This window comes from Glycomyces sp. NRRL B-16210 (assembly GCF_000719515.1).
Taxonomy (GTDB): Bacteria; Actinomycetota; Actinomycetes; order Mycobacteriales; family Micromonosporaceae; genus Glycomyces.
Genome location: NZ_JOGR01000007.1, coordinates 113,290 through 227,816, shown reverse-complemented (window position 1 = coordinate 227,816; position 114,527 = coordinate 113,290). Strand labels below are relative to the sequence as shown.

At 70.5% G+C, this 114,527-nt stretch carries 104 protein-coding genes and 1 pseudogene (1 of these 105 running past the window's edge); 46 read left to right on the top strand and 59 right to left on the bottom strand.

Translation table 11 applies throughout. From position 1 onward, the window contains the following. Positions 1-115 precede the first annotated feature (115 nt). The gene (locus tag IF12_RS24090; RefSeq protein ID WP_051704271.1) at positions 116-886 is read left to right on the top strand and encodes a TetR/AcrR family transcriptional regulator; all 771 of its coding nucleotides are present in this window, start codon (positions 116-118) and stop codon (positions 884-886) included. 33 nt (positions 887-919) lie between these two features. Here the strand turns inward: IF12_RS24090 and IF12_RS0111585 are convergent, their stop codons facing one another. Beyond that, complete coding sequence (locus IF12_RS0111585) at positions 920-2,473, bottom strand: Rieske 2Fe-2S domain-containing protein (RefSeq protein ID WP_030158220.1); 1,554 nt, start codon at positions 2,471-2,473, stop codon at positions 920-922. 132 nt (positions 2,474-2,605) lie between these two features. On the opposite strand from IF12_RS0111585, the gene IF12_RS0111580 reads away from it, so the two are divergent. After that, positions 2,606-2,824 carry a DUF2631 domain-containing protein gene (locus IF12_RS0111580; RefSeq protein WP_030158218.1) on the top strand — a complete coding sequence of 73 codons (219 nt, stop codon included), beginning with the start codon at positions 2,606-2,608 and terminating at the stop codon, positions 2,822-2,824. Positions 2,825-2,932: 108 nt separating this feature from the next. Here the strand turns inward: IF12_RS0111580 and IF12_RS26170 are convergent, their stop codons facing one another. The 7 genes from IF12_RS26170 to rpsB form a co-directional block, all read right to left on the bottom strand. After that, positions 2,933-4,903: a DivIVA domain-containing protein gene (locus IF12_RS26170; protein ID WP_255343547.1), complete on the bottom strand. Its 1,971-nt coding sequence runs from the start codon at positions 4,901-4,903 to the stop codon at positions 2,933-2,935. Positions 4,904-4,927: 24 nt separating this feature from the next. Next, positions 4,928-6,079: a 23S rRNA (adenine(2503)-C(2))-methyltransferase RlmN gene (gene rlmN / locus IF12_RS0111570; protein ID WP_051704269.1), complete on the bottom strand. Its 1,152-nt coding sequence runs from the start codon at positions 6,077-6,079 to the stop codon at positions 4,928-4,930. 99 nt (positions 6,080-6,178) lie between these two features. Next, positions 6,179-7,105 carry a phosphatidate cytidylyltransferase gene (locus IF12_RS0111565; protein WP_051704268.1) on the bottom strand — a complete coding sequence of 309 codons (927 nt, stop codon included), beginning with the start codon at positions 7,103-7,105 and terminating at the stop codon, positions 6,179-6,181. Continuing rightward, positions 7,105-7,662 carry a ribosome recycling factor gene (gene frr, locus IF12_RS0111560; RefSeq protein ID WP_030158212.1) on the bottom strand — a complete coding sequence of 186 codons (558 nt, stop codon included), beginning with the start codon at positions 7,660-7,662 and terminating at the stop codon, positions 7,105-7,107. Before frr ends, IF12_RS0111565 begins: the two co-directional genes overlap by 1 nt. A 117-nt stretch (positions 7,663-7,779) precedes the next feature. Further along, positions 7,780-8,505: a UMP kinase gene (gene pyrH, locus IF12_RS0111555; RefSeq protein WP_030158210.1), complete on the bottom strand. Its 726-nt coding sequence runs from the start codon at positions 8,503-8,505 to the stop codon at positions 7,780-7,782. A 238-nt stretch (positions 8,506-8,743) separates the two neighbouring features. Beyond that, complete coding sequence (gene tsf / locus IF12_RS0111550; RefSeq protein ID WP_030158203.1) at positions 8,744-9,556, bottom strand: translation elongation factor Ts; 813 nt, start codon at positions 9,554-9,556, stop codon at positions 8,744-8,746. Between the two features lie 11 nt (positions 9,557-9,567). After that, a complete protein-coding gene (rpsB, locus tag IF12_RS0111545; protein WP_030158202.1) occupies positions 9,568-10,413 on the bottom strand; it encodes a 30S ribosomal protein S2 in 846 nt (281 codons plus the stop codon). Between the two features lie 443 nt (positions 10,414-10,856). On the opposite strand from rpsB, the gene IF12_RS24080 reads away from it, so the two are divergent. The 4 genes and pseudogenes from IF12_RS24080 to dprA all read left to right on the top strand — a co-directional run bounded on the left by IF12_RS24080 (position 10,857) and on the right by dprA (position 14,826). Beyond that, positions 10,857-11,648, top strand: a complete 792-nt coding sequence (locus tag IF12_RS24080) for a murein hydrolase activator EnvC (RefSeq protein WP_081913502.1) — start codon at positions 10,857-10,859, stop codon at positions 11,646-11,648. Then, a pseudogene (locus IF12_RS27205) lies at positions 11,645-12,034 on the top strand (YraN family protein); the annotation flags it as partial. The gene IF12_RS24080 and the pseudogene IF12_RS27205, both read left to right, overlap by 4 nt. Positions 12,035-12,056: 22 nt before the next feature. Next, positions 12,057-13,598 (top strand): YifB family Mg chelatase-like AAA ATPase, encoded by a 1,542-nt coding sequence (locus tag IF12_RS0111535; protein ID WP_030158198.1) that lies wholly within the window; start codon positions 12,057-12,059, stop codon positions 13,596-13,598. 64 nt (positions 13,599-13,662) lie between these two features. Then, positions 13,663-14,826, top strand: a complete 1,164-nt coding sequence (dprA, locus tag IF12_RS0111530) for a DNA-processing protein DprA (RefSeq protein ID WP_035748838.1) — start codon at positions 13,663-13,665, stop codon at positions 14,824-14,826. A gap of 202 nt (positions 14,827-15,028) precedes the next feature. Here the strand turns inward: dprA and IF12_RS0111525 are convergent, their stop codons facing one another. Both IF12_RS0111525 and IF12_RS0111520 read right to left on the bottom strand, forming a co-directional pair. After that, positions 15,029-16,243, bottom strand: coding sequence for a hypothetical protein (locus IF12_RS0111525; RefSeq protein ID WP_133884372.1), 1,215 nt, complete (start codon positions 16,241-16,243; stop codon positions 15,029-15,031). Positions 16,244-16,324: 81 nt separating this feature from the next. Continuing rightward, positions 16,325-17,356 (bottom strand): SIS domain-containing protein, encoded by a 1,032-nt coding sequence (locus IF12_RS0111520; RefSeq protein ID WP_030158191.1) that lies wholly within the window; start codon positions 17,354-17,356, stop codon positions 16,325-16,327. 108 nt (positions 17,357-17,464) lie between these two features. Between IF12_RS0111520 and IF12_RS27200 the strand changes: the two genes are divergently transcribed. Together IF12_RS27200 and IF12_RS26895 are read left to right on the top strand one after the other, a co-directional pair. Next, a complete protein-coding gene (locus IF12_RS27200) occupies positions 17,465-17,770 on the top strand; it encodes a 50S ribosomal protein bL37 (RefSeq protein WP_369807679.1) in 306 nt (101 codons plus the stop codon). Between the two features lie 82 nt (positions 17,771-17,852). Further along, on the top strand, positions 17,853-18,446 hold the full coding sequence (locus IF12_RS26895; protein ID WP_030158189.1) for a TetR/AcrR family transcriptional regulator: 594 nt from the start codon (positions 17,853-17,855) through the stop codon (positions 18,444-18,446). 4 nt (positions 18,447-18,450) lie between these two features. Here IF12_RS26895 and rsrA read toward each other — a convergent pair whose 3' ends face one another. The 4 genes from rsrA to IF12_RS0111495 all read right to left on the bottom strand — a co-directional run bounded on the left by rsrA (position 18,451) and on the right by IF12_RS0111495 (position 21,255). Next, positions 18,451-18,747 (bottom strand): mycothiol system anti-sigma-R factor, encoded by a 297-nt coding sequence (gene rsrA, locus IF12_RS0111510; RefSeq protein ID WP_030158187.1) that lies wholly within the window; start codon positions 18,745-18,747, stop codon positions 18,451-18,453. Continuing rightward, positions 18,747-19,547, bottom strand: a complete 801-nt coding sequence (locus IF12_RS22960; protein WP_030158185.1) for a sigma-70 family RNA polymerase sigma factor — start codon at positions 19,545-19,547, stop codon at positions 18,747-18,749. The genes rsrA and IF12_RS22960 overlap by 1 nt, the downstream gene beginning before the upstream one ends. Before the next feature lie 501 nt (positions 19,548-20,048). After that, entirely contained in the window at positions 20,049-20,402 is a 354-nt protein-coding gene (locus IF12_RS0111500) for a WhiB family transcriptional regulator (RefSeq protein ID WP_035748836.1), read from the bottom strand. Between the two features lie 145 nt (positions 20,403-20,547). Beyond that, on the bottom strand, positions 20,548-21,255 hold the full coding sequence (locus IF12_RS0111495) for an SOS response-associated peptidase (RefSeq protein WP_035748905.1): 708 nt from the start codon (positions 21,253-21,255) through the stop codon (positions 20,548-20,550). A gap of 164 nt (positions 21,256-21,419) precedes the next feature. On the opposite strand from IF12_RS0111495, the gene aroA reads away from it, so the two are divergent. The 3 genes from aroA to hisN all read left to right on the top strand — a co-directional run bounded on the left by aroA (position 21,420) and on the right by hisN (position 24,656). Further along, complete coding sequence (gene aroA, locus IF12_RS0111490) at positions 21,420-22,769, top strand: 3-phosphoshikimate 1-carboxyvinyltransferase (RefSeq protein ID WP_051704265.1); 1,350 nt, start codon at positions 21,420-21,422, stop codon at positions 22,767-22,769. Beyond that, entirely contained in the window at positions 22,769-23,782 is a 1,014-nt protein-coding gene (gene rsgA, locus IF12_RS0111485; protein WP_030158178.1) for a ribosome small subunit-dependent GTPase A, read from the top strand. Before aroA ends, rsgA begins: the two co-directional genes overlap by 1 nt. A gap of 73 nt (positions 23,783-23,855) precedes the next feature. Further along, the gene (hisN, locus tag IF12_RS0111480) at positions 23,856-24,656 is read left to right on the top strand and encodes a histidinol-phosphatase (protein WP_030158176.1); all 801 of its coding nucleotides are present in this window, start codon (positions 23,856-23,858) and stop codon (positions 24,654-24,656) included. 126 nt (positions 24,657-24,782) lie between these two features. On the opposite strand, the gene IF12_RS0111475 is transcribed toward hisN, so the two are convergent. Beyond that, positions 24,783-25,751: an acetylxylan esterase gene (locus IF12_RS0111475; protein ID WP_030158174.1), complete on the bottom strand. Its 969-nt coding sequence runs from the start codon at positions 25,749-25,751 to the stop codon at positions 24,783-24,785. A gap of 299 nt (positions 25,752-26,050) precedes the next feature. On the opposite strand from IF12_RS0111475, the gene IF12_RS0111470 reads away from it, so the two are divergent. Both IF12_RS0111470 and IF12_RS0111465 read left to right on the top strand, forming a co-directional pair. After that, complete coding sequence (locus IF12_RS0111470) at positions 26,051-27,052, top strand: polysaccharide lyase family 1 protein (RefSeq protein WP_197034687.1); 1,002 nt, start codon at positions 26,051-26,053, stop codon at positions 27,050-27,052. Positions 27,053-27,225: 173 nt separating this feature from the next. Further along, a complete protein-coding gene (locus IF12_RS0111465) occupies positions 27,226-28,650 on the top strand; it encodes an RICIN domain-containing protein (protein ID WP_030158170.1) in 1,425 nt (474 codons plus the stop codon). Between the two features lie 64 nt (positions 28,651-28,714). On the opposite strand, the gene IF12_RS0111460 is transcribed toward IF12_RS0111465, so the two are convergent. The 7 genes from IF12_RS0111460 to gcvT all read right to left on the bottom strand — a co-directional run bounded on the left by IF12_RS0111460 (position 28,715) and on the right by gcvT (position 36,857). After that, the gene (locus tag IF12_RS0111460) at positions 28,715-29,065 is read right to left on the bottom strand and encodes a hypothetical protein (protein WP_030158168.1); all 351 of its coding nucleotides are present in this window, start codon (positions 29,063-29,065) and stop codon (positions 28,715-28,717) included. Positions 29,066-29,071: 6 nt separating this feature from the next. Beyond that, on the bottom strand, positions 29,072-30,181 hold the full coding sequence (locus tag IF12_RS0111455; protein ID WP_030158166.1) for a Gfo/Idh/MocA family protein: 1,110 nt from the start codon (positions 30,179-30,181) through the stop codon (positions 29,072-29,074). Continuing rightward, complete coding sequence (locus IF12_RS0111450; RefSeq protein WP_030158164.1) at positions 30,182-31,555, bottom strand: mannitol dehydrogenase family protein; 1,374 nt, start codon at positions 31,553-31,555, stop codon at positions 30,182-30,184. Beyond that, positions 31,543-32,850 (bottom strand): enolase C-terminal domain-like protein, encoded by a 1,308-nt coding sequence (locus IF12_RS0111445; protein WP_030158162.1) that lies wholly within the window; start codon positions 32,848-32,850, stop codon positions 31,543-31,545. Before IF12_RS0111445 ends, IF12_RS0111450 begins: the two co-directional genes overlap by 13 nt. Positions 32,851-32,855: 5 nt before the next feature. Further along, positions 32,856-34,343 (bottom strand): glucuronate isomerase, encoded by a 1,488-nt coding sequence (uxaC, locus tag IF12_RS0111440; RefSeq protein WP_051704264.1) that lies wholly within the window; start codon positions 34,341-34,343, stop codon positions 32,856-32,858. Between the two features lie 5 nt (positions 34,344-34,348). Continuing rightward, positions 34,349-35,659: a Gfo/Idh/MocA family protein gene (locus tag IF12_RS0111435; protein ID WP_030158157.1), complete on the bottom strand. Its 1,311-nt coding sequence runs from the start codon at positions 35,657-35,659 to the stop codon at positions 34,349-34,351. Positions 35,660-35,771: 112 nt separating this feature from the next. Beyond that, positions 35,772-36,857 (bottom strand): glycine cleavage system aminomethyltransferase GcvT, encoded by a 1,086-nt coding sequence (gene gcvT / locus IF12_RS0111430; RefSeq protein WP_030158155.1) that lies wholly within the window; start codon positions 36,855-36,857, stop codon positions 35,772-35,774. An 82-nt stretch (positions 36,858-36,939) separates the two neighbouring features. Between gcvT and IF12_RS0111425 the strand changes: the two genes are divergently transcribed. Continuing rightward, a complete protein-coding gene (locus IF12_RS0111425) occupies positions 36,940-38,397 on the top strand; it encodes a leucyl aminopeptidase (protein WP_035748834.1) in 1,458 nt (485 codons plus the stop codon). Between the two features lie 108 nt (positions 38,398-38,505). On the opposite strand, the gene IF12_RS0111420 is transcribed toward IF12_RS0111425, so the two are convergent. Then, positions 38,506-38,838 carry a hypothetical protein gene (locus IF12_RS0111420; RefSeq protein WP_030158152.1) on the bottom strand — a complete coding sequence of 111 codons (333 nt, stop codon included), beginning with the start codon at positions 38,836-38,838 and terminating at the stop codon, positions 38,506-38,508. Between the two features lie 250 nt (positions 38,839-39,088). On the opposite strand from IF12_RS0111420, the gene lpdA reads away from it, so the two are divergent. From lpdA to IF12_RS0111395, 5 genes are all read left to right on the top strand, one after another. Then, a complete protein-coding gene (gene lpdA, locus IF12_RS0111415) occupies positions 39,089-40,474 on the top strand; it encodes a dihydrolipoyl dehydrogenase (RefSeq protein ID WP_030158144.1) in 1,386 nt (461 codons plus the stop codon). 24 nt (positions 40,475-40,498) lie between these two features. Further along, on the top strand, positions 40,499-42,238 hold the full coding sequence (gene sucB / locus IF12_RS0111410) for a 2-oxoglutarate dehydrogenase, E2 component, dihydrolipoamide succinyltransferase (protein WP_030158142.1): 1,740 nt from the start codon (positions 40,499-40,501) through the stop codon (positions 42,236-42,238). A 272-nt stretch (positions 42,239-42,510) separates the two neighbouring features. After that, a complete protein-coding gene (locus tag IF12_RS0111405) occupies positions 42,511-42,942 on the top strand; it encodes a hypothetical protein (RefSeq protein ID WP_030158141.1) in 432 nt (143 codons plus the stop codon). 220 nt (positions 42,943-43,162) lie between these two features. Next, positions 43,163-44,131: a phosphotransferase gene (locus IF12_RS0111400; RefSeq protein WP_030158139.1), complete on the top strand. Its 969-nt coding sequence runs from the start codon at positions 43,163-43,165 to the stop codon at positions 44,129-44,131. A gap of 59 nt (positions 44,132-44,190) precedes the next feature. Then, on the top strand, positions 44,191-45,006 hold the full coding sequence (locus IF12_RS0111395) for a class I SAM-dependent methyltransferase (RefSeq protein WP_030158137.1): 816 nt from the start codon (positions 44,191-44,193) through the stop codon (positions 45,004-45,006). A 13-nt stretch (positions 45,007-45,019) separates the two neighbouring features. On the opposite strand, the gene IF12_RS0111390 is transcribed toward IF12_RS0111395, so the two are convergent. Further along, entirely contained in the window at positions 45,020-45,640 is a 621-nt protein-coding gene (locus tag IF12_RS0111390) for a pyridoxamine 5'-phosphate oxidase family protein (RefSeq protein ID WP_030158135.1), read from the bottom strand. Positions 45,641-45,838: 198 nt separating this feature from the next. Between IF12_RS0111390 and IF12_RS0111385 the strand changes: the two genes are divergently transcribed. The 6 genes from IF12_RS0111385 (at position 45,839) to IF12_RS0111360 (ending at position 53,222) form a co-directional block, all read left to right on the top strand. Continuing rightward, positions 45,839-46,078, top strand: coding sequence for a hypothetical protein (locus IF12_RS0111385; RefSeq protein ID WP_030158133.1), 240 nt, complete (start codon positions 45,839-45,841; stop codon positions 46,076-46,078). Between the two features lie 64 nt (positions 46,079-46,142). Further along, positions 46,143-46,883, top strand: a complete 741-nt coding sequence (locus IF12_RS0111380) for a class I SAM-dependent methyltransferase (RefSeq protein WP_030158131.1) — start codon at positions 46,143-46,145, stop codon at positions 46,881-46,883. Between the two features lie 187 nt (positions 46,884-47,070). Beyond that, complete coding sequence (locus tag IF12_RS0111375) at positions 47,071-47,556, top strand: pyridoxamine 5'-phosphate oxidase family protein (RefSeq protein WP_030158129.1); 486 nt, start codon at positions 47,071-47,073, stop codon at positions 47,554-47,556. A gap of 160 nt (positions 47,557-47,716) precedes the next feature. Continuing rightward, positions 47,717-48,349, top strand: a complete 633-nt coding sequence (locus IF12_RS0111370) for a flavin reductase family protein (RefSeq protein ID WP_030158127.1) — start codon at positions 47,717-47,719, stop codon at positions 48,347-48,349. Positions 48,350-48,425: 76 nt separating this feature from the next. Continuing rightward, complete coding sequence (locus IF12_RS0111365) at positions 48,426-50,078, top strand: FAD-binding dehydrogenase (protein ID WP_030158125.1); 1,653 nt, start codon at positions 48,426-48,428, stop codon at positions 50,076-50,078. A 594-nt stretch (positions 50,079-50,672) separates the two neighbouring features. Further along, the gene (locus IF12_RS0111360; protein WP_030158123.1) at positions 50,673-53,222 is read left to right on the top strand and encodes a transglycosylase domain-containing protein; all 2,550 of its coding nucleotides are present in this window, start codon (positions 50,673-50,675) and stop codon (positions 53,220-53,222) included. 100 nt (positions 53,223-53,322) lie between these two features. Here IF12_RS0111360 and IF12_RS0111355 read toward each other — a convergent pair whose 3' ends face one another. Beyond that, a complete protein-coding gene (locus IF12_RS0111355; RefSeq protein ID WP_030158121.1) occupies positions 53,323-54,546 on the bottom strand; it encodes an amino acid deaminase/aldolase in 1,224 nt (407 codons plus the stop codon). A gap of 211 nt (positions 54,547-54,757) precedes the next feature. Between IF12_RS0111355 and IF12_RS0111350 the strand changes: the two genes are divergently transcribed. The 7 genes from IF12_RS0111350 (at position 54,758) to IF12_RS0111320 (ending at position 63,848) form a co-directional block, all read left to right on the top strand. After that, entirely contained in the window at positions 54,758-56,068 is a 1,311-nt protein-coding gene (locus IF12_RS0111350; RefSeq protein ID WP_030158119.1) for a D-arabinono-1,4-lactone oxidase, read from the top strand. A 120-nt stretch (positions 56,069-56,188) separates the two neighbouring features. Further along, positions 56,189-56,956 (top strand): pyrimidine reductase family protein, encoded by a 768-nt coding sequence (locus IF12_RS0111345; protein WP_030158117.1) that lies wholly within the window; start codon positions 56,189-56,191, stop codon positions 56,954-56,956. Continuing rightward, entirely contained in the window at positions 56,949-58,673 is a 1,725-nt protein-coding gene (locus IF12_RS0111340) for an ATP-binding protein (RefSeq protein WP_030158115.1), read from the top strand. Before IF12_RS0111345 ends, IF12_RS0111340 begins: the two co-directional genes overlap by 8 nt. A gap of 46 nt (positions 58,674-58,719) precedes the next feature. Next, positions 58,720-59,874: an exonuclease SbcCD subunit D gene (locus IF12_RS0111335; protein ID WP_030158113.1), complete on the top strand. Its 1,155-nt coding sequence runs from the start codon at positions 58,720-58,722 to the stop codon at positions 59,872-59,874. Then, a complete protein-coding gene (locus IF12_RS0111330; RefSeq protein WP_030158111.1) occupies positions 59,874-62,306 on the top strand; it encodes an AAA family ATPase in 2,433 nt (810 codons plus the stop codon). The genes IF12_RS0111335 and IF12_RS0111330 overlap by 1 nt, the downstream gene beginning before the upstream one ends. Before the next feature lie 97 nt (positions 62,307-62,403). Continuing rightward, positions 62,404-63,336: a hypothetical protein gene (locus tag IF12_RS0111325; RefSeq protein ID WP_030158109.1), complete on the top strand. Its 933-nt coding sequence runs from the start codon at positions 62,404-62,406 to the stop codon at positions 63,334-63,336. Beyond that, a complete protein-coding gene (locus tag IF12_RS0111320; RefSeq protein ID WP_030158107.1) occupies positions 63,333-63,848 on the top strand; it encodes an SRPBCC domain-containing protein in 516 nt (171 codons plus the stop codon). Before IF12_RS0111325 ends, IF12_RS0111320 begins: the two co-directional genes overlap by 4 nt. Before the next feature lie 49 nt (positions 63,849-63,897). Here IF12_RS0111320 and IF12_RS26160 read toward each other — a convergent pair whose 3' ends face one another. The 8 genes from IF12_RS26160 to IF12_RS0111280 all read right to left on the bottom strand — a co-directional run bounded on the left by IF12_RS26160 (position 63,898) and on the right by IF12_RS0111280 (position 71,642). Beyond that, positions 63,898-64,617 carry a hypothetical protein gene (locus IF12_RS26160; protein WP_197034686.1) on the bottom strand — a complete coding sequence of 240 codons (720 nt, stop codon included), beginning with the start codon at positions 64,615-64,617 and terminating at the stop codon, positions 63,898-63,900. A 340-nt stretch (positions 64,618-64,957) separates the two neighbouring features. Then, positions 64,958-66,040: a hypothetical protein gene (locus IF12_RS0111310; protein ID WP_030158103.1), complete on the bottom strand. Its 1,083-nt coding sequence runs from the start codon at positions 66,038-66,040 to the stop codon at positions 64,958-64,960. Positions 66,041-66,042: 2 nt separating this feature from the next. Further along, complete coding sequence (locus tag IF12_RS0111305; protein WP_030158101.1) at positions 66,043-66,372, bottom strand: PadR family transcriptional regulator; 330 nt, start codon at positions 66,370-66,372, stop codon at positions 66,043-66,045. Positions 66,373-66,461: 89 nt separating this feature from the next. Next, complete coding sequence (locus tag IF12_RS0111300; RefSeq protein ID WP_030158099.1) at positions 66,462-67,523, bottom strand: hypothetical protein; 1,062 nt, start codon at positions 67,521-67,523, stop codon at positions 66,462-66,464. Positions 67,524-67,547: 24 nt separating this feature from the next. Beyond that, a complete protein-coding gene (locus IF12_RS0111295; RefSeq protein WP_030158098.1) occupies positions 67,548-68,672 on the bottom strand; it encodes an SPFH domain-containing protein in 1,125 nt (374 codons plus the stop codon). Between the two features lie 292 nt (positions 68,673-68,964). After that, positions 68,965-70,431: a glutamate--tRNA ligase gene (gene gltX / locus IF12_RS0111290; RefSeq protein WP_030158096.1), complete on the bottom strand. Its 1,467-nt coding sequence runs from the start codon at positions 70,429-70,431 to the stop codon at positions 68,965-68,967. After that, positions 70,424-71,200, bottom strand: coding sequence for a fumarylacetoacetate hydrolase family protein (locus IF12_RS0111285; RefSeq protein ID WP_081913497.1), 777 nt, complete (start codon positions 71,198-71,200; stop codon positions 70,424-70,426). Before IF12_RS0111285 ends, gltX begins: the two co-directional genes overlap by 8 nt. A gap of 100 nt (positions 71,201-71,300) precedes the next feature. After that, positions 71,301-71,642 (bottom strand): hypothetical protein, encoded by a 342-nt coding sequence (locus IF12_RS0111280; RefSeq protein ID WP_030158091.1) that lies wholly within the window; start codon positions 71,640-71,642, stop codon positions 71,301-71,303. A gap of 157 nt (positions 71,643-71,799) precedes the next feature. Between IF12_RS0111280 and IF12_RS0111275 the strand changes: the two genes are divergently transcribed. Then, complete coding sequence (locus IF12_RS0111275; RefSeq protein ID WP_030158089.1) at positions 71,800-72,942, top strand: PQQ-binding-like beta-propeller repeat protein; 1,143 nt, start codon at positions 71,800-71,802, stop codon at positions 72,940-72,942. Between the two features lie 157 nt (positions 72,943-73,099). On the opposite strand, the gene cimA is transcribed toward IF12_RS0111275, so the two are convergent. From cimA to rimO, 7 genes are all read right to left on the bottom strand, one after another. Beyond that, positions 73,100-74,734: a citramalate synthase gene (cimA, locus tag IF12_RS0111270; RefSeq protein WP_197034685.1), complete on the bottom strand. Its 1,635-nt coding sequence runs from the start codon at positions 74,732-74,734 to the stop codon at positions 73,100-73,102. A 264-nt stretch (positions 74,735-74,998) separates the two neighbouring features. Further along, positions 74,999-75,706, bottom strand: coding sequence for an RICIN domain-containing protein (locus IF12_RS0111265; RefSeq protein ID WP_030158085.1), 708 nt, complete (start codon positions 75,704-75,706; stop codon positions 74,999-75,001). A 58-nt stretch (positions 75,707-75,764) separates the two neighbouring features. Next, the gene (locus tag IF12_RS0111260) at positions 75,765-76,580 is read right to left on the bottom strand and encodes a hypothetical protein (protein ID WP_030158084.1); all 816 of its coding nucleotides are present in this window, start codon (positions 76,578-76,580) and stop codon (positions 75,765-75,767) included. 9 nt (positions 76,581-76,589) lie between these two features. After that, entirely contained in the window at positions 76,590-77,441 is an 852-nt protein-coding gene (locus IF12_RS0111255) for a PspA/IM30 family protein (protein WP_030158082.1), read from the bottom strand. Between the two features lie 164 nt (positions 77,442-77,605). Beyond that, positions 77,606-78,112 (bottom strand): helix-turn-helix domain-containing protein, encoded by a 507-nt coding sequence (locus tag IF12_RS27015; protein ID WP_030158079.1) that lies wholly within the window; start codon positions 78,110-78,112, stop codon positions 77,606-77,608. 121 nt (positions 78,113-78,233) lie between these two features. Continuing rightward, complete coding sequence (pgsA, locus tag IF12_RS0111245) at positions 78,234-78,815, bottom strand: CDP-diacylglycerol--glycerol-3-phosphate 3-phosphatidyltransferase (protein ID WP_030158077.1); 582 nt, start codon at positions 78,813-78,815, stop codon at positions 78,234-78,236. Continuing rightward, complete coding sequence (gene rimO, locus IF12_RS0111240) at positions 78,812-80,263, bottom strand: 30S ribosomal protein S12 methylthiotransferase RimO (RefSeq protein ID WP_030158075.1); 1,452 nt, start codon at positions 80,261-80,263, stop codon at positions 78,812-78,814. The genes pgsA and rimO overlap by 4 nt, the downstream gene beginning before the upstream one ends. A 266-nt stretch (positions 80,264-80,529) precedes the next feature. On the opposite strand from rimO, the gene IF12_RS0111235 reads away from it, so the two are divergent. Further along, positions 80,530-81,615 (top strand): hypothetical protein, encoded by a 1,086-nt coding sequence (locus IF12_RS0111235; protein ID WP_030158073.1) that lies wholly within the window; start codon positions 80,530-80,532, stop codon positions 81,613-81,615. Positions 81,616-81,670: 55 nt separating this feature from the next. Here the strand turns inward: IF12_RS0111235 and IF12_RS0111230 are convergent, their stop codons facing one another. After that, positions 81,671-84,223 carry a DNA translocase FtsK 4TM domain-containing protein gene (locus IF12_RS0111230; RefSeq protein ID WP_081913496.1) on the bottom strand — a complete coding sequence of 851 codons (2,553 nt, stop codon included), beginning with the start codon at positions 84,221-84,223 and terminating at the stop codon, positions 81,671-81,673. A 74-nt stretch (positions 84,224-84,297) separates the two neighbouring features. Between IF12_RS0111230 and IF12_RS0111225 the strand changes: the two genes are divergently transcribed. The 3 genes from IF12_RS0111225 (at position 84,298) to IF12_RS0111215 (ending at position 86,730) form a co-directional block, all read left to right on the top strand. After that, the gene (locus IF12_RS0111225; protein WP_030158069.1) at positions 84,298-85,008 is read left to right on the top strand and encodes an SDR family oxidoreductase; all 711 of its coding nucleotides are present in this window, start codon (positions 84,298-84,300) and stop codon (positions 85,006-85,008) included. Positions 85,009-85,228: 220 nt separating this feature from the next. Further along, positions 85,229-85,867 (top strand): hypothetical protein, encoded by a 639-nt coding sequence (locus IF12_RS0111220; RefSeq protein ID WP_030158067.1) that lies wholly within the window; start codon positions 85,229-85,231, stop codon positions 85,865-85,867. Positions 85,868-86,022: 155 nt separating this feature from the next. Next, positions 86,023-86,730: a hypothetical protein gene (locus IF12_RS0111215; protein ID WP_156036830.1), complete on the top strand. Its 708-nt coding sequence runs from the start codon at positions 86,023-86,025 to the stop codon at positions 86,728-86,730. Positions 86,731-86,745: 15 nt separating this feature from the next. Here the strand turns inward: IF12_RS0111215 and IF12_RS0111210 are convergent, their stop codons facing one another. From IF12_RS0111210 to thyX, 3 genes are all read right to left on the bottom strand, one after another. Next, positions 86,746-88,437: a ribonuclease J gene (locus IF12_RS0111210; RefSeq protein ID WP_030158063.1), complete on the bottom strand. Its 1,692-nt coding sequence runs from the start codon at positions 88,435-88,437 to the stop codon at positions 86,746-86,748. After that, positions 88,437-89,330, bottom strand: coding sequence for a 4-hydroxy-tetrahydrodipicolinate synthase (gene dapA, locus IF12_RS0111205; protein ID WP_030158061.1), 894 nt, complete (start codon positions 89,328-89,330; stop codon positions 88,437-88,439). Before dapA ends, IF12_RS0111210 begins: the two co-directional genes overlap by 1 nt. A 157-nt stretch (positions 89,331-89,487) precedes the next feature. Next, on the bottom strand, positions 89,488-90,240 hold the full coding sequence (gene thyX / locus IF12_RS0111200) for an FAD-dependent thymidylate synthase (RefSeq protein ID WP_030158059.1): 753 nt from the start codon (positions 90,238-90,240) through the stop codon (positions 89,488-89,490). Positions 90,241-90,454: 214 nt separating this feature from the next. Between thyX and IF12_RS0111195 the strand changes: the two genes are divergently transcribed. Both IF12_RS0111195 and IF12_RS0111190 read left to right on the top strand, forming a co-directional pair. Then, complete coding sequence (locus IF12_RS0111195; RefSeq protein WP_030158057.1) at positions 90,455-90,946, top strand: hypothetical protein; 492 nt, start codon at positions 90,455-90,457, stop codon at positions 90,944-90,946. Between the two features lie 11 nt (positions 90,947-90,957). Continuing rightward, a complete protein-coding gene (locus IF12_RS0111190) occupies positions 90,958-91,779 on the top strand; it encodes a DUF4097 family beta strand repeat-containing protein (RefSeq protein WP_030158055.1) in 822 nt (273 codons plus the stop codon). Positions 91,780-91,836: 57 nt separating this feature from the next. Here the strand turns inward: IF12_RS0111190 and IF12_RS0111185 are convergent, their stop codons facing one another. After that, positions 91,837-92,346, bottom strand: coding sequence for a DUF2752 domain-containing protein (locus tag IF12_RS0111185; protein WP_081913495.1), 510 nt, complete (start codon positions 92,344-92,346; stop codon positions 91,837-91,839). Positions 92,347-92,658: 312 nt separating this feature from the next. Here IF12_RS0111185 and IF12_RS0111180 point away from each other — a divergent pair, with 312 nt between their 5' ends. Together IF12_RS0111180 and IF12_RS0111175 are read left to right on the top strand one after the other, a co-directional pair. Continuing rightward, positions 92,659-93,429, top strand: coding sequence for a hypothetical protein (locus tag IF12_RS0111180; RefSeq protein WP_133884375.1), 771 nt, complete (start codon positions 92,659-92,661; stop codon positions 93,427-93,429). Between the two features lie 91 nt (positions 93,430-93,520). Further along, the gene (locus tag IF12_RS0111175; RefSeq protein ID WP_030158049.1) at positions 93,521-94,339 is read left to right on the top strand and encodes a hypothetical protein; all 819 of its coding nucleotides are present in this window, start codon (positions 93,521-93,523) and stop codon (positions 94,337-94,339) included. Between the two features lie 150 nt (positions 94,340-94,489). Here IF12_RS0111175 and dapB read toward each other — a convergent pair whose 3' ends face one another. From dapB to IF12_RS0111140, 7 genes are all read right to left on the bottom strand, one after another. Further along, entirely contained in the window at positions 94,490-95,224 is a 735-nt protein-coding gene (gene dapB, locus IF12_RS0111170) for a 4-hydroxy-tetrahydrodipicolinate reductase (RefSeq protein WP_030158047.1), read from the bottom strand. After that, positions 95,221-96,519 carry a pitrilysin family protein gene (locus tag IF12_RS0111165; RefSeq protein ID WP_030158045.1) on the bottom strand — a complete coding sequence of 433 codons (1,299 nt, stop codon included), beginning with the start codon at positions 96,517-96,519 and terminating at the stop codon, positions 95,221-95,223. The genes dapB and IF12_RS0111165 overlap by 4 nt, the downstream gene beginning before the upstream one ends. Next, positions 96,520-98,940 carry a polyribonucleotide nucleotidyltransferase gene (locus IF12_RS0111160; protein WP_030158043.1) on the bottom strand — a complete coding sequence of 807 codons (2,421 nt, stop codon included), beginning with the start codon at positions 98,938-98,940 and terminating at the stop codon, positions 96,520-96,522. A gap of 348 nt (positions 98,941-99,288) precedes the next feature. Continuing rightward, positions 99,289-100,443 (bottom strand): RNA-guided endonuclease TnpB family protein, encoded by a 1,155-nt coding sequence (locus IF12_RS0111155; protein ID WP_030158041.1) that lies wholly within the window; start codon positions 100,441-100,443, stop codon positions 99,289-99,291. Positions 100,444-100,599: 156 nt separating this feature from the next. After that, entirely contained in the window at positions 100,600-100,875 is a 276-nt protein-coding gene (gene rpsO, locus IF12_RS0111150; RefSeq protein ID WP_030158040.1) for a 30S ribosomal protein S15, read from the bottom strand. Positions 100,876-100,960: 85 nt separating this feature from the next. Beyond that, positions 100,961-101,890 (bottom strand): bifunctional riboflavin kinase/FAD synthetase, encoded by a 930-nt coding sequence (locus IF12_RS0111145; protein WP_030158039.1) that lies wholly within the window; start codon positions 101,888-101,890, stop codon positions 100,961-100,963. A gap of 72 nt (positions 101,891-101,962) precedes the next feature. Then, positions 101,963-102,202, bottom strand: a complete 240-nt coding sequence (locus IF12_RS0111140) for a hypothetical protein (RefSeq protein ID WP_030158038.1) — start codon at positions 102,200-102,202, stop codon at positions 101,963-101,965. Positions 102,203-102,472: 270 nt separating this feature from the next. On the opposite strand from IF12_RS0111140, the gene IF12_RS0111135 reads away from it, so the two are divergent. Further along, positions 102,473-103,573, top strand: coding sequence for a phosphatidylserine/phosphatidylglycerophosphate/cardiolipin synthase family protein (locus tag IF12_RS0111135; RefSeq protein ID WP_166659618.1), 1,101 nt, complete (start codon positions 102,473-102,475; stop codon positions 103,571-103,573). Between the two features lie 55 nt (positions 103,574-103,628). Here the strand turns inward: IF12_RS0111135 and IF12_RS0111130 are convergent, their stop codons facing one another. From IF12_RS0111130 to IF12_RS0111120, 3 genes are all read right to left on the bottom strand, one after another. Further along, a complete protein-coding gene (locus tag IF12_RS0111130; RefSeq protein WP_035748829.1) occupies positions 103,629-104,594 on the bottom strand; it encodes a carbohydrate ABC transporter permease in 966 nt (321 codons plus the stop codon). Then, positions 104,591-105,565 (bottom strand): carbohydrate ABC transporter permease, encoded by a 975-nt coding sequence (locus tag IF12_RS0111125; protein WP_030158035.1) that lies wholly within the window; start codon positions 105,563-105,565, stop codon positions 104,591-104,593. The genes IF12_RS0111130 and IF12_RS0111125 overlap by 4 nt, the downstream gene beginning before the upstream one ends. Before the next feature lie 85 nt (positions 105,566-105,650). Further along, positions 105,651-106,982, bottom strand: coding sequence for an ABC transporter substrate-binding protein (locus IF12_RS0111120; RefSeq protein WP_030158034.1), 1,332 nt, complete (start codon positions 106,980-106,982; stop codon positions 105,651-105,653). 356 nt (positions 106,983-107,338) lie between these two features. Between IF12_RS0111120 and IF12_RS0111115 the strand changes: the two genes are divergently transcribed. Then, complete coding sequence (locus IF12_RS0111115; RefSeq protein ID WP_030158033.1) at positions 107,339-108,685, top strand: GH1 family beta-glucosidase; 1,347 nt, start codon at positions 107,339-107,341, stop codon at positions 108,683-108,685. A 6-nt stretch (positions 108,686-108,691) separates the two neighbouring features. Here IF12_RS0111115 and IF12_RS0111110 read toward each other — a convergent pair whose 3' ends face one another. Next, positions 108,692-109,258, bottom strand: coding sequence for a thiamine phosphate synthase (locus IF12_RS0111110; protein WP_030158032.1), 567 nt, complete (start codon positions 109,256-109,258; stop codon positions 108,692-108,694). A gap of 158 nt (positions 109,259-109,416) precedes the next feature. Between IF12_RS0111110 and IF12_RS0111105 the strand changes: the two genes are divergently transcribed. Together IF12_RS0111105 and IF12_RS0111100 are read left to right on the top strand one after the other, a co-directional pair. Continuing rightward, positions 109,417-110,199, top strand: coding sequence for a maleylpyruvate isomerase family mycothiol-dependent enzyme (locus IF12_RS0111105; protein WP_030158029.1), 783 nt, complete (start codon positions 109,417-109,419; stop codon positions 110,197-110,199). A 126-nt stretch (positions 110,200-110,325) separates the two neighbouring features. Continuing rightward, positions 110,326-111,594, top strand: coding sequence for a YibE/F family protein (locus IF12_RS0111100; protein ID WP_081913493.1), 1,269 nt, complete (start codon positions 110,326-110,328; stop codon positions 111,592-111,594). Positions 111,595-111,598: 4 nt separating this feature from the next. Here IF12_RS0111100 and IF12_RS0111095 read toward each other — a convergent pair whose 3' ends face one another. After that, positions 111,599-112,519, bottom strand: a complete 921-nt coding sequence (locus tag IF12_RS0111095) for a LysR family transcriptional regulator (protein WP_030158025.1) — start codon at positions 112,517-112,519, stop codon at positions 111,599-111,601. Positions 112,520-112,619: 100 nt separating this feature from the next. Here IF12_RS0111095 and IF12_RS0111090 point away from each other — a divergent pair, with 100 nt between their 5' ends. Continuing rightward, positions 112,620-113,870, top strand: a complete 1,251-nt coding sequence (locus tag IF12_RS0111090; protein ID WP_197034684.1) for a pyridoxal phosphate-dependent aminotransferase — start codon at positions 112,620-112,622, stop codon at positions 113,868-113,870. A gap of 46 nt (positions 113,871-113,916) precedes the next feature. Here IF12_RS0111090 and IF12_RS0111085 read toward each other — a convergent pair whose 3' ends face one another. Both IF12_RS0111085 and IF12_RS0111080 read right to left on the bottom strand, forming a co-directional pair. After that, positions 113,917-114,264 (bottom strand): hypothetical protein, encoded by a 348-nt coding sequence (locus IF12_RS0111085; RefSeq protein ID WP_030158021.1) that lies wholly within the window; start codon positions 114,262-114,264, stop codon positions 113,917-113,919. Positions 114,265-114,447: 183 nt separating this feature from the next. Then, on the bottom strand, positions 114,448-114,527 hold the final stretch of the coding sequence (locus IF12_RS0111080; RefSeq protein WP_030158019.1) for a 4a-hydroxytetrahydrobiopterin dehydratase. Its footprint extends 211 nt past the window's final position; the window shows 80 of its 291 coding nt (coding positions 212-291); its start codon lies off the right edge, out of view — the gene reads right to left on this strand; the stop codon is at positions 114,448-114,450.

The following is a 114,527-nucleotide window of genomic DNA, read 5'->3' as shown; positions in this document are numbered from 1 at the left end:
AGGTCGGCGCGGCGGTAGGATGGTGAGCGTTGATTAGAAAGCTAACGGTGTTCACTTTAATGAACGCCCCTCGTTGAGTCAACGCCGTTAACCGATTTGTAGCAAGAGGAGAGCAGTGACTTCCAACACCGCGGGCGGCCCGACCCGCCGCGAGCGGATGCGCGCCGAGACGGTCGCCGAGATCAAGGCGAGCGCCAGGAGGCAACTCCAGCAGCAGGGGCCCAGCGGCATCTCCCTGCGCGCGATCGCCCGCGAGGTGGGCGTGACGCCCGCGGCCCTCTACCGGTACTTCGACAGCCTCGACGCGCTCCTGATCGACCTCTGCTGCGACCTCTACGACGAACTTATCGCCGAGACCCGCGCGTCGATGGACGCAGCGCCGCCCGACGCCCACCTCGAACGGATGAAGGCCTGGATCTGGGCCTTCCGCAGCTGGGCGGTGACCAACCGCCGCCAGTTCGAGCTCATGATCAGCTTCCCGAACGGGCACGGCGCCATGCTCCTGGACGGCAGCCGCCTGGAGCAGCCCCTGGAGGAGGTCGACCCGGTGACGCTCAAGTCGCTGGAGCACGCGCAGCTGTGCGGGCACGAGCTGGCCGCGTTCTGGCGCCGGACCGAGGCCGAAGGCGGCGGCGCGCCCGCCGGGCCGCCGATGCCCGAGGTCTCCGAAGGGCTCGAGCGCGAACTCAAGGAGAAGTGCACGGCCTTCATCGTCGGCGAACCGGTCCCGCTCCCGTGGATCTTCTTCTTCACCTCGGGATGGGTCCGCGTGTTCGGCCTGGTCGTGATGGAGGCCTTCGGAAGCCTGCCGGTGCAAGAGCACGTGGACGAGTTCTACAAGACCCAGATCATGGCGATGCTGCGGGACTTCGGCATCGCCGAATGAGGAAGGGCCCGGCCAAGCGGCCGGGCCCACGCGCTACGCGTCGGCGGGGGCGCTGCGGATGTCGTGCCCCACGCTGGTCATGCACTTGCCGGACTTGAGGTTCCACTTCCAGCCGTGCATCTGGCAGGTGAGGACGCCCTCCTCGATCTTGCCGAAGACCGACAGGTCGGCCTTGAGGTGCGGGCAGCGGCGCTGGACCTCCCAGCCCTGCATGACGATGTCCTCGTCGTCGGGGCGCTGCTCGGCGTACCAGCCCTCGGCGTACTGGAGCCGCTCCTCGGAGAGGCACTTGAAGAACGCGTACACGTACTCGTTGTACTGGCCGATGCGGGCGGCCGTGAAGCGGCAGGACAGGAACAGCGAGTTGACCCAGTCGACCTCGCGGATGTGGAGCAGGTGCTCGATGAGGCGCCGCTCGGTGCGGAAGCGGTAGCGGACCTTCGCCCCGTCGTCGGGGTAGATCCTGCGCTCCAGGAAGTCGAAGACGATCGACTCGACGATCTCCTCGGAATCGGGCGCGGTCAGGTCGAACCGGACTGGGCCGCCGATGCCGGTGGCGATGTGCTCGGCCGAGGCCATGAGCGGCTCGATGCGCTCGCGCAGGGTGGCGAGGACGTCGATCTCGGGGTGGGACCAGGAGGCCTTCTCGGCGGCGATGCGCGGCTGCATCCGCTCCTTGAACTCGTCGAGGTGCTGCTTCTTGTTCGCGAACCACTCGCGCAGGTCCTCGACGGGGTGCTCGACCGAGGCGGTGCCGTCGGCGCCGACCTCGGCGACCGAGCCGGGCAGCAGGATGATGTTGTTGGCGTGCCCCTGCTCCTCGAGCCATTCGACATAGGACATCTGGTCGGGGAAGATGTTGCCCTCGTCGCCGAAGACGTCGTTGAACTGGTAGAGCGAGTCGTCCAGGAAGCAGGGCGGGCCGGCGATCGGGAAGACCCAGTCGCCCTTGACGTCGTCGATGTAGCGCAGCGAGCGGTCGAAGCCGCGCTCGCGCTTCTGCTTCCCGAAGGCGCGCTTGGCGTTGTCGGGCAGCTCGTAGACCATGGGGAACCAGATCGCGCCCGAGAACTGGAGCAGGTGGGCGTGGATATTCCCGTGCTGGAGGAACACGCTCATGTCGGTGGGCCGGGCGTCGTTCTGGTTGAGCAGGCGGGTGCCGTCGGCGTCCTCGACCCACAGCGAAGAGTCGCCGATCGGGCCGTCCGTGGGGCTGGTGAGCGCCTGGATCATGACCTTCGCGCCGCCGGGCAGCTCGACGATCTCCTCCGAGACGGTCTTGACGAACTTGTGGAAGCCCAGGGCCCGCAGCTCCGCCTCCAGCTCCGAAGTGGGGTACTCCGGCAGCAGGACCGTGGTGTCCTTGCTGATGTGCTTGGAGAGGTTCTCCTCGTCGAAGTGGTCGCGGTGCAGGTGCGAGACGTAGAGGTAGTCGGCCTGGCCGAGCGTGTCCCAGTCGAGCCGCGAGTTGTCGGGGAAGGGGAACCAGGACGCGAAGTACGCGGGGTTCACCCAGGGGTCGCACAGGATCGAACCCGAGGCGGTCTCGATGAACATGCTGGCGTGGCCGGTACCGGTGATGCGCACGGTGACCCTTCCGAAAGACGCGAGAACGACGACGGCTCAACTCTACAAGTCACAGCGGAGGCGGGGCCGGGACGTGCATGCATGTGGCGTGCGAGACTGTCTGCGGTCACCGGAGAGGTTGGAGGAACCCACATGGCTGCCGAAGAGCAGATTCTCTCGCCCGATCAGCGCAAGCCCACCAGCCGCAAGGCCCTGTACACCGCGCTGGGCGTCGCGATCGTCATCAACCTGGCGTACCTGTTCGGCAATCACCATGGCTGGGTCGAGGACGTCTTCATCCTCGTCACCATCGCGGTGCTCCTCGGCGTCATCGTCTCCGACGCATGGCTCCGCCGGACCGGACTGCGCTAGCCCGAGGGCGCGTCCACTCGTCTCGCACCGGCCGCGAAAGCGGCCGGTGTTCGCTTTATACGACGGGGGCGGGGCCGCTTTCGCGGCCCCGCCCCCGTTCTCGTCTGCTCAGTGCATCATGCCGCGGCGGGCGAACATCTCGCGCACCTCGCGCAGCGCCGAGTCCACTTCGGCCTCGAAGTAGCCGCCTTGGACCAGGGAGAACTGGCTGGTGTCGAGTTCGCGGTCCGACAGCGGGACCGGGTTGCGGCCGGTCATCGCCGCGGAGACGGCGTCGAACATCTGGTCCACCTGACCGGGGTCGTAGCCCGAGCCGAAGCGCCGCGGCTGGAAGGCCCGGCGCAGCTGCTCGAGGCGCTGCACGTCGTCGGGGGTGAACGGGGAGTCCGACGCCCGCATCTCGGTCGTCATCTCCTCGCGGCCGTGGCGGCCGGGGGCCTCGAACGCGCCGCGGCCCTCATAGGGGTTGCGGCGGCCGAAGTCCGGCGGGGAGGCCGCGCCGCGCGGGGCCCCTGGAGTGAAGCCGTTGTCGGCCGGAGCCGGGGGCACCGGCGAGGCGAAACCGTTGTCGGGAGGTCCCGCGGGAGCGCCAAAGCCGCCTGCGGGCGGCGCGCCGCGCTCGAAGCCGCCTTGCAGCGGCGGGCTCGGCGTGCCGCGGCGGCCGAAACCGGTGTCCTCCTGGGCCGGGGCGCCGAAGCCGCCTTGGCCGAACTCGCGGCCGCGCGGGGCGCCGTACGGGTCGGACTGCGGCGGTTCGGGGCGGCCCATCGGGCCCATGCCGGGCGCCAGGTTCTGCGGGATCGCCTGGGTCGGCGCCGCGGGCGGGATCGGCTCGGGCTCGGGCTGGCTGTAGCGCCCGACCTTCGGGATCGCGCCGGAGGGCGGGCCCTGCGAGGGCGGCGCCATCGGGTGCTGCGGCATCGGCGGCTGCGGCGGGGCCGCGCGGCGGCTGCCGGTGTCGGTGAACTCGTCGTCGTAGGCCGCGCCGAAACCGGGGGCCGGGTCCGGGCGCCGGCCCGGCGCCTGCCCGTAGACGCCCGGGGCGTCGTTCGGCGTGAAGCCGCCGCGCCGGGGGTCGGACTGGAGCGGCAGTTGCTCGGTGGCGCCGTGCGGGCCGGGGCCCGCCTGGGGGACGTCGTGCGTCGGCGCGCGCGGGGGCACGGGCGCGGGCGGCGCGAATTCGCCGCGCGCCGGCTCGGGCCCGCGGGGGCTGCCGTACGGGGACGGTTCGGGGGCGGCGCCGCGGGCGCCGAAGCCGTTGCCGCGGGGGGCCGCGAACTCGTCGCGGCCGAAGTCCTCGCGGCCGAAGTCGCCCTGGCCGGGACCGAAGTCGCCTTGGCCGAACTCGTCGCGGCCGAATTCGCCCGGTGCGGGGGCGAACTCGTCGCGCGGGGCGCCGAACTCGCCGGCGCCGCGTCCGAAATCGCCGCGGGGGTTGCTGAACTCCGGGCCCGCTCCGCGCGGTGCGCCGAAGTCCTGGGCCGCGCCGCTTCGCTGCGCGAACGGGTCGTCGTAGTCCTCGCCGGGCGGGCCGGCGAGGAAGCCGAAGCCCTCGTCGTCGTCGCCGCGGAGGTCGCTGAAGCCGTCGGGGTCGGGGGCGGCGGCAGCAGCGCGGGAGGCGCCGCGTCCGCGGCCGGCGGGCTCGGGGGGCGGCGGGGCCGCCTCGCGGGCGGCCATGAGGTCGTGGGCGGGGATCGCCTGCGTCGCGGCGGGGATGACCTGGGTCGCCTGGGCCTCGGGGGCACGGCGCGAACCGGCGGTCGCCTGCGTCGGCGGGGCGGGGGCCGCGGCGTCGGGTTTGCCGTAGTCGGGAGCGGGGGCGGTGCCGAGCACGCCGCGCTCCTCCAGCTCGGCGAGCTGGCGCGCGACCCGGTCGAGGTAGACGTCCACCTGCCACTCGTCGTAGCCGCCGAAGCGGACCCGGAAGACGACGTCGTCGACCTCGTCGGCCGACACGGGGCTGCCCACCGGCTCACCGGCGAGCGTCGCCTCCACGCGGTCCAGGAACGCGTCGACTTCGTCGACCTTGTAGCCCCGGCTCAACGCCCGGCGCCGAAACCGGTCACCATGACTCGCCACTACTACCAAGCCACCCTTCTCCGCCTAATCCGCGGCGCCGGCGGCGCCGACAGGCTTCGCACCGGCGCGGCCGGGGGTCGTCCCTGCCTCCCGGACCGAAGCCGCTAGCTGCCCGCAGGCGCCGTCGATCTCTTGGCCGCGCGTATCGCGCACCGTCGTGGACACTCCTGCGGCTCGCAGCCGCCGAACGAACTCCGCCTCGACCGGCTTGGGACTGGCGTCCCAGCGGCTTCCCGGGGTCGGGTTCAATGGAATCAGGTTGACGTGAACGAGCTTGCCCGCGAGGAGTCTCCCCAGCAGGTCGGCCCGCCAAGGCTGGTCGTTGACGTCCCTGATCATCGCGTACTCGATCGATACGCGACGTTTCGTCACCCGAGCGTACTCCCAGGCGGCGCCGAGGACCTCGGCGACCTTCCAGCGGGTGTTGATCGGGACGAGCTCGTCGCGCAGCTCGTCGTCGGGCGCGTGGAGCGAGACCGCCAGCGTCACCGGCAGGCCCTCCTCCATGAGCTTCTTGATCTGGGGCACCAGGCCGACGGTGGAGACGGTGACGTTGCGGGCCGACAGGCCCACGCCGTCGGGCACCGGTCCGGTGATGAGGCGCAGGGCGCTCTTGAGGCGGGCCCAGTTCGCCAGCGGCTCCCCCATGCCCATGAACACGATGTTCGACAAACGCCCGAGGCCGCGCTCCTGGGCGAGGCGGGCGGCGGCGACCACCTGGTCGACGATCTCGGCGGTGGTGAGGTTGCGGGTCAGGCCGCCCTGGCCGGTGGCGCAGAACGGGCAGGCCATGCCGCACCCCGCCTGCGAGGAGACGCAGGCGGTCACCCGATCGGGGTAGGCCATGATGACGCTCTCGACGAGCGCGCCGTCGTAGAGGCGCCACACGGCCTTGACCGTGCGGCCGTCGTCGCACGAGTCGACCCGCACGGGGTCGAGCAGTCGCGGGAGCAGGGCCTCGCCGATGGCCTCGCGGGCCGCGGCGGGCAGGTCGGTCATGAGGGAGGCGTCGCCCACGTGGCGGCCGAAGTACTGCTGGCGCAGCTGCTTGGCGCGGAAGGCGGGCTGCCCGATCTCGGAGAGGACGGACTGGCACCCGGCCAGATCGAGGTCGGCGAGGTGTCGGGGCGCTGCCTTGCGGGGGCGCGGTTCGGTCAACGTGAGTGCTACAGACATGTCACGACCTAGTCTCGCATGACAGGCCCGGCGGTCGCCAACCCCGGATCGCGGAATTCACCCCGGCCCCCTTTCGACGGATACACCAATCAGGACACATCACCCGAGCAGGTAACGGAACCATACATAGGCCACCGGCGCGACCATGAGGATCGAGTCGAGCCGGTCCATGACCCCGCCGTGGCCGGGGATGAGATTGCTCATGTCCTTGATGCCGAGGTCCCGTTTCAGCAACGAGACGGACAGGTCCCCCAACGTAGCGGCCAAGGCCACGCACACGCCGAACGCCACGCCCAGAGGGAACGAGACGCCGAAGAAGGCCCAAAGCGTCACCGAGCCGCCCACGGCGGCCGCGACGACCGATCCGGCCAGGCCCTCCCAGGACTTCTTGGGGCTGATCGTGGGGGTCATCTGGTGGCGCCCGAAGAGCACCCCGGCGGTGTAGCCGCCGGTGTCGGACAGGACCACGGTGAACAGCATGATGAGAACCTGGGCGGCCGAGCCGTCGATGAGGCGCGCGGCGTCGTTGCCGGAGGTGGCCAGGAGCATGACGAAGCCGGCCAGGAACGGCACCTGGACGAGGACGAGGGCGGCGGCGGGGACGTCGGTGCGGTAGTCGGTGGCGCCTTCGGAGAGGCGCCACACGAAGAGCGCGACGACGCCGACGGCGGTGCCGAGCAGGAGCCCGGTGGCGCCGCCGAACCAGGCGAGGACCACGATGAGCACGCCGGCGGCGGCCAGGGGGTAGACCGGCACGTTCTTGCCGCCCCTGCGCATCGCGGTGCCGGTCTCCCAGCAGGCGACGGCGATGGCGATGACGGCGAGGCCGAGGAAGGCCATGGGCTGGATCAGCAGGGAGGCCAGGACCACGGCGGCCATGCCGAGCCCGGCGCCGATGGCGACGGGCAGGTTCCGGCCGGCTTTGGGCCTTCGGCCCCCGGGGCCGGTCTCGGCGGTGCCGGGCCCCTCCTCGCCCGAGGGCGAGTGGGGGCGACTGCCGGGCGAACCGTCGGGAAGCGCGCTCATCAGATCTCGAGCAGCTCGGACTCTTTGGAGCCGACGAGCTCGTCCACGTGGCCGGTGAAGCGGCCGGTCAGGTCGTCGAGTTCCTTCTCACCGCCGCGGCCCTCGTCTTCGGAGACGTCGCCTTCCTTGACGGCCTTGCCGATCTCGTCCTTGGCCTTGCGGCGGACGTTGCGGATGGCGATCTTGGCGTCCTCGCCCTTGGTGCGGGCCACCTTGATCATCTCGCGGCGGCGCTCCTCGGTCATGGGGGGGAGGTTCAGGCGCAGCTGGGTGCCCTCGTTGGAGGGGTTGACGCCGAGGTTGGAGTTGCGGATCGCGTCTTCGATGTCCTTCATCTGGGAGGCGTCGAAGGGCTTGACGATGACCATGCGCGGTTCGGGGATCGCGATGGAGGCGACCTGGGGGATCGGGGTGGGGGCACCGTAGTAGTCGACGGTGATCCGGTTGAACATGGCGGAGGAGGCGCGGCCGGTGCGAATGGCGGCGAATTCCTCCTTGGCGTGCTCGATGGCGCGCTCCATCTTTTCCTCGGCTTCGAGGAGGGTGTCGTCAATCACGGCTTTCTCACATTCTCTCGCGGCCTGACAGCACTTCTGACCGTACCGTCCCGCTGTCGGTCCTCGGTGGTGTGGATGTCCTCGGATGCGGCCGATTCGGCGGCCGCCCCCGCGGGGTCAGTCCTCGGCGGCGTGGATGAGGGTGCCGAGCTGCTCGCCGACGAGGGCGCGGCGGAGGTTGCCCTCGTCGTCGGCGCCGAAGACGAGCATCGGCAGGGAGTTGTCCTTGCAGAGGCTGAAGGCGGCCTGGTCGACGACCATGAGCTCGCGTTTGAGGGCTTCGTCGAAGGTGATGTCGTCGAGCCGCTGCGCGGCGGGGTCGGTCTTGGGGTCGGCGGTGTAGACGGCGTCGACGCCGTTCTTGCTGACGAGGACGACCTGGGCGCCGATCTCGAGGGCGCGCTGGGCGGCGACGGTGTCGGTGGAGAAGTAGGGCATCCCGGCGCCGGCGCCGAAGATGACGACGCGGCCCTTCTCGAGGTGGCGGATGGCGCGCAGGGGGAGGTAGGCCTCGGCGACCTGGGCCATGGCGATGGCGGTCTGGACGCGGGTGTCGACGCCCTCCTTCTCCAGGAAGTCCTGGAGGGCGAGGCAGTTCATGACGGTGCCGAGCATGCCCATGTAGTCGGCGCGGGCGCGCTCCATGCCGCGGCGCTGGAGTTCGGCCCCGCGGAAGAAGTTGCCGCCGCCGACGACCACGGCCACCTGGACGCCCGCGGCGACGCCGGCCGCGATCTGGCGGGCGACGCCCTGGACCACATCGGGGTCGACGCCGATGGCGCCGCCTCCGAAGGACTCGCCGGACAGTTTCAGCACGACCCGGCGGTACGTGGCTTGACTCATGGCACTCCCCTGCTCTGTCGTTTCCCCGGTCGTTCGGCGGCGCGGCCGCCGGCGGTGCTCGTCGCGACCGCGGTGCTTCAGACGTGCTGTTCGGTTGTTCACCCGCCGCGGCCGCGACGAGCGGGCCGGCGACGGCCGCCGTGCTTGCCGCAGACATGGAACGAGGCGGCGGCCTGCGCCGCCGCCCCTTCCATGCTTACGGCTGGAGCCAGTGTAGTCCGCCGTGGCGGACCGCTCGCTACTCCTGGCCGACTTCGAAGCGGATGAAGCCGGTGACCTCGGTGCCGGCCTCGGCCAGCACCTGCTGCACGGTCTTCTTGCTCTCCAGGACGGAGTTCTGGGAGAGCAGCACGAAGTCGCGGTAGTAGGCCCCGACCTTGCCTTCGACGATCTTGTCCCAGGCGCGCTCGGGCTTGCCCTCTTCCTTGGCCGTCTCCAGTGCGACGCGCTTCTCGGCCTCGATGACCTCGGCCGGGACCTCGTCGGTGGTGAGGTACTTCGGGCGCATCGCGGCGGCCTGCATGCCGACCTGGCGGGCGGCTTCGGCGTCGCCGGTGTAGGAGACGATGATGCCGACCGCCGGCGGGAGGTCGGCGGACTTGCGGTGCATGTAGACGGCGATGTCGCCGTCGAGCGAGCCGATGCGGCCGACGACGAGCTTCTCGCCGAGCTTGACGGACTCGTCCTGGACGACCTCGGCGACGGACTTGCCGTTCAGCTCGGCCTTGGCGAAGGCGTCGGCGTCGGCGGGGCGGACCTCGTCGGCCAGTTCGGCCAGGGCCTGCGCGAGCTCGATGAAGGCGCCGTTCTTGGCGACGAAGTCGGTCTCGCACAGCAGCTCGAGCAGCGTGCCGCCGGCCTGGGCGACCAGGCCCTGGGCGGTGGTGCGCTCGGCGCGCTTGCCGACGTCCTTGGCGCCCTTGATCCGGAGCGCCTCAAGGGCGGCGTCGTAGTCGCCGTCCGCCTCTTCGAGGGCCTTCTTGACGTCCATCATCCCGGAGCCGGTGGCTTCCCGGAGCTTCTTGACGTCAGCCATCGTGAAGTTGGCCATTGCTCCCCTTCTTACTTGTCGGCTTCTTCGACGGTCTTCTCGCCCGACGGCTCGACGACCTTCTCGGTGTGCTCAGCTTCGCTGGCCTGAGGCTCAGCGGTCTTCTCGGCCGCGAGGAGGTCCTTCTCCCAGTCGGCGAGGGGCTCGCCCTCGCCCTTCTCGACCTGGCCGCCGGAGCGGGCCAGGAGGCCCTCGGCGGCGCCGTCGGCGATGATCTTGGTCAGCAGGGCGACGGAGCGGATCGCGTCGTCGTTGCCGGGGATCGGGAAGTCGACCTCGTCGGGGTCGCAGTTGGTGTCGAGGATCGCGACGACGGGGATCCCGAGCTTGCGGGCCTCGTCGACGGCGATGTGCTCCTTCTTGGTGTCCACGATCCAGATCGCGGCCGGGGTCTTCTCCATGTCGCGGAGGCCGCCGAGCGTGCGCTCGAGCTTGTCCTTCTCGCGCATGAGCTGGAGCATTTCCTTCTTGGTGCGGTTGGCCGCACCGTTGGCCTCGATGATCTCGAGTTCCTTGAGGCGCATGAGGCGCTTCTGGATGGTCTGGAAGTTGGTGAGCATGCCGCCGAGCCAGCGGTGGTTCACGAACGGCATCCCGACGCGCAGGGCCTGCTCGGACACGGCCTCCTGGGCCTGCTTCTTGGTGCCCACGAACAGGACCTCGCCGCCTTCGGCCACGACGTTCTTGACGAAGTCGTGGGCCTTGACCGCGTAGTCCACGGTCTGGCGCAGGTCGATGACGTAGATGCCGTTGCGGTCGGTGAGGATGAACCGCTTCATCTTCGGGTTCCAGCGGCGGGTCTGGTGACCGAAGTGCACGCCGCTCTCGAGCAACTGCCTCATGGTGACAACCGACACGGTTGTGTTCCTTTCGTTCCCTGGTTCATTCGCGGAGACCGTCCGAGGTCCGGACGTTCCGCGCCTGGCGCCCGCCCCTGACGATCCGCAACCGGGAGGACCCGGACCTGGGAGATCGCGAGGGCCTGACCGCGCCCATCGCACCGCACTCGGATGGAGTGGGCGATGGAGGTCGGGCCGCGGCGAGCGCGCGAAGTCGGTTCGGCGCGAAGAGGCGCCTTACCGCTCCGGTCAGTGTACTGGGACCCGCGGCCCGGCCACGAACGCGGTGGTCGGCAGTGACAGAGGCAATCGGCCGGAGCGTCTCGCTCGAGCCGCCGAAATGCTCATAGCACTCGATACGTCGGTTACCGTAAGTCGAGGTCGCAGCAGTGAGTAACAGGTTATCCACAGGCACAGAACTTTTTCTTGTCGATACCGGGCACCCGCGTCAGCATTGAGTCATGCAACGACTACACAACGCGATGGTCATCAGTCTCATCACCGCCTCGCTGCTGGCGGCGACGGCGATCCTGGCGCCGACGCTCGCGCGGGCCGCCCCGCCCGGGTCCACCGCTTGGCAGTCCCCGGTCGGCGCGCTCGACCTGCTCACCGGCTTTGATCCGCCGCCGCTGCGGTGGCTGCCCGGCCATCGCGGCGTCGACCTCGCGGCGGGCGACGCGCAGCAGGTCACGGCCGCGGGAGACGGCACGGTGGTCTTCGCCGGGGACCTGGCCGGGCGGGGCGTCGTCAGCGTCGCCCACGGCAACGGCCTGCGCACCACCTACGAGCCGGTCGAGCCGCTGGTGTCCGCCGGCGAGACGGTGGCGGCGGGGCAGCCCATCGGGACCCTCCAGGCCGGGCACGCCTCGTGCGCGGGGTCGGTGTGCCTCCACTTCGGCCTCAAACGCGGGCCGCTCTACCTCGACCCGATGCTGCTGTTCGGCTCCGGGAAGGTCCGGCTCCTCCCCCGCCCGGGCAAGGCCGGCGCGGCCGGGCGCTTCAGCGGCGAAACCGGCCGGGCCGCGACGATCCGCGAGCGGGAGGTGGGGCCGGAAGCGCCCCGCCTGACCGCCGTCCGAACACCGGCTCGCCCGAGCCTCGCAGCGGTACCGCTCAGCGAGCCGGATACCGGCAAGGCGGTGAAGGCCACGAGCGCGAGGGTGCCGAAGGCCATGAGCCGGGAGGGGTTCGCCAGAGCCGCCGAGCCGCGCTGGGACCGCCTGGGACGCGGCGGCGAAGGGCTCCGGCCATGAACGCGGCACCGACGCTGGACCGGCCGCGAGGGGAGCCGGGTGCGAGCCTCAGGCGTCTGAGCCCGCACGAACTCGGGAGGCTCGGCGAGCGGCTCGCCGCCGCGCACCTCCAGCGGCACCGGATGCAGATCCTCGCCCGGAACTGGCGCCACCGGCTCGGGGAGATCGACCTCGTGGCGCGGTCGGCCGACACCGTCGTCTTCTGCGAGGTGAAGACCCGCCGCTCCCGCAGGCACGGCGGCCCGCTCGGCGCCGTCGACGCCGAGAAGCTCCGCCGGGTCGAACGGCTCGCCCGCGAGTGGCTGCGCGCCTACTGCCGGCCCGACCAGCCCTGGCGGGTCGACCGGTTGGCGCTCACGGTCACCGGGGCCCGGCGCATCGCACTCGAACACCGATCGGGGGAACGCCATGGGTTACGCGCGCACCAACACCGTCTGCATGATCGGCGCGACCGCCGTCGCGGTCACCGTCGAGGCGTCCGTCTTCAAGTCCTCCTCGAAGGGCGTCGACTCCGTCCGCATGTCGGGCCTGCCCGACAGCGTGGTCAACCAGGCGCAGACCCGGGTCCGCTCCGCGATGGCGAACTCGGCGCTGCGCTTCCCCGACAAATCGGTGTCCGTCAACTTCGGTCCGGCATCGGTGCCCACCACCGGATCGGCCGCCGACCTCGCCTTGGCGGTGACCATCATGTGCGCGGACGAGACACTGCCGGTCGAGCGCCTCGCCGACACCGTGCTGCTGGCAGAACTCGGACTCGACGGGAGCCTCAGGGCCGTGCCCGGCACACTGCCGGCGCTCATGGAGGCCCGCAGGGCGGGCCTGCGGACCGCGATCGTCTCGCCGGAGAACGCCGCCGAGGCGGCGTTGGTCGGCGACCTCACCGTCCTCGCCCCGCGCGACCTGGCGACGCTCGTCGCCTGGCTGTTCGGGCAGACACCACTGGACCCGGTGACGCGGGAGGCCTCCGAGCCGCCGCCACCGCTGGCGGACCTGGCCGACGTGCGCGGCCAACCGGGAGCCAGGCGGGCTCTGGAGATCGCGGCGGCGGGGGGACACCACATGCTGATGGTCGGTCCGCCGGGAGCGGGGAAGACGATGCTCGCCGAGCGGCTGCCTTCGATCCTGCCGCCGCTGACGGACGCCGAAGCGGTCGAGGTGACGTCGCTGCATTCGCTGCGGGGCCGGTTCACCGGCGGCGCGGCCACGCTCCTCCAGCACGCGCCGTTCGAGGCCCCGCACCACTCCACGACCATGCAGGCGCTGGTGGGCGGCGGCCACGGCCACATAGGCCCGGGATCACTCGCGCTGGCGCACCGGGGCGTGCTGTTCATCGACGAAGCGCCCGAATGGAAGCGCACCGTCCTCGACGCGCTGCGCCAGCCCTTGGAGAGCGGCGAGGTCCGCATCCGCCGCGCCAACACCTCGATCCGGTACCCGGCCAACGTGATCCTGGTGCTCGCGGCCAATCCCTGCCCGTGCGCGCCGAACAAGCCGCAGGACTGCACCTGCACGCCGCAGATGAAGCGCACCTATCTGCCGCGGATCTCGCGGCCGCTCATGGACAGGATCGACCTGCGGGTGAACCTGCCGGCGGTGCCGCCCTCGGCGATCCTCGCCGAGGTCTCGGAGGCCGAGGCGTCGGAGACGGTCGCGAAGCGCGTCGCCAGGGCGAGAGAGGCGGCCGAGTCGAGATGGGCCTCGGCGGGCGAGCGATGGCGGCTCAACAGCGAGGTCCCGGGCCCGGCGCTGCGCTCGGCGCGGTGGCGGCTGCCGCCGGAGGCGCGCAGCAGCGTGGACCAGCTGCTGCTGAAGGAACGCATCACGGCCCGCGGATACGACCGGGTCCTCAAACTCGCCTGGACGATCGCCGACCTCCGCGAACACGAACGCCCGAACGGAGAGGACGTCACCGCCGCGAGCGAACTGCGGCTCGGCTACACGCTGAGCTGACGAAGACCAGTGCCGAGCGGCCACCGAACTCCCCCGTCAGCGACCCGAACCACGAGGAGGACCCGTGACCCGACTGCCGAAAGACCCCCGTCTCGCACTCATGCTGCTGTCCTCGATCGTCGAACCCGGCGACGCCGAACTCGACGACCTCGTCGACGAGGCCGGGCCGGTCGACGCGGTCCGCCGCGTATGGGAGGGAACGGTCCCCGACCGGTTGCGGCGCATCACCGGCGCCACCGTCGCGTGCACGCACGACCCGGCCGACCGGGCCGACCAGCTCGCCTCCGCCACGGCCGACTGCGGCGCCCGGTTCCTGGTGCCGGGCGACCCCGACTGGCCCGATCAACTCCGCGACCTGATGCTCGTCTGCGACGCGAACGAGCCGCACGTGCGACCGCCACGGGGCCTGTGGGTCCGAGGCGAGCACGACCTCGCGCAGCTGTGCCGGCGCTCGGTGGCGATCGTCGGGTCGAGGGCGGCGACCGAGTACGGCCAGCATCTGGCCGACGACCTGGCGGCGGACCTGACCGAGGCGGGCTGGACGGTCGTGTCGGGAGGCGCGTTCGGCATCGACCGGGCCGCGCACCTGGGCGCGCTGGCCCGCGGCGGCGCGACCGTGTCGGTGCTGGCGTCCGGTGTGGAGCTGCCGTATCCGAAGGCGAACCGGTCCATGTTCGACCTGATCGCGCAACGAGGGCTCTTGCTGAGCGAATGGCCGCCGGGAGCCTCGGCGATGAAGCACCGCTTCCTGACGCGAAACCGCGTGATCGCGGCGCTGACGGCGGGAACGGTGGTCATCGAAGCGGCGAACCGGTCGGGCGCCCGCAACACGGCCCGCCATGCGGCGGAACTGGGCCGGGTCCTGATGTTCACACCGGGGCTGGTGACCTCGTCGCAGTCGGCGGGCGTGCACCAACTGGCAAGAGAGCCATGGGAAGCGAGGCTGGTGACGAGAGCCGAGGAGGTGATCGAAGACCTGACGGGCATAGGCGGCCCGATGGCCCCGGCGCCGCCGCAGGAGCGCCGGCCGATCGATCGGTTGACGGAGACCGAAGCGCGGCTGGTGGAGGCGCTGCCGAGGGGATACGTGGTCGAAGCCGCACGGCTCGCAGCGGCGGCCGGAGTCCCGGCCGAGACGGCCACGGTGACGCTGGCGCGATTGAAGAAGATCGGCTGGGTGGACCAGATCGACAACCGCTGGCGCCTGTCGAGAGGAGGCGCCTACTGAACAGAACCCGAGCACCTCCGCACAAGGGCAGGTCGACGGCCCGGCGATTGCGGAGCACTGCGACCGCATAAGGAACGCCGAGCGAATCGCGCGAGAACGCGATCGGCGAACCAGGACCGCGCCGAGGCGTGGGAAGGAGGGAGGAAGGACGAACCGGCGAACCGGAGACTGGACTCGGCTCTCGATGGGTCGGAGATGCGGCCTAGCGGTCGGTCGGGTAGTCGGTGATGACCGTGTGGGGGTGTTCGAGTTCGGCCCGGGGGGCCCAGCACTCGTAGACGCCTCGCTCCACACAGGTCGCGTCGGTGGCCATGATCGCCTCGATGTCCGGTTGGCTCAGGCGCAGCCGCACCCAGTCCTCGTTGCGTCCCAGCGCGAGCACCTCGGTCTCGCGCCAGCGCGCGAGCGTGGCGTACCGCTGCGGGCGGGTCACCGGACTGCGGCTCTTGGCGCCGCGGGCGTAGACGTCGAACCCGTGGCCGGGGTCGGCGGTCACCGAGACCTGTTCGCCTTCATGGACGCCCATGAGTCCGGCGTGGACCGAGGGGTCGACGCGGAAGAGCGCCCTGCCGGTCTCCAGGCCGGGGATGCGGTTCACGAGGTCACGGTGACGGGCGCCGGCCATGCGGTTCCACACGTTCGTCTGCGGTTGGTACTGGAACAGTGCTATCTCCGCGCCGTCGGGGGTGTACGCGAGGATCTCGGCGCGCGCGGTCAGCGGCAGGTCGGCGAGTCCGGCGGTGGCGAACTCGGGGATGAGGTGCGTGCCGCTGGGGAGGAATCCGGTGCCGAGGATCATCGATCCGCGCCGTTCGCGCCCGGGCACGCTGAGCAGGCCGGGGAAGTGGGCGACTTCGGTGCTGGTGTAGTCGCTCGCGCCGATCGCCTTCCAGCGCAGGGCGAAGGCGGTGTCGCGCACGTCGTCGGGGTCGCCGGAGAGGACGATCCGGTCGTCGGGGACGCGCAGGTGGGCGACGTCGAATTCGCGGAAGCACACGCCGCCGACGAGGGGTGCGGAGGTGAGTTGGCGGGCGACCTGGTGGCGGCTGAGCGGTTTGACCATGCGGGTGCCGGGGGCGATGAACGCGGTGGCGCGCACCGCCGAGACCAGGGCGCGTTCGGCGGGGCCGATGCGCGGGTTCTGGCTGTAGCGGTGGACGGTCGCGGCGTCGACCCCGCGCATGACCGGGATCGACACGGGGGCGACGCCGGCGAGGAGGAGTTCGCCTCCGGGGCTTTCGACCTCGGAGGCGTGCACGTAGCGGTGGTAGGCGATGCCGCCGGGGTGGAAGCCTTCGTCGCGGGTGTCGGAGTAGAGCTCGAAGGCGGCGCCTCCGGTGATCGCGCGCGCCTGGTACCGCCTGTCGTTCCAGACGATCTCGGTGGTGCCGGTGGACGCGGCGGGTGGGGCGTGCATGACGCTGAGTTTACGGAGATCGGTGAACATCAGGGTGAACCGAAGGTGAACTCCCGTTTCCGGGAGGCCCGGGACCTGGGATCACACGGTCTCTGTGACCTTCTTGAGACCTCTTGGGGCGTCGGGGTTCTCGCCGCGCTCGATGGCGAGGTTCAGTGAGAGTTGTTGCAGGGGAAGGATGTCCAAAAGCGCGGCGAGGCGTTCGTCGACGGCGGGGGTGGCGAGGCGGGCGCTCTGGCCGGGGACGTCGGCGGCGCCGACGACGACCACGTCCGCGCGCTGCTTGCCCAGTTGGGTGAGGACGTTCCACATGGCGTGCCCGCCGGGGCCGGAGCCGACGACGGCGAGGACGGGGACGCCGGGGTCGGCCATGGCGAGCGGTCCGTGGAGGAGGTCGGCGCCGGAGAACGCCAGGGAGGGGAGGTAGGAGGTCTCCATGAGTTTGAGGGCGGTCTCGCGGGCGGTGGGGTAGGCGTAGCCGCGGCCGGTGGTCACGAAGCGGGAGGCGAAGCGGTAGCGGCCGGCGAGGTCGGCGGCGCCCGAGCGCTCCAGGACGCTCTGGGCGAGTTCGGGGAGCTTGTCGAGGGCGGCGGCCTCGGCGGCCTCGAGGCGGCCGGTGCCGGTGCGGATGCCTTCGACGAGGAGCAGGAGGGTGAGCAGTTCGGCGGTGTAGGTCTTGGTGGCGGCGACGGCCCGTTCGTGTCCGGCGCGGACGTCGAGGTGCAGTTCGGCTTCGGCGGCGAGGCGGGAGTCGGGGTTGTTGGTGACGGCGAGGGTGAGGGCGCCGCCGGCGCGGGCGGCGGCCACGACTTGGGCGAGGTCGGGTGAGCCGCCGGATTGGGAGACGGCGATGACGAGGCTGTCGGACCAGTCGGGGCGGGCGTCGTAGACGGTGACGACCGAGGGGCTGGCGAGGCTCGCGGGCAGGCCGAGACGGATCTCGGTGAGGTAGGCCGCGTACAGGGCCGCGTGGTCGGAGGTGCCGCGGGCGGTGAACACGATGGACCGGGGGCGGCGTTCGGCGATGATCGCGGCGATCTTGGCGATCTCCGGTGCGCCGTGTTCGAGCAGGCCGCTGTACACGTCGGGCTGCTCGGCGATGTCGGCGGCCATGCCCGCGCCGGGGCTCGCGGCGGCGATCTCGTCGGCGGCGCCGACCTGGGGCTCGTTCACGGGACGCTCCTTGTGCGACGGAAACTAAATATTAAATAAACCTTCATAATGAAGCGTAGTCGACCGTGTCCACGCTCGTCCACCGACGCTCGGTTTTCCGGGATTCGAGATTGTTTCGGGCCGCCCGCGCGGAGCGGGCCGGGCGTGAGCGGACCGGCCGCTGCGGCACCGCTCACTTCCACACTCCTCCGAGTTCACGCAGTCGTCAACGCCCTCGGGGCCAGCGCTCCGGGGCCGGTAAGGTTGACCCCTGCATTCCCGACCGACCCAGGAGGAGCCATGGCTAAGGCATCGCGCAAGCGCAAGTCGCGTAAGAAGAAGGCCGCGAACCACGGGAAGCGGCCGAACAGCTAGAGCGTGGCGGGGCAGGCGGCCCAGGCCGCGACTGCCCCGCGATCGCACTGGTCGATCCCGGACGAGAACGAGACTTGCGCACATGAGCGAAGCGCCGCGCGACGCGCGCGACCCGAATCAGCCGAGCACCCGCGAGCGGATCCAGCAGACCGCGATCGCGCTCTTCAGCGAGCACGGCTACGAACGCACCTCGCTGCGGGAGATCGCCGAGCAGCTCGGCGTCACCAAGGCCGCGCTGTACTACCACTTCAAGACCAAGGAAGACATCGCGGCGAGCTTCTTCGAGTCGTACGCGACCGATGTCGACCGGATCTGCGAATGGGGCGACACGCAGCCGCGCGGGTTGGAGACGCGCACGGAGCTGCTGCGCCGGTACGAGGAGACGATCCGCTCGCACGTGCCGGTGCTGAAGTTCATGCAGAGCAATCAGGCCGCGCTCACGCGGTTGGACCGCATGTCGGTGTTCCGGATGCGCCAGCGGCGGCTGCACGCGCTCTTGATCGAGACCGATGATCCGCTCATCCACCGCCTGCGGGCGTGGGACGCGATCACGACGCTCTACAGCGCGTGGATCACCTATCCACGGATCGACGACTCCGAGCAGGAGATCCGGGAGGCCTCGCTCCAGATCTCGATCAGCCTGCTCCAGGCGAACGCGGCGGAGTCGGCCGCGTAAGCGGTCAGCGGTCGCGTTCGGCGACTTCGCCGAAGAGCTCGCTGACCTGCTCGATGGCGCTGAGCTTGCGGCGCAGGCGCTCCTTGACCTCGTCGGGGGCCTTCTCCTGGCTGCAGCAGCGGTGGACGATGGCGCGCACCTCCTGCTCGATGCCGTACTCGGACAGGCACGGCGAGCATTCGTCGAGGTGGTCGCGGATGACCGTGCGCCGGACGTCGGAGCACTCCTGGTCGAGGTAGAGGTAGACCTCTTCGAGGACTTCCCGGCAGTCGAGCTTGGGCTTGTCCGATTCTGGACCGATCACTGCTGGACCTCCCGTGCGGGCGACAGGCCGCGGTCGGCGGCGTACGAGCTCAGCAACTGGCGCAACTGCCGCCGTCCGCGGTGGAGGCGGGACATGACGGTGCCGATCGGGGTGCCCATGATGTCGGCGATCTCCTTGTAGGAGAAGCCTTCGACGTCGGCGAGGTAGACCGTGAGGCGGAAGTCCTCGCCGAGGCGCTGGAGGGCGTCCTTGACGTCGGAGTCGGGCAGGTGGTCGAGCGCCTCGGTCTCGGCCGACCGCAGGCCGGTGGCCGAGTGGGACTCGGCGTCGGCGAGCTGCCAGTCGGTGATCTCGTCGGTCGGCGAGGTCAGGGGCTGGCGCTTCTTCTTGCGGTAGGTGTTGATGTAGGTGTTGGTGAGGATCCGGTACAGCCAGGCCTTGAGGTTGGTGCCCTCGCGGAACTGGTGGAACTTGGAGTAGGCCTTGAGGTAGGTCTCCTGGACGAGGTCCTCGGCGTCGGCGGGGTTGCGCGTCATGCGCAGCGCGGCGCCGTAGAGCTGGTCGATCAGGGGCATCGCGTCGCGTTCGAACCGCTCGCGCCGCTCCTGGGTGCTCTCGTTGGCCTCGGTCACCGTCTCCCTCTCGTCGCCCGCCGTCTCTGAGCCTACGGCAGCGGCGTCGGCGAAGTCGGGGGAAAGGCGGGCGGCGGTGACGCCGCCGACGGTGTCGGCACGGCTCTCGGCGGCGTCGCCGGCGCCGATGGGCGGGGACCATTCGGGTCCGCTCAGCAGCGCGGCCAGTCGCTGGTCCTCGCGTCCGCGGAGGGTGGTCGTCATATGCGGTGCGCTCCTTGCCTGAGAGGTTGCTTGCCTTGGAGGTTGCCTAGGCTGGCGGGCCTCTCGCCGGGGGCGGCGGTGTGCCGTTCCGGCGAGCCGATCGTGGAGACTCGACCCGTGCAACATCGCCTGGTGCGGGTTCATTCCGCGGCGGGCGGATCGGCGGGCGTCACTTTCACCACACCGCGTGTGCGGGCGGGGACGGCGCCGGTCGAGGGGCGGGGCGCCGGTTTGCCGTGAAATCACCCGGAATCATTACTTTGTGGATTGAAACGGTAACTTTCAGTGGGAGTGGTCGTTATCGTGGGTGGACCCGGAAGGGTCTTGATCGCGTCGGGAGACCGGCGCGTGAACTCCCAGTACCTGCCCCGGGCCGGTGGACCTGACACCGCCGCCGGTCCGGGGAGGCTGCGGCCTCCCCGCTCCGATCCCGACTCGGGCACCGTGAAGCCGCGACCTCGCTCGGGCGAGCGGTCGCGGCCGCCGGTTCATCGGCCCTCGCTACGCGCCGACGGCGAGGGGGTTGATGTCCTTCCAGACCTCGATCATGGCGCGGCGCTCGCGGGGCGCGGTGGCCCCCCAGACGCCGTGGCGGTCGCGGGCCTCCAGTGCGCGCACCAGGCAGGGCGTGCGCACGGGGCACGAGGCGCACATGGCGAGCGCCTCGTCGATGGGCTCGCGGGGCTCGGGGTACATGACGTCGGGCTCGACTTCGGCGCAGTTGCCTCGGCGGAGCCAGTCGTCCCCGCTCATCCGGTAGGCGCCTCTGATGATCTCGTTGCGGTATTCGGCGGCATCGAGCAGCCGGGGGTCCCGCCGGGCGCGGGCCACCTCTTCGGGGCGGATTCGCCGCATTGCTACCTCCCTGTTCCCTGCCGCCGCCGACCCTTCCTGCTCCGACGCCTCGAAGCGGGAAGCGATTCCCTTCAGTCGGCCGCGGCTTGTACACGAAAGACCGGTGACTTGGGGTACAGATACCGTTGGGCAATAGTGATTGAGTTCACAATCCTGGGAGCGTCGCGGCGTCGCCCTCGTCGCCGACCTGGCGGACGAGTTCGGGCCCGTCGTTCCCGGCGCGGCCCACCGCGCGGCCGACCTTGCGGATCTCCAGCTCGTCAGCGAGTGAGGGGGCGGGGCCGGCGAGCAGCTCGGCCGCCTCGGCGTCCTCCTCCCCCAGCCAGGCCGAGAACCGTTCGGGCGCAAGGACGTACGGCATGCGGTCGTGGACCGTGGCCATCGCCTCGCCCTGGGCCGGGCAGGTGAGCACGGTGAAGGTCATCAGGTTGAGGTCGCCTTGGTGCCAGGTGTCCCACAGGCCCGCGAAGACGACGCCACCCGGACGGGTGAAGAAATAGGGCTGCTTGCCGCCGCCGGGGAGCTTGCGCCACTCGTACCAGCCGTCGGCGGGGACGAGGGCGCGGCGCGAGGCGAACGGGCGCTTGTAGGCGCGCGAGGTCGCGACGGTCTCGATCCGGGCGTTGAACATGCGGACGCCGACACCGGGGTCGGAGGCCCACGGCGGGACCAGGCCCCAGCGGGCGAGTTCGATCACGCGCTCGTCGCGGGACTTCGAGCGGCGGACGAGGGGGGCGGTGGCCGTCGGCGCGATGTTGTAGCTCGGCCTCCACGCTCCCGCGACGAGGTCGGCGGCGTCGAAGAGGGCCGCCATGCTGGGGCTCGACTTGCTGTTGGCATACCTTCCGCACATGCCCACACCGTAACCCGCGGCACCGACATCGCGGCCCGTCGATGCCGCGGCGGCGCCGGAGCGGCCCTCCGGGCCTCGGGTCTCGGGCGGGTTCGGCCGCACCCGCAGGCGCCGGGGTGCGGCGACGCTCCGGTCCCCGGCCCGCCGGCCACTAGAATGGCGGCGTGAACGCAACCGCAGCACCCAAGAAGCGCCGCTGGACGACCACGTACGCCGAAGGCGAGCTCGACGCCGTCGTGCGCGTGCCCGGCTCGAAGTCGATGACCGCCCGCGCCCTCATCCTCGCCGCGCTCGCGTCCGGCCCCTCCACGATCCGCCGCCCCCTCGTCGCCCGCGACACGCTCCTCATGGTCGAAGGGCTGCGCGCGATCGGCGTCGCCGTCGACACCGCCGACGACGACCTGTGGACGGTCACCCCCGCGGCCTTCAAGGGCGGCACGGAGGTCGACTGCGGCCTCGCCGGCACCGTCATGCGGTTCCTGCCGCCGGTCGCGGCCCTCGCCGACGGCCCGGTGGCCTTCGACGGCGACCCCCACGCCCGCAAGCGCCCCAACGACGGCGTCATCAAGGCCCTGCGCGACCTCGGCGTCGACATCGACGACGGCGGCCGCCGCGCGCTGCCGTTCACCGTGGGCGGCACCGGCCGCGTCGAAGGCGGCGAACTCACCGTCGACGCCTCCAAGACCTCCCAGCTCGTCAGCGCCCTGCTCATGGCCGCGCCCCGCTTCGAGCAGGGCCTGGACCTGCGCCACGTCGGCGACCGGGCCGTCCCCAGCCGCCCCTACCTCGACATGGTCGTCCAGATGCTCCGCGAGGCCGGAGCCGAGGTCGACGACAGCGAACCGAACCGCTGGCGCGTCGCCCCCGGAGAGCTCGAAGGCCGCGAATGGGCCATCGAACCCGACCTCCAGAACGCCGCCCCGTTCCTCATCGCCGCCGTCGCCGTCGGCGGCCGCGTCACCGTCGAGGACTGGCCGACCGAGACGACCCAGGCCGGCGACCACATCCGCGGCCTGCTCACCCAGCTCGGCTCCCGCGTAGAACGCAGCCGCGGCGGCCTCACCGTGATCGGCTCCCCCAGCCCGATCCCGGCCGAACTCGACCTCACCGACGCCTCCGAGCTGACCCCGTCGCTCGCGGCGCTGTTCGGCGTCAACCGCGGCCCCTTCACCATCCGCGGCGTCGCCCACATCCGCGGCCACGAGACCGACCGCGTCGCGGCCCTGGTCACCGAGCTGCGCGGGATCGGCGCCGACGTCGAGGAGTTCGAGGACGGCTTCCGCGTCGACAAGGGCGGCAGCCTCACCGGCACCTGGAAGACCTACGCCGACCACCGCATGGCCCACGCCGGCGCCGTCGCCGGACTCGTGATCCCCGGCCTGGCCCTCGACGACGTCGCCTGCGTCTCCAAGACCTGGCCGGACTTCGCCCAGGTCTGGGAGCAGGCCGTCCTCCACGGCGGCAACGGCGCGAAGCGCGGCGAGGACCGGCGCGAAGCGGAGACCGAAGCCTAGTGCCAGGGCCGGACTGGGACGAGGACGAAGAGGACTGGGACGAGGACGACGTGCGCGTGCGCCCGACGCGGCGCTCGCGCCCCCGGACCAAGATCCGCCCCAAGCACGAGCACGCCCGCGAGGGCATCGTCACCGCCGTCGACCGCGGCCGCTACACCTGCCTGGTCGAAGGCGAGCCGGTCACCGCCATGAAGGCCCGCGAACTCGGCAAGCAGTCCATCGTGGTCGGCGACCGGGCCGCGCTCGTCGGCGACCTCTCGGGGGCCCCCGGAACCCTCGCCAGGATCGTCAGGATCGAGGAGCGCCACGGCGAGCTGCGCCGCTCGGCCGACGACGAGAACGCCACCGAACGCGTCGTCGTCGCCAACGTCGACCAGCTCGTGGTCGTCGCCAGCCTCGTCGACCCGCCCCTGCGCTACGGCTTCGTGGACCGGTGCCTCGTCGCCGCCTACGACGCGGCCGTCGCACCCGTGCTGTGCCTGACCAAGAACGACCTCGCCCCCGCGATGATCGACGAGGTCCGCGCCTACTACTCCCAACTCGACCTCACCATCGTCACCACCCGGCCCGACGAGCCGCTCGAGGGCCTCGTGGCGCTCCTGGCCGGCAAGGAGAACGTGTTCTTCGGCCACTCCGGCGTCGGCAAGTCCACTTTGATCAACCGGCTCGTGCCCGGGGCCGGGCGCGCGGTCGCCGAGGTCCGCGCCATCGGCAAGGGCAGCCACACCTCCACCAGCACCGTCGCGTTCGAACTGCCCGCCGGCGGCTGGGTCATCGACACCCCCGGCGTGCGCTCCTTCGGGCTCGCGCACGTCACCGCCGACTCGATCCTCAAGGCCTTCCCCGAACTCAAGGAGGTCGCCCAGGACTGCCCGAGGGGCTGCACGCACACGCCCGAGATCGGCGACTGCGCCTTGGACGCGGCCATCGGACCGGACGACCCCAGGGCCGGGCGGCTCGCCTCGTTCCGCCGCGTGCTCGCCTCGCTCCACGAGTCCGACGGCAAGAACTGACCCGCGAGGGCCCGGTCACCGCCCGCGGCCTCGGCGGGCGACCACCGTCGGGCGGCCTCGTTAGGATGAGGCCATGCCCACCTCCAGCTACAACGACGATCTCGGCCTCGCGCACCTGCTCGCGGACAGCGCCGCCCAGATCGGCAACAGCCGGTTCCGGTCCTCCGACCTGCGGGTCACCTCCAAACCGGACATGACCGAGGTCTCCGACGCCGACACCACCATCGAGGAGGTGCTGCGGTCCACCCTCGCTCGCGCGCGCCCCCGCGACGGCATCTTCGGCGAGGAGTACGGCGACAACCCCGGCGCCTCGGGCCGCAAATGGGTCATCGACCCGATCGACGCCACCCGCAACTACGTTCGCGGCGTGCCGATCTGGGCGACCCTCATCGCCCTGTTCGACCGCGGCGAACCGGTCGTCGGCGTCGTCAGCGCCCCCGCCCTGAACCGCCGCTGGTGGGCCATGAAGGGCGCGGGCGCCTACGCCGGACGGGACCAGCGCGCGGGCAAACGCATCCAGGTCTCCAAGATCGCGAAGCTCGCCGACGCCTCGGTGAGCATCTCCTCGATAACCGGATGGACCAAAGTGGACCGACAAGGCGCGATGCTCGGACTGCTCCACGAGGCCTGGCGCGAGCGGGGCTTCGGCGACTTCTACTCCTACTGCCTGCTCGCCGAGGGGGCCGTGGACATCGCCGCCGAACCCGAAGTGGCCCTGTGGGACCTGGCGCCGCTGGCGCTCATCGTCGAAGAGGCCGGCGGGACCTTCACCGACCTGAAGGGGCGCCCCGGCCCCGACGGCGGCTCGGCCCTGGCGAGCAACGGGCTCCTGCACGAGCAGGCGCTGGAGCGGTTGAAGATCCGCGAGCACTGATGCGCGAACCGCGGGGTGCGACCCTCTCGGGTCGCACCCCGCGGTTCGTTGGCGGGAGGCACGGCGTGGTGGAGATCTGAGAAGGCTCGTGAGGCGCGGCTCGGATTGCCGCCCGGCGGCTGCCCGTTAGCGCAGTTCGGCGAGGAACTTCAGGTGCTCGCCTCGTTGGTGGATGCCGCCGCCCTCGTGCTTGTTCCAGGGCCACACGGTGATCCGCTTCTCGCCCTGCCAGCGGTTGTACGCCGCGAAGACCGTCGACGGCGGGCAGATGTCGTCCATCAGGCCCACCGAGTACAGCGCCGGGGCCGTGCCGCGAGCGGCGAAGTTGACGCCGTCGAAGTAGTCGAGGGTCGCGAAGACCCGCTCCGAGCGCAGGCGCTGGCCCGCGAGGAACTCGACGAGCTCCTGGTACGGGAAGGCGTCGGTGATCGTCACCGCGCGGCGGAAGTAGGTCAGGAACGGCACGTCGACCATCGCGCCCGCGAGGTCGCCGCGCAGGCCGCCGACCGCCTGCGCGATGCCGCCGCCCTGGCTGCCGCCCGCCACCACGATCCGGTCCGGGTCGATCCCCTCAAGGCCCCGGGCGACGTCGACCGCGCGGTAGGCGTCGGTGAAGACGCGCCGGTAGTAGTAGTGCTCGGGGTCCTCGAGGCCCTGGGTCATCCAGCCCTTGTTGGTCGGCCCGGTCGTGCCGTACGGGTCGCCGGTGTCGCCGGGCTGCCAGTTGCCGTAGCCCTGGCCGCGGGTGTCCATGACCAGGTGCGCCCAGCCGGCGGCCGGGAAGGTCGTGTGCGCCCACGGGTAGGAGCGGCCGCCGGAGTAGCCGATGTACTCGACCACGCAGGGCAGGGGCCCCTCGACGCCCTTGGGCTTGACGAGCCAGGCCTTGATCGGGTGGCCGCCGAAGCCGGCGAAGACCAGGTCCTGGACTTCCGCGGTGACCAGGTCGGTCTCGTGCGGGGTGATCCGGACGTCGAGGTCGTGGGCGCCCGCCTCGGTGAGCGTGGACTTCCAGAACTCGTCGAAGTCGGCCGGTTCGGGTACGTCGGGCCGGTACTCGCGGAGCTGTTCCAGGGGGAGGTCGAAAAGAGCCATGGAGCGTTTGTAGCACCACGCGACGCAGAAGTCCACAACGGGGGAAGGCGTTTTCCAAGAGCGGCGGCGGGCGCTCCGAGAGCCGTTTCGGGCACCGGACGACTACGGAAAGTAGATATATGGCTTTCGCGCGTTATGTGGTAGACAGGGAGGCGATGACCCCTCCGAGATTCCCCGGAAATCATCACCGCAATCGGTTGCCATCCCGATTGAAGCCGGATACCATATCGATACATTTCAATGCATTCCCAACAAACTACGGGAATGCCGTCAATCCGACAATCGAGAGGAACGCAATCGTGAGCACCAACCCGGCAGTTCCGCGCATCAAGCGGCGCGTGCTCCTGGCCTCCGGCGCGGGCGCCGCGGCGGCCGCCAGCGGCCTCGGCGTCTGGGCCTCCCAGCACGCCAGCGCAGAGAACGCCGCCGACGCCGGCCAGGCCGCGTCCGACGTCGGCGCGGCCCAGTCCGTCATCGGCTGGGCGAGCCTGAACGGGGGCGTCTCCGGCGGCTCCGAGCAGGTCGACGTCTCCAGCGCCAGCGAGTTCCTGGCCGCGATCGGCGAAGGCGGCCTCGTCGTGCGCCTGACCGGCTCGATCAGCATCTCGGGGATGAACAACGTCGCCGCGAACACGACGGTGACCGGCGCCTCGGGCGCGAGGATCACCGGCGGCGGCCTGAACATCTCGGGCGACTCGAACATCATCATCACCAACCTGACCTTCGACGACTGGGACGACGACGCGATCAACGTCCAGGAGTCGGCGACGAACATCTGGATCCACCACAACACCTTCGGCGTCGGCTACGACGGCTGCGTGGACGTCAAGCGCGGCTCGGACTACGTGACGATCGACTGGAACCGGTTCGACGGGCACGACAAGAACATGCTCCTGGGGCACTCCGACGACAACGCGGGCCAGGACGTCGGTCACCTGCGGGTGACGTACCACCACAACTACTTCAACGGCACGAACCAGCGCAACCCGCGGGTGCGCTTCGGCGAGCAGGTCCACGTGCTGAACAACTACTACCGGAACGTCGGCTCCTACGGGGTCGCGACCACGATGGACGCGGGCGTGATCGTGGAGGCGAACTACTTCGAGAACACCGAGGACCCGACGCACATCGGCGAGGGCTCCTCGGACCCGGGGCGCCTGGTCGAGTTCGACAACGTGCTCGACGGCTCCGGGCCGATCCTGACGAACGGCTCGGTGAACACCGATCTGCCGTACAGCTACTCGGCCGACCCCGCGGACCAGATCCCGGGGATCGTGAGCGACGGGGCCGGGGCCAGCTGACCTCACCCACCTCAATAGACACTTCCTGTCAGACGGGACCGGCGAGACATCGCCGGTCCCGTCTCTTTCTATTTTGGACTGAGGTCTTGCAAACGCTGTCCCTGGGGGTTTACCGTCAACATCGAGACCCTTCAATATGTTGGGACTCCCCCTCCATCGAAAGGAAGTCGCCGATGTCGACCCTGTCATCAGTCCGACCCGGACGCCTGTCCAGACGCGTGGTCTGGATGATCGCGGCCTTCTGCGCCGCAATGCTGGCGGCCCTGTCGATCAGCGTCCTCAAGCCCGCCGCGTCGAACGCCTTCGAGACCGGAACGTGGTACACGCTCGCCTCCCGGCACTCCGGTCTCAACCTGGACGTCCAGGGCGGCTCGACCTCCGGCGGCGCCCAGCTCGTCCAGAACTCGGCGAGCAGCGCCACCAGCCAGCAGTTCCGCTTCCTCGACGCCGGCGGCGGCTACTACAAGATCCAAGTGCGCCACTCCAACCTGGTCCTCGACATCTGGGAGTGGAACGCCGAGGACGGCGCCACCATCGCCCAGTACACCGACCTGGGCGGCACCAACCAGCAGTGGACGATCACCGAGAGCTCGGAGGGGTACCTCACGTTCGTGAACCGCTTCTCCGGCAAGGCGCTCGACGTCTGGGAGTGGTCGACCTCCTCGGGCGCGAGGATCTCGCAGTTCACCGCGACCGGCGGCTGGAACCAGCAGTGGCGCGCGACCCCGGCCGGCGGCGGGGGCACCCCGACGCCGCAGGGCCTCCAGGGCTGGGCGACCCAGAACGGCGGGACCACCGGCGGCGCCGGCGGCTCCTCCACGACCGTGTCCTCCGCCTCGGCCTTCACCTCGGCCGTCTCCGGCAACAGCGCCAAGACCGTCCGCGTCAGCGGCACCATCGCGCTCTCGGGGATGGTCAACGTCGGGTCCAACACCACGATCATCGGCAACTCCGGGGCCACGATCACCGGCGGCGGGCTCAACTTCGACTCCGTGCGCAACATCATCGTCCAGAACCTGACCTTCAACAACTGGTCCGACGACGCGATCAACGTCCAGGACGAGTCCACGAACATCTGGTTCGACCACAACACCTTCGGCACCGGGTACGACGGCGCGCTCGACATCAAGCGCGGCTCGGACTTCATCACGGTGTCGTGGAACCGGTTCAACGGCACCGACAAGACGATGCTGCTGGGCCACTCCGACTCCAACGGGAGCCAGGACATCGGGCACCTGCGGGTGACCTACCACCACAACTACTTCAACGGCACCAACCAGCGCACCCCGCGGGTCCGCTTCGCCGACCCCGTCCACGTCTACAACAACTTCTACGTCAACATCGGCTCCTACTGCGTGGCCACCACCGAGAACGCCGGGGTCCTGTTCGAGGGGAACTACCTGGAGAACGTCAACCGCGCCGTCGACATCGGACAGGCCGCCTCGGGCCCGGGCCGGGTCGTGTCCAGGAACAACCACCTGGTCGGCTCCCCCACGCCGGTCTCCAGCGGCTCGGTCGGGAACATCCCGTACAGCTACACGCTCGATACGCCCTCCCAGGTCAAATCGATCGTGACGGGAGGCGCCGGCGCCAGATGAACCGCCTGAGATGACGAAGGCCTCCGGGGCCGAGCCCCGGAGGCCTTCGCACTGCTCGGAGCGCCTACGGCTGCGGCGCGGGCCGGGAGGTGAGCCCGACCTTGAACGACAGGACGAGCGCCGTGGCGAGGTAGAGGGCGGCGATCGCGAAGTTGAGGACGCCGGGACCGGTGTCGCCCCCGGCGAGCCGCTCGAAGGCCGCCACCGTGATCACGCCGGATCCGAAGTAGAACCCGACGGTCAGCAGCGGCACGGCCGCGCGGCGCGGCAGGAACGCGGCCACGACCAGGAGCAGCGAGAAGGCGAGGTCGGGCAGCGCGAAGATGTTGTCGGAGCGGTAATCGGCGTCTGAGGCCAGCCACCAGATGAGGACGAGACTGACCGGCAGCGCCAGGATGCGCGCGAAGAGGACCAAAGTCCTTCACCCCCAAGGGAGATCGAGTTCGCTGAAGAGTCTGCCACCCTTGGCGGCCTCCTCCACGGCGCGGTCGGCCCCCTTCAGGATCGTCACGGTGTCGTCCTCGGCGCGTTCGAGGTGCTCCTCCCCCACCAGGCGCGGGACCGGGTCGTTCAGGACCCGCTCCAGGACCCCGGTGAAGGTCTTCGAGCGGCGCAGCCCCGAGATGAGGCCGATGCCGCGCTGGCGGTGCGCCAGGAGGTTGTCGAGCAGGTCGGTGCGCCCGTACTGCTTCGCCTCGGTCTCGCCGGGCAGGATCAGGCGGTCGGTGGTGTACTCCAGCCACGCCTCGCCCTCGGTGCCGCGCACGTAGATGTCGCCTTCGAGCTTGCGGTCCCCGCAGACGGTCACGGCCACGGTGATCCGCACGCCGTTCTTGTTCGTCGCGCGCCACACGGCCGTGTCGTCCACTTCGATGCTCTCGCGGCAGCGCAGCCGCTCCAGCTCGATCGGGCCCGCCAGCGGCCAGTCGCCCGCCAGCGCGATGGCCTGCTGGGAGGCGTGCGCGAAGGGGTTGGCGAGGGCGCCGTCGGCGACGAGGGTGCCGTCGACCTCGCGTTTGCCGGCCCATGGGGAGCGGCGGTAGTAGGCGTCGGGGCGGCGCCAGGATCCGGCGACGCCGACGGAGGTGATCTCGCCGAGGCGTCCGGCTTCGACGGCGTCTCTGAGGGCGTTGAAGGCGTGGGAGCCGAGGGCTTGGAATCCGACTTGGACGTTGCGTCCGGTCTCGACCATGGTGGAGTAGAGGGCGGCGTACTCCTCGAGGTTGGCGACGGGGGGTTTCTCGAGGTAGACGTCGCTGCCGTTGCGCATGGCGGCGCTGGCGATGGGCAGGTGCGTGGGCGGCGGGGTGGCGATGACGACCACGTGGGGGTCGGTCTCGTCGAGCATCGTCAGGTAATCGTCGTAGACGGGGAGGCCGGCGAGCGGGATCGTGTCGTCCTCGTAGATCTCGGCGGTGTCGCAGAGGCCGACGAAGGCGATCTCGCCGCTGCGGCGTCGCGGTTCGAGGTTGCGGCGGTGGTGGAGTCCGTATCCGTTGGCGCCGACGAGGGCGATGCGCGGGGTTTCCATTCAGAGGTGCTCCAGTGTGGTGGCGGCGCCGTGGCGGTCGAGTTCGCGCAGCCATTTGGCGGCGGCACGGCGAAGCTGGTGGTTGTCGGCGACGGGTTCGGGGACGACCTGTCGGATGCCGAGGATCGCGTCTATTCTCGCGGCCGGGTTGGTGCCGGCGGCGGCGAGGCTCTGGCGTATGACGTCTTTGAGGGGGTCGTCGAGGGGCAGTTCGGCGCCGGCGTCGCTGCGTCCGGCGCAGAAGCGGGTCCAGGCGGCGACCGGGAGTGCGATGAGGTCGAGGTCGACGGTGTTCCCGGCGGGGTCGGCTTGGGCGAGGTCGGCGATGGTGGCGAAGAGCCGCTGCGGGAGTTTCTGGCTGCCGTCCATGGCGATCTGGAGGCAGCGGTGGCGGATGGCGGGGTTGCGGAAGCGTTCGAGGACGCTTTCGCCGTAGGCGTGGGTGTCCTGGCCGTCGGGCGGGGTGAAGCTGGGTGCGATCTGTTCGCCGATGAGCCAGCGGGCGAAGTTCTCGGCGCCGGGGAGGGCGAGGGTGTCGCTGACGGTCTCGACGTCGGCGAGGGCGCCGAGGTAGGCGAGGGTGGAGTGGACGCCGTTGAGGGTGCGCAGTTTGAGCCGTTCCCAGCCGGCGACGTCGTTGGTGTAGGTGGCCTTCCAGTCGGGTCGGGGTCCGGCGAAGTCGTCTTCGATGACCCATTGGGTGAACGGTTCGGCCTCGACGGCGGCGAGGTCGGTGACGCCGAGTTCGAGGAGTGCGCGTTCGTAGGTCGCCGGGGTGGATGCCGGGACGATCCGGTCGACCATGCTGGAGGGGAAGGCGAGGTTGGTCTCGGCCCATTCGCGGGTCATGGGGTCGAAGAGCGGTTCGACGGCGTCGCGGGTGGTCTTGCCGTTGTCGGGGAGGTTGTCGCAGCACAGGACGGTGAGCGGGGGTCCGCTGCGGGCGGCGCGGCGGGCGATGCCGGCGGCGAGGAGGCCGGGGATGCCGTTGGGGTCGCGGTAGGCCTTCTCGGTGATGGTGAGGGTGATGACGTGGGTGGTGTCGGCGGCGATGAGGTCGAGGGCGCGTTCGCGTTCGGTGGCGATGTGGAGGGTGTCGACGATGGCGCCGACCACGCGCATGGAGGCGCCTTCGGGGCCGAGGGTGGCGACGGTGAACAGGCCGTCCTGGGCGGCGAGGGCGTCGATGACGCCGCGTGAGCGGGGTGCGGCGACGGTGATGCCCCAGTCGGTGTCGTCGGTGTAGACGGCCTGGTGGGCGCGGTGGAAGGCGCCGGCGCCGAGGTGGAGGACGCCGGAGGTCTGGGGGCGGTCCCCGGGGACGCGCACGTCCCCGGGGAGCCGCTTGGCGTTGGCGTTGCTCAGGCGCTCCATGCCGGTCCGTTCGGGAAGGAGTATTCGGCGATGGACTCGTCTTTGAGGGTGACGGAGTAGCCCGGCTGGGTGGGCAGCTGGTATTTGCCGTCGACGACGGTGACGGGGTCGGCGTAGTGCTCGTGCAGGTGGTCGACGTACTCGATCATGCGGCCCTCCAGGGTCTTCCCGATTCGAAGGTATTCGAACATGCCGAGGTGCTGCACGTATTCGCACAGTCCGACGCCGCCGGAGTGCGGGCAGACTTCGACGCCGTGCTTGGCGGCCATGAGGAGGGTGGCGAGGACTTCGGGGACGCCGCCGACCCGGCAGGCGTCGATCTGGCAGACGCGGATGGCCTCGGCTTGGAGGAGTTGTTTGAAGATGACGCGGTTGGCGGCGACTTCGCCGGTGGCGACGCGGATGGGGGCGACGGCCTTGGCGATCCTGGCGTGGCCGAGGATGTCGTCGGGGTGGGTGGGTTCTTCGATCCAGTAGGGGTCGAAGGCGGCGAGCTGCTTCATGTTGTCGATCGCCTCGGGGACCGACCAGATCTGGTTGGCGTCCATCATGAGGAGGCGGTCGGGGCCGAGGACGTCGCGGATGATGCCGGCGCGGCGGACGTCGTCGGCGACGTCGGGTGAGCCGACTTTCATCTTGGCGGCGCTCCAGCCGTCGGCGACGGCCTGTTCGGTGAGGGCGCGGACCTTGTCGTCGGAGTAGCCGAGCCAGCCGACGGAGGTGGTGTAGGAGGGGAAGCCGTCGGTCTGGAGGACTTTGAGGCGCTCGTCGTAGCCGTCGCGGCCGGCGTCGAGGATCGCTTCGGCCTCGGCGGGAGTGAGTTCGTCCTCGATGTGGCGGTAGTCGATCTGGGCGGCGAGTTCGGCGGAGTCCATTTCGGCGAGGAGCCGCCACATGGGTTTGCCCTCGAGTTTGGCGCGCAGGTCCCATACGGCGTTGACGATGGCGCCGACGGCCATGTGGGTGGCGCCTTTCTCGGGGCCGAGCCAGCGGATCTGCGGTTCCTGGACGATCGAGCGGGAGAACTCGACGGGGTTGGCGAAGATCTGCTCGATCGTCTTGCCGACCACGAGGTGCGCGAAGGCCTTGACGGCCTGGGCGACGATCTCGGTGCCGCGTCCGCCGGTGAAGGTGAAGCCGGTGCCGGTGGGGCCGCCGTCGGTGTGGAGTTCGACGTAGCAGGCGGAGTAGTCGGCGCGGTTGATCGAGTCCGAGCCGTCGCCGGCGGTCGCGGTCGGGAACCGGACGTCGTGGACTTCGAGGCGTTCGATTCTCGTGGTCACAGAAGAAGGCATGGTGTTTACTCCGATTCGGGGGAAGGCGAGCGCAGCGAGCCGGTTGGGCGGGGCGACGGGTGCGGGCCCAATCCGTAGATCTTGCGGGGCAGGTTGTAGGCGAGGTCGACGGCGACTTCTCCGGCTTCGTCCTCGGTCATGCGGTGTTCGGCGACGAGGCGGGCGAGGTAGGAGGCGTCGATGCGGCGGGCGAGGTCGTGGCGGGCGGGGATGGAGCAGAACGCGCGGGTGTCGTCGACGAATCCGGCGGTGTTGTAGAACCCGGCGGTCTCGTGGACGGCTTCGCGGAAGCGGCGCATCCCTTCGGGCGAGTCGAGGAACCACCAGGGTGCGCCGAGGAACACCGAGGCGTAGCCGCCGGCGAGCGGCGCGAGTTCGCGGCTGAAGACGGTCTCGTCGAGGGTGTAGAGGACGATCCGGAAGCGCGGGTTGTTCCCGAAGGCGTCCAGGAGCGGTTTGAGGGCCTGGGTGTACTCGGTCGGGGCCGGGATGTCGCCGCCGACGTCGCGGCCCCAGCCTTCGTGGAGCCACTTGTTGTGGTTGCGTTCGGACCCGGGGTGCAGTTGCATGACCAGGCCGTCGTCGACGCTCATGCGGGCGAACTCGACGAGCATGTGGGCGGGGAAGGCCGCCTGCTCCCGGGGGTCGGCCTGGCCGCTGAGGGCCTTGTGGAAGATCTCGGCGGCCCGCTTGGGGTCGTCGATGGTCGTCGCGGTCCGGTTGCCGTGGTCGGAGCAGGTGGCTCCGGCGGCGATGAAGTCCTGGCGGCGGGCCCGCAGCGCCCGCAGGAACCCGTCGAAGGTGGCGGTGTCCTCGCCGGTGGTCTTGCCGAGTTCGGCGACGCGTTCGGCCCAGCCGGGCCAGTCGGGTTCGATCAGGTTGTCGGGCCTGAAGGTGGTGACGACCTTGCCGCCCCTGCCGCCCCATCGGCGTCCGCCGCCGGCGGGGATCTGGGCGAGCGCGGCGTGGGGTTCGAGCGAGTCGACCGGGGATTCGGTGGTGGCGAGCACTTCGATGTTGAAGCGGTCGAACAGGGCGCGGGGCCGGTAGGCCGGTTCGGTGAGGCGCGCCGAGAGGTGGTCGTAGAACTCGTCGGCGGTGCCCGGTCCCAGTTCCTTGTAGATCCCGAAGACCTCCTGGAAGGTGTAGTCGAGCCACAGTTTCGAGGGGGTGCCGCGGAAGAGGTGGTAGTGCTCGGCGAAGCGGCGCCAGATGGTGCGGCCGTCGACTTCGGAGGGCTCGGCGCCGGTCGAGGGGACGCCGAGTTCGCCGGGGGTGACGCCCTGGCTGTAGAGCATCCGCGTGAGGTAGTGGTCGGGGACGACGAAGAGGCGGGCCGGGTCGGGGAACGGGCGGTTCTCGGCGATCAGGCGCGGGTCGACGTGTCCGTGGGGGCTCACCAGCGGCAGGTCGGTGGTGCGCTGGTGGATCTGGCGGGCGATGGCCCGGGTGCGTTCGTCGGCGGGGAAGAGCCGGTCGGGGTGCAGGGACATGGTTCCTACTTCTTGAAGAGGTCGGCGACGGCAATCGATTGCCCCGAGGCGATCGACGCGTTCGCGGCGAGACCGGCGGCCAGGGCGTTGACGCCGTCCTGGGCGGTGGCCGAGCGGGCGTGGGGGTCGGTGTCGCCGTCGAAGAGGACGCCGAGCATCCGCACGTCGCCGCCGCCGTGCCCGGACCGGTTGTACTCGCCGAGGTCGATGCTGGTGGGCTTGGTCCAGAACGGGTGGAGGGTCAGCTCGTAGCGGCCCTCCTCGGGTGCGGCGTGGGTGCCGTGGACGGAGGCGCCGTTGGGGCCCTTGAGGGCGGGGTTGACGTGGTCGTTCTCGACCACGAGCAGTTCGAGGCGGCCCTTGGTGCCGTTGAAGTGGACCCGGTAGCCCTCCCAGGGCGAGTACGCGGTGAGCCGGTAGGAGAGCGTGACGCCCGAGTCGTAGTCGACCAGGGCCATCATGTCGTCGTAGATGGTCACACCGGGGGCGAACACCGACTGGTCCCTGATGTACCCGTCCTCGGACTCGGCGTCGAGGTAGAGGTCCTTGAGCTGCGGGTTCTCGTCCATGTGGAGCGCGAACGGGTCGTCGGAGGCGAGCGGGGAGCCGTGGACGCGCTCGTAGCCGCGGTCGTGGCCGTGGCGCTTGCCGTTCTCGCCGTAGAAGGCGAGCCTGCCTTTGGCGAAGGCGCTGACGGGCGCGGCGTCGAGCCACCAGTTGACGAGGTCGAAGTGGTGGCCGGACTTGTGGACGAGGAGGCCGCCGGAGTGCTCGGACTCGCGGTGCCAGCGGCGGAAGTAGTCGGCGCCGTGGCGGGTGTCCAGGAGCCAGTCGAAGCCGACCGAGGTGATCTCGCCGATCGCGCCTTCGCGCAGGAGCTCGGCGACCTTCTCGTGGAGGGGGTTGTAGCGGTAGTTGAAGGTGACGGCGACCGTGCCGGCCGACTTCGCCTCGGCCTCGAGGATCGCGGCGGCGTGCTCGGCGGTGGTCGTCAGCGGCTTCTCGCAGATGACGTCCTTGTCGGCGGCGAGCGCGGCGAGCAGGTACTCGTGGTGGGTCGCGTCGACCGAGGTGACGATGACGGTGTCGGGTGCGGTCTCGGCGAGGAGCCGGTCGAAGTCCGCGGCGGCGTAGGCGGCCGGGGCGGGGAGGCCGGCGGCCTCGACGGCGGCGGCGTGGTGGGCGATCCGCTTCGGGTTCGGGTCCGCCAGCGCGACGAGCTGTGCTTTGTCACCTCGCTCGATGATCGCGTTGACGTACATCGTGGCGCGTGAGCCGGTCCCGACGATGGCATAGCGATGCGACGTGCCTGACATGTGACTCCTTCGTCTGCGAGGTTCTGGTAAACGCTATCTGAGAACCTCGCGGCAGGCAAGACCCGGTCCGGACCGCCGCGCGCCGAACCCGGTGCGGGGCGCGGCCGCGGACCTACTTGGGGGTGGCCTTCGTGAACGGCGGCTTGACGACCCGCACCGGCAGGCGCCGGCCCCGCACGTCGAGTTCGAGCTCGGCCCCCGGCTTGTACGCGGCGTCCAGGAGCGCCAGGGCGACGCCTCGCTTCAGCGACGGCGCGTGCGTGCCGGAGGTGGTCTCGCCGACCTGGACGTCGCCTTCGAGGACGCTCATGTGGGCGCGCGGGACGCCCCTGCCGGTGGCCTCCAGGCCCCACAGGCGCCGCTTCGGGCCCGAGGCCCGCTCCGCCTCCAGGGCGGCCTTGCCCCAGAACTCGGGCTTGTCCCAGCCGATCGCCCAGTTCAGGCGCGCCTGCACCGGCGTGATGTCGAGGCTCAGGTCCTGGCCGTGCAGCGGGTAGCCCATCTCCAGGCGCAGCGTGTCGCGCGCGCCGAGCCCGCAGGGGACGGCCCCGGCGGTGAGCAGCGCGTCCCACAGGTCCCCGGCGGCCTCGTTCGGCACGACCAGCTCGTACCCGGTCTCGCCGGTGTAGCCCGAGCGGCAGACGATGAGGTCGGCGTGGTCGACGAGGTGCTCGCGGAAGGTCATGTACCCGTGCTCGTGCGGCATGCCCAGATGCTCGAGGACGCGCGGCGAGTCGGGCCCCTGGACGGCGAGCACCGCGAAGGCCCGGTGCACGTCGCGCACCCCGATCCCTTCGGGGGCGGCCGCGGCGAGGCGGCGGGCCACCTCGGCGGTGTTGGCGGCGTTGGGGATCAAGAAGACCTCGTCGTCGGAGAACCGGTAGGCGATGAGGTCGTCCACGACGCCGCCGGTCTCGTCGAGGCACAGCGTGTACTGCGCGCCGCCGGGGCCGATCCGGTCGAGGTCGTTCGCCAGGCACCGGTTGACGAACGCCGCCGCGCCCGGCCCGGTGACCCAGATCTTGCCGAGGTGGGAGACGTCGAAGACGCCGACCGCGGTGCGCACCGCCTCGTGCTCGGCGAGCACGCCGCTCGCGTACTGGAGCGGCATGTCCCAGCCGGCGAACTCGGCGAACCTGGCGCCCAGGGCGAGGTGGCGGGAATGCAGCGGCGAGGTCAAAGGTGATGCGTCGGACATGGGACAGAGCTTAACGCCTGCGTCTCAGTGGTTAGGATCGGAGCATTTGGTCCCCGAGTTCCCGCACACCTAAGGATGGATCGTGACCGATCTGATCAGCGCCTCCGGCGACGCCGCCGCCGCGGAGGCGGCCGTGCTCGTCTTCGGCGTCTTCTCCGGCGAGGACGCCCCCGAGATCCCCGAGAGCCTCGCGGGCGTCGACGCCGCCTTCGGCGGACGCCTGGCCGAGCAGCTCGCCGCCCTCGGCAACACCGGCGCCGCCGCCTCCCTCACCCGCCTGCCCGCGCCCGAGGGCCTGACCGCCACGCTCGTGTACGCCGTCGGCCTCGGCGACGCCGAGGACCTCGACGACGAGACCCTGCGCCGCGCCGCCGGCACCGCCGTGCGCGCCGCGTTCGGCCAGGAGAGCGTCGCCATCGCCTTCGAGGGCGACCCCGAGGCCACCGCCGTCGGCGCGGCCCTGGGCGCCTACCGGTTCGAGGGCTACAAGACCGACGGCGGCGGCGACGCCGCACCGGAGACCGTCGGCGTCTACGGCGCCGGCGAGGCCGCGATCGACAGTGCCCGCGCGCTCGCCGAGAGCGTCGCGCTCGTCAAGGACTGGGCCGACACCCCCGCGAACCTGCTGCGCCCGCCGACGTTCGCGATCGAGATCCAGCAGGCCGCCGTAGAAGCGGGACTCGAAGTCGAGATCCTCGACGCCGAGGCGCTCTCGGCCGGCGGCTACGGCGGCGTGCTCGCCGTCGGCGGCGGCTCCTCGGCCGAGCCGCGCCTGGTGCGCCTGTCCTACCGGCCCGAAGGCGCGACCAGGCACGTCGCGCTCGTCGGCAAGGGCATCACCTTCGACTCCGGCGGCATCTCCATCAAGCCGGTCGCGGGCATGTGGGACATGAAGGGCGACATGGCCGGTGCCGCGGCCGTGGTCGGCGCGACCGTCGCCGCCGCGAAGCTGGGCCTGAACGTCAACGTCACGTGCACCGTGGCGCTGGCCGAGAACATGCTCTCGGGCTCCTCGTACCGTCCCTCCGATGTGATCACCATCCGCAACGGGAAGACCGTGGAGGTGCTCAACACCGACGCGGAGGGCCGCCTGGTGCTCGCCGACGCGATCTCGCGCGCCGTCGAGGACGAGCCGGACGCGCTCTACGACGTCGCGACGCTCACCGGCGGGCAGGTCGTGGCCCTCGGCAAGCGGACCATGGGGCTCATGGGGACCGACGATGAGACCGAGCGGATCCGGCGCATCGGCGAGGACACCGGCGAGCACGGCTGGCCGATGCCCTTCCCCGAGGACCTCGTCAAGCTCATGGAGTCCTCCATCGCGGACGTGTCACAGTGCGCGACCGGTCTCAAGCGCGACGGCCACATGATCCAGGGCGGGATCTTCCTGTCGAAGTTCGTGCCCGAGGAGCTCCCCTGGGCGCACCTGGACATCGCCGGGCCCGCCGACGCCGACTCGGCGTACGGGTACATCGCCAAGGGCGCGACGGGCTTCCCGGTGCGGACCCTCGTGGCGGCCCTGGAGGAGCACGCGTCGTAGCGGCGCACGTGGAACGGGGCCCGGCTTGAGCCGGGCCCCGTTCTCATGCCGGGTGGCGGGGCGTCGCTCGCAGCGCAGTGCGTCGAAGCAGCGCGCGACCGGCAGGGGCTACTGGTTGCGCTGGCGCTCCAGCTTCTTGCGAGCGTCGAAGTCGCGCTTGCGCTGGGGGTATCCGGTCTTGGCGACCTCGTACACCGGGATGCTCTGCTTGCGGCCCAAGGCGAAGGCCCCGGCCGGCCCGTCCACGCGGCGCCGGGTCCACTCGCCGTCGTGCGCGATGAGCATGACGGTGGTCGCGGTGACGGTGGTCTTGGGCTCTATGTAGGCCTCGACCCCGGTGCGCGTCTTGATGAACTCGATGAGATGACGCTGGTCGGCATTGTCCGATGCCCGGTCCAACGTCCCGCTATCCTGCTTCTTCTTCCTTCCGAACCAGCCCACAGCCGCTCCTTCCGCACCCGTCGAGGCGTCGATCTTCAAGCGTACACATGCACTACGGCGCCTGTGTCGAGCCGCACAGGGACAGGACTTTCCGAATGCTCGCGGCAAGCGGTTGAATGGTGTTGCACACTCCAACCATCGGGTCTGGGCGACCACGAGTCGCGTCCGGTGGAAGGATGGGCTCCGTACCTAAGGCAGTCACGGCGACGCTTGCGGAGCCGTACATGTGCAGAGACGAGTGGGGAGAGCAATGAGCGACCCGAACGCAGGATTCGACGTGGTCATCCTGGGCGGCGGCAGCGGCGGCTACGCCTGCGCGTTCCGCGCGGCCGAGCTGGGGCTGTCGGTGGCCTTGATCGAGAAGGACAAGGTCGGCGGCACCTGTCTGCACCGCGGCTGCATCCCCACCAAGGCCCTGCTCCACGCCGGCGAGGTCGCCGACACCGCCCGCGAATCCGAGCAGTTCGGCATCCTCGCCGAATTCAAGGGCGTGGACATGCCGGCGGTCAAGAAGTACAAGGACGACGTCGTCTCCAAGCTGTACAAGGGCCTCCAGGGCCTGGTGAAGGCCCACAAGGTCGAGTTCATCCAGGGCACCGGCAAGCTCGTCGGCCCGAACGCGGTCGAAGTCGACGGCCGCAAGGTCACCGGCAAGCACGTGGTGCTCGCCACCGGCTCCTACTCCAAGACCCTCCCGGGCCTGGAGATCGACGGCGAGAAGATCATCGCCTCCGAGCACGCGCTCGAACTCACCGAGCTGCCGAACAGGGCCATCGTCATCGGCGGCGGCGTCATCGGCGTCGAGTTCGCCTCCGCCTGGAAGTCCCTGGGCGTCGAGGTCGAGATCATCGAAGGCCTCCCCCGCCTCATCGCGGCCGAGGACGCCGACTCCTCCAAGCAGCTCGAACGCGCCTTCCGCAAGCGGGGCATCAAGTTCCACACCGGCAAGTTCTTCGAGAAGGTCGAGAAGACCGCCTCGGGCGTGCAGGTCACGATCCAGGGCGGCAAGGTCGTCGAAGGCGACCTCGTGCTCGTCGCGGTCGGGCGCGGCCCGGTCACCGACGGCCTCGGCTACGAGGAGCAGGGCATCACCCTCGACCGCGGCTTCGTGCCGACGAACGAGCACCTCCAGACCAGCGTCCCCAGCGTCTACGCCGTCGGCGACATCGTCCCCGGCATCCAGCTCGCGCACCGCGGCTTCCTCCAGGGCATCTTCGTCGCCGAGCACATCGCCGGGCTCGACCCGGCCCCGATCGACGAGACCGGCATCCCCCGCGTGACCTTCACCGAGCCCGAGGTGGCCTCCATGGGCCTCAACGAGGACAAGGCGAAGGAGCGGTACGGCGCCGACAAGATCAAGTCGGTCAACTACAACCTCGCGGGCAACGGCAAGTCCAACATCCTCAAGACCCAGGGCTTCGTCAAGCTCGTCGCGGTCGAGGACGGCCCGATCGTCGGCGTCCACATGGTCGGCGCCCGCATCTCCGAGCAGATCGGCGAAGCGGAGCTGATCTACAACTGGGAGGCCTACGCGACCGACGTCGCGAACCTCATCCACATGCACCCGACCCAGAACGAAGCGATCGGTGAAGCGGCGATGCTGCTGGCCGGCAAGCCGCTGCACGCCCACGACTAAGCACACGCAGGAGTTGAACGAACGATGCCGACATCGGTAACGATGCCCGCCCTCGGTGAGTCGGTCACCGAGGGGACCGTCACGCAGTGGCTCAAGCAGGAGGGCGACACCGTCGAGGTCGACGAGCCCCTTCTGGAGGTCTCGACCGACAAAGTGGACACCGAGGTGCCCTCGCCGGTCGCCGGGGTGCTGCTGAAGATCGTCGCGCCCGAGGACGCCGATGTCGAGGTCGGCGGCGAGCTGGCGATCATCGGCGACCCGTCCGAGGCCGGCGGCGACGACGCCCCCTCGAAGCCCGAGCAGGAACCGCTGCCCGAGCCCGAGGCCGAGGAGACCAAGGCCGAACCCGAACCTGAGCCCGAGCCCGCCGAGGCCTCGTCCGAGAAGGAGGCCCCGGCCTCCTCCGGTGCGGCCTCCGGCACCGACGTGGTCCTCCCCGAACTGGGCGAGTCGGTCACCGAGGGCACGGTCACGCAGTGGCTCAAGGCCGTCGGCGACACCGTCGAGGTGGACGAGCCGCTCCTGGAGATCTCGACCGACAAGGTCGACACGGAGATCCCCTCGCCGGCCGCCGGCACGCTGCTGGAGATCCGCGTGAACGAGGACGAGACCGCCGAGGTCGGTTCCGTGCTCGCGGTCATCGGCTCCGGCGACGCGGCCCCGGCCGCTTCGGAGCCCGAGTCCGAGCCGACCCCGTCGGTGAAGTCCGAACCCGAGCCGAAGGCCGAGGCGTCCCAGGCGGACTCCTCGCCGACGCACCCGACCCCGGCCGAGCCCGAAGTCGCCGAGGCACCGGTCGCCGCCGCGGCCCCGGTCGCCGCGCCGTCCGCGTCGAAGCCCTCGGGCTCCTACGTGACGCCGCTGGTGCGAAAGCTCGCCTCCGACAACGGCGTGGACCTCTCCGAGGTCACCGGCTCCGGTGTGGGCGGACGCGTCCGCAAGGAGGACGTCCAGGCCGTCATCGACGCCAAGAAGGCCCCGGCGCCCGCAGAGAAGGCCGCCCCGGCGAAGGCCGCACCGGCCCCGGCCGAGGTCAGCCCGCTGCGCGGACGCACCGAGAAGATGAGCCGCCTGCGCCAGTCCGCGGCCAAGGCCCTGCTCCAGTCGATGACCACCACCGCGCAGCTCACGACCGTGCGCGAAGTGGACGTCACGAAGGTGGCGAAGCTCCGCGCGGCCAAGAAGGACGAGTTCCTCGCCCGCCACGGCGTGAAGCTCTCCTTCCTGCCGTTCTTCTCGATCGCCGCGATCGAGGCGCTCCAGCAGTACCCGATCGTCAACGCCTCCATGAACCTGGAGGAGAAGACGATCACCTACCCCGACGCCGAGCACGTGGGCTTCGCGGTGGACACGCCGAAGGGCCTCATCGTCCCGGTCGTCAAGAACGCCGGCGACCTGAACATCCCGGGCCTGGCCAAGCGGATCGCCGAGATCGCCAAGAAGGCCCGCGAAGGCGGCCTGGCGCCCGACGACCTGTTCGGCGGGACCTTCACGATCACCAACACCGGCTCGGTGGGCGCCCTGTTCGACACGCCGATCGTGCCGCTGGGGCAGTCGGCGATCCTCGGCACGGCCGCGATCGTCAAGCGCCCCCGCGTGATCAACGACCCGGAGCTGGGCGAGGTCATCGCGGTGCGCTCGGTCATGCACCTCACGCTGAGCTACGACCACCGCCTCATCGACGGTGCCGACGCGGCCCGCTACCTCGAAGCGGTCACCAAGCGCATCGAAGAGGGCAACTTCGAGCACCAGCTGGGCCTGTAGCCCGGAAGCGAACGAGCGCAGGGGCGCGGCGGGATCGATCCCGCCGCGCCCCTGCGGCGTCTCTCGCGGCAGAACCGGCCGCGACAGAAGACATCGACGCACGCGTATGCCTGTGGCCTTCGCGCACCGGGGATCGCCCTGCGCCTCATACGAAACGCTGCATCGGCGATCTGCGTCCGCAATACGGGGCGGTAACCCGTAACCGGAAACTCGTGTCCTCGTTCTTCCTACAACCCACCGTTTGTGACCCCATGCGGAAGTTAGGAACTCGAATGCCGATCGAGTACAACGAACTCCTCGCCATGCTGATGGAGACGCGCCCCGAATTCGCCACCGAGCTGTACCACTGCACCGAAGGCCCCGCACTCCCCGACTACGACAGCATCACCGTCAGCCGCAGGACCCTCGCCGTCCCCGAACCCTCCAGCAGGCTCCGCGTCTGCGTCGCGGCGGCCTATTCCAAGGACGGCGAGCGCCTCGTGGCGATCCTGTTCGATGCCGTGCTCGAACCCGATCCGGCGCAAGCCGAGTCGTGGCTCCGCTTCCTCACCGACGCGCAGCGGGCGCTGAGCTGCATGGTGGCCTTCGTGGTGCTGTGCCGCGACGCCAGGACGGCGCGCTGGGCGCTCACCTACAGCGCGGTCGGCGATATCGGCTGCTATGTACTCCCAGTGGTGATTCCCTCTTTGCTCGCGAACGCCTAGAATGGAGCCGGCCCCTCGCCGCCGTCCCCACCACGGCGCCGAGGGGTCTCCATTGCGGCACGATGTCGGACCCTTAGGGCACCCTTGATTCGGGGGCGCCTGAGAACGCCCGATTCGCCCCGGAACCGCCGTTCACCTTCGCGGCCAAGCCGCGCCGGCCCCCTCGCCCCCTCGCCTAAAGCGATTGCACCCGAGCCACCACAACGGCGACACTCTCGTCATGTCCCGATTCGGACCCGCGATCCCGTACGACGCCACTGCCGTCCGCGACACCTGGGAGACCCTGCCTCCCCATGTGCGCGAACGCGTCACCGCCGAGCTCGGCGGCGCGCCCGCCGACATCCGCATGGCCGGAGGCGGCTTCAGCGGCGGCTTCGCCGCCCGGGTCCGCGCCGATTCGGGCGCCGAGCTGTTCGTCAAGGCCGCCGGCAGCGACAAGGCCTTCGCCCTCGCGGCCTACCGGCAGGAGGCCCGCGTCAACCCGGCGCTCCCCGAAGGGATCCCGGCCCCGCGCCTCGAATTCGCGGCGGACTTCGAGGACTGGACCGTCCTCGGCTTCGAGACCGTCGAGGGCCGCGCCCCGACCCTTCCCATGACGCCGCGCGACCTCGCCCTCATGCTCGACGCCTGGGCCGAGGCCGCCACGCATCTCACCCCGGCCCCGAAGCGGCTGCTCGACCTCGGCGTCAGCGCCGTCCCGATCGACCGGAACCTGCGCCGCTTCGCGGCCGTGGCCTCGGGCGAGGACGAGCCGTTCCCGGTGCCGCCGGCGCTCGAAGGCCGCGTCGACGAGCTGGCGGAACTCGAACGCGGCATCGACGCGGCCATGACCGCCGACGCCGTGATGCACTTCGACCTGCGCCCCGACAACATGATCCTGGGCGCCGACCGGGCCTGGATCTGCGACTGGAACTGGGTGCAGGTCCATTCGCCGTGGTTCGACACCGTGTGCCTCCTCGTCGCCGCCCACGGCGACGGGCACGACGCGGACGCGCTGTTCCGGGCCCACCCGACCGCCGAAGGCGTCAGTGGCGAGGAACTGGACACCGCGCTCACCTCGATCGCGGGCTACTACCTGGCCCAGGCGATCGATCCGCCGATCCCGGACGTGTCGCCGTACCTGCGCGCGCACCAGAGATGGAGCGGCCTGGCGGCGGCCGACTGGCTCGCCCTGCGCCGAGGCTGGTGACGTACCGGTATTCGGGAATGAGCTCCCACATTCTAGATACCGCTCGGTAGGGTCTTTCCATGGCGAAAGAGACTGCGACCTACATCCACGGCCACCACGAGTCGGTCCTGCGTTCGCACACTTGGCGAACGGCGGAGAACTCGGCGGCGTACCTGCTGCCGGAGCTGAAGGCCGAGGATCGAGTCCTCGACATCGGTTGCGGGCCCGGCACGATCTCGGCCGATCTCGCGGCGCTGGCGCCGGAGGGCCACGTGACGGCGGTCGACTACGCGCCGGGCATCGTGGAGCAGGCGGCGAAGGAGGCCCGGTCGCGGGGACTCGTGAACATGGACTTCGGGGTGGCGGACGTGCACCGGCTCGAATTCGAGGACGACACCTTCGACGTGGTGCACGCCCACCAGGTGCTCCAGCACGTCGGGGACCCGGTACAGGCGCTGCGGGAGATGCGGCGGGTCGCGAGGCCGGGCGGCGTGGTGGCGGTGCGCGACAGCGACTACCGGGCGTTCACGTGGTTCCCCGAGTCGACTGGTCTGACGAAGTGGTTGGAACTGTACGAAGAGGTCGCGCGGGCGGGAGGCGGCGAACCGGACGCGGGTCGGCGCTTGAAGGCGTGGGCGCTGCGAGCGGGATTCGCTGAAGCATCGGTCACGGCGACCACGTCGACCTGGACCTTCTCGACTGAGGCGGAACGGAACTGGTGGGGCGGCCTGTGGGCCGAAAGGAGCCTGCACTCGGACTTCGCGAAGCAGGCGGTCGCGGGCGGATTCGCGACTCAGCCCGAGTTGCAGGCGATCTCGGACGAATGGAAGCGCTGGGCCGCCGACCCTGAGGGCTGGTTGATGATCCCGCACGGAGAGATCCTCGCCAGGGCCTGAGTCGCCGGTCGCGTCACCAGAGCGTCTTCTTGTAGGCCTCGTCGAGACGTTGGTCGGTCTCGTCGGCCGTGTCGTCGACGGCGAGCTGGTCGCGGAAGATCCGGCCGAGCGTCGGCAGCGCGTCGCGGTCGGGCCAGCTTTCGGGCTTCCACAGCTTGGAGCGCATGAAGGCCTTGGCGCAGTGCATGTAGGCGGCCTTCACGGTCACCAGGACCACGCTGACCGCCGGCTTCCCCTCGACCGCCATGCGCTCGCGGAGCGAGGCGTCGATCGTGATCCTCGCATCGCCGTTCACCCGCAGCGTCTCGTTCATGCCGGGGATGAGGAAGAGCAGGCCGACCGCCGGATTGCGGACGATGTTCTCCAGCGTGTCGAGCCGGTTGTTGCCGGGCCGGTCCGGAACGGCGATGGTGCGGTCGTCGAGCACCGCCGCGAAGCCCGGCCTGTCGCCTCTGGGCGTCACGTCGGCGCTGCCGTCGCCGTCCGAGGAACCGATCAACATGAATGGGCTCCGCGCGATGAAGGACCGGCAGTGGCCGTCCAGGCGCCGCAGCTCCTTGCGAACCGCGACGTCCGCCGCATCCGGCGTCTTGTACACCGCGCGCAGCTCCTCGCGCGAACTGATGTAGTCCACCGTCTCCTCCGATTCCCCGCGCGGAACCGCCCATCGGCGCACGGCTGGACGAAAATACTCGTACAACAAGCATATTCGTTTCGGTCCATATGCACCAGACCCATTGGACGAAGAACCGACTCACGGAAATGTCGGTGGGCGGATCTACGCTTTCCATACCGAGGGTCACCACCTCGGCACAATTTCAGAGGAGGACTCATGGACGCACCCGAACTCGACCGACTCTCCGACGCGATCACCGCCCTCGCCGGGGCCCGGCACCGCACGCCGCTCCCGCAACTGCTGCGCGAGACGGCGCTGAACATCCTGATCCTCACGCGCATCGCCGCGAACCGGATCGACGACCACCTCAGCCGGGAGGAGATCGAGACCGCCGCGGACTACCTCGTCGGCCAACTGCGCCAAGCGGCCTGGAGGGCGGTGCCGCCCGAACCGTAGGCGTCGCCGCGGGCCCCTGGAAAAACCTTGGCCCGCGGCCGGTCCCGGTCGATACGATCCGCCGATGAGCGAACTCGTGGACCACTTCAGCGGCAGCGCGGCGGCCTCCTACGACCAGAGCTCCGCCGACATGTTCGTCCCGGAGAAGGTCGATCCGGTCGTCGCGGTGCTCGCCGAACTCGCGGGCGAGGGACGCGCGCTCGAATTCGCCTCGGGGACGGGCAGGATCGCGCTCCCGCTGGCGGCGCGCGGGGTCCCGGTGAGCGGCATCGACCTGTCGGCGGACATGACCGCGCAACTGCGCGCCAAACCGGGAGGGAGGGACATCGACGTCGCCATAGGCGACATCGCCTCGACCCGCGTCGAGGGCGAGTTCCGGGTGGTCTACCTGGTGTTCAACACGATCCTGAACCTCACCTCGCAGGAGGCGCAGGTCGCGTGCTTCCAGAACGCCGCCGCGCACCTCGAACCGGGCGGGCGCTTCGTCATCGAGACCGGCGTGCCGGACCTGCGGCTGCTCCCGCCCGGGCAGCGGGCCGTGCCGTTCACGACCGAGCCCGGCAGGGTCGCCTTCGACCTCTACGACTGCGCCACACAGCAGATGAGCTCGAACTACGTCACCGTCCTCGAGGACGGCACCGGCCGCTATCGGTCGGTCCCGTTCCGGTACGTGTGGCCGTCCGAGCTCGACCTGATGGCGCGCATCGCCGGGATGCGGCTGCGCCACCGCTGGGCCGACTGGTCGGGAGCGCCGTTCGCCCACGAGAGCCGAAGCCACGTCTCGGTCTGGGAGAAGCACGACTGAGCCTGCGCCACAACCGATCACGAGAACTTCAGAAAAAGATCCGCGCCGCGCGATGAATCGGCGGATCAGGCCTCGTCCGTACGTGAAAGCAGGAATCACGGTGCCTGCGGGCAGGACGAGGAGCCGGTATGGGCAAGGACATCGCAGCGATCCCGAATTCGACGGGCCTCCACGCCGGGGGCGCGCGATGAGCACCGACCCGCAGGAGCGCCTCGAAGCCCTCGCCCGGGACATCGTCGACGCCAACAAGTACATGACCCTGGCGACCGCCGACGAGGACGGTTCGCCATGGGCCTCACCGGTGTTCTTCACGCCGAAGGGCTACGGCGAGCTGTACTGGGTCTCCTCGCCCACGGCCCGGCACTCGCTCAACCTCGCCGAGCGGTCAGCGGTGGCTATCGTCGTCTTCGACTCGCAGGCCGCGATCGGGGAGGCCGGCGCGGTCTACATGCGCGGCGACGCGGCGGAGGTCCCCGAGGAGGAGATCCCGGCCGCGGCCGAGCGCTACGCCTCCCGGTACCCCGAGCTGAAGTACTTCGCGCCGGGCGAGCTGACCGGCGCCGCGCCCTACCGCCTCTACCGCGCCGAGGTCACCGAGCACTCGGTGCTCATCCGAGGAGGCGACCCCGAATTCGGCACAGGAGTGGACACCCGCCGAAAAGTCTCCCTCTGACCGCTCCGGAACCTCCAGTGCCGCATCGACCTGCGAACTCGCGGCCGCCCTGCATCGCGCCGCCGGCGCGGCCGACGCGACGTCGTTCTCCGGCCAGCGCCCGGTGCACGCAGCGGGTTGGCTTGAGCGGTTCAAGACGATCGCTTCGGAGGGCCCAATCGTGCATGTCAGTCCTGACCTCAAAGTGCTGTACTTCGGGACGCCCGTGGTGCTGATCAGCAGTCGGAACGCCGACGGGTCGGCGAATCTCGCGCCGATGTCCTCGGCGTGGTGGCTCCAGCAGTCGTGCATGCTCGGGATGGGGAACCGGTCGCAGACGACGGCGAACCTGTCGCGCGAGCGCGAATGCGTGCTCAACCTGGTGCCTTCGGACCTGGCCGGGGCCGTCGATCGGTTGGCGCCGTTGACCGGCGCCGATCCGGTCCCGGAACGCAAGGCCGCCAAGGGGTACCGGTTCGAGCCCGACAAGTTCGGGGCGGCCGGGCTCACGCCGCAGGCCTCCGAGGTCGTCGCCGCGCCGCGGGTGCGCGAGTGCCCCGTCCAGCTCGAGTGCCGGGTGGTGAGCGTGCACCCGTTCGCCGGTTCGGCCAGCGCCTTCGAGGTCGCGGTGGTCCGGTCGCATGTCGAGGAGCGGCTGCTGATCCCGGGGACCGACCATGTGGACCCGGTCGGGTGGGACCCGTTGATCATGAAGTTCTGCGAGTTCTTCGGCGGTGGCGCGAATGTGGGTCCGTCGGCGCTGGCGGCGGCGTGGGGGATGCCGCATGGTTCGGTGGGGCTCGCGACTGGTTGACGGCTGGTCCGGGTCCTGGTATATCTCCCCTACGCGCCGGTAGGCGCCGTATCTGCTGCTTGGGAAGGCGCGAGCCATGGACAGTGACGTCATCGTGGTGGGGGCCGGTCTGGCCGGGTTGACGGCCGCGGCCGAGCTGGTCCGGCTCGGGAGGTCGGTCACGCTCCTGGATCAGGAGGGCGAGCAGTCGTTCGGCGGGCAGGCGTTCTGGTCCTTCGGCGGGCTGTTCCTGGTCGACTCGCCCGAGCAGCGGCGCATGGGCGTCAAGGACTCGCGCGATCTGGCCTGGCAGGACTGGTCGGGCACGGCCGGGTTCGACCGTCCCGAGGACGAGTGGCCGCGCAAGTGGGCCGAGGCGTACGTGGACTTCGCCTCCGGTGAGAAGCGGGCCTGGCTGCACGGTCTGGGAGTGCGGTTCTTCCCGGTGGTCGGCTGGGCCGAGCGCGGGGGCTATACGGCGCAGGGGCACGGGAACTCGGTGCCGCGCTTTCACATCACGTGGGGCACGGGGCCGGGGATCGTCGAGCCGTTCGCGCGGCTGGTGCGCGCGGCGGCGGACGAGGGCAAGGTGCGGTTGCGGTTCCGCCATCGGGTCGATGCGCTCACGGTGACCGACGGGGCGGTGACGGGCGTGTCGGGCACGCTCCTGTCCCCCGACGGGTCCGCGAGGGGCGTCGCCACGAACCGGGAGCCGCTCGGCGAGTTCTCGTTGAGCGCGGGGGCCGTGGTGGTCACCTCCGGTGGGATCGGGGGCGACTTCGACCTGGTTCGCGAGCACTGGCCCGAGCGGCTCGGGAAGGCTCCGAAGCGGCTGCTGTCGGGGGTGCCGGCGCACGTGGACGGGCGGATGCTCGGGATCGCGGAGTCGGCCGGTGCGAACCTCATCAACCGCGACCGGATGTGGCATTACACCGAGGGCATCGAGAACTGGGACCCGATCTGGGCGCGGCACGGGATCCGGATCCTGCCGGGGCCGTCGTCGCTGTGGCTGGACGCGACGGGCAGGCGGCTGCCGGCGCCGCTGTTCCCGGGGTTCGACACGCTCGGGACGCTGGAGCACATCATGACGACCGGCCACGAGTACACGTGGTTCGTGCTGACGCAGAAGATCCTGGAGAAGGAGTTCGCGCTGTCGGGTTCGGAGCAGAACCCGGATCTGACCGGCAAGGACGTGAAGCTGCTGCTCAAGCGGATCACGCCGGGTGCGCCGGGGCCGGTGGAGGCGTTCAAGCGGCACGGCGCGGATTTCGCGGTGGCCGAGACGCTGCCGGAGCTGGTCGCGAAGATGAACGGGATCACCGGCGAGGGCCTGCTGGACTTCGCGACGGTGAAGGCGGCGGTGGAGGCGCGCGACGCCGAGATGGCGAACACGTTCACGAAGGATTTGCAGATCACGGCGCTGCGGGGGGCGCGGAACTACCGGGGGGACAAGCTCATCCGGGTGGCGACGCCGCATCGGCTCCTGGATCCGAAGGCCGGTCCGCTCATCGGCGTGCGGCTCAATCTTCTGACGCGCAAGACCTTGGGCGGCTTGCAGACCGACCTGGACGGGCGGGTGCTGCGGGCGGACGGGGCGCCGCTGCCGGGGCTGTTCGCGGCCGGTGAGGCGGCGGGGTTCGGCGGCGGCGGGATGCACGGCTACCGTTCGCTGGAGGGGACGTTCCTCGGGGGGTGCCTGTTCTCGGGGAGGCGGGCGGCTCGGGGTGTCGCCGAGCGCGCCTCGGGGTAACCCTCGTCACCTTCGGGGAAATCGTCGAAGTTTCATATGCCGTGTCCATGGCGCGCCTGCTCCGGTGTGGCGGTGGCGGTCTAAGGTGGGCGATAAGCGGCCTTCCTCACCCGCTGAACCGAGCACCCCTCGTTTACCGGGCGTGGTCCGCTAACATCCAAGATTCTGCGGGTGCCCGCCGGGCCCATCGGTTCCACGGCAACGCCCGTCGAAGTCGGTTCGAGGCTCCGCGCCGAGGAACGGCACCTCACAACTCGTGGATGGTTGAGCATGAGCGACTACTACCGCCCGAACTCGGAACCGCCGGCCGGTCCTCCGAACCCGGTTCCCGGCGGGCGCGCCGTTCCCGGCAGTCCCGGAGGCGGCGGTGGATTCGGGGCGCCCGGCGGACCCGCCGTCCCGGGGCGCTATGCGGTTCCCGGTTCGCCGGGAAGGCCGGCCGGTCAGGGAGTGCCGCCGGGTCCTGGTGGTCCGGCGGGTCCTGGTGGTCCGGCGGGTCCTGGAGGGCCGGCAGTGCCCGGTGCGCCGGTGAGCCCTGCGGGGCCAAGTGGTCCGGGAGGTCCGCCCGCTCGCGGCAGCGTCGGCCGCGCCTCGGTGGTGGCCGCCCGTCCCAAGCCCGGCACCGAAGGTCCCGGGCGCAAGGACAAGGGCAAGAAGAAGAAGCGCGTCTCGGCGCGCCGGCGCCGCGTCTACGCGGCCCTGATCATGGCCTGCCTGATGATCCTCGGCGCGATCACCGTCGCCGGGGCCTGGTTCTTCCAGAGCGTCCCCACGCCCCAGGACCTCGAGTACGGCGAGTCGACCACGTTCACGTACCAGGACGGCGAGACCACGGTCGCCGGGTACGGGGAGTTCACCCGCAAGCTCATCGACGACTACGAGCAGATCCCCGACTCGGTCGTGTGGTCGCTGCTCGCGCTGGAGGACAAGGACTTCTTCAAGCACGAGGGCGTCGACTACAAGGGCACCATGCGCGCCCTGGTCAACAACATCACCGGCGGCGACACCCAGGGCGCCTCGACGATCAGCCAGCAGTACGCGGGCATGGTCATGGACATCCGCGACGACGTCTCCTACGGCCGCAAGGCCCAGGAGGCGGTCATGGCGATGAAGCTGGAGCAGGAGAACTCCAAGCAGGACATCCTGCTGCACTACCTGAACCTCAACTTCTACGGCCGCGGCGCCTACGGGATCGCGGCCGCCTCCGAGACCTGGTTCGGCAAGAAGGTCGCCGACCTCACCTGGGGCGAGGCGATGGTCCTGGTCATGCAGGTCAAGGCCGGTGACGGCTCGTTCGACCCGCGCCTGGTCGCGGAGGAGGACACCGCCCCGCTGGACCGGTGGGAGCACGGCATGAAGTCGCTGCTGACGCTGGACGACCTGTCGGAGGAGGATCTGGCGGACGTCCAGGCGCAGTTGGACGCCGGAATGCCTGAGACCCTCGAAGCGCTCCAGAACCCCGGTTCGTGGGGCCACGCGACCCCGACCGGCTTCATCACCAACCCCACCGACGGCTACGTGTGGGAGGAGCTGGAGCGCCGCTGGGGCCTGACGCAGAACGACTTCTACGGCAAGGACAAGGGCACCGGCGGCTACACCGTGGTCCTCACCATCGACAAGGCGATCCAGACCGAGGCCCAGCTGACCGCCAGCCGCGGCGAGCTGCGGCGCGAGACGAACGAGGACGGCGAGTTCGTCGACGCCGACGGGAACCCCGTGGAGGAGCGCAACGCCGCGGCCGAGTACGTCAACGGGGACGGCTTCTTCGAGTTCGACAACGACAACGAGGACGCCGCGCTCTACGAGTACCACCCGTCGATGGCCGACGCGGTCGTGGCCGTCGAGCCCGGGACGGGCCGGGTCCTCGGCTACTACGGCGGCAACAACGGCCTGGGCATCGACAAGGCCGGCATCGAGAACCCGCACCCGCCCTCCTCGACGTTCAAGATGATCACCGCCGCGACGGCGATCACGAAGGGCGCCTCGATCGACTCGTGGTGGAACTCCGACTCGCCGCGCGAGTTCGAGGCCCGCGGCGAGGCCGGCGCGGTCAAGAACTCCGGGCGCACCGAGAACCTCGACCTGACCTTGACCGACGCGGTCCGCATGTCGCGCAACACCCCGATGTACGCGATCGCCGAGAAGTACGGCGCGACCTCGGTGCTGGAGACGGCGATCCGGATGGGCCTGCGGACCATGCAGGCCACCAGCTCGGGCGACATCTACCGCTTCTACGTCGAGGGCGACGGCACCATCACCTACTCGGTGCACAACATCGTGGAGAAGGACGACGGGACCTACGAGACCGACGTCAACGGCAACCTCGACCCGATGGCCTCGGTGAACGGCTACGACGAGGACCGCAATCCGATCCGGACCCCGCTCGACCTCGACAACCCGCGCAGCCCGTTCGACTACGAGATCGGCTTCGGCCAGTTCCCGACCTCGGTGCTGGACATGGCGACCGTGTACGCCACGATCGCCAACGACGGCACCTACGTCGAGACCCACTTCGTGGAGGCGGTCTACGACCGCGAGGGCGAGCCGGTCGAGCCGAACCGCGGTTTGCAGGAGACCTCCGCCCTCGATAAGGGCATCGCGCGCGACCTCCAGTGGGTCGGCTCCGAGATCGACGGCGACGGCGGCGCGCTCGAACGGGACTACACCGGCAAGACCGGGACCTGGGAGGCCGCGGAGAAGTACGGCGACGGCGCGAACGCGCACACCTGGTACGTCGGCGCGATCCCGCAGCTCAGCATCGCCGCGTGGGTCGGCAACGCCACGGCCGAGTCGGCGCCGCTGCTGAACAAGGACGGCGGCACCGACAACGTCTTCGGTGGCACCCTGAGCTATCCGGTGTGGAAGCAGTTCATGACCGGCGCGATCGAGGCGAAGGGGTACGAGGCGCACAACTGGGGGGAGCCGGTGCATTCGGGCTCGCCGATCCTCGACGACATCCTCAACTCCGACGGCACCATCGACACCGACAGCGCCTACTGCGCGGCGAACCGGCACGACTCGAAGTGCATCCCGGAGGCGCCGCCGGAGTCCGAGGACTGCGATCCGGTCTCGCAGTTCCTCGGCCTGTGCACGCCAGGTGAGGACGAGGACAACGGCCGCGATCGCGGCCGCGACGACGACTGAGGCACGACGAACAGGGGCCCGGAGGGAGGGTGACCGTCCCTCCGGGCCCTTGTTCGTGCAAATTCGCGCTCACTGTGGAAGGCGAAGGGCTGCTCGCGTTCTAGGCGAAGGCGCGGCCTTCGCCGCGGTAGGTCGGGACCTCGTCGACGACCTCGCCGCCGGCGACGAGGTGGAGCGAGTTGACGCGTTCGGCCAGTTCCCCGGCCTTGGCGTGGCGCATCCACACGCGGTCGCCGATCGCGAGGCCGTCGGCGGCCCGGCCGCGCAGCGGCGTCTGGACTTCACCGGCGCCTTCGGTCCTGGTGTAGCGCAGGCCGCCGGGGAAGGCCGGCTTCGGGAGCCGGTCGGGGCCGGGCGCGCCGGAGGCGATCCAGCCGCCGCCGAGGGCGGTGATCATGCCCGGCTTGGGGCGGCGGACCACCGGCAGCGCGAAGAACGCGGCCGGCAGCGGGCGGATCGACCGGTAGCCGTCGAACAGCGCCGGCGAGTACAGGCCCGAACCGGCGGCGATCTCGGTGACCGAGGGGTCGACGGCGGTCGAGGCGACCGAGCCGGTCCCGCCGCCGTTGACGAATTCGAGGTCGGCGACGCTGCGCACGGCCGCGACGGCCTCGGCGCGGCGCTCGGCCAGCTCGACCTTGGAGACGCGCTGGATGAACCGCACCACGGGGCTGAACGCGTCCTGGACGCCCGCGACCTGGCTCTCGTAGCCCATGACGCCGACGAGGCTCACGCCCGGGCGCTTGTCGATCTCGTGGGCCATCGCGATCGCCTGGTCGGCGGTGCGGACCGGCGAGCGGTGGGCGCCGATGTGGACGCGGCCGCCGAACAGCTCCAGGGAGAGGTCGATCTCCAGGCACAGCCGCAGCGGCCGGGAAGGGTTCGGCTCGACGTGGCGGCGCAGGAAGTCGAGGTGCTCGACCGAATCCACCATGAGGGTGACGCGGCGGGCGAGCGAGTCGTCGGAGGCGAGGCGGCGCAGGGCGTCCGAGTCGGCGGTCGGATAGGCGACGACCACGTCCTCGAACTCCTCGGCGAGCCACAGCGCCTCGGGGAGGGTGAAGCCGAGGACGCCTTTGAATCCGGGCTGGGAGAGGGCCCGGCGCATGAGCGGGCGACATCGCAGGGATTTGCTGGCCAGGCGCAGGGGTTTGCCGATCGCGTTGCGGCGCAGGATCGCCGCGTTGGTGTCGAAGGCGCCGAGGTCGACCGCGGCGAACGGCGGCTGGAGTCCGGCGGTCGCGCGGTCGAGCTCGGCGAAGCGGTGGTCGGGCGCGCCCGCCGCCGCGGCCGCGGGTGCACCTGAAACTCCCTGTGAGGCCATCCGACTTCCCTTCCGCAGGTCAAGTGAGGTTGAATGAAAGCTACCGTGAAGTACACCTCATATTCAACCGGTGCGGTCGCGGAAGCGGCGCCGCCGGACCGCAGTACCGTCGCAGCGGCGGCGACGCCGCCTCGAAGCACCTCGTACCGAAGAACCGCCGAAACCTAAGCACCGTCGCAACGGAAGCAGAGTCGTCATGGGAGCTGCCTCTATGGGAACCACCTCGCTCTGGCAGAACTGGTCGGGCACCGAGAGCGCCGATCCGGCCCGGGTCGTGAGGCCGGTGAGCGCCGGCGAGCTGGCGGCCGCGGTGGTGGCCGCGGCGAACGACGGCCTGCGGGTCAAGGCGGTCGGCACCGGCCACTCCTTCAGCGGCATCGCCGTGGCCGACGGCGTGCAGGTCGACATGGGCGGCCTCGACCAGGTGGTCGAGGTGGACTCGCGCACGGGGGTGGTGACCGTGGAGGCGGGCATGACGCTGGCGCGGTTGAACGAGGTCCTCGACGCGCACGGGCTGGCGCTGGAGAACATGGGCGACATCGACCGGCAGACGGTCTCGGGGGCGATCTCGACCGGGACGCACGGGACGGGCGACCGCTACCGGGGTTTCGCGTGGCAGGTCAAGGGTCTGCGGCTGGTCCAGGGCGACGGATCGATCGTACATTGTACGGAGTTCGTGCGGCCGGAGCTGTTCGCCGCCGCGCGGCTGGGCCTGGGGGCGATCGGGGTGATCGCCGAGGTGACGCTCCAGTGCGTCCCGGCGTTCCGGCTCAAGGCCGTGGAGCGGCCCGAGCGGCTCGGCGCGGTCCTGGAGGGCCTGGACGTGCTCGTGGCCGAGAACGACCATTTCGAGTTCTACTGGTTCCCGCACACCGACCGGACGCTGACCAAGTGCAACAACCGGTACGCGATGTCGGAGCCGAGCCGGGCCCCGGGCAGGCTCGCGAACTGGTGGACGCGGAAGTTCACCGAGAACACCCTGTTCGAGGCGAGCAACCGGGTCGGGACGCGGTTCCCGGGGATGGTGCGGGGCCTCAACCGCCTCGCCGGGCGGGTCTGGAGCGCCCGCGAGTACACCGACGTGTCGCACAAGGTCTTCACCTCGCCGCGATCGGTGGTGTTCCGGGAGATGGAGTACGCGGTGCCGCGCGAGGCGCTGCCGGAGGTCCTGGAGGATCTGAAGGCGATGGTCGAGCGCGAGGGGCACACGGTGTCGTTCCCGGTGGAGGTGCGGTTCGCGGCGGCCGACGACGTCTGGCTGTCGACCGCGCAAGGCCGCCGCACGGCGTACGTGGCGGTGCACCAGTACCACCGGCACGACCACGAGGCGTACTTCAAGGACTGCGCGGCGATCTTCGACGCGGCGGACGGGCGCCCGCACTGGGGGAAGATGCACGACCTGACCGCGAAGAAGCTCGCGGACCGCTACGACCGCTTCGAGGACTTCCTGAAGGTGCGCGACGCGGTCGACCCCGACCGCAGGTTCGCCAACGCCTACCTCGAAAGGGTCCTCGGCGACTGAAGGAAGCGCCCGTCAGGGGGCCGCATCGAACGGCAGGACCGCGAACGCGTCGAAGACCGGTCGCGCTCGCTCCGCGGTGCGCGGTGCGGTGTTGTCGGTGGGGTGGGCTACCTTGGCGCGGTGGCACAGGTGCTGTACCGAGAACTCGATGAACTGACCGATGACGAGGTCTACGCGGCGTACGCGCCGCCCGCTCCCGACTGGCTGCGGGTCAACTTCGTCTCCAGCGCCGACGGCGCGGCGACCCTCGGCGGGCTCTCCGGTCCACTTTCGGGTGAAGAGGACAAGCGGGTGTTCAAGGTCCTGCGGGCCCGCTGCGACGTGCTCCTCGCCGGGTCGGGGACCGTCCGCGCCGAGGGGTACGGGCCGCTGGTCCTCTCCCCCGAGCGGATGGCCTGGCGCCGGGCCCAGGGCCTGCCCGAGGTGCCGGTCATGGCGATCGTGTCCCACTCGGGGGAGCTCGACCCGGCCTCCGGGATCTTCGCGAAGGCGCCCAGGCGCCCGATCGTCGTCTGCCCCGCGGACCTGCCGGAGGCGAAGGTCGCGCCGCTGCGCGCGGTCGCCGACGTCATCGGCGCCGGCGCCGGCGCGGTGGACCTGGTCGCGGCCGTCGCCGCGCTGCGCGAGCGGGGCCTGCGCCAGATCCTGTGCGAAGGCGGGCCGCACGTCTTCGGCGACCTCGTCGCCGCCGACCTGGTGGACGAACTCGACCTGACGCTCTCGCCGCTGCTGGTGGGGGCCGGTCCGATCCGCATCGCCGAGGACCACGCGCTCGCCGCGGGCGGCCACCGCGAGGCGGGTCCGCCCCGCCCGCTCCAACTGCGACACGTCCTCGAAGCCGGGGGCAATCTCATCCTGAAGTATCTGCGAGGATCAAGCGATGAGTGAATCGGTGGGACGCGTGCTCGGCACGGAGGACGCGACGCCCCTGTCCTTCTGGGTCGGCGTCGGTCCCGAGGCGTACGCCCAGCTCGACGACGTGCTGACCACCGAGCGCCAGGTGCCCGGCGTCGGGGCCGTGCGCATCTCGGGCGTGGTCACCGCGGTCCGCAGCCGCCACGAGGGCGCCCAGTTCGACTCCGACGTGTTCGACATCGCCGGCGGCCTGCTCCCCGCGCAGGTCCAGGAGGCCGCCGAGGTCACCGTGACGCGGGTCGAACCGGAGGTGTTCGTGCCCCCGCGCCCCGGCGCCGAGGTCCAGCGCGCCTCCGGCGAGGACCGCGACCGGGCCCTGTACTTCGACGGCATGGCCCGCCAAGTGCCGCTCGGGTTCTCGCGCGACGGGCAGCCGGTGTTCCTCAACCCCGACTTCCTCGACGGCACCAGGGGCGCGCACGTGTCGATCTCGGGGATCTCCGGCGTCGCCACCAAGACCTCCTTCGCGACCTGGCTGCTGTACTCGCTGCTGCACTCCGGCGCGCTCGGGGCCGAGGCGTCGAACACGAAGGCGCTCATCTTCAACGTCAAGGGCGAGGACCTGCTGCTGCTCGACCACGACAACACGAAGATCGACGAGACCGTGCGCGACGCCTACCGGCGGCTCGGCATGGAACCGGGCGCGTTCAAGTCCGTCGAGGTGCTCGCTCCCCCACGCGAAGGGGACGCCAACGGCGTCCCCGACGTCGCCTGCCGGTCCACCGGCGTCGACGCGTTCTATTGGACGCTCGCGGAGTTCTGCCAGTTGAGCCTGCTGCCGTTCGTGTTCGCCGACGGCGACGACGACCGCCAGCAGTACACGATGGTCGTCCACCAGGTCGCCGCGCGGCTGCGCAAGGAGGCCCGCCCCAAGGACAACGGCGCGATCAGCGTCGACGGGCAGCTGCTCACCTCGTACCGCGACCTCGTGAACCTCATCTGCGAGCGCCTCGCCGACGACGAGACCCGCACCGAATGGGCCGGGTCGGCCATCGGCCTGGGCACCGTCAACGCGTTCATCCGCCGCCTCATCGCCTCCGGGCGCGACATCGGCCGCCTCATCCGCGGCGACCTGCCGCCGAAGGGCGCCGTCCTCACCTCCGAAGCGCAGGTCACCGTCGTGGACCTGCACAACCTGCCCGACCGGGCGCAGCGGTTCGTCGTCGGCGTGGTCCTGCGCTCGGAGTTCGAGCGCAAGGAGAAGGCCGGCACCGCCCGCCCGCTCCAGTTCGTGGTCCTCGACGAGCTCAACAAGTACGCGCCGCGCGAGGGCACCAGCCCGATCAAGGACATCCTGCTCGACATCGCCGAACGGGGCCGGTCCCTCGGGGTCATCCTCATCGGCGCCCAGCAGACCGCGTCCGAAGTGGAGCGCCGGATCGCCTCGAACTCGGCGATCCGCGTCGTCGGCCGCCTCGACGCCGCCGAGGCCACCCGGCCCGAGTACGGGTTCCTCACCCAGGCCCAGCGGATGCGGGTCCTCATGGCCAAACCCGGGACCATGTTCGTCGCCCAACCCGAACTGCCGGTCCCGCTGGTGGTGAACTTCCCGTTCCCCGCCTGGGCCACCCGGCCCGCCGAGGCCGGGTCCGCCCCGGCCGCCGCCACCCGGTCGGGCCGCGCCGTCTCCCCCACCGCGAAGGTCGACCCCTTCGACCTCGGCGACGACGAGGACGACATCCCCTTCTAGACCAGCACCACCGACAGCACCGGCACCACCCCAGAAGGAGCGAGCTTTGCGGATTCTCCACACCTCCGACTGGCACGTCGGCGTCACCATGAAGGGCCGCTCGCGCCTCGACGAGCAGCGCGCGGTCTTCAAGGAGATCGTCGACATCGCGCGCGCCGAATCGGTGGACCTGGTGATCGTCGCCGGGGACCTCTTCGACACCGCCTCGCCCTCCAGCGAGGCCCAGAAACTCCTGACCGCCGCGCTCTCGGCGCTGCACGGCACCGGCGCCGAAGTCGTCGTCATCGCCGGCAACCACGACAACGGCAAGGCGCTCGACGCCCTGCGGGACTGGGCCCACGCCGCCGGCATCCACCTGCGCGGCAGCCTCGGCAAGGCCGCCGACCACATCGTCACCGGCACCACCGAGGGCGGCGAGCGCTGGCGGATCGCCGCCCTGCCGTTCATCGCCCAGCGGCACGCGGTCCGGGCCGCCGAACTGTTCGAACTCGGCGCGGCCGGCGCCGAGGCCAACTACGCCGACCACCTCAGACGCCTCGTCGCCGCCCTCACGCAGGGCTTCACCGCCGACGAGGTCAACCTGTTCACCGGGCACCTCACCGTCGTCGGCGGCAAAGTGGGCGGCGGCGAGCGGGAAGTGCACACCGTCGCCGACTACGCGGTGCCCGCCGCGATCTTCCCGCCCACCACTTCATATGTGGCCCTTGGGCACCTGCATAAAGCCCAGTCGATCAACGGGCCCTGCCCGATCCGCTACTCCGGCGGACCCCTCGCGGTCGACTTCGGCGAGGAGGACCACACCCCGAGCGTCGCGATCGTGGACGTGGCCGCCGGGACCCCCGCCCACGCCCGCACCGTCCCGCTCACCGAGGCCGTCCCACTCCAGACCGTCCGCGGCAGCCTCGAACAACTCGCGAAGGCCGAAGTCGACGAACGGGCCTGGCTGCGCGTGTTCGTCACCGAACCGGTCCGCGCCGGACTCCGCGGCGAGGTCGCCGACCTGTTCCCGCGCGCCGTCCAGATCCACATCGACCCGGTCATGCGCGCCGACGCCACCGCGCCGCGCCAGCGGCGGTCCGGGCGCAGCCCCGGCGAGCTGTTCACCACCTACCTCACCGAGAACGGCCACGACGACCCGGCCGTCGCCGGCCTGTTCGCCGAGCTCTACACGGACACCCAGACCGTCGCCGAGGAGTCCTGATGCGCCCGATCCGACTCGACCTGCAAGGCTTCGCGTCCTACACCGGATCCGAGACCTTCGACTTCACCGACGTCGACTTCTTCGCGCTCACCGGCCCGACCGGCGCGGGCAAGTCCACAGTGCTCGACGCGATCTGCTTCGCGCTGTACGGGCGCACGCCCCGCTGGCGGGTCAACACCACGCAGAACGCGATCGCCCCTTCGGCGACCGAAGGGCGGGTGCGGCTCGTGTTCGCCGCGGCCGGGACCAACTACGTGGCCACCAGGATCCTGCGGCGCGACCGCAACGGCAAGGTCAAGACCACCACAGCCGCTCTGGAGCAGCTGCCGGACGGGGTGAACCCCGCCGACGACGGCGAACTCGTCGAAGGCCTCGGCAAGGCCCTCGCGGGCAGCCCCAGCGAGGTCTCAAACGCCGCCGAGCGGGTGATCGGGCTGCCGTTCGAGCAGTTCACCAAGTGCGTGCTCCTGCCGCAGGGCGAGTTCGCCGAGTTCCTCCACGCCTCCCCCGCCGACCGGCGCAAGATCCTCGAGAACCTGCTGGGCCACAGCGTCTACCGCCGCGTCCAGCAGCTCGCCGGCGCCAAGAGGGACACCGCGGCCACCGCCAAGAAGACCCTGGAGGCGCAGCTCGCGCGGGTCCCCGCGGTGAGCGACGAGGAACTGGCGGCCGCCGCCGAACGCGTCGAGCAACTGGAGAAACTCTCCGAACCCGTGCGGGACAAGGCGAACGCGCTCGACGGACTCGCCGCGGCCGTCGAGGCCGCCCGCAGGAGGCTCGGCGAGGCCGAGGCGAGCCTGGCGTCGCTGACGTACATCAAGCAGCCCGCCGGGATCGACGACATCGCCGCGCAGGTCGCCGCCGCGACCGCGGCCGTGGCCGCGAAGGCCGCCGAGGTCGAGGCGACCGAAGCCGAGGACGAGCGGCTCCGCGCCGACCTCGACGGGCTCGACCTGGCCCTCATCGAACGCCAGCTCAAGGCCTGGGCCGAACTCGCCGAGACCGAGACGAAGCTGCGGACCGGGCGCGAGCTGACCGAGGAGCTGCGCGACCAGCACGCCGAGGCCAAGGAGCTGGAGGAGGCCGCCGGCGAGGAGATCGAGATCCAGCACGCGGCCCTCCACAAGATCCGCATGGCCGAACTCGCCGGGACCCTCCGCGCGGGCATCGAGGTCGGCGACGAGTGCCCCGTCTGCGACCGCCCGGTGGAGACTGTTCCTGAGCACGACCTGTCGGAGACCATGCAGCAGGCCGAGGAGGCCTCCCGGACGGCCACGGCCGAGTACCGGGACGCGCAGGCCGCCGTGGTCGCCCTCCAGACGAAACTGGAGAACTACGAGGAGCGGCTCACCGAACTGCAACTGGCCGAGCGGCGGCTGAAGAAGAAGCTCGACGGCGTCGGCGAACCCGCCGCGCTCCAGGCGAAGCGCGCGGCCTCCGAGGAGACCCGCCAGCAGCTCGCGGGCACCGGCGCGGCGCTCAAGGCCGCCAGGCGCGCCCTGCGGGAGGCCGAGAAGCGCAAGGCCGCCGCCGACGAGCGCCAGCAGCGGGCCTGGAAGGAGTTCCAGCACGCCCGCGACCAGGTGGCCGTGCTCGGGCCGCCCGCGGCGGGCGACGACCTCGCCGCGAGCTGGGCCGTGCTGGTCGGCTGGGCCGCGTCCTCGCTTGAGAGGGCCACCGCCGAACGCGAGGCCGCGCGGACCGAACTCAACGCGCTCGACGGGCGAGCCGGGACGCTGCGGACCGAACTGCGCGTCGCCTTGGGCGAGTTCGACGTGGAGGTGCCGAGGACGGGCACCGGCGGCGACTACGTCGGCCGGCACGCGGCGGCGGTCGAATCGGCGCGGGCCGCATCGATCCGGCTGACCGAGGCGCGGCGCCAGCGCGTGGACCTGGAGGCCGAGACGCGGAAGTTCGCGCACGAGGCCGAGGTCGCGAAGGCGCTCGCCTCGCACCTGGAGGCGCGGCGGTTCATGGAGTGGCTGCTGAGCGAGGCGCTGGACGAGCTCGTGGCGGGCGCGACGGTGATGCTCAACCAGATCACGGGCGGGCAGTACGACCTGATCTACCGCGACCAGGACTTCTGGGTGGTCGATCACCACGATGCGGACATGGCGCGACCGGCGCGGAGCCTGTCGGGCGGCGAGACGTTCGCGGCCTCGCTGTCGCTGGCGCTGGCGTTGAGCGACCAGTTGGCGAGTCTGGCGCGGCACGGGGCGTGCCTGGAGTCGATCATCCTCGACGAGGGCTTCGGGACGCTGGACCCGGAGACGCTGGACGCGGTGGCGACGACGCTGGAGGCGCTGACGCTGTCGGCCGAGCGCACGGTGGGGCTGGTGACGCACGTGCCGGAACTGGCCGAGCGGGTGCCGGTGCGGTTCCGGATCACGAAGGACGCGAAGGGCTCCCACGTGGAGAAGTCCCTCAGCTAGGCGAATGCGGTCCGACACCGCCGTCGGGGCCGATGGGGCGGGGCGCGGGAATCGACCGACTAGTGTGGGGCGCAACGATCCTGAAAGCAGGTGCGACTTGCAGATCACCGTCGACGCTTGGGACCCGTCCTTCGCGGACAACCCCGAGTCGCCCTCGCGCTCCGACCGGGCCGTCGTCCGGGCCGACATCGAACTCGAACCCGCCGACTGGCGCCCCGTCGACGCGCCCGCCGCCGGGCCCCGGCGCCTCCTCGTCGTCGACGGCGTGCGCCGCATCGACGCCCGCGTGGAACTGCTCGAAGACGGCGACCGCTGGCCCGGCGTCTGCGTTTCCTGGGCCGCCGGCGCGGTCGCCTGCGACCTCGACGGCCGCACCGCGACCGGCGCCGAAGCCGCCGTCGTCGAAGTCGCCGTGGAACGCGGCCTGTTCGCCGCCGTCGACCCCGGCGCCGACTTCGGCCGCTACCCCTACCGCGAGACCGCCTCGGCCGACCCCGGCGAACTCATCGCCTCCGCCCAGTCGGCCATGGCCGAACTCGAGGCGAAGGTCGCCGCCCAGTGCGCGACCGACGCCGAGCTCTCGGTCCTCGACGGCCCCCTGCGCGGGCGCACCCGCCTGCCGAACTCCGTGGGCTACATCAAAAGCCACCACCGGTCCTACCTCCAAGGCGAGCTCAACGCCGTCGTCGAGAAGCTCGCGCCCGGCCAGCGCACCCCCGTCTTCCACCTCATGTCCGGCTGGCCGCGCTACACCTGGTACCTGCGCCTGCCCGGGACCTCCTCGCGCGGCTGGGCGGGCGTGGCGCGCCTTGAGGCCGCCGACGATCTGACCGAGAACGCGGCGATCGCGCTGGCCGACGCCACCGCCGCCGCGCTGCCGACTCTGGGCTCGGCCGCGCACAAGGACGCCCGCGCCCCGCAGAACCTCACCCCGATCGCGGGGCTGGAGCGGCGCCTGAAGCGGATGCTCGGGGACCCGAGGCTGCTGCTGCGGTCGGTCCGCGCGGCCTCCCTGGAGTCCGGGCGGTGACTGCGCCCCAGAGACCGGTCCACGGCACCGTGACCGTCTCCCGGACGCTCAAGGCCCCGCCGGAACGCGTCTGGGCGGCCTTCGCGGACTTGGACCTGCGGGACCGGTGGTTTCACATTCCAGGGGAGGACGCCCGGCACGAACTCGACTTCCGCATCGGCGGCGGCGAGATCGCCTCCGGCGTGTTCGCTCCGACGGGCGCCCCCGAGACCGTGGAGTGGCGTTCGCGGTTCCTCGAACTCGTCGAGCACCGCCACCTGGTCTTCTGCTATGAGTTGAGGGTCGACGACGTGCTCCGCAACCTCGCCTTGGTCACGGTCGTGCTCGAACCCGAGGGCGCCGGGACGCGGATCGACTACACCGAGCAGTACGTGATTGCCGCCTTCACCGGCGGGCCGGGCCCGGACGGGCGGACCGTGGACGAGAAGCACGTGCGCGGCTCGCTCCCGTTCCTGCTCAACCGCCTGGAGGCGGCCCTGGAGGACGGGCGAGAGGCCCCGACGCGGATCTAGATCGCGCGCCGAGGCCTCTCCTATTCGGTTGTGCCTGTGGTGGGGATTCCTAGTACCAGCCGACCGATTCGCTGTGCGACCAGGCGCCGCAGGGGCTGCCGTAGCGGTCGCTGATGTAGCCGAGGCCCCACTTGATCTGCGTGGCCGGGTTGGTCTGCCAGTCGCTGCCGGCGGAGGCCATCTTGTCGCCCGGGAGCGACTGCGGGATGCCGAAGGCGCCCGAGGAGGAGTTGTAGGCGGCCTCGTTCCAGTTGGACTCGCGCTCCCAGAGGCTGAGGAGGCAGGAGAACTCGCCCATGCCCCAGCCGCGGTCGAGGGTCATGGTGCAGCCGATGGCCTTGTTACCCGAGTAGTCCGAGCACTCGGCCGAGATGTCCACGCTGGTGCCCGAGGACTCGGAGGAGGTGCTGCCGGTGGTCTCCTCGACCGCCGGCTCCTCTTCCTCCTCGACTTCCTCTTCGGGGGTCTCGGCGGCCTCGGCCTTCTCCGATTCGGCGGCGGCCTCCTCGCGGACGGGGAGGATGCTCTCCATCGGCTCGACCTGGTCCCATTGGCGGTCGGCCTCGCCGGCTTCGGCGACGATCTGCGAGGCGAGCTGCTCCTCGGCGGTCTGGTCGTCGGTGTAGATGATCGCGGCGCTCGCGCTGCTCGCCGTCCCGAGGGCGACGAGGACGGCGACGGAGGACACGAACAGTCGATCGCGGATCACGTGGCGCAGGGCGGCGGTCCGCGGTTGGGCGGACCGGTGCTTCGCGCGGGAGGATTTCATGCGGGTCAACATCGGGGCAACCATAGGGGGTCGCCCTCGCCGGATCGTACCGCTCGGTAATCAGCCCAATACGGCACATTGCCGTATGGGAGCCGACCTATCGACCGCCCGTCTCGCCCGATAGCGCCGCTATCGTGCAGTCTGCGCCGGGCGCCCGGGGCCGTGAGGGTCCCGGTCCGCCGAACGGGCCATTGACACCCGACCGCCAGGCACTTCATCCCCCACTTAGGTCCACCGAGAGCAATGTCACACCTGGTCGGCGCCCGCTGCGGGGCGGAGCCCGGACGGTCGGGCGAACGTCATCGGCGCCGCGCCGGGGACCGTGCGGTCCCCGGCGCGGTCAGTTTCCTTCGGTCGGGCTCGGCTCGTCGGAAGCGGCCGCCTCGCTCGGGCCCTCCGTCGCGGTCGGCTCCTCGCTCGGCATCGCCTCGTCGGAGGGGCCGTCGGCGGGCTCGGGGAAGGCGGAGGGTTCGTCGGACTGGTCCTGGGCGCACAGCGGGTACTGGTAGCCGTAAGGGAACCGCTCGTCGAAGTCCACTTCCTCCTCGTAGCCCGGCGGTATCGTCGCGAACCCGTCAGCCGGGGCCGTTTCGCGCTCGAACGGGTCGATCGGCGCCGCGGCACACGAATGCGGATCGCCGATCCACAGCGGATTGCCGTTCTGGTCGAACAGGTACACGCCCGTCAGCGGGTTCCCGTCCTCGTCGTAGACCTGGATGTCGGTGACGTCGTCTTCGACGTAGTAGGACGACTCGGTGTAGCCGTAGTCCCCGTACCAGTAGTACGGCACCGCCACGACGACGAAGGCGTAGAAGGCGTAGAGGACCAGGCCCACGCCGAAGGCGGCGGTCAGCAGGCGCCGGCGCCGCCCCCATTCCCGGGACCGGGCGCCGACCCGCAGCGAGACCCAGGCGCAGAAGACCACCGCGGCGATCGTGAACAGCGTCCAGGGCAGCGAGCCGAACACGTGGTAACCGGCGGTGTTGTACTGGGAGGCCACGAGCAGGTACACGATCAGCACCGCCGTGAGGGCGCCCCGCGCCACCCACCAGCCGGGCCGCAGCCGCTCGACGAGCTCGGCCGCGTCGGCGTGGCCGGTGCTCGCCGCGTAGCGGTCGGACCAGGCCCGCAGCCGCCGCGCCGCCGGCGCCGCGGCCTCGCGCAGGCTCCGCCGCAGGCGGACCCCCGCGCCCTCCTTGGGGACCTCGGCGGTCTCGCGCAGTTCGCGGGCGTACGCCTCGGGACTGCCGAGCAGGTCCCGCAGGGTCGTGCCCGGCGCGAGGTCGGCGGCGACCTCGGCGAGGTGCGTGTCGAGATCGGACAGCAGGTCCTCGCGGATCGCCCCGGGCAGGTCGGCGAGGTGGCGTTCGACCGCGACCAGGTAGGCCGCGATCTCGGTGGTCCGATTGGGGGCGTCGGTCATGGTCAACCCTTCGTGGGTGCGTCGAGAAGCGTCCGCATCTTCGCGCTGACGTCCTCCCAGGCGTCGCGCATCTCGCGGAGACGCTTGCGGCCGGGCTCGGTCAGTGAGTAGTACTTGCGGTGGGGCCCTGATTCACTGGGCTGGACGTACGTGGACAGGAACCCCGCCCGGTACAGGCGCCGGAGCGTGCCGTAGACCGAGGCGTCGCCGAGTTCGTCGAACCCGGCCTTGCGCAGGCGGCCCAGGATCTCGTACCCGTAGCCGTCCTCGTCGTCCAGCACGCGCAGCACGATGATGTCGAGCAGTCCTTTGAGCAGTTGCGATCTGTCCACGCTATCGACAGTACCACGCAATGCACAGTAGTGGGAGGCCGAGACGCGGAGCGGCCCCGCCTTCCGGCGGGGCCGCTGCGAGCGTCGGGTTATTGGTTCATGTTGGCCAGGTAGACGATGCCGGCGATGACGATGAGCGCGGCGAGGATCGCGAAGACGATCTTCCACACGCTCCAGGGCCGCTCGCCCTGGACCTTCCCGGTCTGGCCGCTGACGAGGACCTGCCAGGTCTTGCCGCCGAACAGGTAGGCCAGGAGCCAGACGGGCAGCAGCAGGAGCTTGTAGGTGAGGTTCGCGTACCGGGTCTCCACGTGGTGGATGCGCTGCTCGTCGCCGCCGATGTGGTGCTTGACGTCCCGGCGGATGATCGCGGCCATCTTCTGCTTCGCCGCGTCGAGGCCCTGCTCGGGGCCGACCTCGTAGCGCTGCGTGAAGTGCCCCGAGAGGAACTGCGGCTGGAAGGCCACGGCCTTCCCGGTGTCCCAGTCGTCCGCGAGGCGGTCGAGGTAGTTGCCGCTGACGTGGGCGCTCGCCGGGACGACCACGTCGTCGAAGTGGCGCTGGACGGTGCCGCGCACGTGGTGCCAGCGGGTCTTGCGCTCGCGCTTGCCGTCGCGCTCCACGTAGTAGTGCTCGCCCCGCTCGCCGCGGTAATTGCTCGTGGTCTCGGCGTCCCAGGTCCAGTGCGGCAGGTAGGTGCTCTTCAGCGACTCGGCCTCGGAGACCTTCTTGAACGCGTTGGGGGCGAACCAGCGGCTCGAGACCCACTTCTTGAGCGCCTCGCGCGCGCCGCGCTTGTCGACCTGGAACGGGAGGACGCCCTCGGGGTCGACCAGGTCCGGGTCGAACCGGTCGGCGACGACCGGCGCGTCGCAGAACTGGCACACGTCCGACCAGGCGTCGGATTCGGTGTGCGCCCCGCATCCGGTGCACACGAACAGGTTCGGCGGCACCGACGCCGGGTCGCGGCGGGGCTTGGCCGCCAGCGCGTCGTAGGAGCGCTCGACGACCTGGCGCTGCGAGGGCACGATCTGCTGCTGCGCGCCGCAGTAGGGGCAGGCCAGGGCCGTGGTGCCGGGCGCGAACTGGAGCTGCGCGCCGCAGTCGGTGCACGGGTAGGTCTGATGACTGGAGGGGGCCGTGTCCGTCATGGATCGTTCCTGTTCGGGGAGGGCTTACTGCGGCGGCAGGGGCGGGGGGAGCATGCCGAACAGGCTCGACAGCTCGGGGATCTGCCCGGCGGCGGTCCAGGCGGCCTGGCCCTGCTTCCAGGCGAGGGTGTCGCGGGTGAGTTCGCCGGTGGCGACCTTCTGCTGGAGGGTGGGCGCGTCGAAGGGCCCGACCTGCTGGCCGCCGATGCCGAGGTACCAGGCGGGGGCGGCCGCGCCCGGGAGCGGCGGCGGGCCGGCGGGCGGTGCGGCCTGCTGGGGCTGCTGGGCGGCGGTGTTCGCGGCCATGTTGGCGGCCATCTGGTTGCCCATGGCCATGCCCGCGCCGAGGCTCATGGCGTCGGCGGCGCCGCCGCCGTTCTTGGCCGCGTCCTCCAGGGCGTTCGCCGCCTGGTACTGGGTGTAGGCGCCGAGGTCGCCGATCATGCCCATGGAGGAGCGCTTGTCGATGGCCTCCTCGACCTCCTTGGGCAGGGAGATGTTGGAGATGGTGAACGAGGGGACCTCGAGGCCGAGGGGGGCGAGCTGCTCGGAGATGGCCGACTTGAGCTTCTGGCCGATCTGGTCCTGGTGGATGGCCATGTCCAGCACCGGGATGCGGGCGGAGGCGATGGCCGGGGCGAAGGCGCCGATGACCTTCTCGCGCAGCCAGGACTCGATCTCCTCGGTGCGGAAGTGGGCGTCGGTGCCGGCGGACTCGCGCAGGAGGAGGGCGGGGTCGATCACGCGGATGGCGTAGGCGCCGAAGGCGCGGATGCGCACGGCGCCGAACTCGGGGTCGCGGACCAGGACGGGGTTCTTGGTGCCCCATTTGAAGTCGGTGAACTGGCGGGTGTTGACGAAGTAGACCTCGGCCTTGAACGGGGAGTCGAAGCCGTACTTCCAGCCTTTGAGGGTCGAGAGGATGGGGAGGTTGCGGGTCCCGAGGGTGTGGGTGCCGGGCTGGAACACGTCGGCGAGCTGGCCTTCGTTGATGAACACCGCGGTCTGGGACTCGCGGACGACGAGTTGCGCGCCCATCTTGATCTCGTTGTCGTGGCGGGGGAACCGCCAGACGAGGGTGTCGCGGGAATCGTCGGTCCATTCGACGATATCGATGAACTCCCCGCGGATTCCGTCGAACAAACCCATGCTCAGTCCTGTCCCTCGTTCGGTGCCGCCGTTCGCGAGCCGGGCTCGCGGTCGCGCGGTCTATCGGATCGGTGACTCCACCGTACAAGAACGCCGCAACCGCCGGGGTACGCGCATCTGCCCGCTGTACTGCGGGAACTCGTTCGGGTTCGGGGCGTTTCACGCCGATCGGTGGCGTTCTGCACCGTCGCTCGCCGCATGATCCATCGGGCACACAGGACATTCATCGGTCAATTCGAACAAAACGAGCGAGCCTCGTGCGAGGCTCGCTCGTTCGGCGGAACGGGCCGGTTCAGAAGGTCGCGCGGGCGGCGCGCAGGCGCGCGAGGCTCACCTCGCGCCCGAGCAGTTCCATGGACTCGTACAGCGGCGGCGAGACGGTCTTGCCGCTGATGGCGACCCGGACCGGGCCGAAGGCCTTGCGGGGCTTGAGGCCCAGGCCGTCCACGAGGGCGGCCTTGAGGGCCTCCTCGATGCCGGCGGTGGTCCACTCGGTCGCTTCGAGGGCGGCGATCGCGGCGTCGAGCACCTGGCCCGCGTCGTCCTTGAAGGTCTTCTTGGCGCTGACCTCGTCGAGTTCGACCTCGGTGCCGCAGAACAGGAAGCGGAGCATCTCCACGGCCTGGCCGAGGGTCGCACAACGCTCCTGCACGAGCGGGACGGCCACGTCGAGCACGTGCTGCTCCGCGGCGGTGACCTCGGGGCCGATCAGGCCCGCGGCCTGGAGCCTGGGGAGGAGCAGCCCGGTCAGCGCGGCGGGGTCGACGGCGCGGAAGTGCTCCGAGCAGATCGCGTCGAACTTCTTCTCGTCGAACCGCGCCGGGTTCGACTTCACGTCGTGCAGGTCGAAGGCGCCCAGGAACTCCGCGACCGAGAAGGTGTCGCGGTCGCCCGAGAGCGACCAGCCGAGCGTCGCCACGTAGTTGAGCACGCCCTCGGGGAGATACCCGGCCTCCTTGTACTGCAAGAGGTTCGAGCGGGGGTCGCGCTTGGACATCTTCTTGCCGCGCTCGTCGACGATGAGCGGCAGGTGCGCGTACTCCGGCTCGGCCTCGGCGATGCCGAGCGCGATGAGCGCGCGCCACATGACGATCTGGCGCGGCGTCGAGGGCATGAGGTCCTCGCCGCGGGTCACCATGGTGACCTTCATGATCGCGTCGTCCACCGGGTTGGTGAGCGTGTACAGCGGCGAGCCGTCGCCGCGGGCGATCACGTAGTCGGGCACGGTCCCGGCCGGGGTGCGCACCTCGCCGCGCACCGCGTCCCGGAAGACGATGTCCTCGTTGGGCATCCGCATCCGGTACACCGGCTTGCGGCCCTCGGCGCGGAAGGCGGCCCGCTGCTCCTCGGTGAGGTCGCGGTCGAAGTTGTCGTAGCCGAGCTTCGGGTCGCGCCCGGCGGCCCGGTGGCGGGCCTCGACCTCCTCGTTGGTGGAGAACGCCTCGTAGGCGTAGCCGCCGGCGAGCAGGCGGGCGATCACGTCGGCGTAGACGTCGAGACGCTCGGACTGCCGGTAGGGCGCGTAGGGGCCGCCGATCTCGGGGCCCTCGTCCCAGGTCATGCCGAGCCACGAGAGGGCTTCGAGCAGTTGCTGGTAGGACTCCTCGGTGTCGCGCGCCGCGTCGGTGTCCTCGATGCGGAAGACGAACTCCCCGCCCTTGGCGCGGGCGTAGCCCCACGAGAACAGGCAGGTGCGCACCAGGCCCACGTGCGGGGTCCCGGTGGGGCTGGGGCAAAAGCGCGTGCGGACGTTAGTCACTGGAGACCACCTTGTTGGTGAGAGTGCCGATGCCGGCGACCGAGACGGTGACGGTCTCGCCGGCCTGGAGCGGCCCGACCCCCGCCGGCGTGCCGGTGAGGACCACGTCGCCGGGCAGGAGCGTCATCACCTGGGAGACGTAGGCGACCAGCGTCGCCGGGTCGAAGACCATGTCCTTCGTCGAGCCGAGCTGGCGCACCTCGCCGTTCACCTCGCAGCGGACCTCGACGTCGTCCACGTCGGCGTCGGTCTCGATCCACGGCCCGAGCGGGCAGAACGAGTCGAAGCCCTTGGCGCGCGTGAACTGCACGTCCTGCTGCTGGAGGTCGCGGGCGGTGACGTCGTTGGCGCACGTGTAGCCGAAGATCGAGGCCTTGGCGGCCTCGCGGTCGAGGCCGCGGGCGCCGGGCAGGCCGATGACGACGGCGAGCTCGCCCTCGTGCTCGACCTGGTCGGAGACGGCCGGGAGGCGGATGGCCTCGCCGGGGCCGACGACCGAGGTCGAGGGCTTGAGGAAGATCAAGGGCTCCTTGGGCACCGCGTTGCCGAGCTCGGCGGCGTGGTCGGCGTAGTTGCGCCCCACGCAGACCACTTTGGACGGGAGGATGGGGGCGAGCAGCCGCACGTCCTCCAGCGCCCAGCGCTGGCCGGAAAGCGTGATCTGCGCGAACGGGTGCCCGTCGATCTCGGCGGCGGTGGCCCCGGGCCCCTCCCCTTCGAGTACCGCGAACGACATGCCGGTGGGGTGAGCGATCCGCGCGATCCGCACAGTCGGCCCCTCTCTGAGACTGGTTCGAATCCTTGCGGACCCAGCTTAGTTCGACCGCGGCGGCGATCGGAGGCGCTCCGTGCGGGGAGTGGCGCGGCGGTCAGCGCAGGAGCAGGAACAGGCCCGCGAGGACCGCCGTGCCGACCAGTGCGCCGACGACGATGCCCATGCCGAGGCGGCGGACCTTGCCGAACAGGCCGATGAAGAAGCCGAACGCGAACGTGAGGGGGGTGGCGATCAGGAGGGAGATGCCGGTCGCGCCGAGGCGCACTTTGAGGCTCTCGCCGAGGTCGCCGACGAGCACGAAGCCCAGCGCGAAGGCGAGGATCACGAGGATCACCAGGCCGAGGAAGAACCCGGAGGCGAACCGGCGGCGCCCGTACACGGCCGAATCCGCGGCCCTGGCGGCCGCGCGGGCGCGATCGGTCTTGTAGGAAGTCACCGCCCAACTCTAATACGCGCGGACCGGGCACGGGGTCACGGCTTCGGGCGCAAGGCGAGTCCGGGGACCGGACGTGGCGGTCCTCTCCTTTGGAGCGGGCCGGGGACGCGCCGTCGCAATACCGGGCGCGGCGCCCCGCGCGTGCGAGACTGCCCGGATGCGTCGTTTCATCACACTCTTCCTCCTGATCGGGGCCGTGCTCGTCGCGCAGACGCCGGCCGGGGCGATCGACTCCAGCACACCGCTGAAGACCGCGTCGTTCAACGACCAGGTGTACAAGGTCGCCTACGACGGCGACGTCGTCTACTCCGGCGGCCTGTTCACCAGGGCCCAGAAGCCCGACGGCACCTTCGAGCGCCGCCACTACCTGGCGGCGGTGGACTCGACGACCGGGGCGCTGCTGCCGTTCGCGCCGGTCCTCGACGGCCCGGTCCACGAGGTCAAGACCGGCGGCGGGTACCTCTACATCGGCGGGCAGTTCACGGAGGTCGACGGCGTCGCCCAGAAGCGCGTGGCCCGGTTCGACCTCGCCACCGGCGAGCTCGACACGACCTGGCAGGCCAAGCCCTCGGCGATGGTCTACGCGATCGAGCCGGCCGGCTCGACGGTCTACCTCGGCGGCAACTTCGCCTCGGTCGGCGGCTTCGGCCAGCGCGCGCTCGCCGCGGTGAGCGCCGCCGACGGCTCGCCGATCACCGGCTTCACGCCGGACATCCCCTCGGGCGCGGTCCGCGACCTGCAACCGGGGCACGGCCGCCTGTACGTGTCGGGGTCGTTCTCGACCCTCGGCGGCGAGAAGAAGTACGGGAAGCTCGGCGCGGTGGACCCGGACACGGGCGCGGTGGACCCGTCGTTCGAGTCGAAGGTGTTCGTGCTGACCCGGCAGGTCGTGGTCTCGGGCGACCGCGTGTACGCGGCCCTGGACGGGCGCGGCGGCGAGGTCCGGGCGTTCACGACCACCGGCGAGACCCTGTGGTACCAGGCCGCCGACGGCGGGATGCAGACGGTCGAGGTGTGGGGCGACGTGGTCATCGGCGGCGGCCACTTCGACGAGGCGTGCGTCACCAACCACGCCGGGCCGCGCGGCGAGTGCGTGGACGGGATCAAGGCCCATCGCGGGAAGCTCCTGGCCGTGGACCTCAACGGCACGCTGCTGCCGTGGAACCCGGGCGCCAACGGCGTGATCGGGGCCTGGGACGCCACGGCGCACCCGTCGGGGGCGAGCCTGACCGTGGGCGGCTCGTTCACGACCTTCGGGGGCGGCATGATCGAGCAGAAGCGCTTCGCGGTGTTCAACTGACGCGGATCGACTGTGAAAGGGGCCCGGCCACTTCGGTGGCCGGGCCCCTTTTCGTCGTCCGGCGGCGCGATCGGCGCTGTCGGGCTGGGACCTCGTCTCGTGGAGTCGGTCCTGTCGGTGCCGCTCGTGGCGGGCTCGGGAGGTCGGTTCGGGGGCGCTAGCGCCGGTTGAGGCCGTACGCCAGTGCGTCGGCGAGGGCGTTCCAGGAGGCCTCGATGAGGTTGGGGGCGACGCCGACGGTGGTCCACTCGGATTCGCCGTCGCTCATGGACACCAGGACGCGGGTGACGGCGTCGGTGCCGGTGGAGCCGGCGAGGATGCGGACTTTGAAGTCGGAGAGCGTCAGTTCGGCCAGGCGCGGGTGGCGGGCGGCGAGGGCGCTGCGCAGGGCCGCGTCGAGGGCGTTGACGGGGCCGTTGCCCTGGGCGGTGGCGATCCGGTGCTCCTCGGCCTCGCCCTGCTCGCCGTTGACGTAGAGGCGCACGGTGGCCTCGGCGACGGTGGCGCCGTTGGGGTCGTGGTCGACGATGACGCGGTAGGTGTCGAGGGTGAAGGGCCTGGGGAGGCCGCCTTCGACCTCGTCGCGCACGAGCAGTTCGAAGGAGGCGTCGGCGGCCTCGAAGGACCAGCCGCGCGATTCGAGCTCCTTGACGCGCTTGGTGATCCGGTCGAGGGCGGTCTTGTCGCCGGAGAGGTCGATGCCCAGTTCGCGGCCTTTGAGCTCGACGGAGGCGCGCCCGGCCATCTCGGTGACGAGGATGCGCATGTCGTTGCCGACGACCACGGGGTCGACGTGGTTGTACAGGGCCGGGTCGGCTTTGATCGCGGAGGCGTGGATGCCGGCCTTGTGGGCGAACGCGGCGTGCCCGGTGTAGGGGGCGTGCTCGTCGGGGGTCATGTTCGCGATCTCGGCGATGGCGTGGGAGATGCGGGTGAGTTTCGCGAGGCCGCCGTCGGGCAGGACTTTGCGCCCGAGCTTGGTCTCCAGGTTCGCGATGACGCTGAACAGGTTCGCGTTGCCGGGCCGCTCGCCGTAGCCGTTGGCGGTGCCCTGGACGTGCATGACGCCGGCCTGGACGGCCGCGAGGGTGTTGGCGACGGCGCAGCCGGTGTCGTTCTGGGCGTGCATGCCGAGGCGGACGCGTTCGGGCGGGAGCACTTCGAGCAGGCGTCGGCGCAGTTCGGTGACGGCGGCGGTGATGTCGGCGGGGATGCGCCCGCCGTTGGTGTCGCACAGTACGACCGCTTCGGCGCCGGCCTCGAGGGCGGTGCGCACGACGAGGGTGGCGTACTCGGGGTCGTAGCGGAAGCCGTCGAAGAAGTGCTCGCAGTCGATGAAGACCTGGCGTTCGAGTTCGCGGCCGGTGCGCACCGAGTCGGCGATCATCGCCAGGTTCTCCTCGGCGGTGGTGCGCAGGGCCTGCTCGACGTGGCGCATGTCGGACTTGGCGACCAGGCACAGGACGGGCGCGCGCGATTCGAGGAGGGCTTGGAAGCCGGGGTCCTCGGCCGCGCTGGTGGCGGCCCGGCGGGTCATGCCGAAGGCGACGAGCTTGGCGTGCTTGAAGTTCAGCTCCTCGGCGGCGCGCGAGAAGAACTCGGTGTCGGAGGGGATCGCGCCGGGCCAGCCGCCCTCGATGTAGTCGACGCCGAGCTCGTCGAGGAGTTCGGCGACGGCGAGCTTGTCGGCGACGGAGTAGCGGAGGCCCTCCATCTGCGCGCCGTCGCGGAGCGTGGTGTCGAAGACGTGGAAGTCCGCGCCAGGGTCTGCCTGCGGGTCTGGTTGCGTCACTTGGTGCTCCAGGTTGTGTGTGTCTCCGGTCCGGCCGCTGCGCAGCCGACCTGAACGTTCGTTTGCCCTGAACGAAAAAGACCCCCTGCGGGCGCAGGAGGTCTGGCGTTCGGCGGCGGCATCTATCGAAGGTGCTCCGCGGAACGCCCGCAGCTAATCATGAGCTGGAAGGTCACGGAAGGAAGTATGCCACCGAGCGTTCCCGCGAACCAGAATTTCCCGCATCGTGGGATTCAGTGTGTCGCGCTCCTCGGTCCCCGGCGCCTACCACTCCGCGCGCAGGGCCCTGCGCCGCTGCCACCACAGGAGCACGCCCGCGCCCGCGGCGAGCGCCACGGTCCCGGCGCCGAGCGCGGCCCCGAGGCCCGCTCCGGCCTGCGGCAGCTGCGGTGCCGCGACGGCGGACGGCGAGGGCTCCTCGGGCGGCGAGGAGACGGTCTGCTCGGGAGGGAACTGCTCGGTCGCGAGGCCGAAGCGCCACTCCTGGGCGTGCAGGCTGTTGCCGGACCTGATGCGCACGCCGAGGACCTCGGCGCCCTCGACGGCGTCGCCGTTGCCCTCCAGGCCCAGGTAGTAGTGCTCGTCGGCGACGAAGCGGTAGTCGACGTGGCTCGGGAGGCTGTCGAAGATGATCGTCCAGACGTCGGCCTCCTCGCAGTCGGCGAGCAGGATCGGCGCGGTCCTCGCGGCGGCGCTGGAGTCGACGGTCAGGCACTGGCCGGACTCCTCGTGCACGATCTGGTAGTTGCCGAGGTCGTCGAAGCGGTCCTCGGTCTCGATCTCCAGGAACGTCCACAGTTCAGGGTCGGTGCCGAGCTGCGCGCGGTCGTCGACGAGGTCGAGCGGCAGCTCGGGGTGGTCCTTGAGGTAGATCTGCGTCGGGCCCTCCGGCACGGGGCCGGCGTAGGCGGGCGCGCTCCAGAACGCGAGGACGGCTGCTGCGGCGGCAGCGCTGAGCAAGAGCGATTTCATCGCCAGATTACATCAAATGAGACATTTTCGCCTACATGCCGCCTATGGGCGGGCCGCTTCAGGCCGTGGCACCGGGCTCGGGGTTGGTGTGCTGCGGACCGAGCCGCCCGCGGATCTCGCTGGCCGCGTCCCCGGCCGCCCGGAGGCGGTCGGCCGCGTCGTTGAGCAGTTCCAGCGTCTCGTCGGCGCGGTGGTCCGACAGCGCCTGCTGCAACCCGATCGAGCCGGCCAGGCACTCCCCCGCGGCGCTGACCATGTCCTCATAGGCGCTCACGCCCGCTTCGAGGCGTTCGACCATGCGGGCCAGGTTCGCCTCCATGCCGGGACGCCGCGACTGCGGCGCGACCGCCATGGCCTGCTCGAAGTCCTTGACGCCCAAGGCGAGGCGGTACAGCTCCTGCCCGGCCTTGCCGGCGCCGGCGAGGATCGCGACGGCCTCGCTATCGCCTTCGAGGCGCTGGGCCATGCCCTCGGCCGCGATCGAGGCCTTCTCAAGGCGCTCGTAGGGGCGCAGGGCCTTGCTGCCGCGGAACTGGGCGCGAATGCGCCCGCGGCGGATCGCCCCGGCCGTCTCGCCGAACAGGCCGCGGGCCTCCTTGGCGAGCTGCGCCGGGCCGTGCAGTTCGAGCGAGACGCGCTCGGACACGGGCAGGGCCCGCGCGAGGCGACGGTAGTCGAGCCAGCGGACGACCGCCATCGCGGTGGAGAAGCCCGCGACGGTCACCCACACGCCGTCGGGCGCGCCGAGACCCATGTAGGGGATGAAAAAGGCGCTTCCTGCGATCGAGGCGCCGGCGGTGGTCGTCCAGGACTTCGCCGAGGACAGCCGGGACCGCAGGCGCTTGAACGCGCGCTTGCGGTCCTTGGCGTCCACAGGGGTGTCCTAGCTCGTGGTCTTGTCGGCCTCGGCGGCGCCCTCGTCGCCGAGGGAGGCGCGGATGTCGGCGAGGCGGGCGTTGGTGGTCGACTCCTTGGACTCGATCGCCGGACCGGCCTTGCTCCCAGAGAGCTGGTCGCCTTCGAGCGAGGCGCGGATCTGCTCCAGGCGGGAGGCCCCGGCCATGTCGCGGGTCGCGCGGTTGACTTCGAGGAGGCGGCCCTCGACTGAGTTCGAGGCGAGTTCGGCGCGGCCCATGGCGTTGGAGTAGCGGCCCTCGATCTTGTCGCGGATCTCGTCGAAGTTCGGCACGTTGCCGGGCGCGGCGGTCTGCGACATCGACTCCAGCGAGGAGGCGATCGTCTCCTGCATCTTGGCCTGCTCCAGTTGGCCGAGGAGCTTGGTGCGCTCCTGGAGCTTCTGCTGGAGGACCATCTGGTTGTTCTCGACGGCCTTCTTGGCCTGGTCGGCGGCGGTGAGCGCCTGGTCGTGCATCACCTTCATGTCCTCAAGGGACTGTTCGGTGGAGACCAGCTGGCCCGCGAGGATCTCGGCGGTCGACTCGAACTGCCGGGCCTTCTCCTCGTCGCCCTCGGCGCGGGCCTTGTCGGAGAGCACCAGCGCCTGGCGCGCCTGCGCCTGGAGCCGCTCCACTTCGGCCATCGAGCGGTTGAGCTTCATCTCCAACTGGCGCTGGTTCCCGATCACGGAGGCGGCCTGCCCCACCAGAGCCTGGTGTTGCTTCTGCGCTTCTTCGATCGCCTGCTGGATTTGAATCTTGGGGTCGGCGTACTCGTCGATCTTCGCACCGAAGAGCGCCATCATGTATTTCCAGCCCTTGACGAACGGATTGGCCATTATCGGGGTCCTTCCGGTGGAGCCTTGGCGAAGCTCGCGAGCCATAAATTAGCAGTGCAACGCCGACTTGCCTCTAGTGTCGGACATTCGCGCCACCTTTGCGGGACAGGGTGACGCCTCAGACGCCAAAACTACATCATCGGGCATGTCGTTCGAGTACGCAGTCAGGCTGCGGCGCGGACCACCGAATCGGTCACCTCGCCACGGCGGTGGCGAGAACGGACCTGGGCGATCGAGGTCGGCCCGGCCTTCGCCGCGCCGGCGGCGCCGTAGATCTGCATCGCCGAGGCCGCGTGGCGGCGGCGCCGCTGCGACTCCTCGGGGGCGTCCTTCTCGCGCGCCGGCTTCTCAGGCGGGCGCATCTCCGAAGGCCGCATCTCAGAAGGCAGCGGCGGCAGCACCGCGACGTGGCGGCCCTGCGCGTGCTCTTCGCCGCGCTCGTGGGTCGCGACCTCGCGCGAGACCTCGGCGAGCACCTCGGACAGGCGCACCTGGAGCGCCCCGCACACCGAGGCGAGCAGCTCGCTCGACGGCTCCTTATGGCCCCGTTCGATCTCCGAGAGGTATCCGAGACTCACGTTCGCCTGCTTCGAGACGTCCCGCAGCGTCCGCTTCTGCGCGCGGCGGCGTCGCCGCAGGGTCTCTCCCAGCAGTTCCCGCAACAACACCATAGGGTTCTCCTCCACGCCGCGTTCGCTCCCGCCTCGACCGATGCCGCGAGCTCTCACGCACCTGCCTACGGCGACGCCTGCGAGCCGTACTTCACATCGAGCCTAAGTGGGTCCTGCAAGCCTAGCGCGTCCGGTTCGGCTCGCTCTCCCTTGATTTGAATGCTTTCCAGAGGTAATCCATTCCCGTCAGCACCGTGAGGACGACCGCGGCGCCCATCAGCCACGGGCCCACCGCCTCCAGAGGCGCGGGCCACGGCCACAAGTACCAGGCCGCGGCGGTGATCTGGAGGACCGTCTTGAGCTTCCCGCCCCGGTCGGCGGCGATCACCGTCCGGCGCAGCACCGCCATCCGCCACGCGGTGATCCCCAGCTCCCGCACCAGGATGACGCCGGTCACCCACCACGACAGGTCGCCGTAGTAGCTCAGCAGCACCAGGGCGGTCCCGATGAGGGCCTTGTCGGCGATCGGGTCGGCGAGCTTGCCGAAATCGGTCACCAGGCCCCGCGAGCGCGCCAGCCAGCCGTCGACGAAGTCGGTCGCCGAGATGAACACGAACATCGCGCAGGCGAGCATCCGCAGACCCGAGTGCTCCATCTCCGACAGGACCACCACGACCGCGAAGACCGGCACCAGGAAGATCCTGGCGACCGTCACCACATTCGCGATGTTCCACGGGGAGACCGGACGCTCCTCGGGGTTCACCAGGCCTCCTCGACGATCTCCGCCACGAGGTCCACACCGTGCGAGTCGACCACCTTCGCGGTCACGAAGTCCCCCGCCTGGAGGCCCTCGACCTCGCCGACGAGGGCGATCGTGCCGTCGACCTCCGGGGCCTGGTGGGCGCCGCGGCCGTCGACGCCGTCATCTTCCACGGACTCGACCAGGACGGTCATGGTCTCGCCGACCCGCTCGGCCGCCCGCTGGCTGACCAGCTCGTCGACGAGCATCGAGACGCGGGTGTGCCGCTCGGAGACGGCGTCCTCGTCCACGTGCCCGTCGAGGCCGACCGCCTCGGTGCCGTCCTCGTCGGAGTAGGCGAACACGCCAGTGGAGTCGAGGCGGGCCTCCTCGAGGAAGCCCATGAGCTCCTCGACGTCCTCCTCGGTCTCGCCGGGGAAGCCGACGATGACGTTGGTGCGCGCCCCGGCCAGGGGCGCGCGCTCGCGGATCTGGGCCAGCAGGGCCAGGAAGTTCTCGGTGGAGCCGAAGCGGCGCATCCGCCGCAGCACCTTCGCCGAGGAGTGCTGGAAGGACAGGTCGAAGTAGGGCACGACCTTGTCGGTGCGCAGCATCGCCTCGATCAGGCTCGGGCGCAGCTCGGCGGGCTGGAGGTAGGACAGGCGGATCCACTCGATGCCGTCGATCGCGGCCATGCCTTCGAGCAGGTGCTCCAGGGCCTGGGAGTCGGCGAGGTCCTTGCCGTAGGAGGTGGTGTTCTCCGAGACGAGGTTGAGCTCCTTGACGCCCTCGGACGCGAGCCAGGCGGCCTCGGCGAGGATCTCCTCGGGGGTGCGCGAGACGAAGGAGCCGCGGAAGGACGGGATGGCGCAGAAGGTGCAGCGCCGGTCGCACCCGGAGGCGAGCTTCAGGTTCGCGACTGGGCCTTCGGTGAGGCGCTTGCGCAGCACCGCCAGGTGCTGCGGGGCGCCTTCGCCGGCGGCGGCGCCGTCGGCCTGGGCGGTGCGCGAGTGGCCGGGCACCACGGTCGCGGCGGCCTGGCGCGCGGCCGGGGCCAGCGGCAGGAGCTTGCGGCGGTCCGACGGCCGATGGGACTCGAGCTTGCGCCCGGCGAGGATGTCGTCGAGGCGGGCGGCCATGTCCGGGTAGTGGTCGAAGCCGAGGACGGCGTCGGCCTCGGGCAGGCTCTCGGCCAGCTCGTTGCCGTAGCGCTCGGCCATGCAGCCGGTGGCGACGACCTTCGCGCCCGTCGAGGACGCGTCCAACAGGACGTCGATCGACTCGGTCTTGGCCTGCTCGATGAATCCGCAGGTGTTGACCATGACGACGTCGGCGTTCTCGCCGTCGTCGCTGATCCGCCAACCCCCGGCGGCCAGACGTGCGGCCAGCTCCTCGGAGTCGGTCTCGTTGCGGGCGCAGCCGAGCGTCAGGAGTGCGACGCTCTTGCCTGCGCCGCTCTCGGCGCTGTCGATGGCGGTCGCTTCCTCGGATCGGGTCGAATGAGCTGGAGACACCAGGAAAGCGTACCTACCGGCGCCCCGCCCGCGCCCGCGCGGCGGGCAGGGCCACAGTGCGCCCTGGCGGTACAGTGGCGAACCTAACGCCCGAGTGGTCGCCGACGGCCCGGTTGCGCCGAATGCGCCGAATGGCACTGGGACGATTCGACCCATTCACGACCCGCCTGCGCAGGGACAACAGTGGTTCACGGGGCGTTGCGGGCATGGCCTAGGCTTGCCCCATGTCCCCCAAAGACATCGCCCCCGCCAGCCCCCGCGCCGCCCGACGCAGCGCCTGCGCCCTGCTCGTCGGCGCCGCCGCGCTGTCCGTCGCCGCCTGCGGCGAAGCCCCCGTCGGCACGCTCCACACCCGCGCCGGGTACACCGTCGCGAGCGAGGAGATCCCCGTCTCGGTCTGCCCGGCCGAAGGCGAGTCCCGCCTCGCCGACGACGAGGGCCTGCTCATCGGCCCGCACTTCGCGCTGCGCGTCGAGTGCGTGGTCTCCTTCGACGAGGTGCCCGAGGGCTACCAGCTCGACTACCTCCTCGGCGAGGACGTGGAGCTGTACTCGCCCGAGCCGGGCTACGAGTTCACCCTCGTCCAGTTCGCGATCGACCCCGGCGTCGAGGCGCCGTACAAGATCGACGACCTCACCGAGCTCTCGGCGACCTTCGCGATCGGCGACGAGCAGTGGGACTTCGACGGCTCGATCCCCGTGCCCGGCGCGGCCTACCTGACCGTGGCCGAGAAGGGCGCGCCGATCACCCTCGAAGTGGTCGACTCCGAGCGGACCCAGTCGATGGACCTGCGCGAACGCACCCGCGAGGGCCTCGTCGAGGCGCTGTACAACGCCTCGACCGACACGGTGACCACCGACGCGGTGGAGAACTCGGTCGACGGCTACACCACCAGCGGCAGCTACGAGTACTGGTTCGACGACTGGAAGTACTCGACCACGTTCACCGTCACCCGCGAGGTCTACCAGCCCGGCAAGGGCTGGGTGTCCGAACCGGACCGGGCCGTCCTCGGCGTGTCCTTCGGCTGGCTGCACTCGGGCCAGGGCCTGGAGTGGAGCATCGAGGCCGACGAGGCGCTGAAGGTCTCCGGGCCCGACGGCGACCTCACGCCGACCGCGGTGACCAACGTCGACGAGGAGTGGGGCGACGGCATCTGGCGGACGTTCTACCTCGAGTACGACATCCCGGCCGACGCGCTCGCCTTCGACCTGAAGTTCCACCCCAAGGGGCCGGTCGAATGGGCCGAAGAGGGCGTGACGCTGCCGATCACCGGCGACAAGGCCCACGACATCAGCGTCAGCTTCGAATAGGCGCACCACTGGGGCCGGGCCGCATCAGCGGCCCGGCCCCAGTGCCGTCTCAGCCTTACAGTGAGGCGATGACGCCGTCGAGGTCCTCGGGTTTGACGAGCACGTCCCGGGCCTTGGTGCCCTCGGAGGGGCCGACGACCCCGCGGGTCTCCATGAGGTCCATGAGCCGCCCGGCCTTGGCGAAGCCGACGCGGAGCTTGCGCTGGAGCATCGAGGTCGAACCGAACTGGGTGGTGACGACCTGCTCGATCGCCTGGATGAGCAGTTCGAGGTCGTCGCCGATGTCCGGGTCGATCTCCCTGGTCGAACCGGGCGTCGCGGTCACCTCGTCGATGTACTGCGGCTCCATCTGGCCCTTCACGTGCTCCACGACCGCGTCGATCTCCTCGTCGGAGACCCAGGCGCCCTGGATGCGCTCGGGCTTCGAGGCGCCCATCGGCAGGAACAGGCCGTCGCCGCGGCCCACGAGCTTCTCGGCGCCGGGCTGGTCGAGGATGACCCGCGAGTCGGCCAGCGACGAGGTCGAGAACGCCAGCCGCGAGGGCACGTTCGCCTTGATCAGGCCCGTCACGACGTCCACCGAGGGCCGCTGCGTCGCCAGCACCAGGTGGATGCCCGCGGCGCGGGCGAGCTGCGTGATCCGCACGATCGAGTCCTCGACGTCGCGAGCGGCGACCATCATGAGGTCGGCGAGCTCGTCGACGATCACCAGCAGGTACGGGTGCGGGCGCAGCTCCCGCTCCGAGCCCGGGTCGGCCTTGAGCTCGCCCGAGCGGACCTTGCGGTTGAAGTCCTCGATGTGCCGCACCCCGGCCTTGGCGAGGTCCTCATAGCGCATGTCCATCTCCTTGACCACCCACTGCAAGGCGTCCGAGGCCTTCTTCGGGTTGGTCACGATGGGGTGCACCAGGTGCGGGATGCCCTCGTAGTTCGTCAACTCGACCCGCTTGGGGTCGATGAGCAGCAACCGCACCTGCTCCGGCGTGGCCCTGATCAGCAGCGACGCCAGCAACGCATTGATACAGCTCGATTTGCCAGAGCCGGTCGCGCCGGCCACCAGGAGGTGCGGGGTCTTGGCGAGGTTGGTCAGGACGTAACCGCCCTCGATGTCCTTGCCGAGCCCCACCAGCAGCGGATGGTCGTCGGCGGCGGCCAGATTGGAGCGCAGCACGTCGCCGAGCGCGACGTCCTCGCGGTCGGTGTTGGGGATCTCGACGCCCACCGCGCTCTTGCCCGGGATCGGGTTGATGATCCGGATGTCGGAGCTCTTGACGGCGTAGGCGATGTTCTTCGACAGCTGGATGATCCGCTCGACCTTCACGGCCGGGCCGAGCTCGACCTCGTAGCGGGTCACGGTGGGGCCGCGCGTGAAACCGGTGACGGCCGCGTCCACCTGGAACTGCGCGAAGACCTCCTGGAGCGCGGCGATGACCGTGTCGTTCGCCTTCGAGCGGGCCTTCGCGGCCGGACCGGTGCCCAGGACCTTGAGCGAGGGGCGCTGGTAGTCGCCCTGCGCGGCCGAGCCGTCCGAGAGCGTCGGCTGCTCGATGCGCTTGGGCGGCGGCGAATGCTTCGGCGGCACCCGCACCGGCTCGGGCTCGGGGATCGGCGCCGAATCGCGCGCCGACACGTGCTCCGAGTTGAGCTCGGGGACCTCCTCGGGCGCCAGCCGCGGCAGGACCGTCGTCGGCCGGTGGACCCGGCGGGCCTCCTCCTCCTTGAGCCGCTTGGCCTCGCGGCTCTCGGCCCGCGTCATCCGCGGCGCGGGCTCGGACTCGTCGTCCTCATAGGTGTCGACCTTGCCGGTGGCGAGGTCCCACAGGCGGCCGAGCCTGGCGGGGATCTCCGCGACCGGCGTCGCCGTCGCCACCAGGACCCCGAAGAACAGCAGCAGGACCAGCAGCGGGAACGCCACATAGGGCGACACGCCCATCGCGAGCCCGCCGCCGACGAGCCAGCCGACCTGACCTCCCGCGACCATCCGCTCCCCCATGTCGGCGGGCAGACCCGAGATCAGGTGCAGCAGGCCGAGACTGGACAGCCAGATCGCACCCCAGCCGACCAGGGCCCGCCCGCGGGCGTCCTCCGGCGGCCGCTGGCGCATCACCCGCAGTCCCCACAGGACCAGCAGCACCGGCAGCGCGCGCGTCGCCAGGCCCAGCATCCAGTCGAGGATGAACGCCAACCGCTCCCCCACCGGCCCCGCCACGTCGAACCAGACGGCGCAGGCGAGGACGATCGCCACGGCCACGATGAGCAGCCCGAGCCCGTCGCGGCGGTGCGCCGGATCGATCTCGCGGGCCGTGGCCGCCTCCTTGCCGACCGAACGGGCCATCCAACCGGTCGTGCGGGCCGTGCCGACCCACAGGCCGCGCAGGCCCATCCCGAGCGCCTCGAGGGGCCCGGGAATGGCGTCGGAGCGGCGGCGCTTCGCGGCGGTCTGCTTCGCGCTCTTCTTGACCGCCCGCTTCGCGGTCTTGCGCGCTCCGGACTTCGCCGGCCGCTTCGCGGCCGACGGCTTGCGCCGCGCCGCGGGCGCGGACTGCTTGCGAGCGGGGCCGCCCTTGCGGGCGGTGCCGCCCGACCTGCCGCTCGTCTTGGCCATCATGGTGCATACGTTACCGCCCGCACGCACCCCGGCGGAGCCGCGAAGGCACTCACCAGAGCGGCTAATGTGGCGGCATGGTTGAAGCAGGCACGTCGAAAACGGTCCTGGTGACCGGCGCTGGACGCGGACTCGGGCGCACCCTGGCCCACGAGCTCGACGCCCGGGGCCACACCGTCATCGCCCACGCCCGCAGCGCCGCCGCCCTCGACGGCGTACCGTACGGGCGGGCGATCATCGCCGACCTGTCCGAGCCCGAAGGCCTCACCGAAGCCGTGGCCGGCATCGAACGGCTGGACGCGTTGGTCCACAACGCCGGGATCGCGCACATCGCACCGGTGGCCGAACAGACGCTCGAGTGGTGGCAGCGGACCCTCGCGATCAACGTGACCGCCCCGGCCGAGCTGACCCGGCTGCTGCTCCCGGCTCTGCGGGCCGCGGGCGGGCACGTGCTGTTCGTGAACTCCGGCGCGGGGATCACCGCGGGGGCGAAGTGGAGCTCCTACGCGGCGAGCAAGCACGCGGTGAAGGCGCTGGCGGACTCGCTGCGCGCCGAAGAGCAGGCGAACGGGGTTCGGGTGACGAGCGTGTACCCCTCGCATTTCGACACCGACATGCAGCGCAGTGTGCGCGAGCAGTACGGTTCGGACTACGACGCGGCGCGGGCGACCAGCGCGGCGTCGATCGCGAAGACCATCGTGGACGTGATGAGCACCCCGGCGGACATGGTGATCAACGAACTGCGCATCGAACCCCCGAACCCGCTCCCGATCAGAGCGAGAACCTGATCGGTGCATAACTAGCCCAATCCCTATTTATGCCGATAAATCCGGCCTAAGGGACCCCTGGCTCGACGATAGCGCGGGGGTGTGACATCCCGTTTCCGCGCCGCCACGGAACGCGATTCCAAATCGGAGCATTTCTCACGAATGGTGCCGGTCCCTTACGATGTAGGGCCCGACACGACCGTCCCGCACGACTCCTCACAGCAAAGGTGTGGTCCCTCCCTTGAGCGACAACGCAGCGCAGCAGCCCTACTACCAGCCCCAGCAGGCGCCGCCCGCATACAGCCGGCTCCTCCCGGGCGGCCCGGACCGCCCGAAGCCCCTCGGCCTCGCCCTCGCGGGCGCCGGCCTGCTCCTGCTCGCCGTCGGGTCCCTCATCCCCCAGATCTCCCTGGGCGGCAGCGACGCCGGCCGCATCGGCGGCTACGGCGTCGACACCGCCGGCGCGGGCCTCCCCGGCCTCGCCCCCGCGCTGATCCTCGTCGTCCTCGTCGGCTGGGCCGCCGCCGGCGTCAAGCCCGGCCTCCAATGGGCCGCGAAGCTCGGCGGCATCGGCCTCGCCGCGATCACCGCCGCGGCCGCCCTCCACCCCGTCATCGAGCTCAACAGCGCCTTCGGCCGCGAAGCCTGGGACGACTACAAGATCAAGGCCAGCGCCGGCGGCGGCATCTGGCTCTACATCCTCGCCGCCGCACTGCTCGCCGTGAGCATCTTCGTGATGCGCTGGTCCCCACCGACCCAGCCCGCGCCCGGGCCCCAGCAGGCCCCGGCGCAGCAGTTCCCGACCCAGCAGCAGCCCTACCAGCAACCGGCGCCGCAGCAGCAGCCCGGCAACGGCTGGCCGGGCCACCCGCAGCAGTAGGCGAACGGAGGGGCCGCGGCCCCTCCGTTCGCGGTCCCTTTGCGACGGCCGCGCGGCCGATCGAGGGACACGGTCGAGAGTGGCCGGCCGGTAGCATGACGTTGGTGACCTCCATGCCTCCCTTTGAGCCCTCCGCGCCTCCGGGACAGCCGCACATGGCGCCGCCCCCACAGCCGCCGCAGCAACCGTCGCAGCCGGGCCCGCCCACCGGATTCATCCCCCAGCCGCCGCCGCGGCCTTCGGACGCGCCCTCGCCGATCGGCCTGATCGTCGCCGGGATCGGCCTGGCGCTGCTGTGCGTCTCGGCGCTGCTCCCCCGCTTCAATGTCGACGACCTCGACGGCGGCTTCAGCTTCTACATGTACTCGGGGGTCTTCGGCAACGTGTCCACACTCGACGCGAGCACCGCGGTGCTCTCGTTGGCGCTGGTCACCGCGGTCGCGCTCAGCGCCCACCGGAACCCGGGGGTGCGCTGGCCGGCCCGTCTCGGCGCCATAGGCGCGGCCGCGCTGACGGCGACGTTCGCGTACTACCCGGTGGTCGCGATGCGCCAGTACGCGGAGAACTTCACGAACTATGACGAGTTCGGGCAAGAGGGTTGCGTACCGCGTCAACCCGGGCTCACGGTGATGGTCGGGTCGGCGCCGGGCCAGCCCGCCGGGGCCTGCTGCTGCGGCGGGTGGGGGACCCGGTGTCGGGGGTGGCCCACGCGGGGCGGGGCCCCCCCCGCCCGGGGCGCCCCCCCGCCGCGTTCGCTAGGCACTTGGCCGTCGCTGGTGTGCTCATGCCGAGAGGCTGAACCGCTTGCGCGCGTTCACACCGAAAGGCTGAGCCAGCTGCGTGCTCTCATACTTCGAGGCTGAGCTCCTTGCGTGCTCTCACACCTCAAGCACGTGCGGCACGATCATCGGGCGGCGGCGGTAGGTGTCGTTGACCCACTTGCCGACGGTCCGCCGGAGGATCTGCTGGAGCTGGTGCGGGTCGGCGATGCCGTCCTTGGCGGCGCGCTCGATCGCGTCGTTGATGAGCGGCAGGACCCCGTCGAAGGCCTTCGGGTCCTCGGAGAACCCGCGCGCCGAGACGGTGGGGCCGCCGACGACCTTGCCGTTCTCGGAGTCGATCACGACCGTGGCGGCGATGAAGCCGCCGTCGCCGAGGACGCGCCGCTCGTTGAGCACCGGCTCGCCGACGTCGCCCACGGAGAGCCCGTCGACGTAGACCAGGTTGTTCGGCACGTGCCCGACGATGCGGGCGCGGCCATCGATGAGGTCGACGACGTCGCCGTTCTCGATGACGATGACCTGGTCGGCCGGGACGCCGGACTCGATCGCGAGCCGCGCGTGCGCCTGGAGGTGCCGCGCCTCGCCGTGGACGGGGATCATGTTCGAGGGCTTGACGACGTTGAGCACGTACAGCAGCTCGCCGGCAGGCGCGTGGCCGGAGACGTGGACCTTCGCGACGTCCTTGTGGATCACGGTGGCGCCGGTGCGCGCGAGGCGGTTGATGACCCCGTACACGGCGGTCTCGTTGCCGGGCACCAGCGAGGAGGCGAGGATGACGGTGTCCTCGGGTTCGACGGCGATGTGCCGGTGGTCGCCGGAGGCCATGCGGCCGAGGGCGCTCATGGGCTCGCCCTGGGAGCCGGTGGACATGTAGACGATCTCGTCGCCCGGGAGGCGCACCGCCTCGTCCATGCTCACCAGGAGGCCGTCGGGGACCTGCATGAGGCCGAGGTCGCGGGCGATCGCCATGTTGCGGACCATGGAGCGGCCGACGAAGGCGACCTTGCGCCCGTGCGCGTAGGCGGCGTCCATGACCTGCTGGACACGGTGCACGTGGCTCGCGAACGAGGCGACGATGATGCGGCCCTTGACGTCTTCGAAGAGCTTGTCGAGGACCGGGCCGATCTGGCGCTCGGAGGTCACGAAGCCGGGGATCTCGGCGTTCGTGGAGTCCGAGAGCAGCAGGTCCACGCCCTGGTCGCCGAGGCGGGCGAAGCCGGCGAGGTCGGTGATGCGCCCGTCGAGCGGGAGCTGGTCCATCTTGAAGTCGCCGGTGTGGAGCACGAGCCCGGCCTCGGTGCGGATGGCCACGGCCAGCGCGTCGGGGATCGAGTGGTTGACGGCGAGGAACTCCAGGCCGAACGGGCCGAGCTGGAGGGTCTCGTTCTCGGCGACGACGATCCCGGCGGGTTTGATGCGCCGTTCGCGCAGCTTCGCCTCGACGAGGGCGACGGAGAAGCGGGAGCCGACGACGGGGATGTCGTTCTTGTGCTCCAGGAGGTAGGGGATCGCGCCGATGTGGTCCTCGTGGCCGTGGGTGACGACGATGGCCTCGATGTCGTCGAGGCGGTCGAGGATGGGCGTGAAGTCGGGCAGGATGAGGTCGACGCCGGGCTGGTCGACGTCGGGGAAGAGGACCCCGCAGTCGACGATGAGCAGGCGTCCCTCGTATTCGAAGAGGGTCATGTTGCGCCCGATGGCGCCGAGGCCGCCGAGCGGTATGACGCGCAGGGCCCCGTCGGGTAGCGGGCCGGGCTCGCTGAGGTTCTTGGGTCGGGTCAGGCCCATCAGGCCTCCTTCAGGTCGGCGATGCGGGCGGCTATGCGTTCGGCGTGTTCGGGTTCGACCGGGAGCAGCGGGAGGCGGGGCGCTCCGGCGGGCAGTCCCTGGGCGGCGAGTCCGGATTTGACGGCGGCGACGCCGGGGCCGTGGCCCATGAGGGCGTTGACGGCGGGGAGCATCCGGTCGTTGAGCGCGGAGGCGCGGGCGGTGTCGCCGGCGTCGTAGGCGTCGAACATGGTGTTGATCTGCTTGCCGAGGAGGTGGGCGACGACGGAGACGAGGCCGACCTGGCCGGTGGCGTAGGCGGCGAGGTTGAGTTCGTCGACGCCGCAGTAGTAGGCGAGGCCGGTGGCGAGGCGGACGCGGTGGGCCTTGGCGAGGTCGCCGGTGGCGTCTTTGACGGCGATGATGTGTTCGTGGCGGGCGATGCGCTCGTAGGTGGCGTCGTCGATGCCGATGACCGAGCGCGGGGGGATGTCGTAGAGCATCACGGGCAGGTCGGTGGCGTCGGCGATGGTCTCGAAGTGGGCGGCGATGCCGGCCTGGGTGGGTTTGGAGTAGTAGGGGGTGACGAGGAGGAGGCCGTGGGCGCCGGTCTTCTGGGCCTCTTGGGCGAGGCGCACGGAGTGGCGGGTGTCGTAGGTGGAGGCGCCGGCGATGATGTGGGCGCGGTCGCCGACGGCTTCGACGACGGCTTCGATGACCTGGGTCTTCTCGGCGTCGGTGGTGGTGGGGGATTCGCCGGTGGTGCCGTTGACGACGAGGCCGTCGAGGCCTTGGTCGTCGATGAGGTGGCGGGCGAGGGCGGCGGTGCCGGGGACGTCGAGTTCCCCGGAGGGCGTGAACGGCGTGATCATGGCCGCGAGTGTTCGCCCGAACGGGCGCGTTGCGTTGCGCATGTGCTTTCACCAATGCTGATTCCGGCGGCCGGGGCTGCTGCGCGCGGCCGCTCGCTGCGTTTAACTGTCTCAGGATTCTTCGCCGCGCCGCCGTGTTTCGGTCCGCGCGGTGTGCGGCGCGGACCGGTGCGGGGCGGCGGTGTTCGGTGCCTGTGGCTCAGCCCTCGGTGACGTAGGGGCTGGAGGCGACCTCGGTGCCGTCGTCGAGCTTCGTGATCTGGAAGTCTGCGAAGACGTTGGCGGCCTTCTCCTTGAGCTGCTTGAGGCATTCGATGGCCAGCGCCCGGATCTCGACGTCGGCGTGCTCGGAGGCGCGCATGGCGATGAAGTGGCGCCAGGCGCGGTAGTTGCCGGTCACGACGATGCGGGTCTCGGTGGCGTTGGGCAGTACCGATCGCGCCGCTTGGCGCGCCTGCTTTCGGCGCAGGGTGGGGTTGGCGACGTCGGCGAACTGCTTCTCGAGGCCTTCGAGGAGGTCGTTGTAGGCGTTCTGGGCAGCTTCGGCCGCGGCGAGGAAGCGCTTGTGGAGTTCGGGGTCGGCGGCGATGGCGTCGGGTTCGACCATGGACGCGTCGCGTTCGGGGACGTAGCGCTGAGACAGCTGGGAGTAGGAGAAGTGGCGGTGGCGGATCAGCTCGTGGGTGAGGGAGCGGGAGATGCCGCTGAGGTAGAAGCTGACGGAGCCGTGTTCGAGGACGGAGAGGTGTCCGACTTGGAGGATGTGGTCGAGGTAGCCGGCGTTGGTGGCGGTCTTGGGGTTGGGCTTGGTCCAGGACTGGTAGCAGGCGCGTCCGGCGAATTCGGCGAGGCCTTGGCCGCCGTCGGCGTCGGTCTCCCAGGGGACGTCGGCCGGGGACTCGAAGTGCGTCCAGGCGATGAGTCGGACGTCCATCGGTACGATTTCGGGCATCCCCGCTCCCCCTCGTTCGTGTTCGGTGCCTGTTAGTGCTGGTTCTCGACTCCCTGAGGGTACTCGTGGGCGGAGTGTGGTCCGGCACGCGCCCGGTCACCGGGCGCGGTCGGCGTGTTCCGGGTGTGGCGGGGCGGGGTGGTCGTCCGGTTGCGCGCGGTTTGGTTCCAGAACGCCGCTTGACAGACGTCAGAAATGATGTCATCATGGTGTCATGGACTTGACGCCGTATATCGAATCGCTCCGCCGGAGCCTCACCGCCGCCGCCGCGCCCGGCGGCGAGGACGCCGCGCGGACTGCTGAACTGCTGTCGGAAGCACTCGACGCGGGGGCTCGCCTGGCGCTCATGGAGGCCCTCTCCGAAGCCGCCGCCGAGATCACCGCCGGGCTCGACCAGGCCGGCTCTTCGGCGTCGGTCGACCTTCGCGTGCGCGGCAAGGAGGTCGACCTGCGCGTCAGCGGCGGCGAGGCCGCCGAGGCCGCGCCGCCTCCGGCGCCGCCGGTGGACGACGATGTCGCCCGCATCACGCTGCGCCTGCCCGAGTCGTTGAAGGAGGACGTCGAGCGGGTCGCCTCGTCCGACGGCGCCTCGGTCAACGCCTGGCTGGTGCGCGCCATCAACAACGCCGTGCACGCCTCCCGCACCTCGGGTCCGGCGAGCGGCGCGAAGTACAGCCAGCGCATCACCGGCTACGCCAGGGCTTAGGAGCACGAGCGATGAACGAGTACACCGAATTCACCCACGATGGGCCGATCACGGCGGCGATCACGCTGGCCGACGGCTCGGTCACCGTCACCGCCCACGAGGCGGACACGGTGCTGGTGGAGATCAAGCCCGCGCAGCGCCGCTCCGAGAGCGACACCGACGCCGCCGACCTGGCGCGCGTCGAGTTCGAGAACGGGCACCTGCGCGTGGTGGCCCCCGAGAAGCCCGCGAACTGGTTCTTCCGCAAGGAGATCGGGGTGCACCTGGCGGTGAAGGTCCCGCTGCGCTCGGAGGTGTCGGTGAAGACCACCTCGGCGCCGATCAGCCTGCACGGCAAGCTCGGCCCGGTCTCGATCAACACCGTGGCCGGCTCGGCGACCGTGGAGAGCGCCTCCAGCGTGCGCGCCAACACCGTCTCCGGTTCGGTCCAGGTCATCGACGCGACCGACGAGTTCCGCGCCAACACCGCTTCGGGCGAGATCCGGGCCGATCACGTCGGCGGGGACTTCTCGGCCAAGACGGTGTCCGGGGCGATCACCGCCGAGCGGCTCGACTCCTCGGCGAACGTGAACACGCTCTCGGGCGGGATCGACCTGAGCGCGCTCAAGTCCGGCAGCGTCAAGGCCAACACCGTGTCGGGGCGCATCAGCATCGGGGTGCTCGCGGGCACCGACGTGTGGATGGACCTGGACGCGAAGGCCGGGACGGTCACCTCCGAGCTGGCGGCGGGCGACACCTCGCCGGCGCCGGCGAACGGCGGCACGAGCCTGGAGGTGCGGGCCCGCTCGGTCTCGGGCGACATCTACCTGCACCGCGCGAGCGCTTTCGCTTAAGCCTCTCTCAACACCCATGAAGAGCCCGGCCGCTGAAGCGGCCGGGCTTTTTCGCGCCTAGACGTAGAAGAACGTGAACGGGACCCACGGGAGGTTGCGGGCGACGGTGAAGGCGGCCCAGACGAGGAGGAAGCCGGTGAGCGCCCTCGGGGTGAGGTGGAAGGTCGGGAGCCGCCACAGGAGGCGCGGGAGGACGCGCGGGACGGCCCAGGCGAGGAACATCCAGATGAGGAACGGGGCAGCGAAGACGGCCAGCAGGTGGTGGCGGGCGGCCTCGGGGAAGTTGAGGGTCGCGAGGTAGTAGAGCGCGCGCGTGCCGCCGCAGCCGGGGCAGTCGAAGCCGGTGGCGAGCTTGAACAGGCACGTGGTCGGGCCGGTGTTGTCGGTGGGGTTCGTGGCGACGATCCCGGCGACGGCGCCCGCGACGCACACGAGGATGGCGACGGGCGCGACCCAGGGCCGGGAGAGCTGGTAGCCGATCCAGCGCCGAACGGCGGCGCGGCGGCGGGGCTCGGGAGGGTCGGCGACCGGCCGCGGGGCGGGGTCGGACTCATGGACTGCGCACACATGGCCTCCTCGCGCACAAGCCTAACGGCCCCGCGCCGAAGCGGCAGCGGCGGTTTGCGGGCACGGCAAGAGCGACAGGAACCGGTCCGCAGGGCCCCCGATACGAGGGTGCCTGAAGGGTCCGACAATTCGAGGAGGAGTCAAGGGTCCGGCATCCGCGAGGCCGTGTGCGGCCGATTCTCGGGCACGCCTAGAGCCACCGGGACCGGTCCCTTGGGCCCCGATACAAGGGTGCGTCGGGGGTCCGACAATCCGTTTCGGGGAGTCTTCGAAAACGCCGGGCCGCGCCTTTCGGGAGCTTAGGCTCGGTTCATGTTCGGTCTTTCGGTGGTCCGCCGCCACAAGGCGGCTCGTCGCGCGACGGCTAGCCACACCACGGCCCGTCCCGCCGCTCCCCGCCCGCGCCGCCTCGCCGTCCGCCGCGTGCTCGTCAGCCTCGCGGCCCTCGCACTGCTGGTCACCGCCACCGGCTGCCTGCGCCTGGACCTCGGCCTCGACATCCGCCCCGACGACACCGTCGGCGGCACCTTCACCGCCGCCTGGAGCGAGGAGTTCCTGGACCGCGCCGGCGAACTCGACCTCGACAAGCGCGAACTCGACGCGTTCCTCGACGCCCTCCTCGACGGCGTCCCCGGCACCCAGCGCACCCCCTACCGCGAGGACGGCTTCGTCGGCCAGACCGCGACCTTCACCGACCGGCCCCTCGCCGACTTCGCCGAGTTCGGCGGCGACGAATGGGGCTACCTGCGCATCGACCACACCGGCCGCCAATACGACCTCGAAGGCTACTGGGACCTGCGCGCCGCCGGCTTCCTCGACCCCGAGGCGTTCGCCGACGCCGAGATCCGCATCAGCGTCAACTTCCCCGCGAAGGTCACCGCCCACAACGGCGAACTCGACGGCCGCACCGTCACCTGGGTCATGACCCCCGGCGACGACTACGAACTCAACGCCACCGCCGTCGCCAACGACGTCCGGGCGTTCGCCCTCGCCGCCGTCGCCGCGGTCGTCGTGGTCCTCGCGCTGCTGTGGCTCGCGCAGTGGCGGGCGCTGCGGCGGCACTCGATCGGCACCGGCCGTTAACTCGAACACAAACCGTAGGCGGCACCTGCACGGCCCGTATCCTGGTGAGTCGACCGTCGTAACGGATCGATAACGCCAGTGAGGAGGGCCGTTGACGCAGTACCGCTCGAAGAGCAAGGGCCGCAAGCACCACGACTCCGGCCTGGAACTGAGCATCGGTCAAGTCCTCGCGGCCGCGGGCGCGACCACCATCGGCGCGCTCCTCGCGAAACTCCTCCACCTCTGGGGCACCGTCGCCGGCACCGCCATCCTGAGCATCTGCTCCTCCATCGGCGCCGTCCTCATCCTGCGGGCCATGCGCCGCACCGGCGACACGATCAAGGCCCAGATCGCGGCCCTGTCCCCCACCGCGCAAGGCGAGGGCACGGTCGTCATCCGCCCCGACAGCGTCACCGCGACCGCCCCGATCCCCGAGCCCGACCAGCTCCACTCCACGCAGGACGAGACCGTGGAGATGGACGTCCCCGACCTCGAACCCGAAGGGCACGTCACCGACACCGGATCGCGCAAGCGGACCCTGCTCGCCATCCTCGTCTCCAGCGTCCTCGTCTTCGGGCTCACCATCGGCACGCTGGCCCTCATCGGCACCTTCACCGGCGACCCCGGCAGATTCATCCAGGAGGGGGACACCACCACGATCATCCTGCCCTCGACCGAGACCGTCGAGCCGACCGAGACCACCGGCGAGGACCCCACGGGGACCGAGACGCCCAGCGAGGCCCCCACCGAGGACCCCGGCGGCAGCACCGCCCCCACCGAGACCTCCTCCCCCACCGGCGACGCCGAGACCCCCAGCGACTCCCCCACCGCCGAGACCGGCACCGGACAGGGCGGCACCGAGACCTCCTCGGCCCCCAGCCCCGAGACCGAGGACGACGCGCTCACCGAAAGCCCGACCGGCACCGGCTGAACCGCAGCCGAGGCTCCGACCGGCGCCGGGACGCGACTGCGCCCGCCGACCCAGAGGTCGGCGGGCGCAGTGCAGTTCAAAGCATTGCAGCTCAAATCAGTGTCGTTCAGAGCTCAGTCGTTCAGAGCGTTGTGGTCACGAGCGTTGCGTTCAGTCCAGCAGGTCGTCGATGCCGACGGTCAGGCCTCGGCGCTTGACGACCTCGCGGACTGCCAGCAGCACGCCGGGCATGAACGAGGCCCGGTCGAGCGAGTCGTGGCTGATCGCGAACCGCTCGCCGGGACCGCCGAAGCGGACCTCCTGGCTCGCGACGTAACCGGCCGAGCGGACCGCGTGGACGTGCACGCCGTCGATGTCGGCCCCGCGCGAACCCTGCGGGTCCGTCTCGGTCGCATCCGGCATCCCGTCGAGACCGGCCTCGGCGCGCGCCGCGGCGATGATCCGCGCCGTGTGCACCGCCGTGCCCGAAGGCGCGTCGACCTTCCGCGGGTGGTGCGACTCGATGACCTCGGCAGAGTCGAAGTGCTTCGCCGCCTTCGCGGCGAACTGCATCATCAGGACCGCGCCGATCCCGAAGTTCGGGGCGATCACCGACCCGAGCTCGGGGTCGGCCGCGATGATCCCGCGGGCGGCCTCCAAGCGCTTCTCGTCAAAGCCCGACGTGCCGACCACCGTGTGCAGGCCGCGGTCCACACACCACTCGAGGTGCTCCATGACCACATCCGGCAGCGTGAAGATCACGACCACGTCGGCCCCGGTCAGGGCCTCCAGGTCATCGTCGCGGTCGACCGCCGCCGCCAGCTCCAGGTCGTCGGCCGCGTCCACCGCCTCGCACACCGCCTGGCCCATCCGGCCGCGCGCGCCGAGCACACCCACTTTGATCATGCGAAGTCCTTCTGGTCGAACGGCCCCACGGCCACGGTCGTCATCGGCTGCGTCAGGATCTCGGCGGCCACGGACCGGATCTGGTCCACCGTCACCGCGTCGATGTCGGCCAGCTCCCGCTCCAGGCTCAAATGCTCCCCGTACAACAGCTCGGCCCGGCCCAGCGCGTTCATGCGCGAACCGGAGTCCTCCATCGACAGGACCATGCCGCCCTTGCTCATGCCCTTGCCCCGGCGCAGCTCCTCCTCGGAGACGCCCTCGCTCGCGATCCGCGCCAACTCGGCGAGCACCAGCGAGCGCACCTGGTGCACCCGGTCGGGGTTCGACCCGGCGTAGACGCCGAACATGCCGGTGTCGGCGTAGTACGAGGTGAACGAGTACACCGTGTACGCCAGGCCGCGCTGCTCGCGCACCGACTGGAACAGCCGCGAGGACATGCCCCCGCCCAGGACGTTGTTGAGCACCTCGAAGGCGTCCTTGCGCTCGTCGTGCCGCGAGAACGTGCGGCAGCCGACCACCAGGTGCGCCTGCTCGGTGTCGTGGCGCTCCACCAGGAGCGGCACCGGCACCGGCAGCGCGTCCTCGTCGTGGCGCCGCCCGCGCGGCACGTCGACGCCGCCCAGGATCGGCGCGAACGCCTCGGCGACGAGCTTCACGGTCTCGCCGTGCTCGACCCCGCCCGCGGCGCACACCGTCAGGTTCGGTGCCCGGTAGTGCTGCCGGTAGAAGTCGTGGATCTGCTCGCGCGTGAGCGTCCGCACCGTCGCCGGGTCGCCGGCGATGTCACGCCCGAGCGCGCCCGCGCCGAACAGCGCCTTCGCGAACAGCTCGTGCACGACGTCCGAGGGCTCGTCCGCCGAGGCGGCGATCTCCTCCAAGATCACGTCGCGCTCGACCTCCACGTCGGCGGGGGTCACCAGCGAGGAGCACATGGCGTCGCCGAGCACGTCCACCGCTATCGGCAGGTCGTCGTCGAGCACCCGCGCGTAGAAGCAGGTCAGCTCCCGCGCGGTGTAGGCGTTCGAGTCCCCGCCGACCGACTCGACGGCCTCGGCGATCTCGGTGGCCGTGCGCTTCGCGGTGCCCTTGAACAGCAGGTGCTCCAGGAAGTGCGAGACGCCGGCGAACTCGGGGGCCTCGTCGCGGGCCCCCACGCCGACCCACACGCCGACGGAGGCCGAGCGCATGGTCGGGACGGTCTCGGTGAGCACACGCAAACCGCCGGGCAGCACGGTCACGCGGACCGTGCCCCCCAGCGGATCGTCAATCAGTGTGCGAGTCTGGGAACGACTCATCTACTCTTCCGAGCCTCCACCGTCGTCGGAGCGGCGGGTGCGGCGGCGACGGCGCTCGCCGTCGCCGGAACCGCCACGGTCGCCACCGCGGTCGCCCGAGCGCTCGCCCGAACCGGAGCGCTCGCGGTCGCGGCGCGGGCCGCGGTCACCGCGGTCGCCCCGGTCCCCGCGGGACTCCTTGCGCTCGGCCGGACGGCCCTTCTTGTACCCCTCGGGCTCCTGGCCCTCCGGGTAGACCTTGTCGAGGTAGATCTTGCCGCGGTTGTCGATGTCGCCGATCTCGACCTCGATCTTGTCGCCGACGCCCAGCACGTCCTCGACCCGCTCGACGCGCTTGCCGTCGCCGACCTTCGAGATGTGCAGGAGGCCGTCGCGGCCCGGCGTCAGCGAGATGAACGCGCCGAAGTCGGTGGTCTTGACGACGGTGCCGAGGAACCGGTCGCCCACGTTCGGCAGGGTCGGGTTCGCGATCGCGTTGATCGTCTCGACCGCGGCCTGCGCGGCGTCGCCGTTCTCGGCCGACACGTAGATCGTGCCGTCGTCCTCGACGGTGATGTCCGCGCCCGTGTCGTCCTGGATCTGGTTGATCGTCTGGCCCTTCGGGCCGATGATCGCGCCGATCTTGTCCACCGGGATCTTCAGGGTCGTGATCCGCGGGGCGGTCGCGGCCAGCTCGCCCGGCTCGCTGATCGCCTCGAGCATGACGTCGAGGATCGCGTGGCGGGCGTCGTTGGCCTGCTGGAGCGCCTGCGCCAGCACGTCCGAGGGCAGACCGTCGAGCTTCGTGTCCAGCTGGAGGGCCGTGACGAACTCGGCGGTGCCGGCGACCTTGAAGTCCATGTCGCCGAAGGCGTCCTCGGCGCCGAGGATGTCGGTCAGCGTGACGTACTTGGTCTCGCCGTCGACCTCCTCGCTGATGAGGCCCATCGCGATGCCCGCGACCGGCGCCTTGATCGGCACGCCCGCGTTCATCAGCGACATCGTGGACGCGCAGACCGAGCCCATCGAGGTCGAGCCGTTCGACGCGAGCGCCTCGGAGACCTGGCGGATCGCGTAGGGGAACTCCTCGCGGCTCGGCAGCACCGGCACCAGGGCGCGCTCGGCGAGCGCGCCGTGGCCGATCTCGCGGCGCTTGGGCGAGCCCACGCGGCCGGTCTCACCGGTCGAGTACGGCGGGAAGTTGTAGTTGTGCATGTAGCGCTTCTTGCTGACCGGCGACAGCGTGTCGATGGCCTGCTCCATGCGCAGCATGTTCAGCGTGGTGACGCCCATGATCTGGGTCTCGCCGCGCTCGAACAGGGCCGAGCCGTGCACGCGCGGCAGGATCCCGGCCTCGGCGGCCAGCGGCCGGATGTAGGCCGGGGAGCGGCCGTCGATGCGGACGCCCTCGTTGATGACGCGCTTGCGGACCAGCTTCTTGGTGAGCGAGCGCAGCGAGGCGCTCAGTTCGCCCTCGCGGCCCTCGAAGTCCGCGCCGAGCTTCTCGAGCATGACCGACTTGACGCGGTCGAGCTCGTCCTGGCGGGCGGTCTTGTCGGCGATCTGGAGCGCCTGGTCGAGCTCCGCGGTGACCGCGGCCTCGACGGCGGCGAACGCGTCGTCCTGGTAGTCCAGGAAGCGCGGGTAGTCGGCGACGGGCTTGGCCGCGACGGCGGCCAGCTCGGCCTGGGCGCGGACCAGCTCGGCGATGACCGGCTTGACGGCCTCGAGGCCGCTCGCGACGATCTCCTCGGTCGGCTTGGTGCCGCCGGCGGCGATCAGGTTGATCGTGTTGTCGGTGGCCTCGGCCTCGACCATCATGATCGCGACGTCGCCCGAGTCGAGGACCCGGCCGGTGACGATCATGTCGAAGGTGGCCTTCTCGATCTGCTCCAGGGTCGGGAACGCGACCCAGGTGCCGTCGATGAGGACGACGCGGGTCGAGCCCAGCGGGCCCGAGAACGGCAGCCCGGAGAGCTGCGTGGACATGGAGGCGCCGTTCATGGCGACCACGTCGTACTCGTCGCGGGCGTCGACCGCGAGGATGGTGCCGATGACCTGGACCTCGTTGCGCAGGCCCGACACGAAGGACGGGCGCAGGCCGCGGTCGATCAGGCGGCAGGTGAGGATGGCGTTCTCGCTCGGGCGGCCCTCGCGGCGGAAGAACGATCCGGGGATGCGCCCGGCGGCGTACATCCGCTCCTCGATGTCGACGGTGAGCGGGAAGAAGTCGAAGTGGTCCTTCGGGTTCTTCGAGGCGGCGGTGGTCGAGAGGACCACGGTGTCGTCCATCTGGACGATCGCCGAGCCCTGGGCCAGCTTGGCCAGGCGGCCGGTGCTGAAGACGATCTTGCGGGTGCCGAAGGCGCCGTTGTCGATCACGGCGGTGGCGTGGTGCTCCCCGAGGTTGAAGGCCTCGGGTGTCCGTTCGGTATCGGACATAGAGTGTCGATCTCCTTGTGTAGTTCGGAACGCGATTCGGCGCCGCCAGCCCACACGCGTTCCGGTCTTCGATCGAAGCACTCGGAGAAAGGCCCCGCGTCTCGCGGGGCGTTCCGGATGCCACTACCGAGGACCGGGGCGGTCTCTGGCGTGCGGCGCCGCGCCTCGCTCGGAGGCGCTGCGGTCGAGCGTGGTGCTCGGACCCAACCCTACTTGACTTCCTCACCTCCTCGAAGGAAAGGTGATTCCCGACTTGCGGTCCGTTTTCGGCGGGCCGTTCACGGGCGGGTTCCTGGTTCAACGTCCGCTGCCCGAATTGCCGGGTCTGACGCAGGCTCCGCAGGCGTTTTAGGTGTCCGCGAGTCCCTCGGCCACCAGACGCTTCCCCTCGCGCCTGATATTGATCTCGGCGTTGACATCCCGTTCATGAACCGCACCGCACCCGCAGGCCCATCTGCGGACCTTCAGGCCTGCCAAGCCTTTCGGACCAGTCAGCGCCCCGCATACCGAGCACAACTGCGTGGACGGGAAGTATCGGTCGACCTTGACGAAAGTCCGACCGCTCCTGATGGCCTTCGAGCTGAGCCGGGTCAGGAACATGCCGAACGCCGCGTCGTGCACTGATTTGGCATGGCGACCTTGGACCAGAGCCTTGACATTGAGGTCTTCGACGTAGATGCCTTGGTTCTCGGCAACGATCGTCTTCACCTGCTTGTCGATCCAGTCCGACCGGGCGTGCTTGACCCTCTCATGCGCCTTCGCCAGCGCGACACGGGCCTTCACACGGTTCATCGAACCCTTCGCCTTCCGCGACAGAGCCCGCTGCGCCTTCCGAATTCTCCGTTCCATCCGTGCGAAGAATCTCGGATTCTCGATTACCCTCCCACCCCGCAGGACCGCAAAATCCTTCAGCCCCAAGTCGATCCCGGTTTCCGCCTCCGGGTCGGTCAACGCTTCCAGCGCCTCGGCGCCGTCATCGACGGTCACAACGAAACTCGCGTAGAACTTGCCCGTCGAAGTCTTCATCACCGTGACGCTCGACGGGTCCGACGGCAGGTCCCTGGACCAGGCGACCTTGAGATCGCCGACCTTCGCCACATACAACCGGCCGTTCGGGCGCAACGTAAAACCGTTACGGGTAAAGCGGGCGGACTGCGATCCGGTCCGGCATTTGAACCTCGGAGGACCTACCCGTCCGCCTGAGCGTTTGCCCGAGAGCGAATCGAAGAAGGACCGGTAGGCCGCATGGCAGTCCCGCAGTGACTGTTGCAGCGGCACATTCGAGACATCGGCAAGCCAGCAGCGCGCAGTGGTGCGCTTCGCTTCGGTTATCAGCGCTTTGTCCAAGACCGCCGCGGACGGATACGGCAGACCCTGCCGATAGGCGGTTCTTCGCGCCTCGACCGCGTCATTCCACACCGTGCGCACGCACCCGAACGTCCGCGCGAGCATCGCGCGCTGCGGATCAGTCGGGTAGATCCGGAATCGGTATCGAAGCAGCACACTTGTAGTAACGGCTACACCGCATTGCACGAAGCGGCCTCATCATCATGACCATTCTCACAATCCTGCCTCGACGTCGCAGGCTGCGTCAAAGTGCCGCTAAGCGGGTACGCGAAAGGGGGCGTCCCTGGCGGGGCGCCCCCTTTTGCGGAGTCCTTAGGCGTTGTCGCGGATGCCGAGGCGCTCGATGAGCCCGCGGTAGCGCGCGATGTCTTCCTTCTTCAGGTACTTGAGGAGGCGGCGGCGCTTGCCGACCAGGAGGAGCAGGCCACGACGCGAGTGGTGGTCGTGCTTGTGCACCTGGACGTGAGCGGTCAGCTCCTTGATGCGCGCGGTCAGGACCGCGACCTGGACGTCGGTCGAACCCGAGTCGCCCTCACTGGTCGCGTACTCCTTGATGATCGCGGTCTTCTTCTCAGCGTCGAGCGCCATGTTCGAACACCTTTCTGATCTACGGCCGGTCCGCGGTGTCGAGCAGACCGGTCAATGCGATGACCTGACGAGGCTACCAGGGGCGTTAGTCCAGCTCCAACGCCCGACGGGTGTCTGCGACGTCGGTCTCGATCTGCGCGATGAGCGGCTCGATCCCGTCGAAGGCGATCTGGCCGCGCAGCCGCGCGGTGAAGTCGAGGCGGACCCGCCGGCCGTAGAGGTCCCCCGAGAAGTCGAGGAGGAACGCCTCGACCGTGCGCTCGTCGCCTTCGAAGGTGGGGTTGGTGCCGACGCTGATCGCCGCCGGGAGGCGGCGCGAGTCCGCGTGGAACCATCCGGCGTACACGCCGTCGGCCGGGATCGCCCGCCCGGCGGGGATCTCCAGGTTCGCGGTCGGGAAGCCGAGACTGGTCCCCCCGCGCCCGGCGCCGTGGACCACGGTGCCCTCGACGCCGAAGTCGCGGCCGAGGACCTCCGCCGCGGCGGCCACGTCGCCTTCGGCGACGAGCCGGCGCACCCTGGTGGAGGAATACGCCTCGTCATCTGCGGTGAGGGTCTGCGCCAGGACCTCGAACCCGAACTCCTCGCCGAGCTCGGTGAGCTTGGCGACGTCCCCGGCGGCCTTGTGGCCGAACCGGAAGTTCTCGCCCACGCACACGGCCTTGGCGTGCAGGCCGCCGACGAGCACGTGGCGGACGAAGTAGTCGGGGCTCAGCTTGGAGAGCTCCTCGGTGAACGGCAGGACGCACACGCCGTCGACGCCGAGCGAGCCGAGCAGTTCGATCCGCCGGTCCAGACTGGTGAGCTGCGCGGGCACCGCGTGCGGTGCGACCACGGCGGTCGGGTGCGGATCGAAGGTGACCACGACGCAGCGGGCCTCGCGCTCGGCGGCGGCCTTGGCCGCGGTGCGGACGAGGGCGGCGTGTCCGCGGTGCACGCCGTCGAACACGCCGATCGCCAGGACGGATGCGGGCCAGCCCTCGGGGGTCGCGTCTATTCCACGCCAGGTTTCCACGGTCCGAATCCTCTCACTGCCGCGCCGCGGCGGCCAGTCGGACGGGCCCGCAGTGGCAGCGGACGCTCGCCCTCAGAGCATCATCGACTCGTTCGCGTTCCCTCCCGACGCGAAGATGAGCAGCATCAGCACGCCGACGGCGACCAGGAGCAGGATGCCGACCAGCAGCCAGCCCGTGCCGGCCGGCTCGACCAGCCGGGGCTGGTCCTCGGCGAGGACGCTCGGTTCGTCGCGTTCGGGATCCTGCGTGACCTGCTCGGTCAGGCTGAGGCGGAACTCCTCTGGCAGTTCTTCTGCCGCACTTGGGCTCATGGGCTTCTCCTGGTGACGGGTTCCGACCGGTGGGGATCTACCCATTGATTGTCGAGAGAAGGTCGGCAATCCGACCGTCGTTTCCCGGAATCCGCCTGACAACAGCGCGATTTCGCCCTTGTGGAAATTACAAGGCCGTCACCGCCTCGCGCTGCCGCCACCATGCGAAACGTCCCTTACCCGACCGAACACCCGCCGTGTCACCGAAGACGTGCGATCTTCATGTCCTCGGAAGCGGGCCTCCGGGCCCCGAGACGATCGGAGTGTCGTATGAGAGGGCTCCTTGCGATGGCCGCGGCGGGCGCGGTCCTGGTGGCGGTGGCCGTTCCGGCTCCGGCCTCCGCCGCCGCGACCGGCTGCACCCGCACCGGCGACTACACCGTCTGCCGCACCGATCCGAAGGGCGGCAAGGACACCTCGATCGTCGACGAGATCGTCCGCCAGGTCGACGCGACGGGGAAGGGCGACACGGTGCGGGCGGCGGTCTACCAGTGGAAGAACGACCCGCCGGTGGCGCCGCTGGCGAAGTCGCTGGTGAACGCCAAGAAGCGGGGCGTGGACGTGCGCGCGGTCGTCGGCAGCCGCAGCGATCTGCCGTCGATGAACGACGCGGTGATCAAGCAGCTCAAGGCCGCCGGCGTGAAGGTGAGCCAGTGCAAGGGCGGGTGCCTGCCGAACGCCGGCGGCACCCGCAAGGGCCCCGACCACAACCGGTTCTTCCTCATCAGCAAGGGCGGGACCCCGACGGTGCTGGTGACGAGCTTCAGCTTCACCGGCTCGCACGCGAAGCAGTCGCACAACCTGCTCGGCGTCCACGGCGACAAGCGCCTGTACGAGTTCTACACCGGATTCTGGAACCGGCTCGAAAGCGGCAAGTGGGACGGCTGGACCGAGAAGTCGAAGGCCGCCACCGGCGACAAGGCCCGCGCCTGGGTCTTCCCGCGCGGCAGCGACCCCGTGGCCGAGCAGCTCAAGGAGATCACCGGGTGCAAGAAGGGCGACCGGGTCCTGGTGGGCCACGCGAACTTCCAGTCCAACCGGCCCGCGGTGCGAACCCAGCTCGACCGGATCCAAGGGCTCGGATGCCAGGTGCGGGTGGTCGTGCTCGACGCGGCCACCAGCAGCCCCAAATGGATCGAGGACGCGCTGGGAAGCGCGAACGTGCGCGTCCACAAGACCAACCGCAACAAGTTCATCGTCGCCGAGGCGCAGTTCGACGGCACCCACCGCGCGGTGGTGTGGACCGGCACGCACAACCTCAGCGGGAACGCGATGAAGCACGTGGACGACAACATGCTCCGCGTCGCCGACCAGGGCGTCGCGGACCTGTACGCGGCGTACTTCCAGCGGCTCTGGAACGGCGGGCGCTGAGGGCGGGAAAGCGGAAGGGGAGGGGCGGCGCCCCTCCCCTTTCACGTGGTGCAGGTCAGCCCTTGACCGAGCCCGCCAGCAGCCCGCGCACGAAGTAGCGCTGGAGCAGCAGGAACACGATGAGCGGCACGAGGATCGCCACGAACGCCGCGGCCGGCAGCCGCGTCCATCCGAAGCCCCACGTGCCGGCCATGTCGCCGAGGACGGCCGTCAGCGGCCGCGTGGCCGCGCCGGGAGCGAAGGTGCGCCCGACCAGGAAGTCGTTCCACACCCACAGGAACTGGAAGATGCCGATGGAGGCCAGAGCGGGGGTCACCAGCGGCAGGACCACCTTGCGGAAGATCTGCGAGTGGCTGGCGCCGTCGATCCGGGCCGCCTCCATGACGTCCCCGGGGAGCTCGCGCATGAAGTTGTGCAGCAGGAAGATCGCCAGCGGCAGCCCGAAGATCGAGTGGGCGACCCACACTTGCACGATCGTGTTCACGCCGTTGAGCTCCCAGGCCGGCATGATCGTGAAGCTCCCGATCTGGAGCCCGTTGCTGAAGAAGGACAGCAGCGGGATGAGCGCCATCTGGAGCGGGACGACCTGGAGCGCGAAGATGCCGATGTACAGCAGGTTCCGGCCCTTGAAGTCGATCCAGGAGAGCGCGTACGCGGCCATCGCCGCGAAGGCCACCGGCACGACCACGCCCACGATCGTGATGACGATCGTGTTGACGAGGTTGACGATGAGCCCGCCGCCCTGCGAGTCCGAGTACAGGACGTAGTTGTACGTGTCGAGCGTGAACGACCCGGGATCGGTGAAGAAGTTCCACCAGCCGGAGGTGCGGATGTCGTTCTCGGGCCGGATCGAGGAGATGAACAGGCCGAAGGTCGGGATCGTCCACAGCGCGGCGATCACGATCGCGGCGATGCTCGCGATCCGGCTGGAGAGCACCCGTCGCAGGCGCTCGCCGCGGCTCTCGCCGATCCGCACGGGCTTCTCGGGGGCCTTGGCGTCGGGGTCCACGACGGTGCTCATCGGGCCTCCAGTTCCTGGCGGCGCATGTTGCGCACCTGGTAGATGACGACGGGGACGACGAGCAGGAACAGCACGACGGCCATGGTGGCGCCGCGTCCGTCGTTGTAGAGGCGGAAGGCCTGCTCGACCATGTTGTGGGCGAGGACGTCGGTGCTGTAATGGCCGCCGGTCATCGCGCGCACGATGTCGAACAGCTTGAGCGTGGCGATGAAGACGGTGACGGCGACGACGACCACGGCCGAGCGGATCGACGGGACGGTGACGTTCCAGAAGATCTGGGAGGGCTTGGCCCCGTCGATGCGGGCGGCCTCGACGATCTCCAGCGGCACGCCCTTGAGCGCGGCCGACAGGACGACCGTCGCGAAGCCGACCTCGATCCAGATGAGGACGACCATGAGCAGGAAGTTGTTCCCCGGGAACTGGGTGAGCCAGTTGACCGGCTGCAATCCGAGCCAGACCATGACCTGGTTGAGCAGGCCGATCTGCTCGCCCGAGCCCTTGTACTGGTAGATGAACTTCCAGATGATCGAAGCGCCGACGAAGGAGATGCCCATCGGCAGGAACACCAGGGCCTTGTAGACGCGCTCGCCGCGGCGCCCGTCGATGAGGACGGCGTAGACGAGGCCAAGCGCGGTGGACAGGGCCGGGACGACCACGATCCACAGCGCGGTGTTGATCAGGATCTGCAACGCGTCGGGGTCGCTGACGGCCCACACGTAGTTGTCGAGGCCGACGAATTCGGAGCCGTCCTTGTTGAAGAACGACATCGCGATCGTGCGCAGGGCCGGGTAGACGAGGCCGACCAGCAGGAACAGGACGGCGGGGGCCAGGAACACGAAAGCGACCGCGCGGGAGCGGTCGCGGCGGGAGGCGAGCTCGGCGAGGCCGTACAGGCCCAAGAGGATCGCGAAGAACGCGACCAGGCCGATGGCGAGCAGGCCGAACCGGTCGATGAGAGCGGAGATTTCCACGTATGTGACTCCAGTAGTCCGGGCAGTGAGCCGGGCGGGGCCTGGGCGGCCCCGTCCGGCTCATTGTCTAAGGCTCGGGCCGGGCCTACGGCCAGGACGCTTCGATTTCGTTGGCGACCTGCTCCGAGGACTTGTCGCCGCTCTGCCATTCGACGATGCCGGTCCAGAACGAGGAGGCGCCGACCTCACCGGGCATGAGGTCCGAGCCGTCGAAGCGGACGGTCACGGTCGGGTCGGTCAGGATCTCGGTGGCGAGCACGTTGATCGGCGTGGTGGCGTTGGACGGGTCCACGCCCTGGTGGGCGGTGCTCCACGGTCCGGTCTGGAGCCGGGCGTTGTGGTAGGCGGCGCTGGCGAGGTACTGGCGGGTGGCCTCGACCGCTTCGGCGTCGCTGAACGCGGCCACGAACTCGCCGCCGACCAGCATGGTGTTGTCGCCCTCGTTGTTCTCGGGGAACTGGAAGGCGAACACGTCGCCGTCCTCGGCGACGTTGGTGCCGCTGGGCCACATGGCGCCGTAGAAGGACGCCATCCGGTAGAAGGCGCACTCGCCCTCGACGATCGGCCAGCCGGCCTCCTGGAACGCCGTCGAGCTGACGGTGTCGGTGCCGTTGAGGATGTAGTCCTCGTTGAGCAGGACGGTGCCGGCCTTGTCGAAGGCGGCCACGATCTGCGGGTCGTTGAACGGAATGGTGTGGTCGACCCACTGGTCGTACACGTCGGTGCTCTCGCGCAGGACGATGTCCTCGATCCAGTCGGTGCCGGGCCAGCCGGTGGCGCCGCCGGACTCGATGCCGGCGCACCAGGGGGTGCCGCCGGCCTCGACGATGGTGTCGGACAGTGCGATCAGGTCGTCCCAGGTGGTCGGGACCTCGTAGCCGTTGTCGGCGAAGTACGCGGGCGAGTACCAGATGAAGGACTTCGCGTTGGACGAGTTGGGCGCCGCGTAGAGGGTGCCGTCGATCGTCCCGTAGTTGAGCCAGTCCTCGGTCCAGCCCTCGGTCGCCAGCGCGGTGACGGCGTCGGAGGCGGGGACGAGGTCGTCGGTGAAGGAGGACATGAGGCCGGGCTGCGGGAACAGCGCGATGTCGGGGGCGTTGCCGCCGTCGACGCGGACCTTCATGTCGGATTCGAATTCGCCGGTGCCCTCGTAGGCGATGTCGACGCCGGTGCAGTCCTCGAAGAACTGCCAGGCGGCCATCATCTCGTCGGCCTCCTGGTCGCGGATGGAGCCGAGGATGGTGACGGTCTCGCCGTCGAAGGAGCCGAACTCCTCGTAGTTGGCGCAGTCCTTGGCCTCTTCGGGGACTTCGCCGCGGGAGCTGTCGTCGTCATCCGGTGCGCCGCATGCCGCCGCGGCGAGCGCGATGGCACTGGCGGCAGCCGCAAGGCAGGAAATTCGTCTGGTCTTGCTCATCGGGGTTTCCCTCTCTTCGCAGGTGTTGTGCGCCCGGCGAGTCCGACTGCCTCCCTGTCCCTGCCGTTCGGGAACCGCTCTCACGGGTCCTTGCCCTGGTCGGGACTGCCTCACCCGCCGTTGGGCGACGCTGGCAATCGTGCTCTGAGTAACACTGGATGTCAAGTCTGCATTGCTGAATCGTTACCGGTTGGGATTGGATCGATATTCGCGCCGACCCAAATTGTGGGAGCGATACCAATGACGTATCATTCCGGGGCCCCGGCAACTCGTCCCTCACCCGTGCCACCGGTGCGGGCCCTAGGGGATGCTTGAAGAGCCCCTAGCAAGTGCACAGCCGAGAAAGGTGCCATCCGATGACGCAGCTCACCTTCCCCGAGGGCTTCTTGTGGGGAACCGCCACGGCCTCCTACCAAGTCGAGGGCGCGGTGGCCGAGGACGGGCGCGGGCCCTCCATCTGGGACACCTTCGCCGACACGCCGGGCAAGACCTGGCGCGGCCAGACCGGGCGGGTGGCGTGCGACCACTACCACCGGGTGGACGAGGACATCGCGCTCATGCGGTCGCTGGGCCTGGACACCTACCGGTTCTCGATCGCGTGGCCGCGGATCCAGCCCGACGGCACCGGCCCGGTGAACCTGGCGGGCCTGGACTTCTACGACCGGCTGGTCGACAAGCTCGTGGCGGCGGGCATCAAGCCGATGCCGACGCTGTACCACTGGGACCTGCCGCAGTCCTTCGAGGACCGCGGCGGCTGGCCCGAGCGCGAGACGGCCGAGCGCTTCGGCGACTACGCGGCCGTCGTCGCGGGCCGCCTGGCCGACCGCGTCCACACCTGGTGGACGCTCAACGAGCCGTGGTGCGCGGCGTTCCTCGGCTACGGCAACGGCCACCACGCCCCCGGGCGCACCGAGCCGGCGGCGGCCCTGGCCGCGGCCCACCACCTGAACCTCGCGCACGGACTCGCGGTGCAGGCGCTGCGGGCGGCCGGGGCCGGGCAGGTCTCGATCGCGCTCAACCCGACGCAGGTCCGCGGCGAGGAGGAGGCGATGCGGATCGTCGACGGGCTCGCCAACCGGGTCTTCTTCGACCCGCTGCTGCGCGGGGAGTATCCGGCCGAGATGCTGGAGCGGACGGCGCACCACACCGACTGGTCGTTCGTGCGCGAGGGCGACCTGGAGCAGATCAACCAGCCGATCGACCTGCTGGGCGTCAACTACTACAACCCGACCTGGGTGCGGTCGAACCCGGACGCGCCGGAGTCGGACGTGCAGCCCGGTTCGGCCGGAATCGAGAACTGGACCCCCGAGGGTCTGGAGTTCACCGACATGGGCTGGCCGATCGAGGCCTCGGGCCTGACGGACCTGCTGGTGCGCCTCCACAAGGACTACGGCGTCCCGACGATGGTCACCGAGAACGGCGCGGCCTACCCGACCGGTCCGGGCGAGGACGGCGAGGTGGACGACGTCGAGCGCGTGGCCTACCTGCGGGCGCACATCGCCGCGGTCCACGACGCGATCGAGGCGGGCGCGGACGTGCGCGGGTACACCGCGTGGTCGCTCATGGACAACTTCGAGTGGGCCTTCGGCTACGACAAGCGCTTCGGGATCGTCCACGTCGACTACACGACGCAGAAGCGGACCCCGAAGTCGAGTGCGAAGTTCTACGCCGGCGTGATCGCCGCGCACGGCCTGGACCGGTAGCGGATCTCAGAGGACGGCCCGGAGTGCGCGCACCGCGCGCTCCGGGTCGTTCGCCTTCATCACCGCGCCCATGACCGCGACGCCGGCGGCGCCGGCCTCCCGGGCGGCGCGGGCCCGCTCGGGGCCGGTGACGCCGCCGAGGGCGTACACGGGCACCGCGTTGGCGGCGCAGCGCTCGGCGAGCCCGTCCAGGCCCGTGGCGGGGCCGTAGCCGGGCTTGGAGGCGGTGGCCCAGACCGGGGAGTAGGTGCAGTAGTCGAGGCCGGGGTCGACCTTCTCACCGGCGTGGACGGAGCGCCCCAGCAGCGCCGGGCGCGGCTCGGGCGCGGGGAAGCGGGCCGAGAGGTGCGCGGCGGGCGCCGGGACGGGCGGATCGGCGACGATGAGGGCGCCTCCGGCGGCTTCGAGGACGGGCCGCAGTCGTGCGGCGAGGGCCTCGCGTAGGGTCCACGGCAGGTGCTTGTCGCGCAGCACGAGGGCGAACGGGCCGCCGCGCAGGGCCAGGGCGACCTGTTCGGGGAGCGGGCGGGCGATGCCGAGGACGTCGGAGAGGACGAGGAGCCGGTGCTGCACGTTCCGACCCTATCGCCGCGTATCGCACCCCTGGTGGGGCCAGAGTTCCAGGATTCGATTCGTGCCCGACTCGCCAGTGCTACACCGGTTTAACGCTTCTGTATCGGTCCACGTCTCGAACTTGCGTAATTCACGACACAGGTGCGAAACTTCAGAGGATGAACATCGGCGATCAAATCAACGTGCTGCGGACCGAAGGGGAGCGGATCGCTGTCGCTGGTGGGGAACTCGCACTCAACGCCATCGTGCCCACTTGCCCGGGCTGGGTCGTGAAGGATCTGCTGACCCATATCGGGACCGTCCACCGCTGGGCGGCGACGATCGTGGGCGAGGCACTGCCCCACGATCCGCGGCGGCGCGACCTCCAGCGCGCCGTGGGGCCACTGCCCCACGACGACCTGCTGGTCGACTGGGTCCGCGAGGGACTCCTCCAGCTCGTGGCCACACTGGAGGCCGCCCCCAGCGGGCTCCAGTGCTGGCAGGTGTTCCCCTCCGAGTCCTCACGGCGCTTCTGGGTCCGCAGACAGGCCCACGAGACCACCATCCACCGAGTCGACGCCGAACAGGCGCGCGGCGACGAGATATCACCGGTCGGCCCCGAATTCGCGGCCGACGGCATCGACGAACTGCTGCTGGGCTTCCACGGCCGGCCTTCGAGCCGGGTGCGGGCGCTGCGCCCGTCGGTGCTCCACATCCATGCCACCGATCTGCCGCCCGGACGCGGCGACTGGTACATCCACCCCACCGACACGGGCCCGCTCGTGACGTTCAGCGAGGTCGAGTCCCCGCACTGCGTCATCGAGGGCCCGGTGGAGCTGCTGTACCTGGCGCTGTGGAACCGGCTGCCGTTCGACGACCTCTCGGTCCGCGGGGACCCGGCACTGCTCCACTTGTGGCGCAATTACTCCGCGGTCCGATGGGTCGATCCCGTCGACGTCTGAACACTGGAGCGCAACAGTGCGAAACCGCAGGTGATCGACTGATCACCGTCCGAGTTGTCCACCGGTTGCCGCGAACGGGCGCGCTGCTGCGCCCGTCCGGCCGGGCGGGATCGTAAGCTCACCGACGTGAACCACGACGACACCGCCCCGAACGACGCCGTGCCCCGCGCCGCGCTGTGGATCCTCGTCCCCGCCGCGGTCGCCACCGTCCTCGGCCTGATCCTGCTGTGGCCCGTCGGGGTCGAGGACACCGCGATCGAGGGCTTCGGCACCGAGGTCGACGGCCATGTGGTCTCGGTGCACGAGACCGAGTGCGAGGCGGTCGACGCCGAGCTCAACGAGCAGCTCCAGGCCACCGTCTGCGGCGACGTGCTCGTCCGCGTCGACAGCGGCGAGTTCGCCGGCGAACAGGTCATCCTCGGCATCCCCTCCGGGCCCGGCGCGCCCGTGGTCGCCGCCGGCGACGACGTCATCCTCATCCACACCCCCGGCTCGGTCTCCGGCCAGCAGTTCCACATCATCGACCACGACCGCTCCAGCGCCCTGTGGGCGCTCGGGATCGCCTTCGCGCTCGCCGTGGTCGCCTTCGGCCGCTGGAAGGGCCTGCGCTCGCTCGTGAGCCTCGCGCTGACCTTCGCGGTGGTCCTGGTGTTCATGGTCCCGGCCGTCCTCGACGGCTCCTCCCCCGTCCTCGTGGCGATCGTCGGCGCCGCCGCGATCATGCTCGTCTCGCTGTACCTCTCGCACGGATGGAACCGGACCACCACCGTCGCGGTGCTCGGGACCCTCGCCTCGCTCGTGCTCACCGTGGCGCTCGCCGAGGCCTCGGTGCGGCTCGCCAAGCTCAACGGCGTCCTCGACGAGAACACCACGAACCTCGCCATGCAGTACCCGATCGACATGTCCGGCCTGCTGCTCGCCGGCATCCTCATCGGCGCCCTCGGCGTCATCGACGACGTCACCGTCTCCCAGGCGGCCACCGTCGACGAGGTCGCCAAGGCCAACCCGCGCTGGGGGCCGGCACGGCTGTTCAAATCGGGGATGCGCGTCGGCCGCGACCACCTCACGTCGGTGGTCAACACCCTCGTCCTCGCCTACGCGGGCGCCTCGCTGCCGCTCCTGGTCCTCATCGCCGCCGCCAACCGGCCGCTGGAGCAGGTGATCACCAGCCAGACCATCGCCACCGAGATCGTCCGGTCGGTCGCGGGCACCCTCGGGCTCATCGCGGCCGTCCCGATCACCACCTGGCTCGCCGCCACCCTCGCGCGCCGCGACCCGAAACCGCGCGAACCGAAGGCCCCCAAGCCGAAACCGCCGAAACCGAAACCGCCGAAGCCCGATCAGGAGAGCTGGGACGCCGACGAGTCCCCCTACCCGCCTTCGCACCTGCGCTGAAGGATCAGAAGCGCTCGGCGGCGGCCATGAGCTTGCGCGAGGCCTGGTGCAGGGCCTGGAGCACCGTCATCACCGCCGGGCGGCCCGTCGAGGCCGTCCGGTGGACCACGTAGACCTCCCGGCCCCGCAGCGGCTCGGCGACCCGCCGCACCGCCACGTCCCGCCGCTCGGCCGCCGCCATCCACGGCGCCACCGTCACCCCCAGTCCCTTCGCGACCAAGGTCAGGATCGTGTCCAGGCCCTCGAACTCCGAGACCGGCGCGGTGATGCCCTCGGCGCGCCACAACCGGTCGAGCGCCATCCGCGACGGCTCCCCCTCCGGCGAGGCGATCCACGACTCCCCCGCCAGCGCGTGCGCCGACAGCACCGACTGCTCCGCGAGCGGATGACGGGTCGGCAGGACCACCACGAGCGGGTCGTTCACCAAGTGGTGGAAGGTGAGCGGCCCGGAAGTGGCCGGGCGGCGCTGGCCCGACCAGTCGTCGATGAGGGCCAGGTCGATCTCCCCTGAGCGCACGCGCGCGAGGGACTCGGAGACGGTGAGCTGCTGGCGCAGGACCATCTGGAGTTCGGGGTAGCGGCGCAGGCGGCGCACGATCGGCCCGGCCAGGGCGACGGCCACGGTGGGGAAGGCGGTGACGGTGACGCGCCCGCGCGGCGCGGCCGATTCGGCGGCGAGGTCGGTCTCGGCGGCGTCGATCGCCTCGAGGATGCGGCCGGTGTGCTCGACGAGTCGGCGCCCGGCGTCGGTCAATTGCGCGGAGCGGGCGGTGCGTTCGAGCAGGGACACGCCGGCCTCCTTCTCCAAGGCGGCCAACTGCTGTGAGACGGCCGAGGCGGTCTGACCGGTCGTTACGGCAGTGGCGGATATCGATCCCTGGGCGGCGAATTCGTAGAGAAGCCGCAGGCGGCGCACATCGAGCATAAGGAAATCTTACCCTCGGCGAAAGGAAGAAATACTTGCGTTGATGCTCCGTTCGGAGGAGTCTGGGTCCCGTCAGCGACTATCCACCGAGGAGTCACCTGTGACCGTCTCCGCCACCCTCGCCGCCAATGAGGCCATCGCCGAGCGCCGCGCCGCCGGGCTGGAGGTGCTCGCGCTCGGCTTCGGTGAAGCCGGCATCCCGGTGCACCCCTTGCTGAGCCAGCGCCTCGCGCAGGCCGCGGGCCGGACCTCCTACGGACCGGTGGGAGGGCTCGGGGCCGCCCGCGAGGCCGCCGCCGGGTACTGGACCCGCCGGGGCCTGCCGACCGAGGCCGGCCGGGTCCTGCTCGGTCCCGGCTCCAAACCGCTGCTGTACGCGCTGCTGCACGCCGTCGGGGGCGACGTGGTGCTCCCCAAGCCCGCGTGGGTGTCCTACGCGGCCCAGGCGCAGCTGATCGGCCGCGAGCCGATCCGGGTGCCGGTGTCCGAGGGCGAGGGCGGCGTCCCCGAGGCCGAGGCCATGGAGGCGGCGGTGAAGGCCGCGAGGGCGGCCGGGCGCGACCCGCGGGTCGTCGTGGTCACGCTGCCGGACAACCCGACGGGGCGATTGGCCTCGGAGCGGTCGGTGAAGGCCTTGTGCGAGACGGCGAGGGCGCTCGACCTGGTCATCATCGCCGACGAGATCTACCGCGACCTCGTGTTCGAGGAGGAGTCGTTCCCTTCGCCCGCTTCGTGGGCGCCGGAGCGGACGGTGACGACCACGTCCCTGTCGAAGAACTTCGCGCTCGGGGGCTGGCGCGTCGGTGCGGCGCGGTTCCCCGATTCGCCGCTGGGGAGTCGACTGCTCGGTTCGGTGCTCGGAATCGCCTCGGAGCTCTGGTCCTCCACGCCGATGCCGATGCAGCACGCCGCGGCCTACGCCTGGTCGGACCCGCAGGTGCTGGTCGACCGGGTCACCGCGGCCCGGCGCCTGCACGGGTCGGTCGCGAACGCGGTCGCCGAAGTCTTCACCGACGCCGGGTGCGCGGTGGCGGCGCCGCAGGGCGGGTTCTACGTGTGGCCCGATTTCGGTCCGCTGCGCGAGCGCCTCGCCGATCGTTGGGGCGCCTCGACGAGCCCGGAGCTGGCGCGGGTGCTGCTGGACGCGTTCGGGGTCGTGGTCCTGCCCGGGAGCGCTTTCGGCGACGATCCGTCCGCGCTGACGTTGCGCGTGGCCGTCCCGGGGATCTACGGGAGTTCGGACTCGGAGCGGCTGGCGGCGCTGGTCGCCGACGACCCGGTCGCGATGCCGTGGATCGCCGAGTCCTTGGACGCCTTGCGGGAGAAGCTCGCCGCGCTCGTCGCGGTGTAGAAGGAGCCGGGTGCTGCCGTGGCCGATGCGGCAGCACCCGGCTTACTCATTTCCAGGCCCCGTAGAGGCTCACGGCCGCGAAGACGCAGGCGGCCACGACGACGAGCGCGCCGATGAGGAACAGCGCCCCGACGAACCGCTGGATCTCGAGTTCGCGGCCCTCGCGGACGGGGCCGCGCCAGCGGCCGTACCGCCAGTGGTCCCGGCCGTGCCGATAGTCGCCGACGTCCTGCATGAGCGCCTGGAGGTCGGCGAGGCTCTCGGCCCTCCGGGCCATCTGGCGCCGCAGCCGGTACTCCGGCGCGTCGAGCTCTCCGCGCCGCCTGGCCCTGGCGAGTCGGTCGAGCGCGATGCGCTTGTCGGTCCTGGAGGCTCGTGTCGCGAATGCGTCCATGACGTGCTCCCACCTGTGCTGACTTCCATCATGACAGGTTCGAACGTCCCGCGCATTACTCGTTTTCCCAGGTCATGACCAATGTCGACACACGCGCACCACTGAGCGCTCCAGTCACACCCGAGGGTGCGAGACGAAGCGCCGCACCGGGATTCCGGTGCGGCGCCTCACGGAGCGGGGATACTAGTCGAGGAGGTCGGAGACGGCCTTCGCCAGGTCGGTGTCCTTGGCGGAGATCTTGTTCCCGGCCGAGTGCGTGGTGG

Bases quoted from the DNA above. Each gene is read 5' to 3' on its own strand.
- IF12_RS27015 (WP_030158079.1), bottom strand. From the start codon at position 78,112: ATGGTGTTGTTGCGGGAACTGCTGGGAGAGACCCTGCGGCGACGCCGC.
- IF12_RS0111115 (WP_030158033.1), top strand. From the start codon at position 107,339: ATGACGCAGCTCACCTTCCCCGAGGGCTTCTTGTGGGGAACCGCCACG.
- IF12_RS0111180 (WP_133884375.1), top strand. From the start codon at position 92,659: ATGTTCGGTCTTTCGGTGGTCCGCCGCCACAAGGCGGCTCGTCGCGCG.
- IF12_RS0111140 (WP_030158038.1), bottom strand. From the start codon at position 102,202: ATGAGCCCAAGTGCGGCAGAAGAACTGCCAGAGGAGTTCCGCCTCAGC.
- IF12_RS0111475 (WP_030158174.1), bottom strand. From the start codon at position 25,751: ATGGCTCTTTTCGACCTCCCCCTGGAACAGCTCCGCGAGTACCGGCCC.
- IF12_RS0111355 (WP_030158121.1), bottom strand. From the start codon at position 54,546: ATGGCCTCACAGGGAGTTTCAGGTGCACCCGCGGCCGCGGCGGCGGGC.
- IF12_RS0111210 (WP_030158063.1), bottom strand. From the start codon at position 88,437: ATGGGCCTGACCCGACCCAAGAACCTCAGCGAGCCCGGCCCGCTACCC.
- IF12_RS0111265 (WP_030158085.1), bottom strand. From the start codon at position 75,706: ATGAAATCGCTCTTGCTCAGCGCTGCCGCCGCAGCAGCCGTCCTCGCG.
- IF12_RS0111165 (WP_030158045.1), bottom strand. From the start codon at position 96,519: ATGAGTCGTTCCCAGACTCGCACACTGATTGACGATCCGCTGGGGGGC.
- IF12_RS26895 (WP_030158189.1), top strand. From the start codon at position 17,853: ATGAGCGAAGCGCCGCGCGACGCGCGCGACCCGAATCAGCCGAGCACC.
- tsf (WP_030158203.1), bottom strand. From the start codon at position 9,556: ATGGCCAACTTCACGATGGCTGACGTCAAGAAGCTCCGGGAAGCCACC.
- IF12_RS0111350 (WP_030158119.1), top strand. From the start codon at position 54,758: ATGGGAACCACCTCGCTCTGGCAGAACTGGTCGGGCACCGAGAGCGCC.
- IF12_RS0111525 (WP_133884372.1), bottom strand. From the start codon at position 16,243: ATGCACGCCCCACCCGCCGCGTCCACCGGCACCACCGAGATCGTCTGG.
- IF12_RS0111445 (WP_030158162.1), bottom strand. From the start codon at position 32,850: ATGCCTTCTTCTGTGACCACGAGAATCGAACGCCTCGAAGTCCACGAC.
- IF12_RS24080 (WP_081913502.1), top strand. From the start codon at position 10,857: ATGCAACGACTACACAACGCGATGGTCATCAGTCTCATCACCGCCTCG.
- lpdA (WP_030158144.1), top strand. From the start codon at position 39,089: ATGAGCGACCCGAACGCAGGATTCGACGTGGTCATCCTGGGCGGCGGC.
- IF12_RS0111340 (WP_030158115.1), top strand. From the start codon at position 56,949: ATGAGTGAATCGGTGGGACGCGTGCTCGGCACGGAGGACGCGACGCCC.
- IF12_RS0111465 (WP_030158170.1), top strand. From the start codon at position 27,226: ATGTCGACCCTGTCATCAGTCCGACCCGGACGCCTGTCCAGACGCGTG.
- IF12_RS0111400 (WP_030158139.1), top strand. From the start codon at position 43,163: ATGTCCCGATTCGGACCCGCGATCCCGTACGACGCCACTGCCGTCCGC.
- IF12_RS0111435 (WP_030158157.1), bottom strand. From the start codon at position 35,659: ATGTCAGGCACGTCGCATCGCTATGCCATCGTCGGGACCGGCTCACGC.
- IF12_RS0111565 (WP_051704268.1), bottom strand. From the start codon at position 7,105: ATGAGCGCGCTTCCCGACGGTTCGCCCGGCAGTCGCCCCCACTCGCCC.
- IF12_RS26160 (WP_197034686.1), bottom strand. From the start codon at position 64,617: ATGAAATCCTCCCGCGCGAAGCACCGGTCCGCCCAACCGCGGACCGCC.
- IF12_RS0111160 (WP_030158043.1), bottom strand. From the start codon at position 98,940: ATGTCCGATACCGAACGGACACCCGAGGCCTTCAACCTCGGGGAGCAC.
- IF12_RS0111405 (WP_030158141.1), top strand. From the start codon at position 42,511: ATGCCGATCGAGTACAACGAACTCCTCGCCATGCTGATGGAGACGCGC.
- IF12_RS22960 (WP_030158185.1), bottom strand. From the start codon at position 19,547: ATGACGACCACCCTCCGCGGACGCGAGGACCAGCGACTGGCCGCGCTG.
- IF12_RS0111225 (WP_030158069.1), top strand. From the start codon at position 84,298: ATGGTTGAAGCAGGCACGTCGAAAACGGTCCTGGTGACCGGCGCTGGA.
- IF12_RS0111130 (WP_035748829.1), bottom strand. From the start codon at position 104,594: ATGAGCACCGTCGTGGACCCCGACGCCAAGGCCCCCGAGAAGCCCGTG.
- IF12_RS0111310 (WP_030158103.1), bottom strand. From the start codon at position 66,040: ATGACCGACGCCCCCAATCGGACCACCGAGATCGCGGCCTACCTGGTC.
- pyrH (WP_030158210.1), bottom strand. From the start codon at position 8,505: ATGAGTCAAGCCACGTACCGCCGGGTCGTGCTGAAACTGTCCGGCGAG.
- IF12_RS0111120 (WP_030158034.1), bottom strand. From the start codon at position 106,982: ATGAGCAAGACCAGACGAATTTCCTGCCTTGCGGCTGCCGCCAGTGCC.
- IF12_RS0111375 (WP_030158129.1), top strand. From the start codon at position 47,071: ATGAGCACCGACCCGCAGGAGCGCCTCGAAGCCCTCGCCCGGGACATC.
- gcvT (WP_030158155.1), bottom strand. From the start codon at position 36,857: ATGTCCGACGCATCACCTTTGACCTCGCCGCTGCATTCCCGCCACCTC.
- IF12_RS0111535 (WP_030158198.1), top strand. From the start codon at position 12,057: ATGGGTTACGCGCGCACCAACACCGTCTGCATGATCGGCGCGACCGCC.
- uxaC (WP_051704264.1), bottom strand. From the start codon at position 34,343: ATGTCCCTGCACCCCGACCGGCTCTTCCCCGCCGACGAACGCACCCGG.
- IF12_RS0111300 (WP_030158099.1), bottom strand. From the start codon at position 67,523: ATGACGGACACGGCCCCCTCCAGTCATCAGACCTACCCGTGCACCGAC.
- IF12_RS0111380 (WP_030158131.1), top strand. From the start codon at position 46,143: ATGAGCGAACTCGTGGACCACTTCAGCGGCAGCGCGGCGGCCTCCTAC.
- IF12_RS0111215 (WP_156036830.1), top strand. From the start codon at position 86,023: ATGGCGCCGCCCCCACAGCCGCCGCAGCAACCGTCGCAGCCGGGCCCG.
- IF12_RS0111105 (WP_030158029.1), top strand. From the start codon at position 109,417: ATGAACATCGGCGATCAAATCAACGTGCTGCGGACCGAAGGGGAGCGG.
- IF12_RS0111395 (WP_030158137.1), top strand. From the start codon at position 44,191: ATGGCGAAAGAGACTGCGACCTACATCCACGGCCACCACGAGTCGGTC.
- IF12_RS0111295 (WP_030158098.1), bottom strand. From the start codon at position 68,672: ATGGGTTTGTTCGACGGAATCCGCGGGGAGTTCATCGATATCGTCGAA.
- IF12_RS0111330 (WP_030158111.1), top strand. From the start codon at position 59,874: ATGCGCCCGATCCGACTCGACCTGCAAGGCTTCGCGTCCTACACCGGA.
- hisN (WP_030158176.1), top strand. From the start codon at position 23,856: ATGCCCACCTCCAGCTACAACGACGATCTCGGCCTCGCGCACCTGCTC.
- IF12_RS0111520 (WP_030158191.1), bottom strand. From the start codon at position 17,356: ATGGCCGCCGACATCGCCGAGCAGCCCGACGTGTACAGCGGCCTGCTC.
- IF12_RS0111365 (WP_030158125.1), top strand. From the start codon at position 48,426: ATGGACAGTGACGTCATCGTGGTGGGGGCCGGTCTGGCCGGGTTGACG.
- IF12_RS0111135 (WP_166659618.1), top strand. From the start codon at position 102,473: ATGAGAGGGCTCCTTGCGATGGCCGCGGCGGGCGCGGTCCTGGTGGCG.
- IF12_RS0111255 (WP_030158082.1), bottom strand. From the start codon at position 77,441: ATGGCCAATCCGTTCGTCAAGGGCTGGAAATACATGATGGCGCTCTTC.
- IF12_RS0111455 (WP_030158166.1), bottom strand. From the start codon at position 30,181: ATGGAAACCCCGCGCATCGCCCTCGTCGGCGCCAACGGATACGGACTC.
- IF12_RS0111195 (WP_030158057.1), top strand. From the start codon at position 90,455: ATGGACTTGACGCCGTATATCGAATCGCTCCGCCGGAGCCTCACCGCC.
- IF12_RS0111385 (WP_030158133.1), top strand. From the start codon at position 45,839: ATGGACGCACCCGAACTCGACCGACTCTCCGACGCGATCACCGCCCTC.
- IF12_RS0111085 (WP_030158021.1), bottom strand. From the start codon at position 114,264: ATGGACGCATTCGCGACACGAGCCTCCAGGACCGACAAGCGCATCGCG.
- IF12_RS0111580 (WP_030158218.1), top strand. From the start codon at position 2,606: ATGGCTGCCGAAGAGCAGATTCTCTCGCCCGATCAGCGCAAGCCCACC.
- IF12_RS0111450 (WP_030158164.1), bottom strand. From the start codon at position 31,555: ATGGAGCGCCTGAGCAACGCCAACGCCAAGCGGCTCCCCGGGGACGTG.
- thyX (WP_030158059.1), bottom strand. From the start codon at position 90,240: ATGCCCGAAATCGTACCGATGGACGTCCGACTCATCGCCTGGACGCAC.
- dapA (WP_030158061.1), bottom strand. From the start codon at position 89,330: ATGCGCAACGCAACGCGCCCGTTCGGGCGAACACTCGCGGCCATGATC.
- IF12_RS0111190 (WP_030158055.1), top strand. From the start codon at position 90,958: ATGAACGAGTACACCGAATTCACCCACGATGGGCCGATCACGGCGGCG.
- IF12_RS0111235 (WP_030158073.1), top strand. From the start codon at position 80,530: ATGTCCCCCAAAGACATCGCCCCCGCCAGCCCCCGCGCCGCCCGACGC.
- IF12_RS0111095 (WP_030158025.1), bottom strand. From the start codon at position 112,519: ATGCTCGATGTGCGCCGCCTGCGGCTTCTCTACGAATTCGCCGCCCAG.
- sucB (WP_030158142.1), top strand. From the start codon at position 40,499: ATGCCGACATCGGTAACGATGCCCGCCCTCGGTGAGTCGGTCACCGAG.
- IF12_RS0111275 (WP_030158089.1), top strand. From the start codon at position 71,800: ATGCGTCGTTTCATCACACTCTTCCTCCTGATCGGGGCCGTGCTCGTC.
- dapB (WP_030158047.1), bottom strand. From the start codon at position 95,224: ATGATCAAAGTGGGTGTGCTCGGCGCGCGCGGCCGGATGGGCCAGGCG.
- IF12_RS0111500 (WP_035748836.1), bottom strand. From the start codon at position 20,402: ATGCGGCGAATCCGCCCCGAAGAGGTGGCCCGCGCCCGGCGGGACCCC.
- IF12_RS0111495 (WP_035748905.1), bottom strand. From the start codon at position 21,255: ATGTGCGGAAGGTATGCCAACAGCAAGTCGAGCCCCAGCATGGCGGCC.
- IF12_RS0111230 (WP_081913496.1), bottom strand. From the start codon at position 84,223: ATGATGGCCAAGACGAGCGGCAGGTCGGGCGGCACCGCCCGCAAGGGC.
- rpsO (WP_030158040.1), bottom strand. From the start codon at position 100,875: ATGGCGCTCGACGCTGAGAAGAAGACCGCGATCATCAAGGAGTACGCG.
- IF12_RS27200 (WP_369807679.1), top strand. From the start codon at position 17,465: ATGAAGCGTAGTCGACCGTGTCCACGCTCGTCCACCGACGCTCGGTTT.
- rlmN (WP_051704269.1), bottom strand. From the start codon at position 6,079: ATGTCTGTAGCACTCACGTTGACCGAACCGCGCCCCCGCAAGGCAGCG.